Annotated in this window: 77 protein-coding genes and 4 pseudogenes (2 of these 81 running past the window's edge); 16 read left to right on the top strand and 65 right to left on the bottom strand. The window is 43.4% G+C overall.

Translation table 11 applies throughout. The annotated features are described in order from the left end of the window. Window positions 1–623 carry the 5' portion of an NAD(P)-dependent alcohol dehydrogenase gene (locus MHH63_RS27070; protein WP_339172243.1) on the bottom strand. It extends 427 nt beyond the left edge of the window, so only the first 623 of its 1,050 coding nucleotides appear in the window; it begins with the start codon at window positions 621–623; the stop codon falls past the left edge of the window. A 120-nt stretch (window positions 624–743) separates the two neighbouring features. Between MHH63_RS27070 and MHH63_RS27065 the strand changes: the two genes are divergently transcribed. Further along, entirely contained in the window at window positions 744–1,160 is a 417-nt protein-coding gene (locus MHH63_RS27065) for a MerR family transcriptional regulator (RefSeq protein ID WP_340395182.1), read from the top strand. Window positions 1,161–1,215: 55 nt separating this feature from the next. Here MHH63_RS27065 and MHH63_RS27060 read toward each other — a convergent pair whose 3' ends face one another. Then, the gene (locus MHH63_RS27060; protein ID WP_248547753.1) at window positions 1,216–1,875 is read right to left on the bottom strand and encodes a YczE/YyaS/YitT family protein; all 660 of its coding nucleotides are present in this window, start codon (window positions 1,873–1,875) and stop codon (window positions 1,216–1,218) included. A 279-nt stretch (window positions 1,876–2,154) separates the two neighbouring features. Further along, entirely contained in the window at window positions 2,155–2,631 is a 477-nt protein-coding gene (locus tag MHH63_RS27055; protein ID WP_341172274.1) for a hypothetical protein, read from the bottom strand. A 178-nt stretch (window positions 2,632–2,809) separates the two neighbouring features. On the opposite strand from MHH63_RS27055, the gene MHH63_RS27050 reads away from it, so the two are divergent. Beyond that, window positions 2,810–3,049 (top strand): hypothetical protein, encoded by a 240-nt coding sequence (locus MHH63_RS27050; protein ID WP_139330140.1) that lies wholly within the window; start codon window positions 2,810–2,812, stop codon window positions 3,047–3,049. 19 nt (window positions 3,050–3,068) lie between these two features. Here the strand turns inward: MHH63_RS27050 and MHH63_RS27045 are convergent, their stop codons facing one another. The 10 genes and pseudogenes from MHH63_RS27045 to MHH63_RS27000 all read right to left on the bottom strand — a co-directional run. Then, window positions 3,069–3,719 (bottom strand): ATP-binding cassette domain-containing protein, encoded by a 651-nt coding sequence (locus MHH63_RS27045; protein ID WP_076302147.1) that lies wholly within the window; start codon window positions 3,717–3,719, stop codon window positions 3,069–3,071. An 11-nt stretch (window positions 3,720–3,730) separates the two neighbouring features. Continuing rightward, window positions 3,731–4,708 carry a hypothetical protein gene (locus MHH63_RS27040; protein WP_076137953.1) on the bottom strand — a complete coding sequence of 326 codons (978 nt, stop codon included), beginning with the start codon at window positions 4,706–4,708 and terminating at the stop codon, window positions 3,731–3,733. Then, window positions 4,683–5,276 carry an RNA polymerase sigma factor gene (locus MHH63_RS27035; RefSeq protein WP_076125358.1) on the bottom strand — a complete coding sequence of 198 codons (594 nt, stop codon included), beginning with the start codon at window positions 5,274–5,276 and terminating at the stop codon, window positions 4,683–4,685. Before MHH63_RS27035 ends, MHH63_RS27040 begins: the two co-directional genes overlap by 26 nt. Window positions 5,277–5,302: 26 nt before the next feature. Continuing rightward, a complete protein-coding gene (locus tag MHH63_RS27030; protein WP_076302149.1) occupies window positions 5,303–5,995 on the bottom strand; it encodes a hypothetical protein in 693 nt (230 codons plus the stop codon). Beyond that, window positions 5,992–8,451 (bottom strand): hypothetical protein, encoded by a 2,460-nt coding sequence (locus tag MHH63_RS27025; RefSeq protein WP_341172273.1) that lies wholly within the window; start codon window positions 8,449–8,451, stop codon window positions 5,992–5,994. The genes MHH63_RS27030 and MHH63_RS27025 overlap by 4 nt, the downstream gene beginning before the upstream one ends. Next, on the bottom strand, window positions 8,448–9,326 hold the full coding sequence (locus tag MHH63_RS27020; RefSeq protein ID WP_249267678.1) for an ABC transporter ATP-binding protein: 879 nt from the start codon (window positions 9,324–9,326) through the stop codon (window positions 8,448–8,450). Before MHH63_RS27020 ends, MHH63_RS27025 begins: the two co-directional genes overlap by 4 nt. Window positions 9,327–9,550: 224 nt before the next feature. Further along, window positions 9,551–10,183 (bottom strand): carbohydrate-binding family 9-like protein, encoded by a 633-nt coding sequence (locus MHH63_RS27015; RefSeq protein ID WP_076125364.1) that lies wholly within the window; start codon window positions 10,181–10,183, stop codon window positions 9,551–9,553. Window positions 10,184–10,684: 501 nt separating this feature from the next. Then, on the bottom strand, window positions 10,685–11,632 hold the full coding sequence (locus MHH63_RS28655; protein WP_445321778.1) for a Gfo/Idh/MocA family protein: 948 nt from the start codon (window positions 11,630–11,632) through the stop codon (window positions 10,685–10,687). Further along, window positions 11,556–11,714: a hypothetical protein gene (locus MHH63_RS27005; RefSeq protein WP_254848792.1), complete on the bottom strand. Its 159-nt coding sequence runs from the start codon at window positions 11,712–11,714 to the stop codon at window positions 11,556–11,558. Before MHH63_RS27005 ends, MHH63_RS28655 begins: the two co-directional genes overlap by 77 nt. A 504-nt stretch (window positions 11,715–12,218) precedes the next feature. Further along, window positions 12,219–12,478, bottom strand: a pseudogene (locus tag MHH63_RS27000) (sigma factor); the annotation flags it as partial. Window positions 12,479–12,782: 304 nt separating this feature from the next. On the opposite strand from MHH63_RS27000, the gene MHH63_RS26995 reads away from it, so the two are divergent. Next, window positions 12,783–13,748 carry an NAD(P)H-dependent flavin oxidoreductase gene (locus tag MHH63_RS26995; protein WP_036675848.1) on the top strand — a complete coding sequence of 322 codons (966 nt, stop codon included), beginning with the start codon at window positions 12,783–12,785 and terminating at the stop codon, window positions 13,746–13,748. A gap of 399 nt (window positions 13,749–14,147) precedes the next feature. On the opposite strand, the gene sigK (MHH63_RS26990) is transcribed toward MHH63_RS26995, so the two are convergent. Next, complete coding sequence (gene sigK / locus MHH63_RS26990; protein ID WP_081392001.1) at window positions 14,148–14,690, bottom strand: RNA polymerase sporulation sigma factor SigK; 543 nt, start codon at window positions 14,688–14,690, stop codon at window positions 14,148–14,150. Window positions 14,691–15,543: 853 nt separating this feature from the next. Here sigK (MHH63_RS26990) and MHH63_RS26985 point away from each other — a divergent pair. Further along, on the top strand, window positions 15,544–18,696 hold the full coding sequence (locus MHH63_RS26985) for an amidase family protein (RefSeq protein ID WP_341172272.1): 3,153 nt from the start codon (window positions 15,544–15,546) through the stop codon (window positions 18,694–18,696). Window positions 18,697–18,915: 219 nt separating this feature from the next. On the opposite strand, the pseudogene sigK (MHH63_RS26980) reads toward MHH63_RS26985, so the two are convergent. From sigK (MHH63_RS26980) to MHH63_RS26955, 6 genes and pseudogenes are all read right to left on the bottom strand, one after another. Continuing rightward, window positions 18,916–19,428: pseudogene (gene sigK, locus MHH63_RS26980) on the bottom strand (RNA polymerase sporulation sigma factor SigK); the annotation flags it as partial. A 350-nt stretch (window positions 19,429–19,778) separates the two neighbouring features. Then, window positions 19,779–24,164 (bottom strand): type I polyketide synthase, encoded by a 4,386-nt coding sequence (locus MHH63_RS26975; RefSeq protein WP_076195212.1) that lies wholly within the window; start codon window positions 24,162–24,164, stop codon window positions 19,779–19,781. Between the two features lie 5 nt (window positions 24,165–24,169). Beyond that, window positions 24,170–27,511, bottom strand: a complete 3,342-nt coding sequence (locus MHH63_RS26970) for a non-ribosomal peptide synthetase (protein WP_341172271.1) — start codon at window positions 27,509–27,511, stop codon at window positions 24,170–24,172. Window positions 27,512–27,531: 20 nt separating this feature from the next. Beyond that, entirely contained in the window at window positions 27,532–33,588 is a 6,057-nt protein-coding gene (locus tag MHH63_RS26965) for a hybrid non-ribosomal peptide synthetase/type I polyketide synthase (protein WP_341172270.1), read from the bottom strand. Continuing rightward, window positions 33,588–42,587, bottom strand: coding sequence for a non-ribosomal peptide synthetase (locus tag MHH63_RS26960; protein ID WP_341172269.1), 9,000 nt, complete (start codon window positions 42,585–42,587; stop codon window positions 33,588–33,590). The genes MHH63_RS26965 and MHH63_RS26960 overlap by 1 nt, the downstream gene beginning before the upstream one ends. Window positions 42,588–42,643: 56 nt before the next feature. After that, window positions 42,644–43,990 (bottom strand): MFS transporter, encoded by a 1,347-nt coding sequence (locus MHH63_RS26955; RefSeq protein WP_076192925.1) that lies wholly within the window; start codon window positions 43,988–43,990, stop codon window positions 42,644–42,646. A 444-nt stretch (window positions 43,991–44,434) separates the two neighbouring features. Between MHH63_RS26955 and MHH63_RS26950 the strand changes: the two genes are divergently transcribed. Next, window positions 44,435–45,310 (top strand): helix-turn-helix domain-containing protein, encoded by an 876-nt coding sequence (locus tag MHH63_RS26950; RefSeq protein ID WP_076279535.1) that lies wholly within the window; start codon window positions 44,435–44,437, stop codon window positions 45,308–45,310. Window positions 45,311–45,462: 152 nt separating this feature from the next. Here MHH63_RS26950 and MHH63_RS26945 read toward each other — a convergent pair whose 3' ends face one another. The 9 genes and pseudogenes from MHH63_RS26945 to MHH63_RS26905 all read right to left on the bottom strand — a co-directional run bounded on the left by MHH63_RS26945 (window position 45,463) and on the right by MHH63_RS26905 (window position 56,153). After that, window positions 45,463–46,164: a thioesterase II family protein gene (locus MHH63_RS26945; protein ID WP_076192929.1), complete on the bottom strand. Its 702-nt coding sequence runs from the start codon at window positions 46,162–46,164 to the stop codon at window positions 45,463–45,465. Window positions 46,165–46,215: 51 nt separating this feature from the next. After that, window positions 46,216–46,971 carry a 4'-phosphopantetheinyl transferase family protein gene (locus MHH63_RS26940; protein ID WP_076192931.1) on the bottom strand — a complete coding sequence of 252 codons (756 nt, stop codon included), beginning with the start codon at window positions 46,969–46,971 and terminating at the stop codon, window positions 46,216–46,218. A 633-nt stretch (window positions 46,972–47,604) separates the two neighbouring features. Continuing rightward, a pseudogene (sigK, locus tag MHH63_RS26935) lies at window positions 47,605–48,117 on the bottom strand (RNA polymerase sporulation sigma factor SigK); the annotation flags it as partial. 282 nt (window positions 48,118–48,399) lie between these two features. Next, the gene (locus tag MHH63_RS26930; RefSeq protein ID WP_076192933.1) at window positions 48,400–48,690 is read right to left on the bottom strand and encodes a hypothetical protein; all 291 of its coding nucleotides are present in this window, start codon (window positions 48,688–48,690) and stop codon (window positions 48,400–48,402) included. Window positions 48,691–49,140: 450 nt separating this feature from the next. Beyond that, window positions 49,141–49,842: an RNA polymerase sporulation sigma factor SigK gene (gene sigK / locus MHH63_RS26925; protein WP_036675850.1), complete on the bottom strand. Its 702-nt coding sequence runs from the start codon at window positions 49,840–49,842 to the stop codon at window positions 49,141–49,143. Between the two features lie 207 nt (window positions 49,843–50,049). After that, on the bottom strand, window positions 50,050–51,909 hold the full coding sequence (locus tag MHH63_RS26920) for a DUF2264 domain-containing protein (protein WP_339247172.1): 1,860 nt from the start codon (window positions 51,907–51,909) through the stop codon (window positions 50,050–50,052). 10 nt (window positions 51,910–51,919) lie between these two features. Next, window positions 51,920–53,056, bottom strand: a complete 1,137-nt coding sequence (locus MHH63_RS26915) for a glycoside hydrolase family 88 protein (RefSeq protein WP_339172204.1) — start codon at window positions 53,054–53,056, stop codon at window positions 51,920–51,922. A 72-nt stretch (window positions 53,057–53,128) separates the two neighbouring features. After that, window positions 53,129–54,937, bottom strand: a complete 1,809-nt coding sequence (locus tag MHH63_RS26910) for a hypothetical protein (protein ID WP_312151332.1) — start codon at window positions 54,935–54,937, stop codon at window positions 53,129–53,131. Window positions 54,938–55,010: 73 nt separating this feature from the next. Next, window positions 55,011–56,153, bottom strand: a complete 1,143-nt coding sequence (locus MHH63_RS26905; RefSeq protein ID WP_248547795.1) for a DUF2264 domain-containing protein — start codon at window positions 56,151–56,153, stop codon at window positions 55,011–55,013. 180 nt (window positions 56,154–56,333) lie between these two features. Between MHH63_RS26905 and MHH63_RS26900 the strand changes: the two genes are divergently transcribed. Further along, window positions 56,334–57,170 (top strand): helix-turn-helix domain-containing protein, encoded by an 837-nt coding sequence (locus MHH63_RS26900; RefSeq protein ID WP_076185376.1) that lies wholly within the window; start codon window positions 56,334–56,336, stop codon window positions 57,168–57,170. Between the two features lie 167 nt (window positions 57,171–57,337). Here the strand turns inward: MHH63_RS26900 and MHH63_RS26895 are convergent, their stop codons facing one another. The 4 genes from MHH63_RS26895 to MHH63_RS26880 form a co-directional block, all read right to left on the bottom strand. Continuing rightward, window positions 57,338–64,036 carry an S-layer homology domain-containing protein gene (locus MHH63_RS26895; protein WP_341172268.1) on the bottom strand — a complete coding sequence of 2,233 codons (6,699 nt, stop codon included), beginning with the start codon at window positions 64,034–64,036 and terminating at the stop codon, window positions 57,338–57,340. A 149-nt stretch (window positions 64,037–64,185) separates the two neighbouring features. Beyond that, window positions 64,186–65,025, bottom strand: a complete 840-nt coding sequence (locus MHH63_RS26890) for a carbohydrate ABC transporter permease (protein ID WP_081383301.1) — start codon at window positions 65,023–65,025, stop codon at window positions 64,186–64,188. 15 nt (window positions 65,026–65,040) lie between these two features. Further along, entirely contained in the window at window positions 65,041–65,979 is a 939-nt protein-coding gene (locus tag MHH63_RS26885; RefSeq protein ID WP_036675858.1) for a carbohydrate ABC transporter permease, read from the bottom strand. 99 nt (window positions 65,980–66,078) lie between these two features. Continuing rightward, the gene (locus MHH63_RS26880; RefSeq protein WP_248547798.1) at window positions 66,079–67,422 is read right to left on the bottom strand and encodes an ABC transporter substrate-binding protein; all 1,344 of its coding nucleotides are present in this window, start codon (window positions 67,420–67,422) and stop codon (window positions 66,079–66,081) included. A 321-nt stretch (window positions 67,423–67,743) separates the two neighbouring features. On the opposite strand from MHH63_RS26880, the gene MHH63_RS26875 reads away from it, so the two are divergent. The 5 genes from MHH63_RS26875 (at window position 67,744) to nrdF (ending at window position 74,984) form a co-directional block, all read left to right on the top strand. Beyond that, the gene (locus tag MHH63_RS26875) at window positions 67,744–69,471 is read left to right on the top strand and encodes a sensor histidine kinase (RefSeq protein WP_341172267.1); all 1,728 of its coding nucleotides are present in this window, start codon (window positions 67,744–67,746) and stop codon (window positions 69,469–69,471) included. A 30-nt stretch (window positions 69,472–69,501) separates the two neighbouring features. Further along, window positions 69,502–71,151, top strand: a complete 1,650-nt coding sequence (locus tag MHH63_RS26870) for a helix-turn-helix domain-containing protein (RefSeq protein ID WP_076185377.1) — start codon at window positions 69,502–69,504, stop codon at window positions 71,149–71,151. 403 nt (window positions 71,152–71,554) lie between these two features. After that, window positions 71,555–71,914 carry a class Ib ribonucleoside-diphosphate reductase assembly flavoprotein NrdI gene (gene nrdI, locus MHH63_RS26865; RefSeq protein ID WP_036675861.1) on the top strand — a complete coding sequence of 120 codons (360 nt, stop codon included), beginning with the start codon at window positions 71,555–71,557 and terminating at the stop codon, window positions 71,912–71,914. Then, window positions 71,901–73,985 carry a class 1b ribonucleoside-diphosphate reductase subunit alpha gene (gene nrdE, locus MHH63_RS26860; RefSeq protein ID WP_076185378.1) on the top strand — a complete coding sequence of 695 codons (2,085 nt, stop codon included), beginning with the start codon at window positions 71,901–71,903 and terminating at the stop codon, window positions 73,983–73,985. The genes nrdI and nrdE overlap by 14 nt, the downstream gene beginning before the upstream one ends. Window positions 73,986–74,024: 39 nt before the next feature. Next, window positions 74,025–74,984 carry a class 1b ribonucleoside-diphosphate reductase subunit beta gene (gene nrdF / locus MHH63_RS26855; protein ID WP_076099522.1) on the top strand — a complete coding sequence of 320 codons (960 nt, stop codon included), beginning with the start codon at window positions 74,025–74,027 and terminating at the stop codon, window positions 74,982–74,984. 64 nt (window positions 74,985–75,048) lie between these two features. On the opposite strand, the gene MHH63_RS26850 is transcribed toward nrdF, so the two are convergent. The 16 genes from MHH63_RS26850 to MHH63_RS26775 form a co-directional block, all read right to left on the bottom strand. After that, complete coding sequence (locus tag MHH63_RS26850; protein WP_036675871.1) at window positions 75,049–75,408, bottom strand: hypothetical protein; 360 nt, start codon at window positions 75,406–75,408, stop codon at window positions 75,049–75,051. 498 nt (window positions 75,409–75,906) lie between these two features. Continuing rightward, a complete protein-coding gene (locus MHH63_RS26845) occupies window positions 75,907–76,680 on the bottom strand; it encodes an SDR family NAD(P)-dependent oxidoreductase (RefSeq protein WP_036675873.1) in 774 nt (257 codons plus the stop codon). Between the two features lie 289 nt (window positions 76,681–76,969). Continuing rightward, a complete protein-coding gene (locus tag MHH63_RS26840) occupies window positions 76,970–78,220 on the bottom strand; it encodes a HAMP domain-containing sensor histidine kinase (protein ID WP_341172266.1) in 1,251 nt (416 codons plus the stop codon). A 113-nt stretch (window positions 78,221–78,333) separates the two neighbouring features. Beyond that, entirely contained in the window at window positions 78,334–78,993 is a 660-nt protein-coding gene (locus MHH63_RS26835; protein WP_076305473.1) for a response regulator transcription factor, read from the bottom strand. A gap of 15 nt (window positions 78,994–79,008) precedes the next feature. Further along, on the bottom strand, window positions 79,009–79,770 hold the full coding sequence (locus MHH63_RS26830) for a lantibiotic immunity ABC transporter MutG family permease subunit (RefSeq protein WP_076125394.1): 762 nt from the start codon (window positions 79,768–79,770) through the stop codon (window positions 79,009–79,011). A 2-nt stretch (window positions 79,771–79,772) separates the two neighbouring features. After that, complete coding sequence (locus MHH63_RS26825; protein WP_076185382.1) at window positions 79,773–80,519, bottom strand: lantibiotic immunity ABC transporter MutE/EpiE family permease subunit; 747 nt, start codon at window positions 80,517–80,519, stop codon at window positions 79,773–79,775. Further along, window positions 80,516–81,226, bottom strand: coding sequence for a lantibiotic protection ABC transporter ATP-binding protein (locus MHH63_RS26820; RefSeq protein ID WP_076185383.1), 711 nt, complete (start codon window positions 81,224–81,226; stop codon window positions 80,516–80,518). Before MHH63_RS26820 ends, MHH63_RS26825 begins: the two co-directional genes overlap by 4 nt. Before the next feature lie 158 nt (window positions 81,227–81,384). Continuing rightward, the gene (locus MHH63_RS26815; RefSeq protein ID WP_340034121.1) at window positions 81,385–84,456 is read right to left on the bottom strand and encodes a glycoside hydrolase family 2 TIM barrel-domain containing protein; all 3,072 of its coding nucleotides are present in this window, start codon (window positions 84,454–84,456) and stop codon (window positions 81,385–81,387) included. Window positions 84,457–84,493: 37 nt separating this feature from the next. Next, a complete protein-coding gene (locus MHH63_RS26810; protein ID WP_076185385.1) occupies window positions 84,494–85,315 on the bottom strand; it encodes a carbohydrate ABC transporter permease in 822 nt (273 codons plus the stop codon). Next, window positions 85,315–86,127: a carbohydrate ABC transporter permease gene (locus MHH63_RS26805; RefSeq protein WP_232061505.1), complete on the bottom strand. Its 813-nt coding sequence runs from the start codon at window positions 86,125–86,127 to the stop codon at window positions 85,315–85,317. Before MHH63_RS26805 ends, MHH63_RS26810 begins: the two co-directional genes overlap by 1 nt. A gap of 228 nt (window positions 86,128–86,355) precedes the next feature. Next, window positions 86,356–87,657, bottom strand: a complete 1,302-nt coding sequence (locus MHH63_RS26800) for an ABC transporter substrate-binding protein (RefSeq protein WP_076125404.1) — start codon at window positions 87,655–87,657, stop codon at window positions 86,356–86,358. 184 nt (window positions 87,658–87,841) lie between these two features. Next, window positions 87,842–89,632, bottom strand: coding sequence for a sensor histidine kinase (locus tag MHH63_RS26795; RefSeq protein ID WP_076192957.1), 1,791 nt, complete (start codon window positions 89,630–89,632; stop codon window positions 87,842–87,844). Then, window positions 89,629–91,188, bottom strand: coding sequence for a response regulator transcription factor (locus MHH63_RS26790; protein WP_076308073.1), 1,560 nt, complete (start codon window positions 91,186–91,188; stop codon window positions 89,629–89,631). The genes MHH63_RS26795 and MHH63_RS26790 overlap by 4 nt, the downstream gene beginning before the upstream one ends. 239 nt (window positions 91,189–91,427) lie before the next feature. Then, window positions 91,428–91,658, bottom strand: a complete 231-nt coding sequence (locus tag MHH63_RS26785; RefSeq protein WP_076125408.1) for a hypothetical protein — start codon at window positions 91,656–91,658, stop codon at window positions 91,428–91,430. Window positions 91,659–91,664: 6 nt separating this feature from the next. Continuing rightward, a complete protein-coding gene (locus MHH63_RS26780) occupies window positions 91,665–92,888 on the bottom strand; it encodes a Ger(x)C family spore germination protein (protein ID WP_076125410.1) in 1,224 nt (407 codons plus the stop codon). Next, window positions 92,885–94,399 carry a spore germination protein gene (locus MHH63_RS26775; protein ID WP_076282262.1) on the bottom strand — a complete coding sequence of 505 codons (1,515 nt, stop codon included), beginning with the start codon at window positions 94,397–94,399 and terminating at the stop codon, window positions 92,885–92,887. The genes MHH63_RS26780 and MHH63_RS26775 overlap by 4 nt, the downstream gene beginning before the upstream one ends. A 145-nt stretch (window positions 94,400–94,544) precedes the next feature. Between MHH63_RS26775 and MHH63_RS26770 the strand changes: the two genes are divergently transcribed. Next, window positions 94,545–95,648, top strand: coding sequence for a GerAB/ArcD/ProY family transporter (locus tag MHH63_RS26770; RefSeq protein ID WP_036675894.1), 1,104 nt, complete (start codon window positions 94,545–94,547; stop codon window positions 95,646–95,648). Between the two features lie 292 nt (window positions 95,649–95,940). Here MHH63_RS26770 and MHH63_RS26765 read toward each other — a convergent pair whose 3' ends face one another. Then, window positions 95,941–96,354: a zinc ribbon domain-containing protein gene (locus MHH63_RS26765; protein WP_036679993.1), complete on the bottom strand. Its 414-nt coding sequence runs from the start codon at window positions 96,352–96,354 to the stop codon at window positions 95,941–95,943. Between the two features lie 286 nt (window positions 96,355–96,640). On the opposite strand from MHH63_RS26765, the gene MHH63_RS26760 reads away from it, so the two are divergent. Continuing rightward, window positions 96,641–96,859: a PspC domain-containing protein gene (locus tag MHH63_RS26760; protein ID WP_038569266.1), complete on the top strand. Its 219-nt coding sequence runs from the start codon at window positions 96,641–96,643 to the stop codon at window positions 96,857–96,859. Between the two features lie 59 nt (window positions 96,860–96,918). Then, complete coding sequence (locus tag MHH63_RS26755; protein ID WP_076136267.1) at window positions 96,919–97,611, top strand: PspA/IM30 family protein; 693 nt, start codon at window positions 96,919–96,921, stop codon at window positions 97,609–97,611. A 28-nt stretch (window positions 97,612–97,639) separates the two neighbouring features. Here the strand turns inward: MHH63_RS26755 and MHH63_RS26750 are convergent, their stop codons facing one another. From MHH63_RS26750 to MHH63_RS26735, 4 genes and pseudogenes are all read right to left on the bottom strand, one after another. Then, entirely contained in the window at window positions 97,640–98,350 is a 711-nt protein-coding gene (locus tag MHH63_RS26750; RefSeq protein ID WP_076185389.1) for a DNA alkylation repair protein, read from the bottom strand. Window positions 98,351–98,372: 22 nt separating this feature from the next. Further along, window positions 98,373–98,990 (bottom strand): DNA-3-methyladenine glycosylase family protein, encoded by a 618-nt coding sequence (locus MHH63_RS26745; protein ID WP_076192963.1) that lies wholly within the window; start codon window positions 98,988–98,990, stop codon window positions 98,373–98,375. Window positions 98,991–99,173: 183 nt separating this feature from the next. Further along, complete coding sequence (locus MHH63_RS26740) at window positions 99,174–99,845, bottom strand: vWA domain-containing protein (protein WP_256716638.1); 672 nt, start codon at window positions 99,843–99,845, stop codon at window positions 99,174–99,176. Between the two features lie 111 nt (window positions 99,846–99,956). Beyond that, window positions 99,957–100,472 (bottom strand): annotated as a pseudogene (locus MHH63_RS26735) (TerD family protein); the annotation flags it as partial. 111 nt (window positions 100,473–100,583) lie between these two features. Between MHH63_RS26735 and MHH63_RS26730 the strand changes: the two are divergent. After that, window positions 100,584–101,240 (top strand): 3'-5' exonuclease, encoded by a 657-nt coding sequence (locus MHH63_RS26730; RefSeq protein WP_076125424.1) that lies wholly within the window; start codon window positions 100,584–100,586, stop codon window positions 101,238–101,240. 68 nt (window positions 101,241–101,308) lie between these two features. Here the strand turns inward: MHH63_RS26730 and MHH63_RS26725 are convergent, their stop codons facing one another. Together MHH63_RS26725 and MHH63_RS26720 are read right to left on the bottom strand one after the other, a co-directional pair. Continuing rightward, a complete protein-coding gene (locus tag MHH63_RS26725) occupies window positions 101,309–102,265 on the bottom strand; it encodes a 3'-5' exoribonuclease YhaM family protein (protein WP_036680004.1) in 957 nt (318 codons plus the stop codon). 197 nt (window positions 102,266–102,462) lie between these two features. Next, window positions 102,463–104,760, bottom strand: a complete 2,298-nt coding sequence (locus MHH63_RS26720) for an FMN-binding protein (RefSeq protein WP_341172265.1) — start codon at window positions 104,758–104,760, stop codon at window positions 102,463–102,465. Window positions 104,761–105,210: 450 nt separating this feature from the next. Here MHH63_RS26720 and hemH point away from each other — a divergent pair, with 450 nt between their 5' ends. After that, the gene (gene hemH, locus MHH63_RS26715) at window positions 105,211–106,224 is read left to right on the top strand and encodes a ferrochelatase (protein WP_341143961.1); all 1,014 of its coding nucleotides are present in this window, start codon (window positions 105,211–105,213) and stop codon (window positions 106,222–106,224) included. Between the two features lie 92 nt (window positions 106,225–106,316). Here hemH and MHH63_RS26710 read toward each other — a convergent pair whose 3' ends face one another. The 9 genes from MHH63_RS26710 to MHH63_RS26670 all read right to left on the bottom strand — a co-directional run. After that, window positions 106,317–106,769, bottom strand: a complete 453-nt coding sequence (locus MHH63_RS26710; RefSeq protein ID WP_076125508.1) for an IDEAL domain-containing protein — start codon at window positions 106,767–106,769, stop codon at window positions 106,317–106,319. Between the two features lie 357 nt (window positions 106,770–107,126). Beyond that, the gene (locus MHH63_RS26705) at window positions 107,127–108,938 is read right to left on the bottom strand and encodes an adenine deaminase (protein ID WP_445321775.1); all 1,812 of its coding nucleotides are present in this window, start codon (window positions 108,936–108,938) and stop codon (window positions 107,127–107,129) included. A gap of 239 nt (window positions 108,939–109,177) precedes the next feature. Further along, window positions 109,178–110,410, bottom strand: coding sequence for a pyridoxal-phosphate-dependent aminotransferase family protein (locus MHH63_RS26700; RefSeq protein ID WP_341172264.1), 1,233 nt, complete (start codon window positions 110,408–110,410; stop codon window positions 109,178–109,180). 34 nt (window positions 110,411–110,444) lie between these two features. Beyond that, window positions 110,445–111,701 (bottom strand): M20 family metallo-hydrolase, encoded by a 1,257-nt coding sequence (locus MHH63_RS26695; protein ID WP_076305465.1) that lies wholly within the window; start codon window positions 111,699–111,701, stop codon window positions 110,445–110,447. Next, the gene (locus MHH63_RS26690) at window positions 111,698–113,092 is read right to left on the bottom strand and encodes an allantoinase (RefSeq protein WP_339281802.1); all 1,395 of its coding nucleotides are present in this window, start codon (window positions 113,090–113,092) and stop codon (window positions 111,698–111,700) included. Before MHH63_RS26690 ends, MHH63_RS26695 begins: the two co-directional genes overlap by 4 nt. Window positions 113,093–113,125: 33 nt before the next feature. Then, entirely contained in the window at window positions 113,126–113,500 is a 375-nt protein-coding gene (uraH, locus tag MHH63_RS26685; RefSeq protein WP_076125436.1) for a hydroxyisourate hydrolase, read from the bottom strand. Further along, complete coding sequence (gene pucL, locus MHH63_RS26680) at window positions 113,500–114,450, bottom strand: factor-independent urate hydroxylase (RefSeq protein ID WP_341172263.1); 951 nt, start codon at window positions 114,448–114,450, stop codon at window positions 113,500–113,502. Before pucL ends, uraH begins: the two co-directional genes overlap by 1 nt. A gap of 43 nt (window positions 114,451–114,493) precedes the next feature. Next, window positions 114,494–115,006, bottom strand: a complete 513-nt coding sequence (uraD, locus tag MHH63_RS26675; RefSeq protein ID WP_076185397.1) for a 2-oxo-4-hydroxy-4-carboxy-5-ureidoimidazoline decarboxylase — start codon at window positions 115,004–115,006, stop codon at window positions 114,494–114,496. Window positions 115,007–115,010: 4 nt separating this feature from the next. Then, on the bottom strand, window positions 115,011–115,343 hold the 3' portion of the coding sequence (locus MHH63_RS26670; protein ID WP_081383303.1) for a (2Fe-2S)-binding protein. Its footprint extends 204 nt past the window's final position; the window shows 333 of its 537 coding nt (coding positions 205–537); the start codon falls outside the window, past its right edge — the gene reads right to left on this strand; it ends in the stop codon at window positions 115,011–115,013.

Raw genomic sequence — 115,343 nt, 5'->3', positions numbered from 1 at the left:
AGTGACTGTGATAACACAGTAACCTCAGCTCCCATGGCATGAGCAATCTTCACAGCCATGTGCCCAAGCCCGCCAAGACCCACTACAGCTACTTTTTTGCCGGGAGCGGCTCCCCAATGGCGCAGCGGTGAATAGGTGGTGATTCCTGCGCATAAAAGCGGTGCAGCTGCGTCAAGCGGAATAGCGTCAGGAATCCGGACTACGAAGTCTTCTGTTACAACGATGTGCGTGGAATACCCGCCCTGTGTATAGTGACCGTGCCGGTCGATAGCCCCATAGGTGCCCGTATTTCCACTCAGGCAATACTGCTCCTCACCTTTCTGGCAATTACTGCACTCTCCACAGGAGTCAACCATACAACCAACCCCTACACGATCGCCGACTACGTACTTTGTAACTTCGGAACCGACCTGGCTGACAATACCGGCGATCTCATGCCCTGGAACAAGTGGATACTTAACCGGTCCCCACTCCCCGCGGGCTGTATGAATATCCGAGTGGCAAATGCCAGCGTATTTAATCTCAATAAGAACATCGTGCGGCTGCAGATTCCGGCGTTCAATTGTAGTTAGCTTGAACGGACCTTCCTGACTGAATGTAGCACGTGCATTTACTTTTATCATAGTGAAACCTCTCTTCTAGTTAATATAAAAAGCTGTAACGTCGACTTTACAAAACCTATGTTATTACTTAAAGTTAACTCTAAGTCAAGCATAAAATATAATTAAGACTGGAGATAGATGATGAAGACATACTCCATAAGTGAAGTTGCAGAATACTTTAATATGACACCACATACCCTGCGTTACTATGACAAGGAGGGACTTTTGCCTTTTATAGAAAGAACCCCCAGCGGGAAACGCGTTTTCAAAGAAACGGATATGGATGCTTTAAAAGTAATTGAATGTTTGAAGTCATCCGGGATGCCGATTAAGGAAATAAAACATTTCATTGAGTGGTGCTCTGAAGGGGACTCCACCTTGCAGCAGAGATATGACATGTTCTTGGAACGGAAAGCTTCTGTAGAAGCACAGATGGAAGAATTGAAAAAAACGATGGAAGTCATAGACCATAAATGCTTCTACTACAAGACCGCCTTGGATAGCGGCACGGAAGATGTTCATAAAAAAAATAACATTAAGAGTGCATTTACTCATTAAAAATGGACCTTCAAATTACAGTAAAGGCGGGGCAGATTGATCTGCCCCGCCTTTCTTAATTTGGACGCTTTTTTGCCAGCAGCTTCTCCGTAAAATTCACATCAAAAAAATGAATAATGGGTCCCAAACCAAGTGCGGACACTAGAGTACCTAAGCCTATAACGCCTCCTGCCAGGAAGCAAATCAAAGCACAAAGAGCATCCGTAAACATCCGGTGCCAAAAATAAGATATTTTCGGGACGTTATCCCTCATAATCAGGGACAGGCTGTCGTAAGGAGCGACTCCCACAGCCGATGTCTGATACAGGGATACCCCAAAACTGCATACCACCACGCCAATCGCTACGACGACCACCCGCTGCCATAACAGCTGAGGTTCGCCTAACAGAGATAGCCAAGTACTATGAAAGAACGTAGCGATATACCCCAAAAAGATTGCGTTTACAAAAGTCCCTGCTCCAATATACCTTCGTCCGGTGATGAATTCGATTACAAACAATACCAGGTTCAGCAAGATCAGAAAATTTGCATATGTTATACCCACGCACTCTGCAAGAGCCATCACCATGCCGCTAAAGGGATCATTCCCCATGCCGGACAGCTTAAAAATACTAATTCCCATGCCCAGAAATACATTGCCGATAACCATAATAATCAATCTTTTTTTATCCACGTTATAAAGATAACCCTTCATATTGCCCATCCTATTTTTCATATTAAAATGGCACCTTACAACAACCACGTCATTATAACATATATTCTATTGTTTGACGGTTATCTTTATTGATAGTATTCAATGATTTGGATAAGCAGATCGGTCAGGACTATATTGTTTTGATGGGAACTAAAAAAAACAAAAGCAACCCGTCCGCAGATAAGTCGCCTTTGTAAAACTTTAGTGTTAACGGATCTAACTTATGACTTTAAGCTCAGCGCTTAGCCTTTTAAAAATCATGATAAAGCTTCATAAGAGTATATTTCATTCCACCGGGTTCTATAAGTTAATTTCAGACTTCTCTACTTCATGCCATTGAAAAAGCATTAACACAGGAGGAATATAAATTGGCTGGCCCCAGCAATAAATCAAATCAGGTGTCAAATTCGCAAGCCATAGCTCCCCATTCTCATCTAGTTGCATTCTCCACTTTCCGCTGGCAACAACTTTTTCCTGCTCCATAAGGAAACGAGCCTCATCATATGAAACTTCAATTCCTTTATTGCGCTCTATGAAATCAAGGGCAGCTTGGTAATTACGTTCTTGCTCTTCTTCTTTTTCTGCAGTAAAAGCTGAATCGCATACCTCTGAGAAATCTAAGCCCTTAAGGTCATGGAGTTCCACTAGTTGTTTAAATGCGTCCGTTACAAAAAATTGAACGATAGCTGTTTTCTCTATTTTGAACAGTCTATAATCAACACTATCAATTACATTTGTGGTGTTAAGCAAAAACAACATCAAATCAGGATGAGCCAAGGGAAGTGTTTCGTCTTCTTCCGCAACAATTGGCTATCCGTAAATATCTCGAAAAATCATTGTACTTCCCCTTATTCTTGGTGTGCATGATTCTGGGTTCTCCTCCTTTTTTTTCTCTGTATGATTGTACTGACAATAAGGTACCAAAAAATCTCCATTCAAAGAGAAAATCACGCCATTGATTCCATCGGCTGGTTCGCCAATTATTGATATTATCCCAACACTACCCAAGCAATCTGTCACTTCTCATTATTTTATTTGTGTTCAAAACTCCCCGTTCTTTGCCAATGATAAGAGTAGAAGAGTCTCCATTGCCAGCCAGCTAGAGGCCGACTCTATCCACCCCTTCAGTAAATGGTTCAAACAAATGTCTGGCTATCCGCCAGGCAAGTTTCGCAGCCGCAGCAGGATGATTTAATATAGAAAACGGCGCTGCATCAGTGCAGCGCCGCTGTACCATTTTCAAGTTTGATCACAGCATCCAACCAACCTCCCTGTAGGCCCTCCAAAGCGCCTGAAAAGATTGCGACTGTGCCAGGTGTCATTTCGTACAACGTGTCTAGCAGCAGGAAACGAATCTCGATATCCATGCCATAGAGAGGCTCATCCAGCAGCAGAAACCATGGATCAGCAAGCATCGCCTGAGCAATCATAAGCCGTTGCTTGTTGCCGCCTGACAACCGCTGAATGGGCGTTTTCCACTCGGCAGTAAGCCCGAGCCGTTCACATAGCTCACGAGATCGTTCCTCAATGGTTGCCCGTGGCATCAGCTTCATCTCACCCACATAACGCATGTATGCCTCGACGTTCATATTGTCATAGTACGCTGTCTGCTGTGGCTTGTAGCCCAGATAAGACTTGAAAGCATTCCCTGACAACGTCACGCCATGAAGCTGATAGGTAATCAGGCCGCGTACAGGCTGGTATAGACCAGCTATCGCTTTGAGCAATGCTGTTTTCCCACTGCCATTGGCGCCCTCCAGACCATACCAGCCTGGCGGCAAAGCCAGATTCACATCCCCTAGCAGCAGGTGACCATTATCTGCAAGAAGTTCAACCGCGGTAAGTTTTAGCTCAGCTCCTCGCACCACTCTCCCTCCTATCCATATTGCTTGTAATAATGCCGATGGCGCAGCAAAATACTTGTTATAACACCAAGCGCTATTGCCAGACTAACAGCAACAAGCTTGCTTGCAAGCCAGTGTTCGGACCCGTATTCGCTGAACAATTGAAATACGCCAAGCCTCTCGCCAGCGGAAAACTGGATGACGCCCACTGCGAGGACAACCGCGGTACCAGGCCATGTCCCGAAACGAAGCATTGCAGCCAGCGCTGCAAAAGCGCTCAGGCAGATCGGCAGTAATAGATCTGTGATCAGTAAAGTAGTGTTAGATCCGAATTCACCGCTGGTACCCGTCATAACGAGTATTCCATAAAACAACAGCGCTAGAAGGAGGTCATATAGCAGTATGGTTCCTATTCTGGCTACCATAAGCTGTACGGGTGTAACAGGAAAGGTCGCCTCAAGCTCACTCATTGGCGTATGCATGGATCGGAGTGAATAGGCCACACTGGCTACAGGAAGCAACAGAATCGTAAATAAAAATACATCCGGCTTGGCAGAGCTACTGAACCATTCACTTGCTACCAGCCCCTCAACGACTGCTCCTATGCCAATCATAAGCGCTGATGTAAGCCAAAACAGCCAATGCATCGTCCTTACCTGAGCTGCCATGCGTTGCATAAGCCTTACTGGTAAAGATATAGCGACAGTTGCTTGCCGCCCAGGCCTGTCATGTCTTGCCACTCGCTTGGAAGAGGGTACAGCAACCGCCCACTCAGGCTGTGTGGCATATGTGGCGGCAAGCGCCAGCAGAGATTCCGTCTGCTGGCCGCTGGGACCATCGACGGTATAGCGATCCAGTTGGCTGAATACGGCTCCGATCTGGTCATGCTCCCATCGATCCGCTGCTGCTTCACCCTTTTCCTCTAGTTGCCGCTGCTCTTGCAATTCCCTGTGCAGTTGACTGTCGCGACTAGCCTTATCGGCGCTACCGGCTCCGGATATGTAACTCATCCTGATCCTCCCCTTTCTGCAATGTATGGGCCAGTCGCCTGAACGCCCGATACAGCTTGGACTTGACCGTTCCAAGCGGCAGTTCCAGCAACTCGGCTATTTCATCCAGCTTGAGCTCCTCATAAAAACGCAAAATAACAATTTGCCGCTCCTCCTCAGGCAAAGCGCCAAGGGCAGCAATGACTGCTTCACGCTCATATTGCTTGTCTAAAAAAGACGCTACCGTATCCTTACCGCCATCTGCCGCATCATACACTCCGGTATCCTTAGCCGCTACTTCATAACGATAAGCTCCGGACTTCCATACATCACGGCACAGGTTCGTCGCAATTCGATAAATCCATGGTCGAAACCGTTCAGGCAACCGACCAGCTTGCAAAGCCGTGAATACTCTGACAAAACACTCTTGCACCAAATCTTCTGCGAGCTGACGCTTGCTGGTCAGTCGGTATAAATACGCATAGATGGTCTGATGATACCGATAGACGAACAACTCCAGCACGGCTGTATTCCCTTGCTTGTATTGCTCGAGCAGTTGCTCATCCGTAACAACAGCCCTGCTGTTCACTTGACTCTCTCCTTTCTCGCTCAGCACTATTGCCTGCACACGAGCCAACCTCTGCCTTTCCCCAATAGAAGCATACAGCAGAAAAGCAGTATTCCAGCTGCTGCAAATAATGCGATAGCGTTATGCGATTTATCTGTGAACCGGCTCACCGGCCAGACGGCTTGAAATAAATAGTACCGATTGAGCGGCATACTGGACATAAAATACTCCAGCAGCCACACCGTTGCCCCCACTCCTAGCCCGACAGCCATATTGCGCCCTAGCAGACTGCCCAATGCCGCCAGACCGCCAAGGAACATATTCACACTGAGGCTATGTTTAATTATGTAAGCTAGTTGTGCCGTACTTAAAACGATCGCCCAGCGGTCAATTGCCCAAAGCAACGCTGCTTCATAGATAACTAGCAATAGCGCAGCGACCGCTCCTCGCTCGGCGAACACGAGTAATTGTGAATATGGATAGCTGAAATGATGGGCAAAAGTACCCTCACTGAAATCATCGGCGAACAAGGCAGCACTCAAGGCAATCGCAAGTAAAGGCAGCACAAATATAAAAGCCACTTTGACATGATAAAAACCAGGAGAGGGCATCATCATTGGCAGCATGAGGCAACCAGCTGCTATCAGCGCCGCAATAATAGCTATAGCTAGCAAGTAGCCGCCCCATAGGATGCGCCAAGCATATTTTGCACGGGACAAAAGAATGAGGGCAACCTTCATTGTCCTCCCTCCATTTTCCTTTGCAAATAGCCTCGCAGAAGCGCTTCCATTTGTTCATCACTGTCCTCGATTAGCTGCTCTGTGCCAATACTGTCATAGACAAGCTTGATGACATCGTAGACACTTTCAATACCGTACTGGCTGTATATGGTATTCATAAGGTCATAAACCTGATTCGGTGTACCGTTCAAAAAATAGCTGCTAACAGGTACGAACAGTCGATCTGGCAGTTTCCCTCCGACCAGCTTAAGCTCGTTATAAGCCTGAAAAAAGTTATTCAGTGTATATTGGGCGTTTAAATTTAACATTCTCGCATTTCTAATCTCTCTACGTTTGGCACTGTAATCAAGCCAGTACTGCCCCGTTCTCAGTTGGATATTCCCATTTTTCCCTCGATCAATTTCCGCCCCAAAATAACTTGACACAGACACCTTAGACAAAAAGTGGACATCGCGAGCTTCCGGACCTCCAACTGATGCATCTACCATGCCAAGGGTGCTCATACTCACCATATTCAAACTATAATACGGATAATCGGCAAGTGCCATAGTAACCGTCTGGGGAAAACTCGTTGCAGCTTCTCCATCCAACTTTTTCAAAGTACGCGCCGCTTGGGCGTAATGCCTGGCTGCGAACTGTGCTGCTTCTTCGACAGAACGGGCAGGCAATTGACCAGATGCCAACAGACGCAACGTCTTGCCGTCTGCCGTCGCTTCTGCAAGTTGCAGATCGCCCCCAAATAATGTAAGTCCGCTTGCTTCATCCAGCTCCAGGCGCGTGATGGTCGCTCCCTTCTCTCCAGCCATCTTACTAGTAATGACAGAGGCGTTGGAGAACAGTTTCAAGCCACTTGGCCCTGTGATAGCAACTTCAAAACCCGCCATAGGGCGCGGCAGTTGTGTGTCCAGAATATCTGTAGCGTGACGCCCCCATTCGTAGTGATCGGTAAGCAATTCCGATAGCCGGCTATTGCCGATAACAGGGTACCAGCCATAGAAAGCTGGCAGGAAAATCCTGTTATCGTCGACAACAGCGATCTGCTCCCATCTATCCCTGCTAGGAGCGACGGAATAATAATGCCGCCAATCATTTAGGGTACCTCTATATGTCATCTTGATCTCCAGATGCTCCCCTGGCATAACATCCGTTGCAGGCTTGATCCAAAGTACATCTGTAGCCTCTTCCCACTCATAGGCAGCAGCAGCACCGTTCACCTTCAGTTCCTGTACATCAAAGATATGTCGCAGCATGATTGGGAATCGCTCTAGTGTTGCCGCTTGTCCATTGCTTGCTTGCATCGTCGCCTGTATTTCTAACCCATGCCGCGGCAGTAATTCCAACTTCAGCTTGTAGCTGTTAATGTGTAGATCCTGGAACTTCATTCCGACAAGCAGATCTTTAATATGCGATACCGAGAGCGGATTGCTGGTATTCCCGTTTGTGTTAAGGGTGATCCGAGACATTTCCTCAATATCCGCCTCCGAATATTTACCCGCTGCAATTCCAGCAACGAGCAGTTGCTCCAATTCACGCTGTTGCGTGATATCATTGGCTGAAGTAAGACGTTCGCGATAGAAACGTTCATTGGCATCCGCAATATCTGCCCGTTCCTGCAGGTATCCGTACATCGCACTACCTGCCCATAACAATGCTGCACCTAGAATCAGCATCGTGGGATAGACCAGCCATGCCTTGACCCGTTCCCGCCTGCGTCTACATACTACAAGTAGAACAGTCATGACCATTCCTGCTGCTAAAGCTGCAACGATGCCGCGATGCAGCCAAAATGCCGGATCATATATAAATCCCCACATACGTGAGTAAGACTTACCAATATATTTAACTAGTGCATAATCGAACCAAATCTGCGTATGAGGGGGTAATGAAAAAGAAGGGCGATCGGTCTTAAAAAATTCCGGTAAAATAATTGCCAAGCTAAGCAACAGGACGAAGCTGATCAAGTAACTGTATCGCTTGCGGATAAGGATACCTACTAAGTAGGCAATTACAGTTGCAAATAACATCGGGATGGCAAAGGAAGCCAATACAGCAGAGGTATACCATTCACGCATTCCCCATGAGATGCCATCATTTACGACCAACCATACATAAGCCCCCATCGGCACGAGCGCAGCTGCTAACGGAAGGGTTACAGCACAGAGCAAGCGTGCAGCCTCCATTTCCCATGTTCGATACGGAAAGGTAGCCATCATGGTTGCTGTCTTCCATTCTTCATCCCGCCGTGCTATCGCTGTTGCCAGCAAAGGCAAAATAATGAGGGCTACAAGGCAATACACCTCAGAAATATCCATCACGTATACTGCACGATCCAATTTGGCATCGGCGGTCTGAAACATCAAATACAGGATGCCGACCACAGTTGCCAGCATTAGATACAAGCCTGGGCCACGCAGCAGTAGCTTGCACTCTGTTTTGTAATAGCGAATCAGGCTCATTGGCTATTCCCCGCTCTCATGACCGCGATATATCCGTCCTCAAGTCCTGCCTTTGCCTGGACTGCTCCAGGTAATGGGACAGAACTGGCAAGAACACGCGCCTCATAGCCGGCTCCTGAACGCTTTGCAGTCACGATGGCTGCAGTTTCTTTGAGCTCTGCAAGCTTCTCATCACCCACTTGGACCGTCCACACTTGTCCCTGCACACGCTGGAGCAATTGTTCTTGCGTACCGTGAAATACGATGCGCCCTCCGCTCATAATCGCCATACTCTTACAGTTATTATCAATATCGGCGACGACATGTGTAGACAGTAGCACAGTACGATCTTTACCCAGCTCAGTCAGCATATCACGAAATCGCATGCGTTCTTCGGGATCAAGCCCTGCCGTAGGCTCGTCCACAATAATGAACTGCGGATCACCTAGCAACGCCTGGGCAATACCGATGCGCTGCCGCATCCCGCCAGAATATTTGCCTATACGCACATGGCGCTTCTCCTCCAGATTGACTCGGCGCAACATTTCGGCTACTGCTTTCCTCCGGGCTTTTCCATTTGTAATGCCCTTCATGGACGCGACATAATCGAGATATTCTGCGCCTGTCAACTTGCGATATACGCCAAACTCTTGTGGCAGGTAGCCAAGCAAGCCACGAATTTCACGTTCATCCCGCCCAAGCTTGCAATGTCCAATTTGTACATCCCCTGATGTTTTCGGTATTACTGTTGCCAATATTTGCATCAATGTCGATTTTCCCGCCCCATTGGGACCGAGTAAGCCGAACATACCCGTACCCAATGTCAGGTTAATTCCGTTCAGTACTTGTTTACTGCCATATTTTTTGCACAATTGCTGGATAACTACATGCATCATTACCTGCCTCCATTCGTACTTGGCCAACTACCGTGCGCACGAGTAGATTGTCGAACAGTATAACGACACTCCCTTCTAAAAGTTTAAAAAACAGGTGATTTTTTAAAATAATAGTATCCTTGCGCTGCCAATATGACATTTGTTCGATGTGTCTACTACGACAAAAAAACCTCCAACCCCGTATATGCGGCTTCGGAAGTTATTCATTAACCTGCATTTCGCAGTTACTCTAAGTACAGAATCCCAAAATCACAGCTTCTATGAAATTCTGGTTTGTTCGAATGAACTTTGCTCCATGTTCCAAAGTGCGGATAAACCGTTTCATCGCCGCACTTGTAAAAGTTTCCTCTTATCCTTTTTCCCGGCACTGCCCGAAAATCCGAAAAATAAGATTGTACCCATGCCCATGAGATCGAAAAGCTTAATTCCCAATACGCTTCCCCTTTATCATTAATCTGATCCGTGGTGGATAGGACTTGGAAAAGTGCTGGATTGATAGTGATTGGGAAGCGATCATACCGATCCGCTCCTATCTGCAAGAGAATTGCGCCATTCGCATTAAATTCGAAATTCATATAGCGCTGGTCCGAATCCGGAGAAGGCTGAAAAAAGAACTCGATGCAGCTATCCTTATACACAGGATCATTCATGTTTCTATATGTTCGTATTGGATTCTGTTCGTAAACCTTAAACTGAAGCTTCAGATCCTCCTGACTGTAATTTAATCTTGCTGTAACGACCGGGTTATATCCTTTAAGCCATTGATACTGTTTAATGATCTGGAAATCTTCTGTAACTGAAACATCCGTCTGATTTATCAGGCGGGAAATCACTAAGGTTTCTAATTTTCTTTCCATGGTTCATTCCCTTCGGTTGGAAATCCCACTAGGCTAACACAGCAAAACAACCCTATTAATTAACTTGATCATTTAGACCCGCGACTTACCGGTTTTCCAATACGCAGTCTCGATCCCCGAAATTTCGCACGGCCGTCTGCCGTTACCTGTATTGGCGGATGATGGAACTGCACACTCTATATCCCCTCGGGCGCTTCCCCCACTTCCCGATCGATGGTCAGATCCCCCCGTATCCGTTCTCCTGCAATGCGGCGAAATAGGCGTCGAAATCTACCTTCACCTCGCCGAATGGAACCTCCCGGAATATGGCTCCGGAGCTTACTAGCCCTGCAATCCGTTGATGATCCAGCGGGTGGTACCCGACGGCACCGTATACATCCCTCAGTTCGACTGACTGATGTCGGCTGCCGTACTTTGCATGGGTGTGGACAATTTATTCCTCAGCAGGTGTACACCATGCACCGGTTCATCCCCTGTTACCATCACCATGTTGGTCAACCCTTATTTCGCGCAAGGTAACGTAATTCCTTCATGGATCGCCCGGTCGGCTAAGAGAGCGATCTCCATCGCCCGGCAGGCTTCCTCCATTGCCGGTATAGGGGGCAAGTTGTTCTCCAGCATGGACAGGAAATAGTCCAGCTGGGCACCCGTAGGCTTTACGGAGAAGTCCATATTGATCTGCCGGACCGCTCCTTTCTGGTAGTCTTCGACCTCGATCAGATTCCCCAGATGCTGATCCTCTCGCGGTCGTTCGTTCTTGTATATGATGCGAATCCGGCCTGCCGGTCCGATAAATTCCTTCCGGTTATCAGTCGGAAGCCCCTTGCCCCACCCTGTCTCAAAGTAGCCGATGGAGCCGTCCGACAGACGGAGGGTCATGAGTCCGTAATTGTAAGTATACGGCGGGACATCTTCGTAGAGACGCTGCCCGATCCCATTGACGCTTACTACGTCCGCCCCTGTAGCCCAACGCATCACATCGATATAATGGACGCCGCAATCCACGATCGGCGAGACGTCCCGGAGCAGGGATAAGTGGGAAGCCCAATTTTTGGAGGGCTTCAATTGGGATAGCCGGATGACCAAAGGGAAGCCGATGGCGCCCTCCCGGATCATCTTCATAACCGCCTGGTACGTAGTGTTATGGCGAAGGATGTGACCGATCAGCACCTTGGTTTTAGCTCCACGGGCCAGCTTCATGAATTCCTGTGTTTCCCGTGCATTGCCCGCCATCGGCTTCTCGCATAGGATATGTTTCCCTGCAGCGAGACAATCTTTTGCGATCCCCAGATGGGAGGACGGGTACGTGGCGATAATGACCAGATCCACATCATCACGCTCTATCAAGACCCGGTAATCCGTGCTCCAACACTCAGCTCCGTATTGGCTTACCACTAAGGAGGCCCTGTCCCGGTTCCAATCCGCCACGCCGATCAACCGAACCCGCACCTGTCGTGATATCGCGTCCAAGTGGAGAGAGCCCATATAACCGCAGCCTATCACGACCGCCCCGTACCTTTTCATGATGCATCCATCCTATCCTTCTCACTCGCGGAGGTTATTTTATGTTGATCCAAGCTCCTTGTTGGGAGAAACCGAAGTCTCCTTACAACGTCTAGTCTTCTTGGGCATTGATGATTTACCATTCTTCATGCATATACTTCTCTTACATTTGTACAATACCGGACTACTACAGAATAACCTGCATCTTGTTATGATACCTTGTCACCTTTATTATATAAGAATGATGGATATTTTTATTTAGCAAAGAAAGTTACTTTTTGCACGATTCCGTTATTCCTTCTAATTCTATGTAGGGGAGGGGCTCGGTTCATAGGTTCTTTCTTCTATCGCTTGCCGCAAGGTCTGCCATTTTTGTACGATGTATGCGAAACTTCAACCCTATAGATTGCCAATGCTGGGCGCACATAAAAAAGCAACTCCCTTTTTGCAAGTCGCTTTTAAAACACTCTATAGTGAATCTTAAGTTATTATCTAATATCCTCACCGCTTCGCCTTATAAAACTCATGATACAGCTTCAGAGCCAAGGATATCGATAAGTGTAATTTCATTACCTTCCTTGTCTGTCCCAATCGGATCGTGCAGAGATACGTCTTTACGTGTTTTCTTGAGCGAACGCAGGTGCAACAGGATTTCGTTTTCAATACAACGTGCTGCAAATGTGGCTAGTTTGGTTCCTTTGTTCGGACGATAGCTCTCGATGGCTTTAATCAAGCCAATGGTTCCATGGAGATTAAGTCCTCCATGTCTTCTCCGGCATTATCGAATTTTTGAGGTTGTGGACACGATACGATGTCAAAATCCACTTTCTTGATAGAAAAGCGTTGATAGAAGTATGAAGGTTTTACCGGATGGATGGCTCTTTTTTTGTTATTCATTGTCCTTTTTTTTAATAGTCACTTCGTTTTCTTAAATTTTCACTTGATATCAACAACTTAACAGTTGAAAGACATGATATTTAACATAGTTTGAGCATGTTTACAGTCACATCCGGGAAAGAATTAGCTGTGTTACGATATATCTTATTACTCTAGAGGAGTATTAATAATGTCAACAACTTGCAAAAGAGGTGTGTAATTGAAACTTCCAACAATCCAATTCGGACATATTAAATCGAGAGTTCCTGTTATTCAAGGTGGAATGGGTGTAGGCATATCCTTAAGTGGACTAGCCGCTGCTGTAGCCAATGCAGGCGGGATCGGCACCATCTCTGGTACAGGGATCACTCCTGATGAGCTGAGAATGCATATTCGCAAAACAAGAGAACTCTCTAAAGGAAATGGCTACATCGGTGTGAATGTACTATTCGCAGTGAAGGACTTTGCCGAAAAAATGAAGATTGCTTTGGAGGAAAAGGTTGACTTTATTATTTCCGGAGCCGGAATTTCTAGAGATATTTATGCTTGGGGTAAAGAATATGGTACTCCTGTCGTAACTATTGTTTCATCCGCCAAATTAGCCCGAATTTCCGAAAGACTTGGTGCCTCCGCAGTCGTTGTGGAAGGGTTCGAAGCTGGAGGCCATTTAGGTACAGACAGATCCATGTTTGATATCCTTCCTGAAGTCTTAGAGGCCGTTTCGATTCCTGTTATTGCTGCGGGTGGAATTCTAACAGGGGATGATATCGCAAAAGCCCTTCGGATCGGCGCATCTGGTGTTCAAATGGGTACCCGTTTTGTGGCTAGCCTTGAGTGTGATGCTCCCTTAGCCTTCAAGCAAAAGTATGTAGATGCTCAGCAAGGAGATACTGTCCTAATCAAGTCTACTGTGGGTCTAGAAGGTAGAGCGATTCGGAATGAATTTACGGACCGGATCAGTGATGATGCCAAATTAAAGATAGTCAAATGCTATAATTGTCTAAAGGTTTGTTCACATCGCTTCTGTACAATGGAATCCCTGCTCACTTCCCTTAGAGGAGATGTTAAGAACGGATTGGTTTTTGCTGGGTCCAGAGTTCATGAGATTAAAGAGATTTTGTCCGTACAGCAGATTATCGACAATTTAATGGATGAGTATCAAGGGGCATTGAACCCGACAACTTAAGGTTGTTATAAGATTCAAAAGCACGATTAACCACTTAAGCAAGCTTGGGATTTCCGAGCATAAGTGGTTTTTTTATTTCGCTTGATACTCAAATTTAGTTATATTTAATAAGCTTTTGTGTTGTATTAACCAAAGATTTCCGTACCTTTCTTTTTAATTGCAACAACAGCTAAATATCTTCACAGCCAAAATGCAATAAGCCCAATCGCAAAAGATGACTGGATATATGTACTCTTCAGAGCACCACTTAACAATTTTCCCTCTCCCTTTCTCATGTATTTTTATGAGTTGGTTTAATACAAAAATTCGCTGAACTATATCTTCTCTAAAAAATTCTAATATGGTCCTTGAAGCTTTCTATGTATGCCGGTTAACGGATACTACCTTGTGATTATGAGTTTACCGCTTAGCCTTATAAAACTCATGATAAAGCTTCATGAGCGCCCTCTTCTCTATCCTCGAAACATAACTCCGCGAGATCCCCAACTCCTTAGCAATCTCCCGCTGTGTCCTCTCTTCTCCACCTGTATCCAGCCCAAACCTACCCACCACAACTTCTTTCTCCCGGTCATCCAGAATATCTAGGTTGCGATATATCTTACTCTTCTCGATCTTCAGATCGACTTCTTTAATGACATCATCAGCTTCGGAGCCAAGGATATGGATAAGTGTAATTTCATTACCTTCTTTGTCCGTCCCAATTGGATCGTGCAGGGATACGTCTTTACGTGTTTTCTTGAGCGAACACAGGTGCATCAGGATTTCGTTTTCAATACAACGTGCTGCAAATGTGGCTAGCTTTGTTCCTTTGTTTGGACGATAGCTCTCAATAGCTTTAATCAGGCCGATGGTGCCAATGGAGATCAGATCCTCCATGTCTTCCCTAGTGTTATCGAATTTCTTGAGGTTATGGGCACGATGTGATGTCAAAAAATAAACCAATTACGATCGATTCTGATTCGAATTGGTTTCCTTTTGCACATTATATTTAATTTGTAGTTTCCGATTGATTTCTTGTGTACATCCTGGTAATCCATTTAAATAACACTTTACTTGATCAATTAACTCTAAGTGAGATGTCAGAGTATTACACTTGTTAAATTGAGTCTAATAATATCCTCGGTTTCAATATGATAGCTACCGTTTTTCACACGTAGAGCAATACATTCAATATTTAGCCGAACATCTGCTAGTTCCACATAAAACACAATAATTTCAAAGCCTTGTTCCTTTGCATCCTCATCTGCCTTATAACGTTACCACCCGCTAAAGTGGTTTCCACAATGAAATCCCACTTATTCCAGATACACTACCTGGCTATTCTTATGGCTTCTTTCCCAGCAGATACTTTACTCTTTTCAGGATGCCCATTAGTGATCTTGCGGCTATGCATCTGGAATCATCAGTGATTCTGTTTTATGCCATGCTCCGATATAGAATCTTCCACTTTCATGAAATGAAAAACATAATATTCTCCGTTAATTTTTAGCTGTTCCTTTTCTTTTTGATTTCGTCAAATTCACATAGAGATAAGTGAAATTCAAGGTTTTTGGTGATGCAGCCGGATGATGATACTCAATATCCTATAGATTCTCCAAAACCTATCATAAATTGTAATTTATTTAACGAAACAGTTTACATATACGTTACACAGAATAATTAAAAGAGCCGTTTTTCCCTTTTTTCAAACTCAAAATATATTAAATTCATAATATTCATTGACTGAAACAAATACTAGTGTTATATTTCCTAACATTAAATAATAAAATACATACAGGAAAAGGAGATTACGCACATGAATAAGTTCAAACGTCTACGTGAAACTAAAAGAGAGCATTCTGGTTCCACCCGATCTGAATATTCACCAGCAAAAAAAAATTGGAGTAAAAAGCAATTTATAGCTACTTCAATTGTGTTATCTGTTATTGCTACGAGTGTAATTCCGTTCCAAACAGCTGACGCTTTAACTAGAGTTACTTCAGAAAGTGGCACAGTATGGGAGATTCACGATGTTTTTGCTCCTAGCTTAGACACAGGAAGTTTACGTACAGTTGGTTCTACACAAGTACAAGGTTTCGGCAATATCTTTGTTAAAGTGTCCTCGCCTTCAGCTCCACTGATGAATGGTCAAATGATGCGTGGGTTTGACTTGAAATATGACGGCGTTAATAAGTTTACTTCGGCTCAATCTGTAAATCTAGGAAATGTAACTGTAACACGTGAGGTGTATGTGGATACTATTCATAATCGAACGAGATTCTTTGATACTTTCACTAATAAAAATGATGTGGCAATAAAAGTTGATGTATCATTCGGTGGCTCTTTAGGATATGGTACAACAACAAATGCTTCAGTAGTTAAGGCAACCTATTCAGGCGATCTAAAGGTAACTACAGATGATTCATGGATTGTTGTAGATAGTAGCGCCAAAAACAATAAGCCGCTAGGCGTTGCAGTGGGATCTCCAAAGCCGTTTGATAATGGATTAACCGGTCTAGGTAATCAGCAACAGGATCCATTCACAATACCCTTAGCTGAGTATGGAAATGAAGCGAATTTCTATGGGTTCATTAATTCACTAAATATTGGGCCGGGCGAATCGAAATCCCTAGTAAATTATGTACAAGTTGGAGAAGCTGGTGAAGAAGGGTTGAAAAATCTGGTTGCTATGCTAGATGGACTTAATAGTCTGCTGGATGTAACAGGATTAACAAACGCACAAATTCGGTCAATTAGCAACTGGGATATATCTGCTATAGAGGGACTTGATACTGGAGATCATCTGGTTATACCAAATGCTCCTGCGCCTAAAGAATTAGTAACTTCATCGCCGTATGATGTTAAGAATAAATCAATTGCAGAAATGCAACAGGATATGATTACTGGCAAAACTACCTCTGTACAAATTACTCAAGCCTATTTAGATAGAATCAAGGTATACGATGAGGGACAATTGGGATTCCATGCATTCCTGCATGTATCTGAAACTGCGCTTAACCAAGCAAGAGCTGCTGACGATGCCCGTGCCCAAGGTGTAAAAGGTGATTTATTGGGTATTCCAATTGCGATAAAAGATATTTATGATACAAAGGATATGCCTACTACCGGTGGCAGTAAAGCTCTTGAAGGCTGGCAGCCTGATTCTGATGCATTCCAAGTGAAAAAACTGCGGGAAGCTGGAGCTGTAATTATTGGTAAAGTAAATACTTCTGAGTTTGCTAACAGCGGAAGCTTTAGTGAAAGCGGCTGGCAGCAAACATGGAATGCACTCTATCCATCGAAAACATCTTTTGGCTCAAGCGGCGGGTCTGCAGTATCTGTTGCAGCTGATTTTGCAGCAGCAGCAATGGGATCGCAAACAGGGGTATCTCTATATGCACCAACTACAGGCGCTAGCTTAAAAAGCTTCCGGGGTACAGACGGTATGGCAAGTACTACAGGTGTACTGCCACTCACTTGGGGACAAGATTATGCAGGTCCCATTGCTAAAACAGTAACTGACCTAGCCATTATATTGAATGCTACAACGGGTACGGACCCACAGGATATTTTCACAGTCACTGCTGATGCAGATCATAAGCGTCCAGTGGATTGGAAGGAATCTCTGGATGTTAATGCATTGAAAGGAAAGAAAATTGGATACATTCCTGCATCCTTTGTATCTGCATATGCTGATGATGATACTGGACAGGCAGTGATGGATAAGTTCTCAGAGCTTCAAGCAGCGGGTGCGACTATGGTTGAAATGTCAGCTGTACCATCAGGCCCTAGTCGTCCTTCTGGTATTAATGGATCTACTGAAGGTTGGGCACGTTATATTGAGTTGCATAAGGACTTCCCTTATATTGATGGAGCAAGTGTACTAGCTTCAGATAAGGTGCTTATCTATAATCAAAGAGGATATAGTACTCCAACTCGGATGACTGAACAAGCTGTACAAGATTACATTAAGTATAGAACCGACTATAAGGAAGTTATTAAAAGCTGGATGGACGCGAATGGTGTTGATGCTGTTGTTTATGCAGGTTTTATTAGCGACGTATATAACAATGACGCAGCAGCTTCTCAATTAAGTTCAGACCGTAACACAGGCGTATTAACCTCTACTATGGGTCTACCTACGGTAGTTGTTCCTGTAGGAACGAATGACAGCGGATATTCTATCTCTATGCAACTGGTTGGTAGAGCATGGGACGATGCAAAAGTTTTAGGCATGAGCTACGCTCTTGAGCAACAAAGTCAAGCTAGACTACTTACAACATTTGCTCCAGCACTTCAATACGTTTCAAACTCTACTAATCCTGATCCAAACACAGATAATGGACCAACCCATCCAAATACTGGAGGAGGTACGGTGACACCTCCAGCAATAACAACGCCTATAGAAACACCGTCACCTGCAGAAACAATAATACCAGCAGATAAACCGAAAGTTGTTAGTTTTGTAGATACAATGAATCATTGGGCAAAAACAAGCATTGACGCACTAATTGCTAAGGGATTATTGACGGGGTATTCCGATGGAACATTCCGCCCAAATTCAGGTTTGACTCGTGCCGAAGCAATTAAAGTAATTGCAACTTATATGGGACTTGAAGGACAAGAAAGTAACTTTATAGATGTATCTCCAACTCATTGGGCGAATAAGTTTATTGGTGCAGCTGCTAGATCAGGCTTGATGAACGGATATAGCGACGGAAGCTTCCGTCCAAATGAGAAGATTAGCCGTAGTGAATTAGCGGTACTAATCACTCGAGCTTTTAAGCTAACTGGTACTGGAAACACATCATTCAAAGATGTTACAAGAAATGCATGGTATTATGATTCCGTCGATGCACTCGCATCCAATAATATTATTACAGGATACGCAGACAGTACATTTAAGCCTGAAAAAGATATTACTAGAGCAGAGTTTGCAGCAATTGTTTCCAGATTACTAGCTAATTAAAAGAAATTCAATTAAAAATGACAGAGTACTCGAGTAACCACGTTTACAGGAAAGGCCATCCCGAAAGGGATGGCCTTATAACTTGCCGTTACAGATAGTGCGATGAACCGTATCATAAGTAGGGCGAACCCTATCCACACAAAAAACGACTCATCCGTAGACAAGTCGCTTTTCAAGTTTTATTATTAATGGATTATTACTGTGTAATTGTCATCAGTCTCACCGCTTAGCCTTATAAAACTCATGATACAGCTTCATCAGTGCCCTTTTTTCTATCCTCGAAACATAACTCCGCGAAATGCCAAGCTCCTTAGCAATCTCCCGCTGCGTCCGCTCTTCCCCGCCTGTATCCAATCCAAACCGCCCAACCACAACTTCTTTTTCCCGGTCATCCAGAATATCAAGGTTACGATAAATCTTACTCTTTTCGATCTTCAGATCTACTTCTTTAATGACATCATCCGCTTCCGAACCAAGGATATCGATGAGAGTAATTTCATTACCTTCCTTGTCTGTCCCAATTGGATCGTGCAGAGATACATCTTTACGAGTCTTCTTCAAGGATCTTAGGTGCATCAGAATTTCGTTTTCAATACAACGTGCTGCAAATGTGGCTAGTTTGGTTCCTTTGTTTGGACGATAACTCTCAATAGCTTTAATCAGGCCGATGGTGCCGATGGAGATGAGGTCCTCCATGTCTTCACCTGTGTTGTCGAATTTCTTGAGGTTATGGACACGATATGATGTAAAAAAAAACCAACGTGATCGGTTACGATGCTAGTTGGTTTATTTGTCTCCTTTTTTTCAATTATTGCTCAATAATATGCGTCCATTCTGAAATTCATTGACATATTAACTTATTCCGCTTTTATCTGCTTCGCAAATAATCTCATCATCTGTTTTACTATTATCAATAATAACTAAATGATCTAAGAGACTTAAATGAGAAAGCAAATTCTCTATGCTTGTTACATCACGTACCTTCGAATAGGAGACAAAGTAATTATTGACGATTCAAGAAGTACTTGATTGTTAAAACTGACAAGTTAGTAAAAAAACTAAAAAATACTTTCATTACCTTCTCAATAAGTAGAAGATATTGCAACAAAATCATTCAGATGGGAGTTAGGAGCTGTAACAATTTGCTGCAGAATATCATTATACTGGACGAGCCATCTTTTAATTGTAGCGGAATCAAAAAGATATGAATCATATTCCACATTAAATACTATGCCCTCCTCACCTTCATCGACTGCGCTCATATAAAAATCAAATAATGATCTTCTAGCCCACAATCTGCGTTCCGTAACTAGGCCAGGCCAAGGAGGACTACTACCTTTTTCATACTGTGTAAAGGCAACTCCTCGGACATAGTTTCTCTCACTACGGTATAACTCAGGATATAATTCTTCCATAATTTTCACAAAAGGAAGTTCACTATGAGCAATTGCACCGTTTACTGTTTCCCTTGTTCTCAAAATTAGTTCTGATAACGCAGAATTCTGAGAAAAGTTCACTCGTAATAATACAAAGTTAACTAAACTACCAATTATACCCTCAATATCAGTGACATTTCGATTTGAAAAGGAAGTCTCTGTCACCAGGTCCTCCATACCCGTTATTGTATGCATTGCGATATTAAATCCTGTTAATAGAACAGTGTAAAGTGAGCAACTGTATGTATGACTGGTTTTTCTCAGTAATTCTGATACATTTGGATTAAGAGTAAACGATTCAACTGCACTTTTTGCACCCTCAGGTTTCCTTGGTCTGTCAGTGGGTAATTTTGTAATTCGGATATCTTTAAGCTTTTCTTTCCAATATGACAGGTAATTAGTATAACGATCACCCGACCAAATTTCTTGTTCCCACTTGGCATAATCAGCAAACTGAACTGGAAGTGGTGGTAAAGTATCTGCACTACCCTGCCCTCTAAGATGGAGCAATCCCCCCAGTTCCCTTAAAAATATATTTGCAGAGGGGCCATCCATAATGCTGTTATGAGCATTAATAAATAACGCATAACGATGATTTGAACGTAAGTAAAGCGTGAGACGCCAGAGCAGAGGCCGACTAAGATCAAATGGAGTACTCTCATCAATAAATGCCAATGCATGCATCTCTCGTTCCTGCTCATCTTCAGTTAAATGTGTTAAATTAATTATTGGCAGATGATAATCTATATCCACAGAATCTTGAATGACTTGTAATAGTTCTTCGCACTTTTCATCTTTATGTAACGATGTGCGCAGTACTTCATGTCGTTCAATTAGCTCATTTATACATCTTTCAAGTAATGAAATGTCCAAGTTGCCCTTATATTCCCATCCCACTGCTGTAGTACAGCACTCTCCTCCTTGAATCATCTCCCGCTCCCACATTCTGTTTTGAATCCACGAAGCTGGGATATGCTGACTTCGTTCAACACAGTGAATTTTAGGCAACCTCCGTTGTTTAAGAGTAGCATCTTGTACAGCTCCAGCTAACCCTTCAATTGTCGGAAATTCATATAATGTACTCTCAGGAAGTTCTATTTGAAAAAGCTCCCTCATACGTTTCATTAAACGAATGCCAAGTAGAGAATGACCTCCCAGTTCAAAAAAGTCTTGCGTTATCTCAACTCGGTCTTCGCCCAAGAGTTCACTCCAAAGCGCAGTAATGCCCAATAACACATCTGCAGGAGAAGTACTTATCGTATTTGATGTAGTCACTTTTTGTTCTGGCTTATATAGAAAGTCATCTTTTGATGTTGATTGGATGTCATTATTAGTAGTTGTTCCTACTTCATAATTAATGCACCCTTCTTCTAGCCAATAACGTTTTCTTTCAAATGGATAAGTCGGGAGTACAACCCTATGCCTATTTTGACCTTCATACAAACCTCGGACATCAATATCAATACCTTTTAGCCACAATTCCCCCAGTGCCTCAAGCAGAATTTTATAATCTTCTCTCTGGTTTAAGGGATGACGTATGGTATGGATTGCTTGCTTCTGTAATAATGGTTGTTGAGACACAAAGACAGATAAAGTACGCCCCGGTCCTACTTCAATCGGTACTCCGTTCATATCCTTTATAAGTGTTTCTACCCCCTTAGCAAAATATACTGTTTCGTATAACTGTCTAGCCCAATACGTTGGGTCAGTAGCCTCTTCATCCGTAATCCAAGTCCCTGTAAATCCAGATACATAAGGAATCTTAGGGGGGGATAGCTTTACTTCTCTAACAATGTTCTCAAATGTTTCCGCTGCAGGTTTCATCATAGCAGAATGAAAGGCATGAGAAGTATGTAGACGCCGATGTTCAATCCCATCCGTAGTCAATTGAACCTCCAATTGAGAGATAGCCTCCCCAGTGCCCGAAAAAACACAAAGTGAAGGTGCATTCACTGCAGCAACTGAGATTCTATCATTTGAATATTGCAATGCAAGAGTTTCGCTAACAGATGCAGATATCATTTCTCCGAAGGGCATTGATTGCATCAACCTGCCTCTTTGTGACACCAGATAGATAGCATCTTCTAATGTAAGAACCTCAGCCAGCACAGCAGCAGTAAATTCACCTAAGCTATGACCAATCATTGCTTGTGGATGGATACCAAATGATATAAGAAGTTGGGCCATTGCATATTCAGTAGTAAAAATTACTGCTTGGGCCATTTGCGTCTGCTGTAATTTTTCTTCAAGAATTTTGTTTGTACCTTCTGCAGGGTACATTAGTTGGCGAAGATCCTCTCCTAGTTGTATCTGAAACAGATTGGTGCACACATCTATCCACTTGCGATAATAATGCTGCGTTTCATAGAGCTGTTTACCCATATTTATATACTGGGCACCTTGTCCCGGGAATAAAAATAAGGGCACTGCAGAATTTTGACCTGAACTAATATCTTCCGGTGAGGTTGTCTTCTTCTGCGATAAATTATGAATAAGTTCCTTATTTGTCTCAGCCACCATCACTCTTCGGTAAGGAAACACCCTTCTTCCAACATGCAAGGTATATGCAATATCAGCTAAGGGCAAATCAGCTTGACCAGTAAGTGTATTTACTAGATTTTCGCTAATTCTGTCTAAGGCAGTCGGTGTTTTGGCAGATAAAAAGATTAACTGGTAAGGTCTAGAAGCTCCCGATTCTTCTCTAGAAGGCGCCTCTTCCAAAACAACGTGTACATTTGTTCCTCCAAGCCCAAACGAGCTAACTCCAGCTCTACGTGGAACTTGTTTCTCAGGCCAGGAGATTAAATTACTGTTTACATAAAAAGGGCTCTTTTCAAAATCAATCTCTGGATTTGACTTTTGAAAATGTAATGTTGGAGGAATCATTTTATTCTGCAAAACCATTGTTGCTTTTATAAGACCTGCAACCCCAGAAGCAATGTCAAGATGACCTATATTCGTTTTTACGGACCCTAATGCGCAAAAACCTTCTTTATCTGTAGACATTCGGTACGCTTTTGTAAGAGCTGTTACCTCAATCGGATCACCTAGTTTTGTACCAGTACCATGTGCTTCAACAAAGCCTATTGTTTCAGCTCCTACATTCGCTTGGGCAATCGCTTCTGCAATAACCTCAACTTGTCCCTCAATACTCGGAGCAGTGAAGCCCATTTTTTGTTCACCATCGTTATTCATTGCAGATCCCTTAATTACTGCATATATATGGTCACCATCCGCTTGGGCATCTTCTAGTCTTTTTAATAGAACCACGCCCACCCCATTTCCTGGTACTGTTCCCAGTGCCTTCTCATCGAATGCCCTACAGTGCCCATCTGGGGATGCAATCCCGCCTTGTTCATATAAGTATCCTGATTTTTCCATCGCAGGCAGCGAAACTCCTCCAGCAATTACCATGTCGTTTTGATAACACAAAAGGCTTTGACTAGCCATAGCTACAGCTACGAGTGATGTAGAGCAAGCTGTTTGTAGTGTTAGCGAAGCTCCCTTGCAACCCAATTTATAAGCTGCTCGGGTGGATAAATAATCCTTTTCATTATGTAACATAGTCTGAAAACTGCCCACAGATATTATTGCTGCTTCATTGGGATAGACATGCTTTAGAAAATACTGATTCATTCCTGCTCCTGCAAATACTCCGATACGATTCTCATATTGCTTTGAATCATAACCTGCTTTTTCTAAAACCGTCCATGCCTCTTCTAAAAAAATACGCTGTTGTGGATCCATAACCTGTGCTTCGCGGGCCGTATAACCAAAGAACGAGGCATCAAACTCATCCACCCCATTTATAAACCCACCTGCCGGTACATAATCAGTGTGATCACGGAGTTTGGGATTTTTTCTCATTATAGCATCTTCTTTTTCACTTAGAACCTGTATTCCCTCTATTCCATTACAGAGCATTTCCCAATATTCTTCAATATTTTCTGCCCCAGGAAAGCGCCCAGACATTCCAATAATTGCGATTCCTCCGGAGAAATCCTCTTCATTATCCTCAATATTAGAACCCATAATAGCTATCTCCTTCCTCTTAGCTTATTAATTGCTTCTCGTTGTTTCTGCGCCCTGCTTTTAACATTTGAAATTGTTGTATCATCCGTATTAGTGGATTCGTTCATAAATTGAGCTAAAGATTGAATTGTACTGAAACGGAATAAGTCCATCATTGATATGTTTTTATGTAATTTTTCTAATACTTTAGATCTAACTTTAATAACTAAAAGAGAATGTCCTCCAATTTCAAAGAAGTTATCCTCTATCCCAACTTCGCTTATCCGTAATATATCCTTCCATATTTGTCCAAGTTCAATTTCAAGAACTGAAGAAGGTAGTTTAATGGGATCCTTTTTTTCCTCCAAAATATTGTGTGCATTAGACAAAGACCTTTTATCAATTTTCCCATTGGGCAAGAGAGGCATCTGTGTAAGTTGGATGAAAAAACTCGGCACCATATATTCAGGTAGCACAGCACCTAAAAAACTTCTAATCTCTCTAGCTTCAAGTTGAAAGTAAGCCTCTGTTGTAAAGTATGCTACAAGCTGTTTGTCATCAGGAGAACTTCCCTTTAAGTCAAGAACAACTTCCCGTATTTTTGGGTGCAAACGAATTGCTGCTTCGATCTCTCCTAGTTCTATTCTGAAGCCACGCAACTTTACTTGATGATCTAGCCGTCCCAAATATTCAATTACCCCTTCTGTGGTAAATCTCGCTAGATCCCCAGATTTGTACAATAATTCCTCTTGTTTAAATGGATTTAAGATGAATTTTTCATTAGTTAATTCACTACGGTTATAATAACCTTTTCCTACCTGAACGCCACCAATATGCAGTTCCCCCGCAACCCCAATAGGCGTAGGGGAAAGGTAACGATCAAGAATGTAGACTTGCGTATTAGCAGCAGGTCGACCAATAGGGATGTCTGCTTTCTCCATTTCTTTATTACATTTCCAACTAGTTGCATGCACTGCAGTTTCTGTTGGACCATAAAGGTTGTACAGTTCTGTGCTAGGAAAGCATCCAAAAAAATTATTCTGCAAATCCGATGTAAGCGCCTCTCCAGCCACTAAAACGCGCTGCAAGCTTGTACAACGACTAGCCTCCGGGTCCTCCAGAAATATTGTTAACATGGACGGTACAAAGCCAATAATAGTAATCTGATTTTTCTGAATAGCTTCAATTAAATAAGATGGATCCTTATGCCCCTCGGGTACTGCTAGGTATAAGGAAGCACCAATACTAAGGGGCCAAAATATTTCAGGTATAGATACGTCAAAGCTAAACGGCGTTTTTTGTAGTAATCGGTCTTCTGCAGAGATTTTAAATTCTTCCTGCATCCACAACAACTGGTTATTAATTGCTTTATGTGTATTCATAGCTCCTTTGGGTTTACCCGTTGAACCCGAGGTATAAATCATATAAGCCAAAGAATCGATTGTTACTTCACTTTTCGGATTGAATTTAGGTTGTGTTTCAATAGCTGACCAGTCTTCATTCAGATTCAGACATTTGATAGCACCTGTAAATATTGAATGGAGTTGTTCTTTTTCTAAGAAATTCTGTGTTATTAGGAAAGCCACACCGGAGTCTTCCAACATATACGTTAAACGGTCAACAGGATAGGTTGGGTCAATAGGTACGTAAGCTGCACCAGCTTTTAGAACTCCAAGTAGTGCTACAACCATTTCAATAGATCTTTCCATACAGACCCCTACAAATTGCCCGCAATTAATCCCTTCCTTCTGGAGAAAATGTGCCAATTGATTAGCACGTTCGTTCAACTCTTGATAACTTAGCGAAGTCTCTTCAAAACAAATGGCCTGAGCATCCGGTGAACGCTGTGCTTGCTGCTCTATAAGCTCATGAAGAAGATTCTCCGGGTATGCTTTGCTTGTTTCATTCCAATGATTGAGAATTTTTTCCTTCTCATCGAGGGAAAGCATCTCAATTTCAGCAATACTTTGATTGGGATAAACCAGAATGTTTTGTAAAAGAGTAATAAAATGCTTTGCCAATCTCTGTATACTCTCCAACTTGAAGAGGTCAGTGCGATATACAAAAGAAAACTTGGGAGCTTCTAGTTCTGTAATTTCGAGAGTTAAATCAAAGTTTGCTGTACTTCTCTCATATGGATAAGTAGACCATGTTTTAAATTCCTCCCCCATAAGCTTGGCTTGAGATGATCCGGCTCCTACACTTAGCATAGCTTGAATAATAGGATTATGGGTTGTTGAACGCTCTGGTTGTAACATCTCTACCAATTTTTCAAAGGGAAGTTCCTGATGCTCATAAGCCGACAATGCCGAATCACGAATATTATGAAGCCATTCTTTGAAAGTCATTTTCTCATCAGGTATGCGCGTACGGATAACCAGCGTGTTAGCAAAAAAACCAGTAATTCCTTCCATTTCCTTCTTTGGTCGATTAAAGACTGGAAGTCCAACTAGCAAATCTTCTTGCCCAGAATATCGATAAAGCAGCAGCTTAAATAGAGCTAGAAATGCCATAACTGGGGTGACTTGTTCTTTTAGGCAAAAATCACGAAAACTTCGCAACGTACTCTCTGGTACGTTGAATTCGTAAACAGCACCCCTACTAGTCTGGACTGTTGGTCTAGGATAATCCAGAGGGAGCTCTATTAACGCAGGAGCTCCTTCCAAATACTCTTTCCAAAACTTCATATGCTCTTTCCATTGATCTTTTTCATATTGATTTGTCTGCCAACGTGCGTAATCATAATATTGAAGAGGCATTTCCTTTGTTAATGGAATTCCATTTAAACGCGCCTCGTAGCCGGCAATTAACTCTTTCATCAAAATCCCATTCGACCAGCCATCCGTTATAATATGATGAATAGAAAGAGAAAATATCCATTCCTCAATACCCAATTGGATCACCTCGGCACGAAATAGAGGACCATTTTTTAAATCGAATAGTTGATTTACACTTTCTTTTAAAATTGAATTAAGCTTCTTTTCCCTCTCAATAATCTGCAACATAGAGATATCTGTGGAGGGAAGTACGAATTCTAGAGACTCCAGAATAACTTGAATAGGTTCTCCTTCTAATTCGATAAAAACAGTTCGTAAAATAGAATGACGGTTTATCAATTCTCTAAAGCTATCTTCCAACTTATTGACATCCAGTTGTTCTTTTATATGGTATATAATAGGAAGATGGTATCCTGATGAGTCTGGCATCCATTGTTGTAAAAACCACAGTCTTTTCTGAGCAAAAGATAGAGGAATTACTCCTGTAGGAGCGGTCGCTATAATCCCCTTTGCATCATGACTTATAGAATTCTGTAGCCATTGTTTTAGTAAACTGTTATCAGCCTTACTCTTTTGTTTGTTATCTAGCATTATATAACTCTCCTTTTAAACTACTCCTGCATTTCGCTGATTTTAGCAACTACACGTTCCTCAATTTGGTGAGCAAAATCACGTAGTTGAGAAAACGTGAATAAAGTCCCTAAGGGAAGTTCAATTGGAAATATCTCTTTAATCCGGCTAATTACCCTCGATGCCATCAATGAATCTCCGCCAATTTCAAAGAAATCATCTTCTGTCTGAATTGTTGTACTTCCAACAACTTCCTTCCAAACTTTTATAACTATTTCCTGAATTTTAAGCTGTAAATCAACTTCTCCCTCTGGTTCCGGAGAACTATATTTGGCAGCTGCTACTTCTTCAAGGATATCTTTTTCAATTGGTTTATGCTCCTTCACAATATCGATCCAAAACCGTTGATGTTCAAAGGGATAAGAAGGCAAAGCAATTCGTCGACGTTCTCCCTCTAGGTTCAGTTGAGACCAAAGAACTGTTACGCCCGATAACCACAATTCTCCTAGAACACTTAGAATTCTGCTTATAATGGTCTCTCTCTCCCCAGCGTTACTAGAATGAATTCCAATAATTTGAGGATTATATCCTTGCAAATGCACTTTAGGTAATGTTGTTAGCAAAGATTGATTGCTACCTATTTCTAGGAATAGATGATTTGGAGAATTAAATAATCCCTCAATTTCCTTGAGGCTTAATACAGAATCTTGCGTTTCATTAGAAAATCTATCCCAATAATCAGGAGCAGAAGTATTTTTCCCTATCCATCTTCCTAAATCCACAGAAAAAATCGGGGTTTTCAATTCTGTCTTCATTAAATTCTGATAAGATTTATAATAGGGAGAATGTTCCTCAGTGTGCATATCACTTCTTTTAGCTACCATTTCTAAAGCATCTCGCAAGTCCAACACTCCTACTAGACAGGCAGCAACATATTCCCCTATACCTTGAGCAATCATAAATTCCGGATGAATGCCTAAGTCCAACCAAAACTTTCCTAGAGCATAGTTCTCTATAAAAATTGCGAGATCTAGTACTTTATTATGAATCTTTGAAGTACTTCTGTTTTCTATATCTGAAGCAAACCATAGCTTTTTGATATCGTACTCCAGCCAGGACTCTGTAAGCTTACAGCATTTATCCACTTCTTTAGTAAATAGGGGCTCCGACTTATAGAGTTCATTTACATAATGCTGATTTTGTGCATACTGTCCAGATAAAGTGAATATCACTGAAGGGGAAGTTGTCACCTCTTTGGGCTGTTCCCCACCATTAGAGTAGTTTCTTAATTGTTCTACTGCATTATTAATATCACTAGTCAACAGGACTCTACGGCATGGAAACTCAGATCTGCCAACCTGAAGTGTGTAAGCAGCATTTGCTAACTCTTCGTTTGTTTTCCCTTCTAACCATTGAGCTAAACGAAACGACATATTCTCCAGTGCTTTGAACGTTCTTGCAGATAATATAATTAAGTGCTGTGCCATAATAGATGTTGATCCTTTAGTAAATGGTGCCTGCTCTAAAATAACATGTGCATTCGTTCCCCCTACGCCTAAAGCACTTACCCCTGCTCGAAGCGGAACCGGACCATTCCAATTCTGCAAATTGCTGTTAACATAAAAGGGGCTATGGGTAAAATCAATTTTATGATTTGGTGTTTTAAAATGTAAAGTTGGTGGGAGTTGACGATTCTTAAGGGATAACACCGTTTTAATAAAACCAATGACCCCTGCCGCTGCATCCAAATGTCCTATATTGGATTTGACTGATCCCAAGGCGCAGTATTCATTTTTTTGTGCTCCATTATTTCGGAAAGCTTTTGATAGAGCACTAACTTCAATAGGATCTCCTAGCGGCGTTCCAGTTCCATGAGCTTCAATATAAGATATGCTCTCCGGTGACACTTGTGCCCTATGCAAAGCTTCACTAATTACATTAGCCTGACCCTCAACACTCGGGGCAGTAAATCCAATTTTCTTCGAACCATCGTTATTAATAGCTGAGCCTTTAATGACTGAATAAATCGTATCACCGTCTTTCAAAGCTTGAGACAACCGCTTTAGAACTACGACTCCACTCCCCATTCCCCCAATAGTTCCGAGCGCTTCATCATCGAAAGTTCGACATTGCCCAACTGGAGAGCTAATTTCGCCTTCCCTATAGAGATACCCATCCATTAGAGGAGAGCGAACTGTAACTCCACCAGCTAACGCAATCTCACAATCGTTCATAAACAAACCCTGACAAGCCATGTGAATTGCCACAAGTGAGGTGGAACAAGCTGTTTGAATGGTGACAGCAGGCCCTCTCAGGTTCAATTTATAGGCTGTACGGGTAGCTAAGGAGTCCTTATCATTGTTCATAAAAATGCTGTACATCCCCACCATATCTACGTACTGACGATTTGGCAAAAGATTATTGAGTAGATACGTGTTGAATGCAGTCCCTGCGTATATGCCAATTTTCCCTTCAAATCTAACAGGATCATACCCAGCATGTTCTAATGCCTCCCATGTATTCTCCAGAAAAATCCTATGCTGAGGATCCATTACTTCCGCTTCACGAGGTGAAACATGGAAAAATCCAGCATCAAATTGATCTGCCCCCTCTAAATATCCTCTAGCTGCAACATAGTTGGTACGGCTTACATTGGATACATCAGCACCGGCTTCAATCAGTTCCGCCTCACTAAACCAACGAATAGAATCAATTCCATCCTTTAGATTATTCCAAAATTGCTCTGCTTCTTGCGCTCCAGGAACACGGCAAGCTAAACCGATAACAGCAATATCTTCCTTTATCAACTTCTGATCATCATTTCCTGGCGAAGCATTTGAATCATTAATCCCCTTCTGTTCTTGTCCACTATGGATGCTTATAGAGGATTCGAGAGCATGCTCACTCGTTAAACGTTGAGCAATTTGCTGAACTGTGGTGTACTGAAAAAGTTCAATTAATTGAATATTTGTATTCATGCCTTTTTGTAATAATTCATGAACACGGGCCAACAATAGAGAATGTCCACCAATATCAAAAAAGTTGTCCGTACTACTTATTTTTTCTTTTCCTAATACTTGCATCCAAACGTCCGCTATGTATTTCTCTAGCTTGTTTTGAGGAGCCATAAACTCATGGGAGCTTGCGTAATCCAGAACCTCAGGTAAAGCTAAGCGATCTACTTTTCCATTTCGAGTAACTGGAAATTTTGTCATACAGATAATTCGTACTGGAACCATGTAATCAGGCAATTTTTTTTTGAGTGCTCTAATAAGCTCAGGTTCCTTTATCTCTAATTGTTGATCTACTGTTACATATGCGATAATTTTGGATTCTCCTGGTAAAGTTCCCCTTGTTACTACCACCGCTTCTTTTACTCCTGAATGCGCCGCTAGTAGCGTCTCGATCTCCCCTAACTCGATGCGCAATCCTCTAATTTTCACTTGATTATCTTTTCTAGATAGATACTCTATATTGCCATCAGCTAAAATCCTTGCAATATCCCCAGTACGATACAGTCTTTCCCACTGTCCTGAATGAACCTCAACTTCCACAAAATTATTTTCCATTAAATCAGAACGAAAAATATAGCCCTGAGATACACCTAAACCACCTATATAGAGCTCTCCTGGCACACCAATTGGCATTTTTTGTTGATTCGCATCAAGAATATATACATGAGTATTTGCAATTGGCCGACCAATAACCGGAGAACCATCATGAATTCCTTTTGGAACTACACCATAAGTAGCTACAACTGTTGTTTCAGTGGGGCCATAATGATTAACTAATTGAAAAGGTAAACTGATGTCCGGAAACCGATGAAGCTTGTCTCCTCCCGTAAGCATTGCCCTTAAATGTGTCGACTTAGGCCATGTAAAAGTAAGCAATACTTCCGCCAATGGTGTTGGTACAAAGCTGATATTAATATGGTTTTCTATCAACCATTGCTGAAGTCTCTGAGGAGACAAACGAGTTTCTTCATCAGCCAGATAAATTGTCCCACCTACCAAAAGCGTTGGCCATATTTCCCATACAGCAGCATCAAAACTGACTCCTGCCAGCTGTGAGGTTCGATCTTCTTGGGACAAACTGTATGTTTTAATATGCCAATCAATTAAATTCATTAAATTGGAGTGGGTAACCCCAACCCCCTTAGGAGTTCCCGTTGATCCTGAAGTATAAATAACATACCCAAGCTCATTAACGGGATTTTCAAGAGATACCATTTCAGAGGTCACATTTTCACTTTTCAATAACTCACCGAGGCATAGAACTTTTGAGCTAACAGGTAACCTCTCTTTTAACTCATCCTCCGTAATAACTACTGCCACCCTTGCATCTTTCAACATATATTCAAGTCTATCTGGTGGGTGGCCAGGATCTAAAGGAAGGTATGCAGCACCCGCCTTCCAGACCCCCAGCATAGCTACAAGTATTGAGATACTTCTGTTCATGCAAATTGCTATTACTCCGCCTGCACTCTCCTGCAATAGTCGTAATCGATGTGCCAATAAGTCCGCAGCTTTATTCAATTCTCTATAAGTTATAGATGAATATTGATCTACAGCTGCAATTTGAAATGGAATTTCTTGTGCTATCCGTTCAAAACAATGAAGAACACTGTGTGTTTTTGAAATTGGGACCTCTGTTTTGTTCCATAAAAGTAATTTTTCCCGTTCCTCATCAGGAAGGATGTTAAAACGAGAGAACGAAATGTTTGGACGTTTTGCCGCTTCACGCAGTAGTTCCACATAATGTGTGGCCATCCGCTTAATTGTTTCTTTATTAAACAAGTCCGTACTGTATTCAATAACTATGCTAGCCCCCTTGAGACTTTCCCGAACAACAAAGGTCATATCATATTTAGATGTTCCCTGATGTTCCATCATGAGTTTCCCTTTTACACCCGCCATAACCCAATCTTTGTCTGAACTATGTTCTGTAGTGAACATAACTTGAAACAAAGGAGATCGTCCATGGCTACGATCAGGCTTAACAGCTCGCACAACCTCTGAGAATGAAACTTCTTGATTAGAGAACGCATCAAGAGCCACATTCTTTACACGCTGAAGAACTTCTGTAAATGTGGGATCCCCCGACAAATCTGCTCGGAGTACAACAGAGTTAATTAGCAAACCAATTAAAGGCATGAGTTCAGAGCTATCTCTACAAGAAACCGGAGTACCTACTAAAATATCTTCTTGCTGGGTATAACGATGTAACAGGATATAAAAGGTGCTAAGAAGTGACATAAATAGAGTGGCCCCTTGTAACTGGCCAAACCTTCTTATGCTGTGCATTACATCATCGGGAATAGGGAATTCTAATGTAGCTCCTTTGCCTGAAACGATAAGTGGACGTTTATTATCTATCGGTAAATCAAGAATTGGAAGGTCCCCGGAGAGTCTGCTTTTCCAAAATTCTAATTGTTTATCAATTTCTGTTTTTTTTGAAAATGAGTGGCTGTCTCGGGCAAATGCTGTATACGTATAAGAAAGTTCCGGCAGAAGAGAATCCTCAGAATTCACAAACATCTCATAGTGTTGTCTCATCTCTTCCAAAAACTTGTCCATTGATACTCCGTCAAATACAATATGATGTACCAAAAATATTAGCACATACTCTTCCTCAGCGAATTTCACTAGATTGAATCGTGCTAATGGACCCTTGCTAAGATCAAACTTCCTTGAATACTCAGATTCAACAATTCTCGGAATTATTTCCTCACGAGTGTTTTCTTCCAAGCTACAGTTTAAAAAAGGAAGTTTCATCGGTGTAAAAGGCAGTATCTGCTGCTCTTCGACCCCAAACTGATTAGTTACAAACACAGTTCGGAGCGTTGCATGCCTCCGAATAATTTCATTAATACTTTTCTCCAATGCATCCAGATCTAGCGTTCCTAACAATTGAAGAACATAAGGCATGTGGTATTGAGTATGATCTGGGTATAGTTTTGAAATAAATAACAATCCTTGCTGCTGGCTAGAGAGAGGGGCGCACGAGTCATCCGAAAGCTCATGTTCTTTTTTTTGCAGTTTTTTTCTGAGTAGTTCACGTTTCTCTTCGCTAGACAAATGTATCAAATTAGTATTCATTATTCCCAACCTTCTTCTATTAAAGATAATAACAATGTATCCATTTCGTTTTCAGAGAGATGATCAACGTCGATAGTCAGGTTGTTCGAATTCAACTTAGATGAAATCTTGGTGTCAATTTGATAGGCCAATTGCTTGACTGTCGGCTTATCAAACAAAAGCCTAGTAGGGAATTCTATATCAAATGTTTCCCGTATAAGAATAGCCATACGTGCCAAGCTTAATGAGTTTGCTCCCAGCTCAAACAGATTATCCTCTATACCGATATCTTCGAAGCCCATTATTTCTTCGACGAGTCTTGCCACTGTTCGTTCGGATTCTGTTCTTGGCTCTACACGTACTGACTGTCGTTCTAGAAATTTCACATCCATTTGTTCCAATGCCTTGCGGTCAACCTTTCCGCTTGACATAAGTGGAATTTTATCAATCTGAACTATTACAGGCAGCATATACTCTGGTAGCCTGCGTTCTAAATATTGCATGAGCCTGGAAGGAACTATGTCTTCTTGACTATGTGCCGTGACAAAGGCAATTAGTCTATTGTTATGAGGGTGATGCTCTTTCACAATAACTACCGCATCCCGAACACTTGAATGAAGTCCTAGCGTCTTCTCAATTTCACCTAATTCTATTCTGAATCCTCTGATTTTCACTTGCTGATCCATTCGCCCCAGAAATTCGAGGTTTCCATCTGATAGACACCGAACCCAGTCTCCGGTTCGATATAACTTAGCTTTGCGATCCTTAGAAAAGGTATGGAATATGAACTTTTCATCAGTTAAATCTTGTCGGTGCAAATATCCTTCTGCCAACGAGGTACCCCCAACAAATAATTCTCCCGGAACTCCTATAGGGACCATTTCTCGGTTTGCATCCAGCACATAAACTTGCGTATTTGCCAACGGCTTACCTATTTTAACTATCTTATTTTTGTTGCGCTCAGAAGGCCAGTAAGTTGCATTAATAGAAATTTCAGTTGGACCATATCGATTATGAATCTCAGCAGGTAGTTTCTCTAGTAATCTTTCTAGCAGTTCATAAGGCAAAGTCTCGCCTCCACTGAACACAAATTTTAATGAAGTGCAATTAGAAAAATCAGCCTCATCTAACATAAGTTGAAGCATAGAAGGAATAAAATGAATCATGGTTACACGATGCAAAAGAATCATTCGAACCATATATTGGGTGTCTTTATGTCCCCCAGGTGTTGAGATAATAAGTTTAGCCCCTGTCATCAAAGGAAGAAAAACCTCCCATACAGACACATCAAAACTAATTGGCGTTTTGTGAAATATAGTATCTGTTTCACTGACACTATATTCTTCTTTCATCCAGTGCAACCTGTTACATATAGCTCGGTGACTTATCATTACTCCTTTAGGCTGACCAGTTGTTCCTGATGTGTACATTACATAAGCCAGACGATCAGATCCGGATTCTCTCATAGGATTTGCCTCTTGCCCCTCATGAGGTATCATTCTCTCCTCATCTAAATATAAGATAAGATTTATATTATATTTCATATCTCCTATAACTTTTCTATCTGTTAGAAGAATTTTTATCGCTGCATCTTTCAGAATATTCTCGACTCTTTCTGATGGATATGTAGGGTCAATTGGTACATAAGCTGCTCCTGATTTGACGATCGCTAACATTGCAATTACCATTTCTAACGAGCGTTCCATGTATAAGCCAATAAGAGTGTTTGATGATGCACCCATTTGTTGCAAACGGTGAGCCAATTTATTAGCTTCTACATTAAGTTCATGAAATGTCAAGTTGTTGTTATGGTTAATCACTGCAATTTGATCAGGCGTTTTGGCAACTTGTCGCTCTATCAAGTCTGCTAGGCAGAGATCAAGCGGATAATTTCGTTCTGTAGAGTTTAACAAAAGCAATTTTTTTTGTTCCCACTCTGTCAATAAGGGAAGAGTCGAAACACAAATGTCCGGTGACATAACTGCTCCTGATAAAAGCATTTGAAAATGTTCTGTCATTCTGGACACAGTCTTAAAATCATACAAATTCGTATTATAGACAAGTCTGCCTTCTAATCCCGTACTAGTCGATATTATTTCTAAGTTAAGATCAAATTTTGCAGTTTGATTGTCTATATCTTCTTGGACCCAATCTGTATTTCCGACCGTCCAAGATCTCACTTCTTCTGATTGAAGAACAAACATAACTTGAAACAAAGGATTATAGCTCATGTTACGTTCTATTCCTATTGCCTCAATAATGTGTTCAAAAGGAATATCCTGATTTGCATAAGCTTCTAGAGTTATTTCCCGTACTTGAAGAAGCAAGCTACGGAATGTTCCTTCTCTAGTAACATTTAACCTTAGAGGTAATGTATTAACAAAGAATCCAAGAACCTCTTCTAAGTCACTTCGGTTTCGATTAGCAATTGGGGCACCAATGACTATGTCTTCTTGACCTGAGTACCGATACATTACTGCGTACCAAGCTGTTAATAGCGCCATAAATAGAGTAGTATCTGTTTCCTTGCACAATCCTTGCAGTAAATTAACCAAAGGCTTCGGGATTGAGAACTTACATTGTGAGCCTGAAAAATTTTGAATAGCAGGCCTTTTATAATCTAAAGGAAGTTCTAGTTTGTCTGCTACATTTCTCAGTTTATTTTCCCAATACATTTTTTGCCCAGCAAACCGTTTTTCATGAAAGCAACGATTTTGCCACTCACTAAAATCAGAATATTGAATAACGGGTTCAGTAAACTTAATTCCTTGCTTTTGTATAAGCTGTTCATAAAATATTTTTAATTGCTTTGTGAAAATTTGCATGGACCAGCCATCTGTTATAATGTGGTGCTTCACTAATATAAACCAATTCAAGTTATCCTCTAGTTTAATGAGAGCCGCTCTAAGAAGAGGGGGATTCTCCAGATTAAAGGGTATACGCGCTTGCTCCTGTGCCCAAGACAGTGCGGAACCCTCTCTTTCGTTTTTAGAAACTTCAGTAAAATCAATTTTTTGAATCAGAAGGGGCATTGAAGGAAGTACTCGTTGAGCAGGTTCCTGACCAACTATAGGATAATATGTCCGTAAAGATTCATGTCGGTGAATCATCTCATTTAATGCTAGTTCTAATAGCTCATATTGCAAATCACCCTTAATCTTGTAAATAAAAGGGCAATTATAAGCAGGACTCTCCGGCTCCAACTGCTGTAAAAACCATAAACGTTGTTGTGCATAAGATAACGGCACATCCCCCTTCACTTGACGTGGTACAATTGGAGGCAAGATATTATCACCGGTTGCCTGATCAATCTCCACTGCAAGGTCCTTCAGTATGGACGTTTTAAATATTTGAGCCACACTCACCTCTACTGAGAATGACTCCCTAATATGCGATACTAACTGAGTAGCTAGAAGCGAATGTCCTCCTCTATGGAAAAAATGATCATTACGCCCGATACACTCTGAACGTAGAAGCAGTTCCCAAATTCCAGCTAACTTTCCTTCAGTGTCCGTGTTTGGGGCAATATATTCTTCAACCTCAGAAACATAATCCGGTTCCGGCAGAGCTCTTCGATCCACTTTTCCATTAGGTGTCAATGGGATGCTGTCCACTTTCACAATTACACCAGGAACCATGTATTCCGGCAGAGCGGCAGAAATATCCCTACGCAATTCCAACATCGTTATTTCTGTATTTCCCTCCAAGACTACATACCCTACAAGCTGCTTATCTCCAGGCGTAACTTCGAATGCTACCACTGTAGCTTGTTGTACTGTCGGGTGAGAAACCAGCGCAGCTTCTACCTCTCCTGGTTCAATACGATAGCCACGTATCTTTATTTGCTGGTCTATTCGTCCTAAAAATTCAAGTAATCCATCTTCTCTCCACCTAACTTTGTCCCCGGTACGGTACAGCTGCTCATCAGGTACAAATGGATTACTTACAAATTTCTCCTCCGTAAGCTCTTGTCTCCCCACATACTCTCTGGCTAATCCGTCGCCACCTGTATACAACTCTCCTGGCACCCCTATTGGAACCGGTTGGCCTGCTTCATCTAAAACATAAACCTGTGTATTGGAAATAGGCCGCCCGATCGATACATTTTCTCCCAGATGAGTGCCATGTTGCATTGGATAACATGTTGTAAACGTAGTATTTTCTGTCGGACCATAGGCATGTACCAATATGATTTGGGGATAAGCATCCAAAACCTGTTGCACATGAGCTACCGAAAGAATATCTCCCCCAGTGAGAAGCTGCCTCACCTTGCTTAAAGCCGGTAGCTGATAGTCCACCATTTGATGGAACAATCCTGTCGTCAACCATAAGCTGGTAATCCCCTCTTGTTCGACAAACCTTCCAATCTCCTCTAATGAAGGTCGATGCGCTGGAAAAACTGCCAGCTTTCCTCCATTTAACAAGGCTCCCCAAATCTCCAAAGTAGAAGCATCAAACGCTACCGGAGCCAACAGCATCATCACTTCATCCGGTCCAAATGTTGCATAATTCGTTTCTTTTACTAACCGCACCACCCCTCTTTGAGGCACGGCCACACCTTTGGGTTTACCTGTCGAACCAGATGTAAACACTACATAGGCTAAACTATCCGATGAACTCATAGGAGCTAAATTTTCTTTGTTTTCAGCTGCGAATTCTTCCGTTGATGAATTAAATATGATTAATTGCAAATGATCTTCGTGAAGCCAAAGTTCTTCGCGCAAGTGCTCTTGAGTTAATATAATAGATAACTCAGTATCTTCTATCATTAAATTAAGACGTTCCTTAGGATAACTTGGATCTAGTGGCACATAAGCTCCACCGGCCTTAAGAACAGCCAATAGTCCAACTATAAGTTCTGCTGACCGTTCCATGCTAATGCCTACAAGGTCCCCTTCACTAACTCCTTGCTTCCGCAGATAGGCAGCTGCTTGGTTCGCTCGTTCGTTTAGCTCCACATACGACAGTACATTTCCTTCGAAAACTACAGCCGTTGCTTCTGGATCTCTCTTAACTTGCTCCTCAAATAATTCTGCAATAGTACACTCTGCTGGATAGCTGGTTTTTGTTTCGTTCCATTGCACCAATATCTGGTCTAGTTCTTCGTTATTTATGTACTTTAATTCTGATACCGGCACGTCTGGTTTCCTCAGGCAATTTTCAATTAAACTTTCAAAGTGTCCCAGCATTCGTTCTATGCTTGATTGTTTGTATAAATCCGTACAATATTCCAGTGTCCCAGTGATACCTTGCTCTGTTGATATCATTTCCATAGTCAAGGAGAATTTGGAGGTTCCTGTTCCAGTCGCAATTGGACGGAGGTGTAACTCCTTACTCTCCATCTTTTCTGCATAATCAGTTTGAAGCACAAACATCACTTGGAAAAGTGGTGCATAAGCTGGATTGCGATCCATCTCTACAATCTCTACTACCTTGTCAAAAGGAATGTCTTGATACAAATATGCCTCTAAAGTAGTTTCCTTTACTTGGCCTAATAATTTTCTGAAACTTAGTTCTTTCATTCCGTTTATTCGTAAAGCCAATGTGTTAACAAAGAAACCAATTATATTATCAGTCTCTTTTTGTGTCCGATTCGCAATAGGAGAACCAACTACCAGATCATCTTGTCCTGAATACCGATATAGTAAGACCGACCAAATTGAGAGTAGGGCCATATATAGCGTGACCCCTTCTTGTTTGGAAAACCTCTTTAAATCTTCACTTAGTTGAGAAGAAAGAGAAAATGATTTATTTTCACCTCGTATGCTTCGAGTTAGAGGCGTAGGAAAGTCTGTAGGAAATTCCAAATACGATGGTATCCCTTCAAGCTTCAACTTCCAATAATCAGCTTGCTTTTTCATTTCATCCGGTTGCAGCCAATTCCGTTGCCATTCACTATAATCTGTATATTGAAGACGTTTACCTAATATTTCAGACATCTCATTATTACAAAGAGAATCATACAAACCGAGCCATTCTTCAAGAAAAACCCCCATAGACCATCCATCAATAATCATATGATGAATGTTTAAAAAAATATAAGATCGCTCTTCCTCCAGCCGGTAATGTGTTACACGAAGTAGGGGGGCAACAGAAAGATCAAAAGGAGTCTTAGCTTGTTCATTTATCCTTTGTAACACCTCTGTTTCATATAACTCGCTATTACCAGTGTGGGTTTGATCAATCCAGTTTATCTTTTCAATTATTACTTCTACTTCAGGCAAAATCCGCTGTAGAGGTTCATGTCCTCCCATCGGAAAGATGGTCCGTAAAGATTCATGCCTCCGGATCATTTCATTCAAAGCTTGTTCCAGTAAAGATTCCTTTATTTTACCTGTAACTTCATAGGTTAAAGGAACATTATAAAGTGGACTCTCCGGCTCCAACTGCTGTAAAAACCATAAACGTTGCTGTGCATAAGATAACGGCACATCCCCTTTCACTTGACGTGGTACAATTGGAGGCAAGATATTATCACCGGTTGCCTGATCAATCTCCACTGCAAGGTCCTTCAGTATGGGCGTTTTAAATATTTGAGCCACACTCACCTCTACTGAGAATGACTCCCTGATATGAGATACTAACTGAGTAGCTAGAAGCGAATGTCCTCCTCTATGGAAAAAATGATCATTACGCCCGATACACTCTGAACGTAGAAGCAGTTCCCAAATTCCAGCTAACTTTCCTTCAGTGTCCGTGTTTGGGGCAATATATTCTTCAACCTCAGAAACATAATCCGGTTCCGGCAGAGCTCTTCGATCCACTTTTCCATTAGGTGTCAATGGGATGCTGTCCACTTTCACAATTACACCAGGAACCATGTATTCCGGCAGAGCGGCAGAAATATCCCTACGCAATTCCAACATCGTTATTTCTGTATTTCCCTCCAAGACTACATACCCTACAAGCTGCTTATCTCCAGGCGTAACTTCGAATGCTACCACTGTAGCTTGTTGTACTGTCGGGTGAGAAACCAGCGCAGCTTCTACCTCTCCTGGTTCAATACGATAGCCACGTATCTTTATTTGCTGGTCTATTCGTCCTAAAAATTCAAGTAATCCATCTTCTCTCCACCTAACTTTGTCCCCGGTACGGTACAGCCGCTCATCAGGTACAAATGGATTACTTACAAATTTCTCCTCCGTAAGCTCTTGTCTCCCCACATACTCTCTGGCTAATCCGTCGCCACCTGTATACAACTCTCCTGGCACCCCTATTGGAACCGGTTGGCCTGCTTCATCTAAAACATAAACCTGTGTATTGGAAATAGGCCGCCCAATTGGTACATTTTCTCCTAACTCAGTACCATGTTGCATTGGATAGCATGTTGTAAACGTAGTATTTTCTGTCGGACCATAGCCATTAATCAAGGTGATTTGAGAATGTGTTTCCAAGACCTGTTGCACATGAGCTACCGAAAGAATATCTCCCCCAGTAAGAAGCTGCCTCACCTTGCTTAAAGCCGGTAGCTGATAGTCCACCATTTGATGAAACAATCCTGCCGTCAACCATAAGCTGGTAATCCCCTCTTGTTCGACAAACCTTCCAATCTCCTCTAATGAAGGTCGATGCGCTGGAAAAACTGCCAGCTTTCCTCCATTTAACAAGGCTCCCCAAATCTCCAAAGTAGAAGCATCAAACGCTACCGGAGCCAACAGCATCATCACTTCATCCGGTCCAAATGTTACATAATTCGTTTCTTTTACTAACCGCACCACCCCTCTTTGAGGCACGGCCACACCTTTGGGTTTACCTGTCGAACCAGATGTAAACACTACATAGGCTAAACTATCCGATGAACTCATAGGAGCTAAATTTTCTTTGTTTTCAGCTGCGAATTCTTCCGTTGATGAATTAAATATGATTAATTGCAAATGATCTTCGTGAAGCCAAAGTTCTTCGCGCAAGTGCTCTTGAGTTAATATAATAGATAACTCAGTATCTTCTATCATTAAATTAAGACGTTCCTTAGGATAACTTGGATCTAGTGGCACATAAGCTCCACCGGCCTTAAGAACAGCCAATAGTCCAACTATAAGTTCTGCTGACCGTTCCATGCTAATGCCTACAAGGTCCCCTTCACTAACTCCTTGCTTCCGCAGATAGGCAGCTGCTTGGTTCGCTCGTTCATTTAGCTCCGCATACGACAGTACATTTCCTTCGAAAACTACAGCCGTTGCTTCTGGATCTCTCTTAACTTGCTCCTCAAATAATTCTGCAATAGTACACTCTGCTGGATAGCTGGTTTTTGTTTCGTTCCATTGCACCAATATCTGGTCTAGTTCTTCGCGGTTTATGTATTTCAGTTCTGATACAGGCGTGACAGGATTGCGTACTAACTGTTCTAATAAATCTAAATAATTTTTGACCATACGCTGAAAAATAATTTCCTCGAATTGACTACACTTATAATTTATACATCCCTCAAATTGTTCTGTATTTGAGAAAAATATATTTAGTTCAATGGGCATTTCAATCTGATACAATATTTCTTCAATAGAAGCGATTCGCTTTTCAAGCGTATTGTTAGGTTTCCCCCAGAAGAAACCAGCCTGAAATTTTATTTTTTCAAATTGTTCCTGATTTTTGTATAATTGAGAAGAGATATTTGGCTTTTTATTAAAATGCTCATACAACATCTCTACCATTTGATTCCCGGTCATAACTTTCTCTACTTCTATTAATAACGGTAGAGAAACGTGATCATCATTCTTTTCTTCCATACCACATCCCACTATAAATTTTCTTTCTCCTGAATATCTATAAAGCAATATCATCCAAGCGCTTAAAAAAATGAACTTAGCTTCAATATTTAATTCTTGAGAATATTTTTCTATATTCTTTATTGTATTTTTGGGGATTTCAAAGTTTACTTTACCGTTGTCTTCTAGTAATTGATGATTAATAATGGGAGCTCTTCTGGTAGGCGCTATTAAACGAAGGTCTTGTACATCTCTTAATTTTTCTAACCCTTCTACTTCATCATGCTCTAAATCAAGAATCTCTTTAATTTTCACCATCGTTCTCCTTCTCACAGAAGTGGTTTTTTATATTTATATTACTTTGATTTTTGTAGTCATCCCTTCAAAACAGTTTTTGCTAAATTGACAGAGGAGTCTTCTGACTTATCAGCATTGCGGAGTGAAGGAAAGACGAACATGATTAATGGACTAATCACACCAAACAGTAAACCACTCACGATGAGTACGAATGACATACCTGCTCCTGGACCATTACCAACATATTCACCAAAGAGGTTAGATAAAATCCCCCCTTCTTTAAAACCTGGGATAGCAACTTTATCCGATATAAATGTCATTACAAATACTGCAACAGGAATAGTTACTTGTGCCACCAACTTCATAATACCGAATACACGTCCTTGAAATGCTGGTTCAACCTTTGATTGCCATATTCCTACAGTAAGAACCACAGCAATATTATTAAACACACCTTGTAAAAAACCGGAGATAATCCAAACTGGTAGAGAACGCCCCCATCCGCCTACAACAAACCCAAATAATCCAGAAATAGCCCATGCTAGTAGAGTAAGTGGCACACGATTTTTTGGTCCTTTCCAAATGGTCATAAATACTCCAGACACTACGTTACCGATTCCATAACCCATGAGTGCCCAACCAGCAATTTTTACACTGTTATCTGAAAAAGCAAGTAGCATTGGACGGTACAATCCTTCATATGCACCAAATGCAATATTATAGAATGTCAAAACGAGTACAAAACCAAGCAAACTCATTCTTGCAAACAAATAACGAAATCCATCTATAGTATCTGACAATATTGTTCTTTCATTTTGTTCTGTTGTTTTTTGAGACTCAGGAATCTTAATAAAAATAATCGTGCAGATAATAAACAAAAACGTAAAAATATCTATAAGGAAAATCTGCTCAATTCCGATAAATCCAAGTAACATACCTGCCAGAGCAGGCGAAAGTGTTGTAGACAAACTTGAAGCAGTTTGGTACATTCCATTTGCTCTAGATCTTTGTCCGGCAGGAACCATTAAGGTAATAATAGACATGTAAGCTGGGAATTGAACTGAGCCAACTACTCCTCTTACAATTCCATATAAAATTAATACGAAACTAGACATTACATCCAATGAATGGATTGTTAGTAGTAGCACAGTGGCTAATGAGGCTATAATATCTGTCAAAATAATCATTTTTTTTCGGTTGAATTTGTCTACGAATGCACCTGCAAATATACTTGCAACAATTACAGAGCCATATGAAGCAGTCGCAAGTATACCTGCACTGAGTGCGGATCCTGTTTTTTCATACACCCAAGCAATCAAGGCAAATTGTGTCATTTGAGTTCCAATACCAGACAACAAGCTACCTATCATTAAGATAGCGAAAGACCATAGTCCCTTTTTTGTGGTAAAACTATTTTCGTTCACACAGTCAGCTCCTTATATTCCTTATATCCCAAGGTTTTAATCGGAATATTTATTAATATATAACAATTGACAACCACATTATTTTACCGAATCAAAAATCTCCCTAGAGACAGATAAGTTTTTAAAATAAACCATCAAGCAGATTCTAGGGTTTTAGCGGTAGTTCATTAGTGCTAATAACACCTACTCCGGTAGTTATTGTGGGTATCATTACTCCAAACATAAAGACCATAGTCATTATAAGTAAAGCTGCTCTCCATTTTGTTCTCATTTTCTATCCTCCTGATCATATTTGTATATTTATTACTATATAGGAATTTTTAAACTAACGACCCGCCCATAATTTACTTTAATACATATAATATTCTAAATTACCCCTGATTTTCTTTTGTGGATAATATAAAATATACTAATAAGAATATTTTTGGATGGAGGCCTTTTTACGTGTCAACAAGCTATAAAATGGATTTAAAAACCATAGGGGAGAATATTCGAATCATTCGAAAATCAAAAAAAATCTCTCAAAAAAGGTTATGCCAAGGAATTTGTTCTCAAGCACAATTAAGCAGAATTGAAAACGGGGAGTTAGAACCACAAGCAACTATGTTATATTTTATTGCTGATAGACTTGGTGTAGATATTAATCATCTATTTAGTTTGGGACAGACAGATCGTTTCGATTATGTTACCGACCTTTATGATTTAATTGAGGGGTATACAAATAAACACGAGTACCAAAATCTATATGATCTTATCCGATCAGAGAAAAACAACCCTTTATTTCAAAATAGTAGATATCAAAGATATCTTTCTTGGCATGAGGGAATATGTATATATTATCTTGATCATAATTTTGAGCACGCCTTAAGTTGTATTAAGAACTCAATAAATTCAGAGTTCATGACCGAACAAGATATTCAGATGTTAAATAGCATTGGAGTATTGTATTGCGAAGAGTACCGACTGGAAGAAGCCCTTGCATATTTTGAAAGTGGTCTTCACTATTATTATAAACTTCCTGTTCAATCTAATTACAAAATCTTGGTAAGGATTTTATACAATTACGCAGTGACGCTAACACGTTTTCAACTGTTTGAAAAATCTATTAAAGAATGCCATACAGCTGTAAATATATGCCTTAAGCATTATTCAACATTCTCATTAGGCGAATTATACTATCATATTGGCTATAACTACTCCCTTATTAAGGAAATAACCAATGCAAGATCTTATTATGAAAAATCACTTTATCTTTTTGAAATAACAGATAATACGATATTTGTTCAACATGTATTAAATAAAATAGGTGAGTTGAGTTAAATTCGATTATCTATAATATTACATATAAAGCAATTTAACTTTGTATCGCACATAAAAAGTTACCCTGAAGTATGTCAAGTCAATTACAAGTTATAAGAAACACCTAACAGCGCTTCTTATAACTTAAACAGTTTAAATGCTCTATCCTCAATTTATTTTTCAATCGATATTAATTCAGAACACGTTAACGTTTTGTTAATAATATCAATTATAGAACTCTCAAATTGGTTAATAAAAAAGTGCCCGCCTTCAAAGAAACACATCTTAGGAGCAATATTAAAATACTCATTCCAAGCGTAAACATCCTCGACATTATATTCTTCATGCAGCCCATGTAAAATAGTAGCCGAAACTGATATTTTTATCTTCGAGAAAGAATGAGTTGCGATATTTGTAAAATCAGAGCGTACAACCGGTATTAGTATTTTCAGAAAATCTTGGTCGTTTAATATTTCTTCCGGAGTCCCCCCCATAATTCTTAAGGTGTTTATTAGTTCTTGATCTGACTTAAATTTGTAATTCATTATTCTTAGGTGCGGTGCCCTAGTACCGGATAAGAAAATATGTTTCAAGTTAAATGATTTAAGCTTTTCAAACAATTCATACGCTATGTAACCGCCCATACTATGTCCAAATACCGCAAAAGGAGTATGATCATGAATACTGCTTATAATTGATTCAAATATATCATCTACCATTTGATTGAAATCGATGTAGTGACCTTCAGAAATCCGTTTCCCTCGACCTGCTAATTCTAAGGGTATAAGCTGAATATCTTCGTTTAGTGAATTTTTCCACTTCACATATGATGCCGAAGAACCCCCTGCATAGGGAATACAAAATAATTTTATCATTAGAACTTCACTGGTCCTTTATATAATTTTATTAGACATTCATAAACATTTTTAACTTTGCGTTATCATCGAACAATTAATTTTTTTATTTATTTTCCTCTCATTTAATACTATTATTTTTTTTGGAAACCTTGTTCTTACAGAGCAACAAGCAATTTTATAACCAGTATCAAATTCATATTGCTTACAATAGTAGATAGTTGAATCATAATGAATATATGGATATTCATCATTGAATATAACAGTGAACGAATTAAAAGGTATGGATAATCCCTTACCTACTAACTTCACAAAACTTTCCTTACATGTCCACAAATCGTAAAACGAGATATTTTCATTTAGTAATTGATAATTCTCATCTTTTGTAAATAGTTGTTTGCAATCACTTTCAGTGACTCCCAAAATTTCCTCTACATCAATACCAATAGGATAATTATCTATTGCACATATTACCCATTTTCCTGAATGAGAAATGTTAAAATGAATATTTTCTCCTCCTACTAAAAATGGTTTACCAAAAAGATTTCTAGAAATTGCTTGTTCAATTAACGCCCCCCCCTTTAATTCAGATAATAATATTCGAATTATTACTTCTCCTAACAAAGATCTGGTAATGTCATCATTATTTTTATATTTTTTTATACTCAGCACCCTACTTTCTGGAATATAACCCCAAAGACTGTTAATAAAATATTTAGAAACACTCTCGATATTAATTGCGTAAATTATTATTTTGTTTCCTCCTTTAGTTAATTGATGTACGCAAGTCAAAAACTTAATTCCATAACGAATGTTAAACTTCAGCATGACTCATCGCACTTGTTTAGCATAAAATCTATAAATTCAGGTTACATCACTTCTTTCCATAAAAAAATCCATTAACTGTAAAACCACTACACAATTACTTCCCATAGCATGGATCTAGATAGACAGATTTTATGATGATAATATTAAGAATACAAGGAATAATATTTCATTAAAAGAATTAATTCCCTTTAGATTCATTTCATCATAATCAACATTTTTACATTTTATATAAATTTTCGCTATAAGACTTTTCCAAACCACAAAAATTCACTTAATAATGGGAATATTGAACTATGATTCCACTCAAATAAACAATACGGTAGTCGAATTATATTAAATACGAGGTAACTATATCTTCAGCTATAGAAAAATTGTCTTTTGAAATAATTAAATTGTGTCTGATATGGATCTTGATACTTTTCGTTACTTTCATATACGTATAGCAATTGAATATGGAACTCATAAACTTCTTTGTATTTCACAGTAAAACTCTCCTGAGCAACTAAAAGATAATTTTCAATAATGCTTTAATCAGCTATTCTCCCCTACTTGAATATACAAAAAAGCAACTCCCTGGTTGGCAAGTCGCTTTTAAAACACTCTATAGTAAATCTTTAGTTATTATCTAAGATCTCACCGCTTCGCCTTATAAAACTCATGATACAGCTTCATCAGCGCCCGCTTCTCAATCCGCGACACATAACTCCGTGAGATCCCCAGCTCCTTGGCAATCTCCCTCTACGTCCTCTCTTCTCTACCAGTATCCAGTCCAAACCGCCCAACCACAACTTCTTTCTCCCGATCATCCAAAATATCAAGGTTACGATAAATCTTACTCTTCTCAATCTTCAGATCCACTTCTTTAATAACATCATCGGCTTCCGAGCCGAGGATATCGATAAGCGTAATTTCATTACCTTCCTTGTCTGTCCCAATCGGATCGTGGAGAGATACGTCTTTACGGGTTTTCTTCAACGAGCGAAGACGCATTAAGATTTCGTTTTCAATACAACGAGCGGCAAAAGTGGCTAGCTTTGTGCCTTTGTTCGGGCGATAGCTCTCGATGGCTTTGATCAAGCCGATGATGCCGATAGAGATGAGATCCTCTATGTCTTCACCAGTATTGTCGATTTTTTTGAGGTTGTGATATGTACCAATGTAAAAAATAAACTAAGAGCAATTGGTAATGAAGCTCGTTGTTTCACTATTTACGATTGTACTTCATATATATATGTTTCTAATAACCTGTATCCATTCTTGTGATACGGGCAAATTGTAAAGGATATTGCACCAGTGAAATTGAGAAAATGAATGATCGAGAATTTAACTATGGATGACTAATTATCGGAAGTATAAGGAGTTACTAGTCTTTTTCTAATACAGTCAAAAGCAACTTTTCCATACATATTCCATCTTCCATCATTCAAATCAAGGCGTATCCTTCTGATTTGATTTCATTCGATTTTTCAAATGACCTATAAAGATCTGACCACTTTCAGAAGGATCAACTCTCTTATTAACAGCTTTATGAATTGAATCGACTTCTTTTGCAAAATAGTAGGCATTGGGCCCAAAACCCCAACTCCTTTTTAAGGGTCTATAGTACTTGATAAGAATTATCTTAGCTTCATCTTCCTCATATCCTAGAAGCTTAAGTTCACGAATAACTTCTTTAATATAGGGTCTATCCATCATATGTCTTTTTTTCGAATGTACCATACAAATTATACTCCTTTCCTTTTTCTACATTTACTCATTGATCTGTTGTGTCATTTAAAGTATTCTTCTGAACACCATTTAATTTTAAATGCTCTACTTTTCTCATGGATTTTTAAGAGCTGATTTAGAACAAAAATACGTTGAACAATATCTTCAGCTATGAAAAATTGTCTCTTGTAATAATTTATTTGTGTCTGAAATGGACCTTGACACTTCTCATTATTTTCATATACGTGTAGTAGCTGAACGTGGAGATCATAAATTTCTTTGTATCTCATTGTAGCACTCCTCTAATAGCTAGAAAGTTATCAAACTCTTGTACTTATGAACTATATATTTAATTAACTTTTCCAACGCAATAATGATAATAAAAAGCAACTTTCCCGAAGAAAAGTCGCTTTTAAAACATATGGCTTCTACCGATTTTAATTAATTCACACTATCTCGAATTTAGCGCTTCGCCTTATAAAACTCATGATACAGCTTCATGAGCGCCCTTTTCTCAATCCTCGACACATAACTCCGCGAAATCCCCAGCTCCTTCGCAATCTCCCGCTGGGTCCGCTCTTCTCCACCTGTATCCAATCCAAACCGCCCCACGACAACTTCTTTTTCCCGATCATCCAGAATATCTAGGTTGCGATATATCTTGCTCTTCTCGATCTTCAGATCTACTTCTTTAATGACATCATCAGCTTCGGAGCCAAGGATATCGATAAGTGTAATTTCATTACCTTCTTTGTCTGTCCCAATTGGATCATGCAGGGATACGTCTTTACGAGTTTTCTTCAAGGATCTTAGGTGCATCAGAATTTCGTTTTCAATACAACGTGCTGCAAATGTGGCTAGCTTTGTCCCTTTGTTCGGACGATAACTCTCAATAGCTTTAATCAGGCCGATGGTGCCGATGGAGATCAGATCCTCCATGTCTTCTCCGGTGTTATCGAATTTTTTCACTATATGGGCAACGAGCCGCAAATTATGCTCAATCAACAAATTGCGGGCCTTGGCATCTCCCTCAGCCATCATCCCTAAGTATCGGCTTTCCTCCTGCTCCGAGAGCGGTTGTGGAAATGCATTATTCCTTACGTATGATACCAGCAGCGTCAGTTCTTTGATCAGCAACGCAATCGTGCTTAAGAATCCAGGCAACTTGGCGACACCTCCCGCACTTGTACAATGAAACCGATCTGTTTGCCTTACGGGTTCATGGTCATCCTTATTGTATGTGGGCGTGCGCCTAGAAGTGCCTGTACGGGGGAAATTGTACAACCACAGAAATTTATTTTTCATACGAGAAATCAGTCATACTCTACTCAATTACTTGTCTTTTTAACACAATGTTGTTAGCGGTAATTCTCACTCTCTTTTGATAATAAATTCCGCTTCACTAGACGTAAAAACCTTTATGATGTCCTTATCAAAAGTAACCTTCAAAATAGACTCAGGTGATTGTTCAAGAATACCACCGCAAGAATCTCCCGACGGATCACCGTATACAGCCGAAGCCAGCCAGTGGATTCCAGGCTCAAGGAAAGTCGTCAGTGTAGGCAAAACAGTCCGGGGATGAAGCAGGTTTGTGTTGGCATTAGGCCAAATTAGCTCAGCCTTTTCATAGCCGATCAAACCCTTGACTCCGCTTGTTCCCCATGCTGTAGATACTGCGGCGGTTGTAAGGCCGATCTGCTGTTCCACCCCCGCTTCCTGACCAAGTGCGAAGCCGCCCTCTGCAGCGTCCAACGGTCGTCCGGTCTCGATCCGGTGTATCCGAATATGCCAGGGCAGCCCAGCAACGATCCAGGTCCGAACCTCCACATTAGTCCATGGCTTCCAGACGGAGTGCAGCACATTGTCCACAATTTTTGACTCCATATTCCGCCGTCTGACCCGATACAAGTTGTCCCCGCTCTCACTTAGAGCGAGCATGGAATCAAATGCCCCTTGAGACAATCCCCATTCGGAGCGGGGTACGCTGAACCCGAAGCCTGTTGAGTATACGAATTTCTCATACTTGGCAGACGTGTGGGTATGCTCATTCGTATATAGATGACCACTGTTGAAGGCAGCGACATGGCCGGAAGCAGGTTCGCGGACAATGACAAGATGCGCAGGTTTCTGGACTATAACTGCAGGAATATCCGGCAGCGGCAGTTCCTCTTCTTTCCAGAATGGATGCTCCGCGCTGAGAGCCAATGGCAGGAATGTCTTTAACGCCCAGTAGGGCGAACCGGGAGCGTTATAATTCTCCGCCATGACCAAGTTGGGGTAGGTATAACCAATCGTCAGAACGCCTCCGGCATCAAAGATCGGTTGGCTGAACCACCAGCGCAAATTGCGCAGTACTAATCCTTTGACCACACCTACAGGGAATACTTCAACGCCTGCATAGACGAGTGCGCTCCAGAAAGCAGACTGGGCAAAGCGGTAGGTTAAGCTCCTTCCATAAGGAAGGGCAGATCCGTCCGGAGCGAACCAGCCCAAGAATTCGGTGGCAAAAAGCCGGGCCCGTTCTTTGAACACCTGTGAACGTTCCGGGTCCTCCTGTTCCATCAGCTTCGCGTACAGTAACGCATAGTAATGGATGGCAAAAGGAACATAATAATCGCTATGCCCGTTAATTCCATCACTGTACCAGCCATCACCCAGATAAAAATCATCCATTCGCTTCAGATTGTTCTCTAGCTGCTCCGCGTCGTAGGGTCGGCCGATTCTGCGGAATCCGACATTAACTAGCACGTTGAAGAACAGCCAGTTGCAGTCATAGCAAGGATGGGAATTAATCTGATTCAGCCAGCTGTACAATTGCTCCTGTTCCTTCTGGGTAAGTGGTGACCAGATCTGTTCAGGAATGGCGGCTAAGGCGAAACCGAAGACCGCCATCTCTACCAGACGCTGGTCATAATCTTGAACTTCACCCCAGTATTCTTCATGGGCAGGATCCGTGCCGTGGCGTATGCCATCCAGCACAGTATCCCAAAGCCCGTTTTCTCCGCCTCCCATGAGCAGGGGCACTAAGCCCCACAATACCCGGGAGAAACCTTCCATTTCTGCAGTTGCTGCTGAATAGCTGGCTCCTGTTCCGCCGATTGCCAGCCGTGCGCCGCCTCTGCTGTAGAGCGGCCGAAGCGGATCTGTAAGCTGTTCAAGAGCAGAGACCAGATCCTCCCGGGTCTTTAGCGGATTTTTAGCAATAGTCGTAAAAGTCTTTTCAGTCTGCATTATATGCCCCCTATTCCCAGTAGAACGGTCCGGCATCTTTTAGCCGGGCTAGCGCTTCGACATAGAAGAAATCACCATAGATAAGCGGAACATCTATATTCCGATCTTCAGGATAGTTACTCGTACCATGAAGCAGCAATCCTTCTTCTTCTGCATTGTCCCAAGTTCCATAATTCCGATAAAGGGATTCAGTAATTCTTATAGCCCCGTTCCGATACACATGAGCCTCCGAGTCGTCCACCTGGCTAGCTAACAACAGCAAGCCACTCGCTGCACAGGAACCAGCAGAGCTATCACGAATCTCGCCAACTTCACCGGGAGCACGGAAATCCCAATGTGGAACGTGATCTTCGGGCAGACGGGTCAAGAAGAAATGCGCGACCTGCTTGGATGCATTGAGGTAACTCTGTTTGCCCGTATGATGATAGGCCAATGACAGTCCGTAGAGCGCCCAGGCTGCCCCGCGCGACCAAGCCGACTCGGGCGCATAACCTTGCCCGCCAAGCTTTTCAACCACTTCGCCCGATTCCGGGTTGAATTTGACGATGTGATAAACCGAACCATCCGGCCGGATGAAGTGCTCCAGCACCGTATCCATATGCGCCTCAGCGATATGCCGATAACGTGGATCCCCTGTTACTTCGGAGGCCCAAAAAAGCAGGCTGGTATTCATGCAGCAATCGATAATGGCTACCCCGCTGTTATCCTCGCCTTCACTCCATGGATTCCAGGCCCGGATGTAGCGTCCTTTCAGATTGAAGCGGGCCGCCAGATAGTTGGCTGCCTTCAACGCCCGGACTCGTGATGCTTCTCTGCCCGTGAGCTTGTAGTTCGCAACACTGGTCAACAGCCACATAAAACCTAGGTCATGGTCCAGCTTCACATAACCATCCAGCACCTCGTCAAGCCGTTCCTCACACTGCTCAGCAATCGCTTTCAAATCCTCATCACCACTCTCAGCATAGAGCTGCCAGAGCATTCCCGGCCAAAAGCCAGCCGTCCACCAGTTTGGTGCTTCAAGCACGTATTTGCCGCCTTGACTGGCATGGGGGAATTCTGCACCGATTCTCCGGCTGTTCGTTCTAGTCTTCTCCAAGGCTTTGCCCCAAGCCTCGTCTACCCAAGCTTGCTTTACTAATCTACTCATCTAAATCCCGCCTTTATTCGAATTAGCCTCTACCCTCTGATAGAGGATTTTTTATAAGCTCAGGCCCATCTTTTATAGAAATTGAAAAGTGAATGCCAGTTTGCCCACCGCGCCAAGCTGAAGCACATGGAAGTCCAGACTATACCAGAGCTTCTCCATGCCAAAATGATCCCGGTACATATGCACAGTAATCTCCAGCTCAACTTTCAGCGAATCGTATGTCACTTCAACGCCGCGAGCCGTAGTCCCCGGCAGCAGCAAGGTACCCGGATGAAGGAGCTTCGGCTCACGCCAGGTGACAAACCGCTCCGTCCAGCTCGCCGGAATTCCCGCATACCGGTAAGTGTCTGTCAGCTCCAGCCGTGGACATTCCTCTTTATGCCAGACGAACGAACGGATTAAGGACTGTAGTCCTGTTACCTGATACGCCTGTGTCAGATCCAATGTCAGCTCATCATTCTCCTCCGCCGATGCATGCAGCACTGTGGAGCTGAACGCCCGACCGGCCAGCTGATACTGGCCATCAATGATCGGCAGCGAATGGCCCTGCGATCCATTGCAGTCATACTGGTAACGGCCAGCCCCAAAATAATCAGCGGTATACTCTCCGCTTCCAAGATCGGATGCGTAGATCTCTCCCCGGCCGCTCAGAATGAAATGTCCCAGATCATTATGGTTATGCGGTTCAGCATTGTGCCCGCCCTTGGCTGCGAATCCGAATGAACCCGCCTCCGACACATAACGCGAGACAAGCCAAGCGGCATCAGGGAGATAATAGCTGGCGGCTTGCCAAGCTTCGTCCTCCTTGCCAGCCGTCGTCCAGATCAGATTGCGGAAAGCCGGTGCAAAGCGGCTGCAATGATCTTCAGTGTAAGGAGCGCGCAAAGCGGATGGGGGGCGTTCGACATCCGTACAGACTTCCGCCAGATAATGAGACAATCCCATATGTACTAGCACCTGAGGCACTGAATCAGAGAAATTGGCTACATGACTTCCGTCAATGAAACATTTTTGTTGGAAGCGCGCGATTTGCGCTACCTTCTCTTGGTTGAACCAGTCCAGTCTGCCTGCGCTTCTGGAACAGAGGAGATCGCTATAATAAGTGAAATAACCAAACCCATAATTCCAGTATCCAAGGCCTTCCAGACAGGCACCGTCCTCACCGAACCCTTCCAGGTAATACAACATGGCGCGCTCTGTCCTCAGCAGAATATCCGCAAGCATGGCTGGGTCCTCCACAGACAGCAAGGCAGCAGCCCCGATTGATCCCGCACAGACCGCTGCCCAATTATGCCGCGCTGTCTCCCAATCATAAGGACCATTTTCAAGAAATGGACGAAACAGTCTCCGCTCTACTTCATGGTGGATTCGGGATCTCAGAAGCTGCGAAAGTCGTTCCCCGAGCAAAAGTAAAACTTCACTTAAAGTAAATCCGGTCTCGGAAGAAAACAGATCAATATACCGGTTGATATCAGCTGCATTATGATCCGCTGGGAGGTGGGCCGGAAGACACCAGGTGTACTCATCGCATATAGCCCAGAGGATGTCCTCCAGCTTCTCCAGTACTTCCGGATGTTCCGGCTCCAGCAAAGCCAGAAATACATAAGTATTCAGCCTTCTTCTCCGTTCAAAATAGACCCGTTCATATTCCAGCCTCGAACCCGTACGCGAATAAATGGAAAATAACGTATACGACAGTTCAGGTATAGACTGCCCGTCCAGCCTTACCGCCTCCGCGCGGATCTCGCTGATATCTGCCTGTAGTACTCCCGATGATAACGCCCGTTTCCAAAAAGCAGCCGCATCCCCCTTTGGATAATACAAGCTCAGATCGACTGGCTTCATTTCATGCACTATTTCCAAAAGCATCTGTTTATTCATGCCTTTTTTCCTCCTTAAAGGTCAGTCAGATCCGCGAAGCATCTTATTCTTCACTAATATGGCTGAATACTTTTTATTCCAAGGCATGATCTCTCATAACATCCTCACCGGCTGCAATTTTTAGTGAAGTCCATTTCATCTCTTCCCCTGACCAGAATGGATCAGAAGGGAGCAGCCCCAGCGGGAGGAATACGGAGGCGCATAAATAAAGACTGCCTGTATTGATATAGCTCTCCGCAAGCTCCGGCTGATAACCGTATACCCCCGGACGTAGCCATCCGGACTCATCAAGCGTACCCGGATACTCCATAATTCGCGTAATCACAGCTGTCAAAGCGCAGCGTACCTGTGCAGGGGGTAATGCTTCCTCCAGAAAATGCTGCAGCGCCGCCTGCGACAGCAGTTGAAACGCCCCAAAACGGTAAACGATCGAACGCCCGATAAAGGGATAGGTTCCATCCGGTGCAATGATCCGTTCGAGAACAGTAGCGTATCGCTGTGCCCGTTCCAGAATCAGCGGTTTCAATGCGGAATATTGCTCCAACTCCTGTTCAAAAAGTGCCACCACATCCACCAGCATCGGCTGAATAACAAAGCTGTTGTAATAATCCCAGTGAAAGTCCTTGCCATCCCCGTAAACTCCGTCGCCCTTATACCAATCCATGAACATATGGACCGCATAACCAACGCGCATCCGGTCATATTCAGGATCGCCAAGTATATACAAAGCGGCTTCCACCATTGCGCTGAACAGCAGCCAGTTGCTGCCGCTTGGCGCTGTCCGGCGTGTCTGCTTCAGCGCTGTTATTACATTGCCTTTGACCCGCGCACTCAGCTTGCCGGCAAGCTGCTTTGGTGCACGCACCAGCGCATGTGCCAGGAATGCCGCATCAACCAGCGGTTGGCCTTCAGCCTTGAATTCCATATAGTCAGGTGAATTCGGATCAACAGCGGCATCAATGGCTTCCAGCATTAGCCCGGCATAACGCGCTCTAAGCTGTTCTTCCTCACCCTCAAGTCCCTCTAGCTCAAGCCAAGGGGCCATTCCACATGCCAATCTAGCAAAAGCCTCCAAATGGGCAAACTGGCTCCGGTCACTATGAAACTTTGTAGGCAGCTGTTCCTTTAATTTCCGCTCAGCCAAAGCATTCAGCACAGGCCCCCCGATCAGCAGCATTGTATCCAGCCAGTATTTACGCTGTTCCTTCCCATTCATGCACAATTCCACCCTTTCAATTGCATCTAATCAGCTACAACTACTTCTCTTGCCTAACGCCTGAATCTTGTTATATTGCGTAATCTTCTACTATAGTTTAGTGTTGTATTATTGCAATGTCTTTGCGAATAATGATGTTTTATTGCGTATATTGTGATCAATCTGAAAGGGGCAATTCCAATGAAGCATGCCCAGTATTATGAGCCGTTCGATGGAGATATTCTGGCAGGTATCGGAAATTCGCCGATCTCACCTACCAGGGATTTCCACATCCATGACCACTATGAAATTTTCCTGTTCTTGGGCGGCAAGGTGAACGGTTTTGTAGATCAGTTCAGCTATCCCCTGCAGCGGGGCAATGTCTTGTTGTTCAACAATCACGAGATTCATAAAATCATCAATTTATCTCCGGAGCCCTATGAACGGTTGACAATCCATTTCAAAGCTCCACTTGTCTATCCCTTCTGTACCGCATCTACAAATCTGCTCGCTTGTTTCCAGAACCGCCAGCCCGGAGAGCATAATCTCGCGCAAATGGATGAACCGCTGATTGAAGAGTATACAACCCTTGCTTCCCGCCTGATTGAGACATTAGAGAATCAGCAGTACGGGAGCGAAGTTCTGGCTCTGACCTACCTGGTTCAGATCCTCGTCCTCATCAATGAGCTGTACAGCCGCACCCGATCCACCGTACCCAGCATTATTTCCTCACATATTCAATCAGCCATGAGCTATATCGACAACCACTTGCATCTAAATCTGTCACTGGAGCAAATCGCTGGAGAACTGAACGTCGATAAATATTATCTTAGCCATCTGTTCAAACAGCAGACAGGCGGAACCATCTACCGTTACGTCTTGCTCAAAAAAATTGCGTTATCCAAGCAGCTCTTGTCCGCCGGGAACTCCGTATCCGATACCTGCTATCTGTCCGGCTTTAACGATTATGCCAATTTCATCCGTACCTTCAAGAACATCACGGGCATTCCACCCGGAAAATATAGTAAAAGAAGCTGAGCTTTAAAACTCAAATTCAAGGATTCTTCAAAAAAGATGCAATCGCTACTGCGGTGAATAGTTGGACTTCCGGCCGCTGTTTTCCTAAGCACTCCCCCGCCTCTCCAAATCTATAAAGAACCTGGCAGCCCGCTTAATGCAGCCTGCCAGGTTCTTTGAAATGCTACTTACAAATATCCCAGCAGATTGGAGATAACTTGCGCACCTTCGGCACGGGTCATCGTCTCTTGTGGCGCGAATTGCTTATTGCCGCGTCCCTTGATCAGTCCCGCCTGTTCGGCGATGTTTGCTGCGTTCTTCGCCCAGTCATGAATCCGGGAATAATCACTGAACGATCCTACAGCAGGCTCATTGGTCTCGCTTCCCTGCAAATATTCATAAGCGCGAACGATCATCACAGCCATTTCCTCGCGGGTAATGCTCTGATCCGGGGCGAACGAATCCGCACTGCGTCCGAGCACGATGCCAGCTCCACTAACAGCTGCAACGGCATCGGCATACCAGGCCTTGGAATCCACATCACCAAATGTTGCATGGCTTCCTGCCTTAAGCCCAAGCGCGCGTGCAATCATAGCAGCGAATTGTGCCCTAGTTACATCCCCTTGCGGATTAAACTCCGTACTGGAAATGCCTTCAATAATATGCTTCGCAGCCATGGTCTTAATTACATTGCTGGCCCAGCTGTCACTGCTGACATCTGTGAACAGCTTATCGTATTCCAGGACTGCATACTGGCTGAAATGCCGTATTTCAGCAGTCCATTTACCATTAGTCAACGTTCCGCCCATGAATTCAAGCGCACCATTTGCAGAAATATAGTAGCTGCCGAGCAAGCTTATATTGGCATCCGGATCTACGTTGAACGTAAGTGTCAACGGTTTATCAAAAGCAGTTACCGTTACAGCAGTGCCGTTGGCAGCAACAACCTCCAAGCTGAAGTTAATCACATCACTTGCCGCAGATAAATGTACGGAACCATTAACAGCCCGATTATTGATTAACTGTTCCACAGCATCTCTGGATACCTTCACTGCTGAGAGCTTAATTCGCGCCCCCTCCGTTTGACCTCCAGTAGCTTTTTCTTGAATGCTCTTCAGCACTTCTGGGGTCAAATTGATAACAACCTTACTCCAAGCCAGACTTAGAGTCTTCTCTCCGATGATTCCTGATAATCCTGCTGGAAGCAGTACGGATTCTGTAGCTTCAGTAAGCTGAACCGTTATTACTCCTCCAACCGGTGCCGTGAAATCCTTTGGGTCAAGAACCTTTTCGGTCTGCGGCAGCGGTGTTGGCGTTGGGGACGGGGTGACTGCTGGTGTCGGTGCTACCGTCCACACTGGTGCTTCCGTTGGCGCCGGCGTAGATGTTGGTGCTGTTGTTGGCTCCGGTTCCGGCGTCGATGTCGGTGTTGGTGTTGGTGTTGGTGTTGGTGTTGGTGTTGGCGTCACTACCGGAGGTTGCTCTGCTTCGCCCACTGTCACGGTTCTAGTCACTTCGATAGCCGCGTTGCCCGCCGCATCACTCACATTATAATGATAGGTGTAGATGCCTGCCGCCTTAGTGTCCAGTGCCAGCACATTCTCCTCATTCTTCGTAATCGTTGCTATAATAAGCTCCGTAATGTCGCCGTCACGGTCATCTACCGCTGTGGCTCCGGCATCCATATAGCTTGCGCCATTTTCCAGTTGAATGGACGGTTCACCAAGCAGTGTAATCACCGGCTTCATTACATCCGGATCAAGTGTAACGACTACTTTTCTTGTCACTTCTTCAGCCTCATTGCCCGCAGTATCGCTGACATTATAATGGAAGGTATAAATATCAGCTTTCGCTGTATCGAGAGCAGTCAAACCGTATACTTCACTGCTAACTGTTGTAGTTATACGGTCTGTAATATCACCATCCTTGTCATCATAAGCAGTCGCTCCTGCATCTGTATATTCAGAACCGATGTGCAAATTCACTATTGCATCACCTAACAGAGTAATCAAAGGCTGAACAGTATCCGGTTCCGGCAGCTTGATTGTTCCGCTCACCGAACTGTCCGCTGTGGCCTCTCCCTTACTCAGTGATACCGTAAAGCTGAAGCTGCCGTTAGTCTCATCGGTTGCTTCTTGGAAGGAAGACAAGGTAATCTCACCGATCGTAACTCCGGTATCATTGAAACCGGGCAGAGCGCCTATCGTCTGCAGCAGCCAAGTCTGGACAGCTTCTTCGCTGTTTGCCGCTTCCTTCTGCACGCTGTATACCGCACCTTCTATGATACTCTTAGCCTCATTTACAGCCTGCTCATTAACAACACTGGCTTTATCTCTAGCTACAGCCACATAGCTGATCAATGCAGCCTGATTGCCTGAATACGTATTGTTTATTGAGTATTTCACAGTACCGCTCACCGGAAGCGTGAAGTCATAGTTAATCATAGCGCCATTAGGACCTGCGACGAAGCCGGTTCGGACCGGTTTGGTCACTTCTTTCCCTTCAGCGTCGATATAGCTAAGCGTAATATCCATCGTGCGGTTGGTGTTGTTCCACCAGTCCCGATGGAATGACGTAATCGTATATTTGCCTGCATTCAAAGGGAGCAGGTATACAAGTGGATTATTTTTTGTATCCGAACCATAAACACCTGTCTGACTTTTATCAGAGAGAACTACAGCGCCACCAAGCCCCTTGAGGAGGTACTTAGTACTGGTATGCCCCCATACGCCATTGCCTGTCGAAGGCTGATCCGCCTTGTTATTAAGCAAGCTGTCACCTACAAAATCCTTGATTAACGTATACGGCGGCGTGATACCGTCCACCGATACACCAGCATCGAGGAAGTATAAGAGCCCCTCCGGTACCACTTCCACATAACAAGTTGTTTTCAGATTTCCATAAGTGCCGGTTACAGCTACCCGTTCATACGGATTGTTGAAGCTGGCCGCATTTACATTCCACTTTACTGATACCAGCAATTTGGATCCGTCTGCCCGAGTGGCTTCCACCTTGTCTGGAAGATTCGGCAGTTTTCCAGCATAAGTAGCCAAATCCTGAGGAGCGACAAGCTCCCGTATATCTCCCGTAGTCAACTGGTTCTGGGCGGAGATCAGGCGTGCTTCAAGCTGAGTAACTCCTTCCTGATCCAATTTGTATAAAATAGGATTATCCAGTGCTTCCTGTGCAGCGCTCTGTGCATCTACGAAGAGCTGCCAGTCTCTGTCCGAATATTCATCCTGTTTGTTCATTTCTTTCGCGGCTGTTACCGCCGCCTGAAGAGCAGCAGTATCTACAGTACCGGTTACTTCCCCGGAAACAACCGCCACCGCGTCGACAACCAAGGTGCCGCTTACCACCTTTATCTGCACATGGTGCTGGCCATATTTAAGCCCGCGGAGTGCGTACGTCTGGTACAGCTCCTTGGAAGCTAATGTATCAGCCGATAGAACAATAACTTTTCCGTCCACCGTTACCTCAAGCTTCGCCGATCCGTTATTCGCTCCTAGAATATCCAGTCCGGTGCCTTCAAACGTATATTCCATTGCAGCGTCTACAGCCTGGCTGGTAGAAAGAGAACGCTGGTAAATGTACATGCCCGCTCCATTTATATGGCTCCACGACCCGGTATATATCAGTTTAGGGTTCGGAGCAGCTGCCAGGTCATACATCTCAAGATTGTCTAGAAGCTCTGAATAATACGGCGTGTAGCCCTCAACCTTCTCCACCTTCAAATTATCGAAGCGGACGTGATAGTAGCCGCTGGCCAGATCTACCCGGCCGGACAATTCAGGAGTAGGGTCTGTATAGGAAGCCAGCTTCACCCCATCCAGATAGGCAGTCACTTTATCGCCTGCAACCTGAACGGCAATATTATGCCATGCGTCATATGCGGTATCGAATCCGTCGATCTTCACGCCGCCGGAACCGTTCGCGGCATTTCCGCTCGCAACTGCGCTATTGTTGACCAGCAGCTGCCAGCCGCCGTCGAACCAGAATTTCAGCACATACGGTGTACCGGTTATGGAGTGGGAACTGCCACCTCCCTGATAACGGGCGCCTATCGCAGCATAATTTGCTCCGCCCTGAGTATTGTTTGATTCGAACGAAACATCAACACTGGCCTTGTAGTTCATCCACCGGTTGTCGCCGATGGCCGTTACGGGATCTCCGCTGTTCCATGTGCCGCCAAGCCCCATGGTTCCCGTGTCCAGCTGCTGCCGCAGGACATAATTGTCTGAACCGTCCGGAAGATAGGCCTCAAATGCCCCGTTGCGGTCATGGGTATAACGCGGGATAACGCTTTGGGAACCGCCGCGGGATTCGATATAGCTCTGGGTACCCTCAGATTGACCGCCTGCACCAATCTTCACGACAGTCTGCTTGGAATAGTCAAAATCATCAGCGTACAGAATGTTGTCCACAGTACTGTGTCCCGCTCCTGTAGTATCGGTATCTAGTACGGTACGCTCGCCTTCTACAGGCAACGGTGTATTATATTCTTCTTTGTCCTTGTTCTTCAAAGTAGACACAGTCACGGTCGAATACGGTTTAACCTTAACGGTATACACCCCGCTGCCATCAGCAGTGGCATCACCGAGATACTGCATATAATTGCTGTTGAACGCTTCTCCTGCATCAGCGGCACGGGTTTCCCATACTTCCATGGATGGATTACCCGTATAAGCCATATTGACTGTCTGCAGCTTGTAGATTTTGGAATACTCGCTATCGTTCACGATAACCGTCGAGAAATCTTTTTTATCAGGTGCTGCAAGGGTTATATAGCTAGGGGAACCGTTGCGGCCGCTGACCGGATTGGTGCCTGTCGCACCTGTAGAGCTGGCTTGAGGAACCGCTCGCCAGATCCCAGCAGTATTATCCTCGTTCTCCCAGCCTACATTCGCAAACCAGCTGTAATGCTGCAAAGTGACAAGACCCGCATCATAATGAATCCATCCCGACCACGGATCGCGCATGCTGACCAATTCCTTGAAGGAATATTGTCCGCCTTCATAAAAGGAACCAATGGCGGGCTGGTAAATAAAGTGTGTCCGGCGGGAGTTAACGAATCCTTTAATAATCGTGTTACTCATCTCCAGCGGACTGCCGACACCACCAATTCCTGTTCCTGCCACTGTAGGATCTTTCATATTGTTGTTGGGACGGAAAGAGGAATTACTGAAGGTAGACTGCGCCTCGCTGTTCCAAACCTCAATATCATATTGTTCTGCAAGTTTTTTGAAATTGCCTGCGCTGTCGTCGTCCGTGTTGTAGTGGTATCCAGCGATCGGCACGGCTTCCCGCAGAGAAGGATCACTCACCATACTGGCACCGAAACTGCCAATCCCGACTTCATCGGATATCACAGACTTGATCCGGTTGTACAGTTCCCGCTCTTCGGTGCTGTTGAAGCCTTCGCTGTCAGTCTTGACTCTCTCAGCGTACTGTTTGGTCCACGCCAAATCTGGAGCGTGCTCGTTGACATAAGGATTAACGTAATCGGCCATATAACCGTATTCACGATAAGCGGCCAGAATGGTTTTTTTGTACCAGGTATAGATTTTGTCGTTGTTATTCGCCCAGGCCGGAGCACTCCATCTCAGGATGCTCACTTTAAGATCAGGGTTCACCGCCTTGGCATCTGCGGCAAGCTGGAAGCCGGGATGCCGGGTAACATTTGCCTCTTCATCGGCCGTACGCATAGTCGCCGGGTCAGGTCCCGTGGAGTTATTGCGGTCATTGCCCATCTCGATTTTCACATGCGTCATGAGCGGATGTTCTCCACCGAACAAGATCTGTAGCATTTCTGCATAAGCCTCTGGATGCTCTGACTTATAGTCCATCAAAAGCGCACTGGTGCTGTTAGCGCTTAGTACGCCAAATCCCTTGAATGTGAGGCCGTTGACATTGTCAGCTTGGATATCGTTGCCGTCAAGCAGAACCTTGACCATAGAAGCTGCGCTCTGTGTAGCCTCTTCGATCTGTTTCTTGATTCCGCCCTTGGCAACGGCGAACCAGCTCAAAATAGGTTTTTCGTCAGCAACATAGGCGTAAGTCAACGTCATTGGACTACTAACGTCAATGTCTCCAGGAATGGTGAATTCGCCGGAAATTAGTTTAGTCACATTAGTGTTGAACTGGTCAAACAAGATGGTCTTGGTTGCCCCGCTAGCATCCTTATACTCGATCTGAGGACGTATTACACGGGAGCGGCTGCCGTACCAATCATGGAAACCGCTGCTGAGCGTATAGGTTCCAGCTTCAAGCGCTTTTAATTTATACACGATATGATTGCTGGCAGGGTCGGCACGAAGTCCGACAGTCCATAGGGACGGATCGGTGGCTGGATCGGTAAGTCCCCCGTCTTTGGAATTCTTGACCTTGTTTACGGAATCATCAAATCCCCAGTCCGCCGTACCGCTGATATACTTCTGGTCGGGTGACTGGTTGAGCAAATCGCTGCCGCTCAGCGTGCGGACCGCTTCGTACAGCGGCGAGGAAGTAGGCCCGTTGCCTACGGAATCGCCCCCTCTGCCGCTATCCACAAAGTAAACCAACGGATTACTTGCGGGCGGAATAACTTCCACACTGGCTACGACCGGCCCCCCGTTTGCTGTACCGCTGACGGTCACGGCATCGTATGGCACGGCAAAGGTATCTGCTCCAATATTCCAGTTCACTGCTGTGCTCTGGCCTCCGATATCAATGCTGGCTGGCAGCGTTGTATCTGCAATTGTTGTAGCCCCCATATGGGCGGCAGCGTAGATAGAATTTACGGTAGCAGCAGAGGCTGCAGGCAGAGTGAATGCCGGAAACATCCCAACTACGAGCGCAGTAGTCATCGTTATTGAGAAAAGCCTTTTTCGAAAGTGCTTTCTGTTCATTCTCTTCTCCTCCTTTGATGGCCAATAATAAAAGAAAGCGTATTCATTTTATTGTTAAATGAATAATTACTAGAGTTATACAGACCCCTTTGACTTATAAAAAAACCTGGCAGCCTATGAAGCATGCAACTGCCAGGTCAAATACGGTTCTAGCCCTTAATGCCCGATGCTGCAACACCTTGTACAAAGTACTTTTGCAGAGCCAGGAAAACAATTACAACCGGAATAATGGACACCACACTCGCGGCCATAATCAGGCCATATTCGGCGGAATATTGCGAGATGAACATTCTTAGTCCGATTTGGATAGTCTTGAGTTTCGTATCTGTCAGATAAATCATTGGCCCTAGGAAGTCATTCCAGGTAGCGACAAAGGTGAAGATCGTCAATGTAGACAAGGCTGGCTTGGACAACGGCAGCATGATTCGCGCCCAAATTCCATATTCGCTCAAGCCGTCAATACGGGCAGCCTCGCATAATTCATCCGGAACACCTTGATAGAACTGGCGCATCAGAAATACTCCAAATGCCGAGAATGCCTGCAGCAGTATGATTGCCAAATGCGTGTTGTTAAGTCCCATGTAACGCATCAGGATAAATTGCGGCACCATGTAAGCCTGCCAAGGGATCGCAATCGTTGCAATATATCCAAGGAATAGAATGTTTTTTCCCCGGAAATGCAGTTTGGAGAACGCGTACGCAGCAAAGCTGGAAGTCAGTAGTTGTAGAATCGTTACGATAATCGATAGTTTCGCCGTATTGTAAATAAAACGGCCCAGCGGAATGCGTGTCCAGATATCCGCGAAATTCTCCCAGCGCGGATTCTGTGGAATCCACTGCATTGGGAAGGAAAAGACATCTTTGTTCATCTTGAGTGAAGAAGACAACATCCATATATACGGAACCAGCATCGCCAGTACTGTCGCAAACAACAAAATATACACAAGAACCATAATGCTGATTCGAAGTCCTTTACTTTTACCAACCATATCTTTTGAATCCTCCTATTGTCCGTATTTCTTCTCGCCGCGGAACTGGACGATGGTGATGCCAAGTACCAGCAGAAACAATACAATGGCCATGGCGCTGGCATATCCGTAATCAAGCGAGCGGAACGCCGTATTGTAGATTTGATACACCATAACCCTTGTAGAATCATTCAACTGGTTATCGGCGCCGGCAAATAGGTTGATAAAGATATCGTAGACTTTGAACGAATTGATGACTAGAATCATCAGAACAAAGAAAGAGGTAGGCGCCAGTTGAGGGACCGTCACATTGCGGAATCTTCTCCACGCGCCCGCACCATCAAGTTCAGCAGCCTCATACAATTCAGGGTTGATGCCCTGAAGACCTGCCAAGTAAATAACCATGTAATAACCCATGTTTTTCCACACTGTAAACAGTATTACTGTGAACATCGCCCAGTGTTTATCCGCTGCCCAGCGGGGAAGATCCTCCAGCGGGATACCGGTAAGGGTATGCAGGATATTGTTGATCGGACCCATCGTAGGACTGAAGATAAAGTTCCATACGGCAGCAACGGCTACCAGGGATGCTACATAAGGGAAAAAGAATACGGTTCTCATGAAATTGCGGGCCATTATCTTCTGATTAAGCAGAATCGCCAGCGCCAGCGCGACAATCATGGTGAACGGTACTACGCCAATAGTGTAAACAATGGTATTCCATAATGCTTTGTGAAATGTTGTATCTCTGATCAACCGGGTGAAATTGTCCAGCCCGATAAACTTCATTGGATTGGCCCCGTCCCATTTCACAAAAGCAAGGATAAAGGCAAAAAACATAGGTACCAGTGTAAACAGGGCAAATCCGATAAAGTTCGGCGCAATGAAGCTGTAAGCTACCAGGTTTTCCCGGACACCTTTTGACAAATGACGTTTAGGGATCTTTTTTGTACCCAATATGGTTTCGTTCTGCATTCTTTCTCCTCCAAACCTTCTAAAACTTTCCCCACAAATCTATACTTTTTAATATAAAAGGCGGGCTTTCACCCGCCCTTAGAACCGGCTCTCTTAAGGTTAATTATTCAAGAGCTGCTGTACGCGAGCATTCATATCATCCAAACCTTCGTCAATCGAAGCATTTTTAGTCATAATATTGTCATGCGCTTCATTCAAAATAACTTCGATGTCTGCGCTCTTTTCATGCATAGGCATTTCCAGATAAGTCTTAACAGTAGTCAGTGCCGCTTTGCTGTTCTCATCCGTAGGGAAGCCCTCGATGGAAGTAATGGAATTGATAACTTCATCATTCTTAATCGCTGGAATGGTTCCGGTGGAAGCAATGACTTTAGCGCCTTCTTCACCAGTCACGAATTTCATGAAATCAAGTGCTGCTTCTTTATGTTTGGATTTCTGATTTACAGCTAGGGAAGTAATTGTACCCAGGGTTGTACCGGCTTCCACACCATCCGGATGAGGGTATTTCGCAATGCCCCAGTTAGCCGATTGGGACTCGCCACTCTTCACTTTCTCAATTTGTGTAGCGATAAACCAGCTGCCCATGTTCATAGTAGCAACGGAATTATTGTAGAATACGCCAGAATAGTGCGTACTTGAAGTCTTCAGTGTGGCGTAATCCATTACGATGCCGTCTTCCTGTTCTTTCAGGATCCGCTCATAGGTTGGTTTCAAGAAATCGTAGTTTCCGTCAACAACAGTGTTCTTGCCGTCCAGAATACCGAACAGTTGAACCGCACTACGCCAAGTATGGTAGTGAGCTCCGTACACTTTTTCAGAACCGCTGCCGGAAGTCATTTTTCTGGCCAACTCATCATATTGCTCGAATGTCATATCATTGCTTGGATATTCCACGCCTGCTTTGTCGAACAAATCTTTATTGTAGTAGAGAATCCAGAAATCGCTGCGGAAAGGAAGCGCATACACCTCATCGTTCACTTCGATTTGTTCTACAGTACCTCCATATACCGAAGGATCAATAGCGTTGCCACTCATAAAGCTTTTAAGCGGCTCCAGGTGATTCTGTTTCACAAGGTTCGAGTAGCCCGGAATATCTTTAATTGTAAGTACGTCCAGATCTGCGCCACCGGATAGTTGTGTGCTTAACATGGTCATATAGTCCGTCGACCCCAGATCGACATATTCGACCGTTACATTCGGATGCTCAGCTTTATAGGCATCGATTAGCGGCTTGTAGTAAGCGGTAGCTTCCCAATCCCACAAGGCCCATTTCAAAGTCACAGGCTCCTGGCTCGGTTCAGCGGAAGCGTTTGCAGAATTCCCCGTTGCTGGAGCTGTCGTTGCAGCAGCACCTTCGTTGTTGTTATTACCAGAACATCCAGCCAACAGACTCATGGAGAATACTGTGGCGAGGGTTATGCCATAGAATCTTTTCAGTTTCATTTAAATATCCCCTTTTCTTCTGATTGTGTAACTACGATCGGCTCTTCTGAGCTTAGTTCAAAGTTTATAGCTTTTTTCGCAAGAATGGCATGCATTATCAAACAAAGTTCATTCACTTTTCTGTGTTCTTCTTCCCTGCTCCGGTTCAAACCTGTAATTTTCTATCTAAAACATGTAATATTCAGCTTATGTACCTCCCCCTGTATCGGAACGCAGGAATATGCTATGGTATATGAAAACGCTTTATATGTTTTCACATTTTGTAGAGGAGTGTTAAATACGGTAAGAAAATCCACCATTAAAAGTCGCATTATTCTGCTCATGGCCGTATTCGCACTGCTGATAGCGTCGCTGTTGTCTTTTTTTAGCTATGAATTAATTACTTATTATCAGCGTAAAACAACCATCCAGGCGACCGAATTCAATCTGCAGCTGGTATCCCATATTATTGAACAGGATTTAATTGATCTGTCATCGCTGGCGATGACCTGCAGCACTAACTCTTCTACTAATACCCTGATTACAGACTACTTCAGCTCACCTAAGGCTAGCTCTAAGGAAGCAGTTAATGTATTCAACTCGATGCAGCAGGACTTCCTGAACAACCGCTCCAACAGCTATGCCCGCCGTCTGATTGTTACGGACAGCAACGGAAAGTTTCTGCAGGTGGATAAAACCGGCACCTCTGTTCCGCTTACCATACACAATATCGGTCAAATTACCGGCCTTAGCAACGATGCCGAGGAGAAATGGGACCGGGTGATCAAGGACCCACTGTCTAATACGAACGGGATTCCATTTGTTTTTCCTATTTACGGCAAAGGGGCTTCCCGGGTTGGAACGGTGTACCTGTTAGCAAATACCACTGTTATTACCGACAAGCTGAAAGGGTACTCCCTGCCGAAGAATTCCCGGCTGCTGCTGACGCTCGGCAATCATCATTATCAGCTCATCGGCGATCAGGTCATCGCCATTGCAGAGCCGTATGAACCTGTGGCCTATACCAATGATAAACCTGTCGGTCCGCAAACCGAGCTGTCCATGGTCAAGCTCGAGGACGAGAAAGAGAGCCATATCGTGGTATCTTATCCCGTACGCAGCGGAGTCATTCTGTCACAGACTTTATCCAATGACCTGTTCGCTCCCAAGACAAATATATGGATTCTGGTTATGCTCGGCGTCTGTCTCCTGGTTATTGTCTTAAGCGCTATCATTACGCTGTATCTGACCCGTACCATCAGTCTTCCGGTGGAAAAACTGAAGAAGCGGATTGATAAGATCGCCCAGGGCAATTTCCTGCTGGACCGCAATATCGAATGGAACAGCGAGCTTGGCGATGTCGGCCGGGGCATTAACCGCCTGTCCCAAGATATCGTAGCGCTTATGGACAGCCGGCTCGCTGACGAGAAACAGAAGCAGGAGCTGGAATACCGGATGCTGCAGAGTCAGATCAATCCCCATTTCCTGTACAACACACTGAATTCGATCAAATGGATGGCTACAATTCAGAATGCTACCGGCATCGCGGAAATGACCACTTCACTATCCAGACTGCTGCGCAGCATCGCCAAAGACAACCGTAGACTAATGCCGTTGAAAGATGAGCTGAGCCTGCTGGATGATTATTTTCTAATTCAGAAATACCGCTATGGCAGTACGGTCTCTATGGTAAAGGAGATTGACAACGAGGAACTGCTAACCGGCCTAATTCCACGATTCACGCTCCAGCCCCTGGTCGAGAACGCCATCTTCCATGGCATCGAGCCCAAAGGCAGAGGAGAAATTCTCATTAAGGTGACCAAAAGTGGATTCGCCGATATTCTAGTTACGATTGAAGACAACGGTATAGGGATGAAGGAAGAAGAAATCTCCACGATTCTGTCGAATCCAGGTGATGGAAGCAAAGAGATGCCCGAGAATATTGGACTCCGCAGCGTAAATGAACGTTTGCGCCTGGCATTTGGGGATAATTACGGTCTTTCGATCGAGAGTGAGTCGGGCCAATATACCCGGATGAAGATTCTTCTGCCGTTCCTGCAAAAGGAATAGAGTAGCATATCAAGCAAGGATGTGATGGAATTGATCAAGTTGTTAATTGCTGATGACGAGGCGCTGGTCTGCATCGGCTTGCAGTCCATGCTGAAGTGGGAGCAATATAATATAGAAATTGTCGGCATTGCACACAACGGGGCTCAAGAGGAAGAAATGATTGACACCCTACGTCCTGACATCGTAATCAGCGATATAAAAATGCCAATTAAAAGCGGCTTAGAAGTTGCCAATGCGGTACGCAAAAAACACGGCCGGCTTCCGCTGTTCATCATCTTAACAAGCTACGAGGAATTCGAATACGCGCGTGGAGCGATTGAAGTGCAAGCCACAGATTATCTAGTGAAGCTAGAACTGACACCAGAGGCACTTGATGCCTCCATTCGGAAAGCAATTTCCCAGTTGGAGGCTTTTCAAACCCTAGACAGCTATCCCATGCTTGCTCATAGAGGCAATCTACAAGCTCAACGCGATAAATTTTTCATCCGCCTGTTCAATAACTTATTCGCAAATAAAAACCAGTACCTTTTGCAGAGAGATGATTTAAACCTTGAGCTCAAGGAACCTGCTTATCTAGTCTGCACTTGCCGTATTTTGGGACCAGACAGTGTCCCGCCACGCGGCGATAAAATGGTTGCTCTGTGCTCAAGTACCGTCCAAATGGCTAAAGATACGCTTACTTCCATAAGACCTTGTTATGTGAGCAGTCTGGACTTGCGCAATTTTGCTGTAACCCTGCCCGTCAACGGGACGGATTCACGGCAATGGATGCCTGAGATTGAAATGCTATTGACCCATATGGCCTCCATACTCCATAACTACTTCAATGTAAGGATCATCGGCGCGATCGGCTTTGCGGTCGAGGATCCTTATTTGCTGCGGGAAAGCTACCTCGCTGCGCGAAAAGCGCTTCCTGCTGCGGTTAAAGCACAGTCGTTTGTGTTTTTTGCCGAAGGAGAGTCGCTGGAGCAGGATCATCTGTTGTTTGATTTCTCCGAATTGCGTACAGAGATCCGCCGTGCTTTTGAAGAAATGGATACCCAAGCTTTATACGCCATTATCTCCAAAATGATCGAAATCTTCGACGGCCGGGCCGACCTGCTGGTTCCCGCCACTGATGCCGCCTGCAACATTCTGTACATGGCCACTTCACTGCTCGCAGACGGTGAGAACATTGTGGAACAAATTTTCGAAAATGAACCGGAGGGCTACCGGGCTATCTACCAGATGCATACGATTGAAGAGATCGCTGGCTGGCTGATCCAGTTCCGGGACGGTTGCTCAGACATCCTCTCTACCCGCAGACAAAGCTACAAGGAGCAGCTCGTCAAAAATGTCCAAGAGTATATTAAACGAAATCTCGGAACTAAGCTCTCGCTCAATCAAGTGGCTGATGTCTTCAATTTCAGTCCCAACTATCTGAGCCACCTTTTCTCCAAGGTTGCCAAGGTCAACTATGTGGAATATATCACGGAGATCAAAATCACGACAGCCAAAGAAATGATGGCACGTGGGGAAGGTCGCATCTACGAAATCTCACAGAAGCTGGGATATGAGAGTGCCTTCTATTTCAGTAAAGTTTTCAAAAAGGTAACCGGAATTTCCCCCAGGGAATACATGCAGCAACTTAAAGCAGATTCACCATCTGACCGAAGCCTCGGAGTGAACAACCGTTCTTGAGATAAAGAGATTATTAAGAATAATCCCACTTCGCAAAAATAAAGCCAATAAATCTGCAAGGAGCAGGCTCTGTTCCTTACAGATTTATTGGCTTGCCATCACCCTCAGCAGCATCCCTAAGTATCACCCTTATTCCTGCAATTTTTTTATTTTTATTTTTAAACTAGCAAAATGCTAATACTCCGGTCTTTCTGCCCTAAAAGTCTACCAAAAAACCGCTTACGAGACACTTTCCCAGCTATTAAGACTGCTGTTCCCATATTGACTTTTCAACATATAGTAATTAAAATAAACAACGCACACTAAATATAGTATAGATACGATTTTTCAGAATTTATAGCTTATCCATTCAGTTTTCATACTATTTTCAATAGTTTTTAATATTTACAGGGGGACAGACACCATGCTAGTCGCGTATGATTCAAAAACAGGAAATGTCAGACGCTTCATCAGCAAACTTAAGTTGCCGGCTGTGCAGATTGAGGAGCATATGACGATTGATGAGCCCTATGTGCTTATTACATATACCACCGGCTTTGGACAGATTCCAGAAAAGGTGTCTACTTTCTTGAAGAACAATAATGCCAATCTGAAGGGCATCGCCGCCAGCGGCAATAAGAACTGGGGCGAGCTGTTCGCGCACAGCGCGGACTTGATTGCAGATCGGTATAACGTGCCCGTTATCGGTAAATTTGAGTTATCGGGTACATTTGGCGATGTAGAACGGATTAAACAGGAGGTGAGCCGGGTTGCGGCATATTGAATTAAACAACATGTTGATGAAGAGAGACGAAAGTGGCTTCTTTCAGTTAGACAAAGATCTTGAGGCAGTAGCCGAATTTATGCGGGATGTAGAGCGCCGGAGTCTGGTTTTTGCGAATACAAAAGCCAAGGTTGATTATATGATTGAACAGGATTTCTACGAGAATTTTTACGAACAGTACAGCACGGCGGAAATTGAAGAAGTCTACCAGATTACCCATGCCTACAACTTCAGTTTTCCATCTTATATGGCAGCTTCGAAATTCTACACGGATTACGCTGTAAAAACCAATGACCGCAAACAATATCTGGAGCATTACCCGGACCGTGTGGCGGCAGTCGCCCTTCACCTGGGACGTGGCAATGCCGATACTGCGGGGGTACTTGCCCGTTCGATGATGGAACAGCGCCTGCAACCTGCGACACCAACCTTCTTAAATGCCGGTAAGAGCCGGCGTGGTGAGCTCGTCTCCTGCTTCCTAATCGAAATGGACGACTCGCTCAATTCGATCAACTATGTGCTGAATACCTGCATGCAGTTGTCGAAGATCGGTGGCGGTGTGGCCGTTAACCTATCCAAGCTACGCTCCCGTGGTGAAACTATCAAGGGTGTTGAGGATGCTGCGAAGGGAATTATACCTGTACTTAAGCTGATGGAAGACGGCTTCTCCTATGCAGATCAGATGGGTCAACGTAAAGGATCAGGAGCAGCCTATTACAATATTTTTGGCTGGGACGTTCTGGAATTCCTCGACAGCAAGAAAATCAACGCTGACGAAAAAACAAGACTCAAAACCCTGTCCATCGGCCTGATTATTCCAAACCGCTTCTATAAGCTGGCGAAGGACAATGAGGCGCTGCATGTATTTGCTCCTTACAGTGTGTACAAAGCCTACGGCACGCATCTCGACGATATGGATCTGGATGACATGTATGATAAGCTGCTGGCCGATCCACGTGTCAAAAAGAAGAAAGCTATGAGCGCACGGGATATGCTGACCAAAATTGCCATGATCCAGCTGGAATCTGGCTATCCATATATCATGAACAAGAGCAATGCCAATGCGGCCCATGCCCTGAAAAACGTCGGACAGATCAAAATGTCCAACCTTTGTACTGAAATCTTTCAGCTGCAGGAGACCTCAGAGATTGCCGACTACGGACAGGAGAGTACAATCCGCCGCGATGTAAGCTGCAATCTGGCTTCCTTGAACATTGTTAACGTGATGGAACATGGCAAAATCCGTGAATCCGTACATGAGGGCATGATCGCCCTGACCGCTGTTAGCGATATGACCAGTATTTCCAATGCCCCAGGCGTAGCCAAAGCAAACAAGGAAATGCACTCTGTCGGTCTTGGCGTCATGAATCTGCACGGCTATCTGGCTAAGAACAACATTGCTTATGAAAGCGAGCAGGCCCGCGATTTTGCCCGGACCTTCTTTATGACTATGAATTTCCACTCGCTAGAGAAAAGCATGGAAATCGCTGCCGCCACGGGCCGATCTTTCCATGGATTTGAGGCTTCTGATTATGCTACGGGAGCTTATTTCGAGCGTTACCTGACTACCGATTACCGCCCGGTTACCCCAAGGGTACAAGAATTATTCGGAGATATTTATATCCCATCCCCAGCAGACTGGGAACAATTGCGGGATGCGGTAAAAACAAATGGCCTATACCATGCTTACCGTTTGGCGATTGCGCCAACGGCCAGCATTTCCTATATCCAAAACGCCACTTCAAGCGTTATGCCGATTGTTGAGCAGATTGAGACTCGGACTTATGCTAATTCAACTACTTATTATCCGATGCCGTACCTGCGGCCGGACAATGTGTTTTTCTATAAATCGGCTTACCAGATGGACCAGTTCAAGGTAATCGATCTGATCGCGGAAATTCAGCCCCATATCGACCAAGGTATCTCGACCGTTCTGCATGTTAACAGTGATGTTTCCACCAGAGAACTGGCCCGCTCCTACCTGTATGCGGCGCATAAAGGCTTGAAGTCGCTGTATTACACCCGGACCAAAAAGCTGTCCGTCGAGGAATGCCTCACCTGCTCGATCTAAAAGGAAGGCTATAGCCGCAGAAAAGGAGATTGCAATATTATGACCGCTATCCAAGCCGTTAACTGGAACCGTCCCGATGACGATTTCTCATTGATGTTCTGGAATCAGAACATTATGCAATTCTGGACGGACGATGAAATTCCATTATCCGATGATAAAATGTCCTGGCTCACGCTCAGTGAGCAAGAAAAGGACTCCTATATGAAGGTGCTGGGCGGCCTGACACTGCTGGATACGATTCAAGGCGGAGTCGGAATGCCACAGATTATGGAACATGTCGAAGGCCTTCAACGCAAAGCCGTACTGGGCTTCATGGGTATGATGGAACAAATTCACGCCAAATCGTACAGCAGTATTTTCACCACCTTATCCTCTACAGAGGAGATCGACAGTGTATTCCGCTGGGTAGAAGAGAATCCCTTCCTCCAGTTCAAAGCGGAGACTATCTCACAATATTACAAAAACATAGACTCACCAAAAGACCTGTACCTCGCCATGGCAGCCTCCGTGCTGCTCGAGAGCTACTTGTTCTACAGTGGTTTCTTCTATCCCCTATATCTGGCTGGGCAGGGCAAAATGACTTGCAGCGGTGAGATCATCGACCTTATTCTACGGGATGAGAGCATCCATGGGGTATATGTCGGTGTGCTGGCACAGGAGATCTTTGACGGGCTCCCAGAAGACGAGCAACGCGAACTTCACCATACGCTGGTAGAATTGCTTCGACTGCTGCATGAGAATGAAGAGCGTTATACCGAGCAGATCTATGCCCCTATCGGATTGGTGGACGAGGTTAAGACTTTCCTAAGATACAATGCCAATAAAGCGATGATGAATCTGGGCCATGATCCGCTATTTGACGAGGAAGAGATCAACCCGATTGTACAGAACGGGATCAGCACCCACACCAAGCAGCATGACTTCTTCTCGAAGAAAGGCAACGGATATGTCCGGGCGCTTAATGTGGAGCCACTGAAGGATGAAGATTTTCAATTTTAAATATAGATAAAACAAAAAGTGCGGAGAAAGCTCTCCGCACTTTTTGCTAACTCTATTTATTAGATTATTGCAATTTTTTCAGTACTGTTCTAGCTTCTTCATAGGTATCGTAAGCATCAGCAAAATCTCTGCCAAAAATACGTTTCAATTGCATTTTCCAAATTGGGTTTTTAGTTACATAAGCCCATCCTGCTTGGCCAGCTGCTTTCGCCATCTCACCTGTTGGAGCCAACATTGCTGCAACTTCAGGGGAAAGTACACTTGCAGATTCAGTTACATCAGTTGTACCCGTAAATTTAGGACTAACAAGCTTCATGATATTCTCAAAATCTTTCAAGTATCCTGGAACATCCTCAGCAGAAAAATCGATAGATACTACATCGATGTGGTTTTCACTTTTGTTGTACTTAATTGTGTATGACATAATTGTATTCCTCCATGTTTTAATAGTTATTTTTTAATAATAGAAAGTAATGTATGTAACTCCAACAGACAAAAAATTTCTGCCCAGGCTTTTCAGTAACTTCTACTTTTGGCAACTGGGTTTGGAACAAACTGCCTTGTTTAAATGATGCCATATCGTTACAATCAATAGTTAATGACATCTATTTCCTGTATCGTTTTATTGCAACATCCTTTCTAATATATTTTAACTCATACCTATTACCTATATTATTATCGACAAATTTCTTTTTTTATTTATATTAAAATACAAATTTCTACAAATTCCAACATATTCATGGTTATATTTGCCTTAATTTCATACACAATTGTGTAATTCCGTTATCGTTTAGAAACAACTAAAAAAGGCTCTGCGTGCGCCTTCCAACTCCAGTCCATTCATCCTACAGGATATTTGAACAGGAATACGCCGCAAAGCCTTCAATACTAGATGCTTATATAAGTAAATTAATCCGTCTAATTACTTAGTTGCGGAGTAGCCCCCGTCAATCACATGTGCTGTACCTGTAATAAATGAAGCCTCATCACTTAGAAGGAAACATGCAAAAGCAGCTACTTCCTCAGGCGTACCATATCTGCCCAAAGCCGTTCCAGAAGCGATAAGAGATTGAAGCATCTCTACATCATCAGACAACAGCTTTTCGTATCTGTTCATGGTTGGTGTAGGAATAGGACCAGGGCAAATAGCATTTACTCTGATATTACGGTGACCCACTTCTTTAGCAACCGATTTAGTCATGCCCACAATGGCGTGTTTACTTGCTGAATAAGCTGCATCATTTGCCATCCCAATAAAAATACCATGCAAGGAGGAACAGTTTAGAACGGAAGCACCGGATTTCATATGTGGTAATGCATAATGCAACATGTAGAATTGGCCATTAAGATTTGTCTGAATCACCTTTTGAAACAATATCGGATCATATTCTGTAACATCCGCATTATCTCCTGTAATTGCTGAGTTATTATAAAGGCAATCAATCTTTCCATAAGCTGCTAAGGTTTGATCTACGATATTTTTGCAGTCTGCTTCAACTGAAACGTCTGACCGCACAAACAGCGCTTCTCCACCTAAAGCTTTGATTTCTTCGACTGTGTTAGCGCCAGCATCTGATCGATTGGCAACTACTACAGTACCACCCTCTCTTGCTACTCTCAATGCTGTAGCTTTTCCGATTCCGGTACCAGCACCCGTAATAATAACTACTTTGTTTTCAAATCTGTTGCTACTCATTATGCGCACCACTTTCTTATGTCTTTTTCAGGAAGAGGATTTGAACCTCATAGACCCTAATGTCACCTGATACAATGTGGATTGGAACATTTTTGCAGAAAAATCGACAAAATTATCCTCTATATGACAACTTTATTGTATTTAATTGTATATAGCAATCAATATTTTAATCTACTTTTCCAACAATTGAGAATTTGGTTTTGATCGTCATAAAAAATACACCCCTTAGAATTTCATCAGATAAACCAGAAGTTTTATCCAATGTTATTCTAAGAGGTGTAATAAACCTCTAACTCACTCCACGAACTGGGACGTCGATTCGAACTTGACCTCCACCCGTCAGGGTAGAATTGCTAATATGCAGACTGCCCTGATGCTGCCTGACAATGGTGTCGGCAATATAAAGTCCCAATCCATAGTGATTTTTGGAGGTACGGCTAATGTCCCCTCGATAAAACTGCTTAAGTGCTGATTGGAGTCCTTCACTCGTAAATCCTGATCCACTGTCTGCTACCGTTATACTCCACCGATCTTGTTTTGCCTCAACCTGCAAATAAATCACACTCTCATACGGGGAATACTCTACCGCATTAGCGAGTACATTCATCACAGCCCGATGAAGTAGCTCATCGTCAATCAACACCTCAGGGGGCAGATTATTGTCCTGGTGGAATTCTATCTGAAGACGCTTAGGGACAACCAACGCATCTAACTGCGTACGAATTTGCTGGATAAAGGCTTCCGTTGCAACCCATTTAGAGCGGGGAGAAATTTGTTTTCTTGTATTAGAAATCTCAATGAGTGTTGCCATGTATTGTTCGATTTGATCTGCATTTTTGGAAATATACCCTATATATTCTTGCTGATTCTCTGCTAAATCTGAGTCTATCAGCAAATCTGCATTTCCTTGAATAATCGTAAGAGGAGTCTTAATGTCGTGGGCAAGCGCAGAAATCTGCTCTTTTTTCATTTGTTCCAGATTCCATTGCTGTTCTAGTGACTTTTTCAATTCCTCTCTCAGCTGTTCCAGGGATGATAGCACCTCATCAATTTCACTGACCCCAGAATACACGACAGTAAAATCCAAATTTTTAGCTTCAATGTGATGTGCAGCTTCCTGCAAGGAAGCCATTTTTTGACTCAGTCTTCGAGCGAAAAATCCAGAAATCAGAATAACTTCCAGTAACATCAGAACTACAAAAAACAGCAATAGCGTTAATTGCGGATTAGGCAGCGTGTTATGCAGAAAATTCGAGGTGAACTGCGGTACGATCGCATATTGCAGTACGATAACCTCATGCTCCCGCTCAATCACATCCGTGCAGTTTGTACCCATGAGATTGCAACTACTTTGATTCTTCTGCAATATATCTAGAGCACGTTCTTTAGGAATATTTCCTGAAATATAGTTCTTTTGCTGATCCAATACCGCATATTCCGCTCCCCAAGGGATCATTTCTTCCGTAATTTGTGGCGCACGCTGCAAAACATCCCAAGACTTTGCAATGGATTGCTCGGTATGGTTTGCTGGAACAATCATTCCATACTGCATTAAGAGAGTAAATACCCCTAAACACAGAAATGCCAATAATAGAGTACACGCACCTAATGATAATAAATATTGAATGAAGACTGTACGGAGCCGTATTCGTTTCACACCCATTTGTAACCTATCCCCCAAACGGTTTCAATCGGTGAAACCTCCCTCGCACTCAGCTTACTGCGGATATTTTTCACATGTTCTGTAATAGTTGAGCTATCGCTTTCTCTGTCATAGCCATAAACCGATTCATAAATTTGTTCTTTGGAAAAAACCTGACCTTTATTTCTAGCAAGAAATTCACATATCTGATATTCACTTTTAGTAAGATTTATTTTCTCTTTATCAACAAAAATCTCCTTTGCCGAGAGATTGAATTTCACTCCAGATGCGCTTAACATGTGATTTTTCTCTCGATTTTCACGCCGCAAATGAGCGTTCACCCGAGCCTTCAACTCGCCTGCACGAAAAGGCTTCACGATATAGTCATCTGCACCTACGCTAAGTCCAAACATAATATCCGTTTCCATTGATTTAGCTGTAAGAAACAGAATCGGACAGTCTACGATATCCCTGATTTGAGTACAGAGCTCAAAACCATCGATATCTGGCATCATCACGTCCAACAGAATTAAATCAAATGTCGAGTACTCGTTCAAAGGCATATGTCGTGCACTTGTTTTTACCGTAACCCTATGGTGATCTTTGCTAAGAATATTATTTACTAGCGCCAAAATATCAGGTTCATCATCTATTATTAAAATATTAGCCAGTGACCTCACTCCTATTTATTCATATGATTTCCTACCCTGAAAGTAATGAAACCATATCAAGCCTAACACTGCCATTACCATTGTACTAATAAGTATAGCAGGTACGGAATGAATAAGTTGCAGCTTCAATACTTCCGTTTCAATGAGCCCGTTGGGTTGAGCATAAAATAAGGGAAGTTGAATCATCCGCATCGACCAGGCCCACGGTATGTATAACCACACTTTATCGCCTACAATTGTTCCACCTACGATAGCTGCAATTAGCGTACCTGCACTACCCACCGTTAGAGAAAGTCCCATGCCTCCAGCATAACTTAAGATGAGATGAAAGATCATTAAGATTAGAGCAGTGCCTACTACCCAACAAGCTCCTTGCCAGAATATTAGATATTGTATCCGCTCTATATGCAAAATTTTTTTCATGCCCAGTATTAGAATTGATGTTGAACCGAATACGATCCATATCATCGCCAAGATTATGAACCCTAGTTTTCTTATATAACACTTCGGACGTGAAAGAGCACTTAATAGATTATAGAATCCCCCTGCCCCCTCCTCTAAACCACTCATTAAAGCAGAGAATAATCCTATCCCAACAGGCAACCCAAAGGCTAGTAATGAAAAATAACCATCATAGATGTGAAGCTGATCCGCACGCTGTGAAAAATACCAAAGTATCATCATCGGATATAGAACAGGAACAAGGAATATCAACCAACGAATTGCAGTGTGCTTAGTCATCAACCATTCAGCTTGTAATAGTCGGAGTATCACCATCTCTATCGCACCTCTCTTCTACTAAACCAGCAGCTAGTTAAGGTGAGGGTCACCAAAAAGAATACCAGCGACACCACAATTCCAGGTAAAATAACCGAAGAGTCTCTTAGAGCATCCTGTGCTGAAAGAGCCACACCATTGGGACGCACACCAACAATGGGACACATTAACCTTAAAGCCCAACTCCACGGAACATAAATCCATGAAGGTTGATCCGCCGCTAGTACACTCACAATCATCCCAAACAGACCTGCAAGAATAGATACTACCGCCCCAAATTGTTCGGCTAAGAATAGATAGATTGGAATCATCCCCAAAGAGGTCAACCAAACAACAATAGCGGCTGTTGTAATTTCAGATAAGGGTGCTGCACCCAAAGGAAACAAAAGACCAGATAGGTACATTACTGCAATAAGGAGCAGCGAAGACAGCAGCAAATAATATGACACTACAATTATTTTACTGAGCCAAAGTTTAGCGATACTAATTCCATGACTGCTTAAGCTACGGTACCCTCCAGCCTTACGATCCTTGTTATTCGATAGTGTAGACAACAAAGCAGATCCTATGGTCATGAATAACAGCGGCCACCAATTAAATACCATTTCCATAAAATAGTGGTCTTCCGTTTGCAGGTTCTGTTGTGTGAAAAATGAAAATAGAAGAAAAAACAGTGGCACCGCAACAATCAATTTTCGCGAAAATGTTCGTTTGAATTTAAGATTTTCGGATAACAGATAGTGGATCATCTTGTTACCTCCTGTCTGTTCCGAGTCACGACTTCCATGAACAATTTCTCCAAATCATCACCAGGATATATTGCATTCTGATACCCTAGAACACCATTACTAATGATTCCAATATGATCGGCAATTTGCTCCACCTCATGTAGAATATGACTCGATAAAATGACTGTAATCCCTTGTGCAGGAAATGAGCGTATAAGCTCACGTAATTCCTGAATCCCAATGGGATCAAGCCCATTTGTCGGTTCATCCAGAATCAAGAGTCTAGGTTGATTTAACAAGGCGATCGCAATCCCGAGACGTTGCTTCATGCCCATAGAGAATTGTCCCGCTCTTTTTTTGCCTGTTGTTGTTAAATCAACAATTTCAAGAACTTCCCGAATCCGAGAATCCGGTAAGTTTAATATTGTCGTATGTACCTTCAAATTTTGGGCAGCAGTCAAATTCCCGTAAAGTGGCGGGGACTCAATCAGCGCTCCAATGTGTAGTAAATCCTTACGTGTCCATGGATGACCGTCAAATAAAATTTGTCCTGACGTCGCTCGAAGAATCCCTGTTATCATTTTTAGGGTCGTCGATTTACCTGCGCCGTTTGGGCCTAGCATTCCATAAATCGAATTAGTTTTTACGGTTATGCTGATATCATTAACCGCACACTGCCCCCTAAAATTCTTGCATAAATTATTAGTTTGTAAAATATATTCTCCCATCCTATATCATCCTCTCATTTGCTATACGTTGATCATATATAGCAAATCTAAGGACTTTATAAGGTTTTACTGAGCTCAAATTATACGGGATTATAACGAGCATAAAAAAAAGCTCGGTTCAAATTTAACGTTGAACCGAGCCTGTTGAATTTTTATCATCATGCTCTGCGAATTGTAAATTCAAAATCCATATCTAAGGATGGATTGATTTGATATTCATCAAGAACTGGAGCTCCCCAGCTGTCATCCCCGCCTACGCCCATTTGACGTCCAGCAATGGTAACAACGGTATAGTGAACGTTCGGCAGCTCATAATGATGTGTCGCATTCTCCAGCTCCATTGCCGAGTAAGGCGAGATATTGGCTTCAACAGGGGCTGTAGCTGGTGCCGATATTATAATGCCTTGACCATAATCGTTCTTAATGGATACTTCGCGCACACCTGTGCGGTTGCCCGATTCCTGCGGCACCAAATAGGACGACACATTATCCACCGCATGATTCTGGAAGCGACACAATCTTGCTCCACACGCACGGTCGATATAATTTTCTTCCGGCCCATTTGCATACCAATTCAGCTGGTGATAATCCGCTGGCACCTTAAAGCTTAAAGCGAAGAGTGGAAGCTTTGGTAAACCCGCTGCTCCATGGTAGCTTGATTTCACCTGTATGCTTCCATCGGAGAACACTGTGTAAGTTACACGTACACGTACCTCCTCTAATACACTAAGCTTATACACGTAAGTCACGGTCGCACGATCTTTCTCCTCCACGAGCTCGAAGCTTAACGTTCTACGGGTCAAGCTTGCTGCATACCAAGGGGAAGAGTCGAAATGCATTCCTGCCCCCTTATCATTGTCTGTCATTGCTCTCCAGAAGAGTGGTGCCGGCGGTGAAGAGATCATTTCCTGTCCTGAATATTTAACAGAAATTAATGTACCCGCCTGCTTTGAGAACATTACGGAGAAGTCACGACCATGTACACCAATATTCACATCTCCTTCAACCACGCGAAAATCATTCACGACAGATGTTATTTTAGCATCTGTTAAAGACTCCTCGGCTGACGTATTGGCCACTTGAAAAACATGCTGGCCAAAAGCGATTTCATAACCGCTATTCGCCCATAATGAATCTTCCTTCAGGACAAGTGAAACATCCAAGCTATACTCGCCAGACTGATTCTTGATATCGGGTAGATCAACTTCTACATATTTTTCCTCGCCTGGATTAACCTGAGCGAATACAGTTCCACGCTGGATGACCCTACCCTCATAGTTCAGAGCGTATTGTAATTCATAAGCATCCAAGCCCACAAATAAGTTTTCATTTCTGATTGTAAAACCCTGACTGTCCGGGAGCAGCTTGACGTTCTGATACAGAAATTTCACTTCCTGCATTTTTGGCGACCATCTCCGATCCGCATACACAATTCCGTTACCGGAGAAGTTGTAATCGGTTGAACGGTCATCAAAGTCTCCTCCATAAGCCATGAAGGGCTTACCGTATCGATCATTTTTTATAATCACCTGATCCATATAATCCCAGATAAATCCACCCTGATACATTGGATACTTCTGCTCTAGCTCTGTGTATTTATGCAGTCCCCCGACGGAATTACCCATCGCATGCATGTATTCACAGCTAATATATGGCTTTAACGGATCTTCTGTTAAATATCTTTCAATATCTGCCGCTTTCGCATACATGCGGCTTTCCATATCGCTCGAATCATCATATTCACGGTTATGGAACACCCCTTCATAATGAACCAAACGAGTAGGATCCTTCTCTCGAAAATAATTGGCTACGTTCAAAATTACTTCTCCTGCAAAAGATTCGTTCCCACAGGACCAAATTAGAATGGAGGGATGGTTTTTGTCTCTCTCTACCATGGAAATCGCACGATCCATCACGATATCCTGCCATTCAGGCTTATTGCCGGGGATGTTCCAAGACGGCTCAACTGCCCCCATTTTCTGCCATGATCCATGCGACTCTAAATTCATCTCGTCAATGACATAGACTCCGTATTCATCACACAACTCATACCAGAGCGTCATATTCGGATAGTGCGAGGTCCGCACAGCGTTGATGTTCGCCTGCTTTAAGGTTTTTATGTCCCATAGCATATCTTCTTTTGTAATGCTGCGTCCAAAGCGCGGATTAAACTCATGTCGGTTGACGCCTTTAAATACAATACGTTTGCCGTTTAAGTGCATAATCTTATCTATCATTTCGAATTTCCGAAAACCAATTTTTTGCGGCACAACTTCTACAAGATCCCCGGATGCGTTGTAAACAGAGACGTAAAGGGTATACAGATTAGGAGCTTCTGCGCTCCACAGCTGCACCTTTGTTGCCGCAAGCGTAAGCGAAAGGGAATCTCCTGAAACTTCACTTTCCCCACTAGCTACAAGATTACCTGCTCTATCCTTTAGCTCAAGGAGCACTTTTGAGGCAGAATTACCTATCAATTGCATGACAGCCGTCAGCGTTCCTTGCTCAAACTTTTCATCCAAATCGGTTTGAACGTGGAGATCCCGCACATGAACATCCGGCACGGTGTATAGATACACCTCACGAAAGATTCCCGAAAAGCGCCAGAAGTCCTGATCCTCCAACCAACTCCCCGTGCTGCGCTGATAGACTTCGACCGCCAGCTTATTTTCACCTTCCGTCAAGTACGATGTTAAATCAAATTCACTCGGTGTAAAGCTATCTTCGCTATAGCCAACAAATTCCCCGTTTAGCCATATATAAAAAGCCGATTCAACTCCTTGAAAAGATATATACACCGGACGTTGCTCCCAGCCCGCAGGAACTTCAAAATATTTGACATAGCTGCCTACAGGATTGTGGTCCTCAGAGATCATTGGAGGTCTAAGATGCTCATGACCGTCCCATGGATACATCGTATTCACGTACTGTGGCTGTCCATAACCCTGAAGTTGGATATGACCGGGAACTTTAATATCCTTCCAGCCTCTGCAAGACACGTTCTCCTTATAAAAATGAACCTGTCGTTCCATGGCATTTTGGGCATAGCTAAATTTCCAGCTGCCGTTCAGGCTGTGGCGCCAGGGCATTTCTCCAAGCGCTTCGGCTTCATTTTTCGTTTGGTAATATCGATGGTCAGAATGCGCGTGCACTCTGCCTATTGCATAAATGGAAGGGTCTGATAACCATTCCAGACTTGGAGTGAGGTTTCGTTCAACCTGCTGCTTCATCTATATTTCCTCCTCTATTCATAACATGATCGCTAACTTATTTAACCGAACCTGTCATCCCAGCTACAAATTGCTTTTGCATCATGAAAAACACTAGTGCTGTCGGCAAGGTTGTAATGACAATCGCAGACATGATCAGACCATAGTCAGGGGCATAACCTGAGCCTAGATTCGAGATAAGAAGAGGCACAGTCATATTTTCTGGTGATTGCAATACGATCAAAGGCCACAGATAATTGTTCCAGCTGTTTAAAAATGTGATAATCGCTGCGGCGGCGTAAGTTGATTTCATCGTTGGCATATAAATGCGGAAGAACAAACCAAATTCCGAAAGACCATCGATGCGCCCAGCCTCCATCATATCCTTAGGAAACATTTTTGTACTTTGACGAAAGAAGAAAATTAGAAATGCTGTTGTAAATGTCGGAAGAATGACCGCCGATGCTGTATCGATGCCCAGAAAAGGCACTACACTAGATACTTTTGCGAACATTTGAAATAGAGGTACCATGATCGCCGCAAATGGAATCATCATTGAAGCAAGTAAAATATTGAATACGATATCTTTACTCCGGCTGCGGTACATTTCAAAACCATATCCAGCCGCCGATGCGACTAGCAGTGAAAGCACAGTAGTCACCACAGAGATTTTTGCAGAGTTCCAGAGAGCCTGCCACATATCCACTGAACTAAATAGATTGTTTATATTTTTCACTAAATGTGCACCCGGCAACAATGTTCCTTTGGTTACATCAACCGACTGGTTCGTGGCGCTTATAACCATCCAGATAAATGGAAAGATAGAGATCAGCGCAGCGATGATTAGAAAAACGTAAGTAAACATGCGTTTGGTTTTCATTATCTCTTATCCCCTCCTACTTTGTTCTGAATAAGCGTCAGAATGAGCACCATTACAACAATCGAATAGGAGACGGTTGCAGCGTATCCAAAGTTAGGTGTGTATTCAAAGGAAAGGTTATAAATATATTGGGAAATCGACATGGTTGCATTGCCGGGTCCACCTTTCGTGATGTTAACCACCTCGTCAAACAACTGAAGGGTACCAATGGTCGATGTGATCGTCGTGAACAAGATAATCGGCTTCAATAGGGGAATTGTAATTTTGAAAAATTGTGTAAATGCACTCGCACCATCTATATGAGCAGCCTCATATATTGATTTGTCGACATTTTGCAGTGAGGACAAATAGAAAATCATATTATAGCCAGTAAAGCGCCAAGTGATAGCGATAATGATAGTGACTTTGGCCCAGAAGGGGTCAGTAATCCATTGAATCGGTTCGCTGATTAGATGCAGATTCACCAGAAATTTATTGACGATACCTTCGGCTCCAAACATGTACTTGAAAACAACGGAGTAGGCTACAAGTGAAGTTACCGTTGGCAGAAATATGGCCGTTCTGAAAAACCCTTTAAATTTCAGTCTTTCGTCATTTAGCAGCACAGCGATAAAGAGCGCCAGCACCAGCATAACTGGGACCTGAATAATCAAGTAAATAAAAGTGTTTTTGACGGCTGTAAGGAAAGTGGTGTCGCTAAACAGCCGAATATAGTTATCAAGGCCGGTAAAATGAAGATTGTTGCCTCTACCTGTCTTGAAGGATAGAATTAAGGCTTGAATCATTGGATAGAAATAGAAAATACTGATCATAATTACCGGCACAATAACGAATAACCAACCTGTCAGATGGATCTGCCGTTGACCCTTAGAGCTTTTATGTCTTTGAGAGCTTAGCCCTGGCTTTACATTTTCCACTCCACTTCACACCCTTCTGTCTGATTTATTAGAGATGAAAGCCCCTGCTACCCATCCTTCTGTAGAAATCCAATTTACAGGAGAAGTAGAAGCAAGGGCTTAGATTGTACAGCCTAAGTGTGATTAGCGAACTTGGGTATCTGCTTGCTTCTGGGCATCTTTCAGAACAGTATCTACATCTTTTCCACCAAGATAAGATTGCACTGCTACAACCATAATGTCCTCTATTGCGTAAGTGTTCATGCCGTAGTTGACGTTAGGAATTTGCTCGGTCCATGCCGCAAAATCTGATACAACCTTTTGACCTTTGAAAAATTCATCCGCTGCTGAATAAGCTTCTCCGCTTGCCGCAGCTTTTAAAGTGCCGATAACACCAACTTTTGTATTCAACGTCTGATACAAATCAGCATCAGAAGCAAATGTTTTTGCAAGGAACTCCGCAGCGGCTTCTTTACCATCTACATTCATTACATACCAGGAGCTGCCCCCAAGGTTAGATGCATGGACGGAGCCTGCTGTTGCTGCCAGCTTAGGAAGTGGAGCTACTGCCCACTTACCGGATTGGGAAGCTTCGGCTTTAATTGAAGGGGTAATCCAGTTACCCGTCGGCACGGTTGCCACTTCACCGCTATTAAATGCGCCTACAAATTGGCTCCAGTCTGAGTTAACTTTCACGATGCCGGAATCCATCATTTCTTTGTACAATACAAGTGCCTCTTTCAAAGCAGCGTTGTCTGCAATGGTCGGAGTCTGACCGTCTTCACCCGTATACCATGCACCCGCCGATTGAATCATGACCCGGATAAGTCCAAGATCATTGGGATCCAGTGTGATCATGCTTTTGCCGGTTTTTTCTTTTACAGCTTTACCGATCTCGATATATTGCTTCCAGTCGATATCCTGTAGTGCATCCAGGCTGTAGCCTGCTTGCTCAAGATAGTCTGTCCGTACATACATTCCAGTCACACCAGAATCAAACGGAACACCGTATTGCTTGCCGTCAACACTGGTCGGGCCAATCTTATAATCCGCAAAATCAGCGGCTTTTACAACATCAGTCAATTCATAAAAGGAATCCGGATACGCTTGTAAAAAGCTTTGCGCACGGTAATCCTCGATCAATACAATGTTAGGAAGACCCTTCGTAGATCCAGAGTTCAGCCCTGTGTTCAGCTTTTGCACGATATCAGCCTGCGCATTCTCTACGACGTTTACCGTTATGTCTGGATTGACTTTCGCATAAGCTTCTTTGGCAACATTCATGGCTGCAATGTTAAACGCTGGGTCCCAAGCCCAAACTGTGATTTCTTGTGGCTTACTGCTACCTTCGCTTCCGGAGTTGCCCGTTTCGTTTTTCGTTCCACCTGAGGAACATGCCGAAAGTAGAACCACACTAGCCAGCATCACGGATAATAATTTTTTCACTTCGTAACCCCCTTGTTAATCTGTAAAATAATAAAGATGGAAGCGTTTTCTCTGCTACAATTCCATATTATCATTTTGTATTCGCTTTCTTTGGCAGTATCTTTGTTAGCTTTGGTGTTATTATTGGATTCTATTTTCCCTCTGAGATCGACGCTGGTACTAATTTTAGATTTTTGTAAATTTTTTAGCCTTTTAACAATGGAAGCGTAATTATGATCTTCGTACCTTCATTTCGTTTGCTTGTAATGTTAATACCGTAACTCTCTCCGTACAGCAATTTGATTCTGTCATCAACATTCCGTATACCGATCCCGGAGAACAATTGGCGTTTGTGCTTCGAGGCTGGCAACTGTTCTTCTTTCAGAAAATTAGGATCAAGGTCCATCCCGTCACCATTATCTACAACTTCACATACAAGCTGATCTTCCTGAACGGCGATCATGATTAGAATTCTTCCCTCATCTTTAAGATTGAATGCATGAAAGAACGCATTTTCGATAAAAGGCTGCAGAATTAGCTTTGGCATATGATAATCCAAGCTTTCAGGCTCCACAAAATAATTCACGCGGATCTTCTCGCCGTACCTTACATGATTGATATATACATAATGCTTCAGCGATTCTAATTCCTGACTAACAGGTATAGTGGATTGAACATCACTGACAGTATTTTGCAGGAGTGAGATTAGCGAATTTATCGTGCCAGCTGCTTTTTCCTTGTTGCCCTGTTGCACCAGAAATTTGATAGAAGCCAGTGTATTGTATAAAAAATGGGGATTGATCTGCATTTGAAGGGCGGCCAGCTCCGCATTACGCTGCTGCTTCTGGGTCTCCATCAACCGATCAACATAATCATGTAGTGAATCAAGCATAAAATTAAAGGCATTGCCTAGCTCCTTAACTTCATAACTACTAGTGGCGACATCCACGTGGTTATCGAATCCTCCCTTAGGAATACTCGACATCTGTTCAACGAGTACACGCAGGGACTTCGTCATTTTCCTTGTAATTAAAAATACAATAATAAGCGAAATGGCTACGATAGCCATGATCGTCAACGACACTGCTTTGGCATTAACCATCTGCCCGGTCACAGCTTTCTTATCGATCAGATTCACCAAATAAACATCAAATTCAGGCAAGTATTCTGAGAATACTACCCGTTCATTCCCCATCACATAGACAGATTCTCCATTGTCTCCTGTGCTCTGTTCATCAACTACTTCTTGAAGCAGCTGTTGATCGTTCAGCCCAATCAGCTCTGTCCTGTTGCTGGATACGATTTGCCCTTTTGCATTCAGCAACACAACATCATTACCTTCACTCGTAAAATTGGCATAGAAGGCCTTGAAATCGCTATCACGAATTGCAATGTACATAGTGCCATAGATACTGCCGGTCGAATGATCAAATAGAGCTTTAGAAGCCACTAACATGATCTCTTTCTTATGCGTTTGACCATCCTCTTTTTGATAAAGCTGGTACAGAATTTGCTGCGGATGAGCCACTGTCGCTTTCGTAATCGGGTGGTTCTTCAATTCTTCAGCAGTAGCAGACCAATACCAAGGGTCAGTTGAGTAACTTCTGCCATTCGCACCTACAATCATAATCCCCACATCAAAAGCACTGAGGTTGGAGCGGACTGCCCGCATGCTTTCTGTCATCTGGTAGGTTTTGATAGCGAGTGTCAATGAATCCGTCTCTCCCCCAGACAAATAGCTGCGGATGGCACCTTTCTGAGCTGTCATTGTAGCACCCGTAGCTACAACGTTGTTGTAGGACTCCAAGTTTGTCTTCATCTGATTTAGTAGTTTGCCATTCGTTATGCTGAAGGTCTTTAAGAATAAATTTTCTGACATACGGATGGTAATAGACAAAGTCAGCAGGGATACAGCAACAATGCTTATGAGGGTCACAAGAAAAAGCTTAAGAAATAGGCCCTGCTTTCTAATCTTGTTAATGATAGTTCCAATCATGGTCGCTCTACGTCCCGTCTTCGGTACTGGCTCGGAGAAATACCAGCCTGTTTCTTAAACACTTTAGTAAAATAACTCTGATCCGAATACCCCACACTAGCGCTGATATCAGAAATTGTTTTTTCCGTCGTCACGAGTAACTCCATGGCTTTCTCCAACCGGACCTTGTTCAAATATTCATTAAATCCTTCACCATTCTGAGCAGTGAAATGGCTCGATAAATAAGAAGCGTTGAAATGAAACTGCCGCGCAACCCCAGTCAACGTGATGGGATCAGCGTAATGAGTCTGAATGTATTCAAGCAATCGGGTCATATTGGGATTGATCGTTAGGTTCGTCTCACCAATCGCACGTTCAGCTTCGCGAATAAAGGCTTCAGCAACAGCGATTGCGTCCCCGGCATACATCGCTTCATCTATTTTTCGAAAGAAGTCGTATTTGGATGCCTCCAAGCCTCCAGTCTCGTACTTCATTTTTCCAAGTGTGGTCGTTACGTTAAATATGAAATTCCCCAATAACGATTTGAATTCGAAAATATCGGTCCGATAATCCATCGAACGGAGATGAACATATTCCAGAAATCCAGTAAATGCCTTCTGGTATTGCTTACGTTTCAGTTGTTCCATTAATTCGCCCATATCATATTCCTGATAGGCTCTTGGAAGGCTGGGCAAATGATCGTTTTCAATTAAGCTTCGATCCGGCAAGTAGAAACTGTATCGTGTAAGCTTTAAATAATTGTCTCGATAAATCTCTCCCAGCTTATTAAAATCCGTAAAGCTTTGGCTGATAACGAAATGTGTTTCTCTCGCCCAATGATCCATTTCCGAGACCAGATATCGAAGCTCTATAACAAGCTCGTCCCACTGTTCCGGGTTTGCATTAAGCAAATAAATAACTGAATCATTGACAAACTTCAACCGAATAAACACTGTATCACCCAAAGGGAGCGTACTAAGCCCTTTTTCTATTTTCTGTGTGAAAGTTAACCTATCCCCAGAATCTTTAATATGTCTCATATCCGCTCCGAAGAAAGCGAATAGTGGGTGTGGAAACTTCGCATGAAGCAAAGCAGGTTCAAGCCCAGACTCATATCCGGTCATAAGCTTCTCGATAACTAGCAAAATTTGCTTTTCACCAGGATCCGTTCCTTGATCGGACATCTCCATCCCTACCAATTTAGCAGTGGTTTTATTTAGGATGGATAACAAATACTCAGCTTCCAGCTTTGGCTTTAGAATGTAGTCCGCTACCCCACTTTGAAATGTGGATCGGACATAATCGTATTCACTGAAACTACTTAAGACGATTACTTCAATATGAGGGTATTTCTCCTTAACAATCTTAACCAGTTTCTCTCCGCCCATTATTGGCATAACAATATCTGTAATGATGATATGGGGACTGACCTCATCCATCATATTTAGTGCTTCAAGACCGTTAGCAGCCTCACCAACAATTCGATACCCTTCATTCTCCCAATCCAAAAGATGTTTGATTCCTTGTCTTACTAGCATCTCGTCATCAACAATCATAATTTTGAATATTGGTTTCATTTCTTCCCCCTTGTAACCGTTTTCTTTCCATTTGTTAGTATACAATACATCCAACAAGGAGCAAGCTTCTAGACAAGTAAAGCCGTAAGCTTACTTAAAAATTGTTCATTCCAAATCATATGCCCCACTGACAAATATGGTCAACCTCTCATTTTTCATCCCATGAAATATTCTTAAATTTAAGGAAAAAACTTCTAGATGATGCAACAAAAAAAGCTGCGATATTTGCAGCTTCTTTGTTAATGAAACAATAATCCAAATAAATTATTTATTGGCTTATAGATAAAAATAATAAGAAACAGCGGACTGGGGATGTTCAATTTTAACAACGAGCAGAAGGTCGCACCAAGACCCAAAATCCAAAAAATAAAATATACGCTAAGATCACGCACTCGGCGCTTTCGCATTAATTTAGGCAAATCAAGTGCCATACAACCTACAGCAATCACCGAGAATAACAGTACTAGCATCTGACTTCACTCCTTGATTTTTTCAAGAAAAGAATTATCTGTGAGACCCACGCGGTTAATAACTGCTGAGGCTTTGTAATGGATGGGCAATGATTTAAGGTAATCGTCCCCCTTTTGTTGCTGCAGCTTTGCCCAAGCTTTAGGGCTGGCATGGTAGATCGATTGTCCGAATCCCATAATATCAACATTGAAACGATCATTTACATGCTCCACAGTTTTTTGCATCCGCTCTATAATCCGCTCCTCTGTTTCCTTTTCCAAACGTTTTATAGTGCTTTCCGATTCCAAATTTTCTACACTTTGCACTTCTTCAATATTGCAAAGCGTCTTAACACTAAGGTAAATATGCGGCTCCCCATTAATGATTTTCACTTTGCGTTTAGTTGTAGCCTGGATCGCTTCGATTACAATGGGCTTTCCGTCTTCCCCTGCGATCGGGCCAGAATGTGCGGTTACCTTATCGTTGATATAATTGTAACCAATCGTTTCTCCCTCGGTTAGCCAACCGATCAACTTGTCTTTTTTGAACACAGCTACAGTATGGTATTCCAATCTTGCCTTAGGCATTGTTCGCTCTACATTGCTTTTGTCCTCTCCATCTTTGGGATCGCCTATAATTTTCACTCCGGTTAGCACAGGATTCTCGCCTTCAGACAATAAATTCTCAATAAAATCATCCAGCGTGACAGCGACTGTTTTTGCTGAATCTTTATAAGAATTATCCAAGGAACTAAATAATTTGTTCGCTGGTAATTTATCCATAGGTGTAAGGACATTCAAGACATTGCTGGCGGTTGTATCTCTGGCAACCATAACGTAGAAATCCATCCGGGGTTCCCGACTTCTTTTAAATACATCGAGTATCTCACCCACTCCGGTGCGGGCAAGCTCCTCCCCAATCACCAACACCCGGATATGACCGAGATAACTTGACCTAGAGCTATCCAGATTCAGCTTACGCAGCGCATCATAAAACGTAGGTACAGTAAATTTATATACAACCACTGGGACTCCACTGCCTCCCCCTCCTCCATTCGTTTGGGAGGAAATCGCAGATGGAATAACGACCTGCATCGAAACGGTATAACCTTTTTCTGCCTTGTCAATCCCTATCCCCAAGACAAAAGCTATCTCATTCAGCTCATTTCTTTCCCAACAGCCGCTTAGCACTAACGTAAATTGGAGGGCTATCATTAATCGAAGAACGCCTCTAACTAATTTTTTATTCATTTTGTTGGTTCCTTATCACTGGATGTGCTTTGACGAAACAGGTTCTGCGTCTTATTCTCAGCAGGCCTTGTCTTTAAAAACGGCCACGGAAAGCGAAAAATAGAGTCTTTTAAATCTTTGGAATTATACGGTCCGAGCGGACTCATATAAGGCATTCCGAAAGAACGCAGACTCGACAAATGCAATACGATGATGAAAATACCGAAGAGAATTCCATATAATCCGATAAATCCGGCCAAAGCTATAAGCACAAAACGGATCATCCGCGCAGCAATAGACATTCCTGTCTCCGGAATAACAAAACTAGAAATGGCTGTTAGCGATACAATAATGACCATTGCGGATGAAATAAAACCCGCTGCTACCGCGGCTTGTCCTATCACCAGCGTTCCGACAATGGAAATCGCCTGACCAATATTTTTGGGTATCCGCACCCCGGCCTCCCGCAAAATTTCATAAGTCATTTCCATGATCAGTGCCTCAATAAAAGCAGGAAAAGGAACACTCTCCCGCTGGGCAGCTAAACTGATTACAAGATTGGTCGGTATCATCTCTTGGTGATAAGTAGTAATCGCAACATACAATGAAGGGGCAAGCAAAGTAATAAAAAATGAAATAAAACGAACTAATCTCAGCAATGTTCCAATATCAGCTCTTTGGTAATAATCCTCAGCTGACTGGAAAAATGCCACAAAAAATGTGGGCACCAACAGTACAAAAGGAGTTCCATCAACAAGAATGGCCACTTTTCCTTCCAAAATACCCGCTGCAATCGTATCTGGACGATCACTGTTGTATACGGTAGGAAAAGGTGTAACTGCCGTCTCTTGAATAAACTCTTCAATATATCCACTCTCGAGAATACTGTCCGTATCTATTTTATTCAGACGGCGCTTTACCTCTTGTACCAGTTCCTTATTCGCGATGTTACTTAGATACATAATGGATACGCTGGTTTGAGTCACCCTTCCGATCTGAACGGTTTCCAGCCATAAATGGCTATCTTTGATTTTTCGCCGAACCAGTGCCGTATTCGTCCGTAAATTCTCAGTGAATCCTTCCATTGGACCCCGAACAACCGACTGTGAGCTAGGCTCCCCTACATTACGATCTTCCCAGCCTGGTAAGCCGATCCGCAGAGCGCTGGATAACCCGTCAAGCAGCAGCATTATATTACCGGACAATAAATGATGAATAAATTGGCTGTAATCGTCAATGACGGCTATATCGCCGGCTATTAATATCTGTTTCTTAATCATCTCAAACTTCTGTTCAGGAGAAAGCCCCCTCAGCTGTTCATAAGGAATGTGTTCCTGCAAGGAATACAAAATTGAATTATGCAGCACCTGAGTATCCACAAGACCATCTATGTAAACCAAAGAAATATGAGTGTTTTCTTCTATCTGCAACTCTTTTATGACTACATCAGAGCTTTCACCCATCAATTGGTACAAATTAGCAATATTAACTTCCAACCGGCTTGATAATGTACCAATCTCCGTATCTTTCATGATGCAACCTCCACTTCTCCATAGATAGATGAGTATAGTTTGATGTTAATTATGATAATTATTCCTTCGGATTAAAAAATCGGAATGGCATAATTCTGGTAACTACAACCATACTAAAACTAGTCCAATAAATTTGAGGGGGTATATGAGTTTGGAGAAAGATCGAATTAGTACCAATCAAATGATTATACTCGGGCTATTCACATTTATTGGGGATATGGCGCTTGTGTATCCGGCGTTAATGATATCAGGAGCGAAACAAGATGCGTGGATTGCTGCTTTGATTAGCATTCCCTTGGGTCTAGTGACCATAAAACTGTTACTCTGCTTAGCAGACCTTGAACCCAACAAGAATATTATCGAGCTTAGCCTACAAATTTTAGGAAAATGGGTCGGAACTGCTGTGGCCTTATTCTATTTAGGGTTCTTCCTGATTGCTGCCTCCACCTACATAAGAGAAATTGAAGATTTCATGTGTACACAGATTTACGAGAAAACACCCGGTGGGGTTATTCGTTTCATGGCCATTTTCCTGCTGGTATATGGGGTACGACTTGGCCTAGAAACCTTGGGCCGGGCAGCTCAGCTATTTTTCCCTTTATTTGCAGTTTTTTTAATCGGTCTGCTGCTCCTGCTGACCCCCGATGTCAAAATGGAACGTTTATACCCCATCTTGAACACACCAGTACCGGACATGCTTCATACTTTGATGTATGGTGTTTTTTATCCTTTTGGCGAATTGTGCGTGTTTCTAATGATATATCCTTATGCTCAGAAAAATAGCAAAACAAGCCGGGATATTTTCATAGCCTTGATCATCGGAGCTCTGGGCCTTAACCTCATCTTATTGTTTTCCCTTACCGTTCTAGGTGTTTACGCTTCTGAACATCAATTTTATGCCGCTTATATTCTTGCTCAAAAAATTAATATTGCTAATTCTCTGCAACGTATTGAAGCGCTTATGGCTACAGCATGGATTATCAGCACATACTTCAAAACTGCAGTTTATTACTATGCTTTAACCTTAGGTACAGCCCAATTATTCAAACTCAAAAGCCACCGTCCTCTGATCATACCCACTGGATTTTTGTTATTCGGGATGTCACAGCTGATTGCCAAAGACATCATTTTCTATGTGAAGGAGATCCCCGCCTACTGGGTAGATTGGGATTTCACCTGTGCATTTGTTCTGCCGCTTATGTTGCTAGTTGTGTATAAATTTAAGAAACGCCACGCTTCTAAGGTTTAAACGACACTAGATTGTGAATAAGTGAAATTAAGATTGTAGATACGAATCCCGCTTAATGATCTAATTACGCTCCACTAAAATAATTGGGGAATTTCTCCCTGAAATTCACAAAGTGAATATTCCGCCGCCCAACCTAATGGCATAGAATACTTTGTGTGCGTAGCCCATAGTCTATTGGCTAAAGCAAGAATCCGCTTATAGCCTTTTTACTAAAAAAGAAGCTGCCTCATAAGTAGTATTCACTACTTTTAAGACAGCCTCTTTGTTCATAAGTTTCTTGTATGAAGTAACTCTATTCCTTCTTATCCAAAGAAATCGACGATGGAGTTACATCACTGACAGGTTCTTTTGCCACTTCAAAAGTGGATCCGCAGGCCGGACAAAAGCGTGCCTCGATCGCCACATTCCCACCACATGCTTTGCAATGCTTTACATCGGACAACTCAGCAATTTGCTGAAGGTTCGTCTCAATCTCCGCCTTCAATTCGAGAATACGATTAATATTAGTCTCGATTTGCTCACTTGGCAGTGGTCCTGCACCTTGAGTTACGGCTTCAAATAACAGTTTGCCCATGACCTGATACTGCTGGTCAATATCATTTTGCTTACCGTTATTTTGCAGCTTCAACCGGTTAATCTCCACCACTGTTTTTGCTTTATTCCCAGCCTCGCTTACCCCTGCTTTTACTTTGTTAAAAAAACTCATATTCAGCCCCCAATTCCGTAGTAGTCATATATAAGCATATTTCGACACCGCCAGAAGTATTCCTTTCTTTATTGTACCTAACTTCGTCCATGGTTTGTAGCCTATAACCGATTTACTAACCCTTTCCCCGCCTTCCTGCGGGAACGAACCTCGACTCAGGTCTGGTATACAAAACCGCCTCCAGGCCGTTTTTTCGCATGCAAAAAGACATTAGAATGAGTACATAAGCAAACGGGTTGCAGGATTCAATAACAATCACACCCATACGAGAGGAAGAAAACAATAAATGAAAAAATTATATCGTTCCCAAAGTGATCAGAAGATAAGTGGTTTGTGCGGAGGTCTTGCTCGTTGGTCTGGTATTGATGCTACAGTAATCCGTCTTGTTGCTGTTGCCGCAGCATTGTTCAGCTTCGGAACAGTACTTATCTTCTACGTCATCGCTAGTATCATCGTTCCTAAAGAACCTTTTAACAGCTTTTCAGATGGACATGATTTCTATTAATTAATCGTCGTTCAATACAAGCCAGCCCTAATATAGCCATAAAAAAGGAGAGATAGAACATGAGTCTATTAAAAAGAATTTCCACAATTACTAAAGCAGCCCTACACGAAGGCCTAAATAAATTAGAAAACCCGGTATTGCTGACAGGTCAGTATTTACGTGATCTTGAAAATGATATTGCTAAGGCGGAACGTAATGAGCGTGATCTGCAAGTAACAGCCAGTGTGTTGGAACGCCGCAAGCAAGAATATACTCAGTTAGTAGAGCAAAGTGAAGCCGAAGCCGTTCAAGCAGTTGAGCAAGGAAATGAAGAAAGAGCTCGCCTGGCACTCATAGCCAAGTTACGGTACGTGGAACAGCTGGAAGAGTCCATAAATAGTCAAGTACAAACTAAGCAATCCCTGGCAGAGCTTGAGATCAATATCGCTAGAGCTAAAGAAGAGCGTGAACATCTCAAAGCGAAAAGAACTGAGCTTATCGCTCGCGCTCAACAAGCCACAGAAACACTCCACTCAGCTCCACGTAGTTCTACGAAAGGTCTAAATGTAGGATCAGCTTCGCAAGGCTTCGAACGTATGGAAGAGAAGATTTTCGAGTGGGAAGCATTGGCGGAAAACTCCAAAAATAAATTCAATACAGGTACAGGAATAAGTCCTTCCATCGATCCTAACCTGCGTAGCGCTGTTGACATCGAAATCGAGCGAATCCGCAACCGTAAAACTAACACTGAAGTAAACACTGAGAAAAAATAAATAGGACAATAAACCCCTTATTACTCAGCTATTGTGCTGAATAAGGGGTTTGTTTTTTACTTCTTTTCATCCCGCGAATCCATTTTTTCGTTTCCGGATCCACGCGATAAGACTCCGTGATTTTCTGCAAAGCCTTGTTGTAAGTGAAATCATCTAAGCTGTTGTTTCTCAAATAACTCATCGTAGGCTCTGGCAATTTCACATAACAAATCGAAAGCGCCCAAGAAACCGCCATTTTTACATAATAGCCTTCATGACTGACCTTATCGAGCAATGGTAAAATCCGGCTGATATACGTTTCTTCAATAAAGAAATTAAGCAGCATTACCACAGCAAATCGGATCTCATATTCTTTATCTGATGATAAGTACGGCATTATAAACTCCCATACCCGTTCTTTATTCTTTACGGTAAACTTCAGGCCTGTGCAAAAGCTATCGCATACCGACCAGTTATCGATTCTGGGAATAAAGTCAGCGATATAACGTAGGATTTCTTCAAGATCTGTCTTCACGTAGCCAAGCACCATACCTTGCAGCATCACTTCTTCAAAATAATCTGTCTCGGCATGCTCCAAATAGGCTCTCCAATCACCCTTTGCAATGATTTTGGCAAGCTTGCGCAGTTCCGGTAGCCTGACGCCTATAACATTATCTATCGTCGGAATTAAGGCCGCAGAAAACTTTTGGTAGTCCACATCTGCCAAATTCAATAGCTGTTCTCTTATTGTTTTTTCCATAGTAGTACTCCTTACCCGTCCATTATTCAAATGAAATTTCCCATAAATATATAGAAGCCACAGAACCCAAAGGAGAATAGTTTAGCCGGTATTGTTCAAATTGATCTTTGGTAAGCTTATCAAGTCCATACAGCTTCATCATCCCCCGACGAATCGCAATATCTCCCCAGCTGACTACATCCCGTCGTTCCATAGAATGGATTAACATCATTTCTGCCGTCCACTTGCCAATGCCCTTTAACGTCATAAGTTTTTGTATAACCTCTTGATCTGATAACCCAGGCAATTCCTCCAGCTTAAAATCACCCTGAGCGACCAAATTGGAAATCTCATGGATACATAGTGCTTTTTTCATCGTCATCCCACAGCTTTGAATCTCATCCGCCGTATGTAAGGCTAACTGCTGCGGAGTGATGTCTCCGAACTGAGCCAACATTCTGTTCCAAATGGTCCGAACCGCTTTTACTGAAATAAGCTGTCCTAGTATAGCATAGATAAGCGCAGTAAAAAGATCCGGTATAATTACACGTTCCACCCTGCCCATCCGTGCCATAGCTGCGCCAAGTACTGGATCCACACTTCGGAGATAATCTATGTCTTCTTGCCCATAATCAAAAAACTTAGTAATTACGCTGCTCAAAGTGTTTCCTCCCGTATCTGATAGGGATGACCCTAATCCTAATATACAATACCTATTTGGCAGTGTACGGATTGTTGAATAGAATAGCAAGATAGCGAAACTAAAAAAGCCATAATACCTCCTAAGATAGGTGGTTATGGCCTATAGTAACGCACAGGCTTATTCATTTTCAGTAATGTATTTTTATGTTCGCAGGATTCTTTTTTCTTTCGCTGCGCTTAGCCACAAGGGGAATTCATTCAGCAGCTGATCATATAGATCTTCATCAGTCACCTTTTCAATGTGGTCCAGATGAATAAAATTGGCGTTATCTACCAAACGGCCCTTCATCGTATCAAGTTGCTTCAATACTTCAAAATCCGAGTTACCGATTCCGACAAACTGCCAGAAAATCGGTTGGACCGAAGCAGCCATAATCACATTTTTAGTGGATTTCACTACACCACCATCGTTAATAAATATGATAAATACTGGTGTAGAATCGGGTTCTTCCTCCGTATATTTTTTAATGATATCCTCCATTACTGGCGGTTCATTATTGCGGCCAAACTTATGAATGGTACGATTATTTAAAATATGTGTAAACACATATCTTCCTAATTCCTGCTCTGTCACTGGTGGCAGCCGGCTAAACTCCGTATCGTACACCCAAACATCTAACGATTGGTTATCATCAAATTTGCAGGCAACGGCTAATATACGCTCAACTACTTCTTGAACGGTTCCATTATTATAGAGATTTCTCATAGATCCTGTAATATCCAGAACAACGCCTACCCTTGCGATGACTCCTGTCAGATTCTTTTTTTCTAAGGTAATCTGAACAATTTTTTTACGTAAATCAATAGAGGACAGTACATTCTTCTCTTCATAACGGATCGTCTCTAAAGGCAGGGATAACTCAGCTGTGGCCGCTACCTCAGGGTTCCCTTCGTCTTCTTCAATAACGAGCCCATAGTTTGTACATAACGCAGCCAATCCTCCCTCAAAGCCACTACCAATCGCACTGAATTTCCACTCTGGGCCATAGCGATATAGCTCTCCAACCACAATAGCTGTCTCCGGCGACAGGTCAGAGCCATACTCGAAAACGAATAATTCCTCACCGCTAGCAGCATCCACTAAGCGTAGATAAGGAGAGGTTACTTGCTTCATAGAGTGTCCTAATTTTTCTCCTTCATAGATCGTTAAAGTTAAAGCTATTCTAGTAATATCCTTAGGAAGTTGAGAAAATGTAATGGCGATAGCTTCTTTATCCCCTTGTTGTAAGACAGAATGAGTTACAGCTTCGTCTATAGACAACGGATTACCATAAAAGATAAAGTTCTCATCGCGTTCGCAACGGTTCTGTTCTGACAGTAAAAAAGCAGCAGAGTCTATGCCAATTCTAGTATCAGCAGTCATCCACCCAAATTTCAGCAAAAGCTTGTTCACGTTTCTCCCTTTCGTAATATCCACCTTTTGCCCCTTTATAAGCCGCACTCTATCATCTCCTTATTTTTACTGAACAGCTCATTGTGATTCACTAGATTGTATTTATCATTTTACTACTTTAATATGAAACGTATATATGATAGATAAGGAGCTTTACGAATGGACTTTATAGCAATTGACTTTGAGACCGCGAACTCCAGTCGATCCAGTGCATGTGCCTTGGGACTTGTGGAAGTTAAAGCTGGAAATATAACCGCAGAACATTCTTGGCTAATTGACCCGCAGCAGCGGTTTGATGGCATGAACATTTCGATACACGGCATCACGCCATCAATGGTAATCGGGCAACCTACTTTTCAAGAGCTGTGGCCCACCGTTGAACCGTTACTACACGGACAAATCGTCGTGGCGCATAATGCTGCTTTTGATATGAGTGTCCTGCGTTATTGTCTCGATGGAATGTCCCTGAGCTACCCAAGCTTTCAATACTTATGTACCTATTTATTAGGCAAAAAAATGCTGCCCGACCTGCCCTCCCATAAACTTAATGTAGTCTCCGAGTTTTTCGGCATTACGCTAAAACACCATGATGCCTTGGATGACGCACGCGCAGCCGCTGCAATTCTAGTAAAACTTATGGAGCAGGAGGAGCACTATGATCCTCTATTGCTCTCTGCCAGTCAAGGATATACTAGCGGAACGATGTTTGCCGGCGGGTATACCCCATTTTCCACTCGCGCGAAAAAGCCTGCTAAGAAACAAGGCACTAAACATAAACCCTCCATTTATAGCAGCCGCGCCACTTTGTCCAAATAACCAAAGAACATCAAAAACCCCCAACCAGCTGCTTTCTGCTGATTGGGGGTTTTTTTACAGGGTATCTCTTAAATCTTCAAACGATACACAGCCTTATTCTCTAGACCTCTGATGAACGGTGTCCATTCCTCGGTCTCCGGTGTGGTATCCAAAGCATCCTCCACCATTTGCAGCTTCGCATCCATCGCATCGATATGATGCAGAGCGACTGCCTCAGCTGTCTGTGGCTGAACAGGACTACCCCATTCGCCCAAATTATGATGTGACAATACGAGATGCTGTAACGCCATAACCTTTTCCGAATTCAAATCAATATCTAAACGGATAGCCGCTTCCGTGATCCAGTTAGACGCCATCGAGATATGGCCAATCAACTTGCCCTGAACGCTGTATTCCGAGACAATCCCAAGCTGGGAGACCATCTCCTCCGGCTTCGCGATATCATGCAGAATGATTCCTGCCTTCATTAGATCTGGATTCAAGAACGGACGCTGCTTGCACAGAAAATCACCAATCTCCAGCATACGCACCATATGATAAGCAAGTCCGGCAAAATAAGCATGATGATGTGTTTTGGCTGCCGGATAATGCATCAATTTCTCTTCCACTTTACCCACACAAAAAGAGACAATCGAAGCAATTTCCGGATCTGAAATACTCGCCATAACCCCTTTAATCGTATGAATAAGGTCTACTGGACGAATTGGGGCAGAACGGATGAAATCCGTAAGTGCAACACCATCCTCATCGTTAACCAACCTGATTTTAGTAATTTTTATTTGTAATTTCTCACGATAAGTATGAGCAATCCCGCGTACCTTCACAAGCGCCATAGGAAAAAAAGTTTCTTTATCGGTTGTGCTGGCATCCCAATATTTCGCAGATAATTGTCCAGTGGAATCCCCCAGAACGATGTCGAAATAATCTTTTGGAGGAGTGCCGTTCGTTTGTTTAATTGCCAGCTCTCTTAAAAGATAAAAGCCAACAAATTCATCTTGTGGAGCGAGCTGTTTAATTTGTGTCATGTTGGAGCCTCCTATTAATAACAGGCTTTTGGCCTGCTCTCTATATTAAACTTTAGACACTCACCTCCAAAATCCCTTTAAATCACTATACGATCTATTTTCATATTTATGTACAAGCCAAGAATATTTGAAAAAGGAGGCTACTCCCCGGCCATATTCTGGCACTGGAATATCCTCCTTTTATTATAAAACGATAATTATTTACCAGCCGATTCAAGCGCTGATTTAATAGCTTCTACCGCTTTAGCGGATATTTCTTTCTCTGCATCATTTTTTCCGAAGGCTGCTGGACGGTAACCATATTTGTGCAGGCTGTATCCGGTCGATGTCGACTCGATTTCACCTTTCACTGCCAGCTCCGCGTCCGTTAACTGATTGATTGTTCTTACACTTCCGTTTTTATCCAAATAATAAACAAGCATTTTGACAGGAACACCGTACTCTACATTCACCATAACATTTACAAGCTTATCGGCACTTACACCAATGAAGATTCCATCGAAATAAGCCGCTTTATTAGCTTCTACAACCTCAGCTTTTCCGTATGCTCTATCCACCGCAGTCTTCAAAGCCACGCTGCTGCTGGTTGCACCAGACACAGCATCTACTTCCTGCACACCTTCTCTAGTCCCTGCTGCGAGGAAGCTAGCCGTCAACTGAGGAATTGCTTTTACCACCTCAGGGTAAGCAGCGTTCCCTCTATCTACAAGGTTCATTCCTACACGGTACAAGGCTACATTTACGATTTTGCCGTTACGCAGGGTAACGTCTGCTCTGTTCGTTCCTTTATCATAAGCATCACCAAATGCAGTAAAGGTTCCGTCTTTATAGGTTCCTTGGACTTTGGATGCATTGTTCAAAGCATCTGTCAGTGCTGCTTTAGCTGCTGCCGACAATGCTTCTTGGCCTGTAATATCGGCCATTTGTACACCTTTTTCTAACAGCCCGGATGTGAGTGTAGCTACCCATCCTTTTTGTTCTGCACTCATTTTATCGTCAGCAATCAGCTTGCCGTCAGCTCCAAACAGACTTACTTTAATGCCTGTTACCGCATCTGCATCAACATCAACTAGCAGCAGTACTTTAGATTGGTTATCTACTCCGGCAAATTTGCCGTCAAAATATTGACCTTCAGCAGGAACCTTCAGCGCTTTCTCAAATGCTCTTTCTACAGCTTGGTTCCAGCTGTGACTGCTTTCCGTAGCTCCGGAAATTCCGTCAACCTTTTCATCATAGTTAGCGATATATGAACCATTCGCTAACAGCTTAGCTGTCATAGGAGCATTTGCTTTTACTACTTCCGCATAAGCTGTTGCCCCTCTGTCAATCAGGTTGTTGCCAAGTCTAAACAGCTTCACATCAACCAACTTACCGTTGCGAATCACGATGTCGGCTCTTTCAACGCCAACACTTCTTGCCGTACCATAAGAGGAATAGAATCCGTCTACATAAGCAGATGTATTATTGATTATTGCATTCTGCTCAGCATCCCAGAAAGCGTTAATCGCTGCTTTAAAGTCGGCTTCAAGACCTGCAACAGGTTGTGCCTCTGTTCCTTTGGCCAGCAAGGCTGGAGCTATAGCTGCAACCGCTGCCGCTTGCTCAGCTGTGTAAGCTTTCTCCTCAATGAAATCACCAGCGCTGTTCATAGGATACACTTTAACATCTGTAAGCTTGTTGGATTCATAGGTCGCGAATACAGAATATTTACCTGTAGGATCTACGCCCATATGAACTCCATCAAAGTAAACGGCATTTGTATCTTTCACTGTCAGAGCTCTTTCAAACGCTCTATCTACAGACAATTTCCAGCCATTACTGGAGCGGGTAGCTCCCGAAACAGCATCAACTGCCGCTGCTCCATCTCTTGTTTTGCCAAGCAATCTATCCTTCATCAATCCATAAGCTTGCCATAAAGCACTATAATTGTTACGAGCATCTCTATCAATCAGCTTAGGACTGGTTCTCAAAAGCTCAATGCTAGTAATTTTACCATCTTTAATTTCGATCTTGGCACCTTCCGTGCCTTTGGAGTATGCATCGCCATAAGCTACGTAAACTCCATCTTGGTATACGTTTTCATTAACTGTAACAGGCTTTGCTGTAGCCACAGGCTTAACAGTTTCCGCCGGTACTACTGTCGCTGCTGGTGCAGCGGTTGCTTTTGGGGTTGCTACTGGTGCTGCTGTAGCTTTTGGGGTTGCTGCTGGTTTGGCTGTTGCCTTTGGTGTTGCTGTTGGTTTTGCCGTTGGCTTTGGCGTTGCTGTTGGTTTTGCCGTTGGCTTTGGTGTTGCTACTGGTTTTGCCGTTGCTTTTGGTGTTGCTGCTGGTTTTGCCGTGGGTTTTGCTGTTGGTTTTGCTGCCGGTGCATCCGCTTCTTCGGAGGCTGCCGATACTGCATCCACCTTCAAGTTTACAGCAGGCACATTAAGTGTGTAAGCAAACGGCGCTAACAATATAGCCGCGCTAACCGTTAAAGAAATTAGTTTTTTCAATGAAAATTCTCCTTTACCAAACCCCAGTGATATGTAGCTTTTTGTTAACCAAACCTTTTTCGTACGATGCCCCTTCTCTTCTTATGAAGCATAACTTCTCTCTTCATAAGAACTCATCCCCCCTCTCATGCCTTTACACGCTCGATTTTCAATAAAAAATAGTTTTGATCTATTTCATTTCTTCCTTTTAACACAAAGCCGTATAAAAGGTGAAATAATTCACATAAGTTACTATAAAAACACTTACACCCGTTTTCCATCAATTTCTGGTTTGATACTACCAGACCTTTCTGCGGTTCTTCTGTATCGAAAATCACACACCCTATAAGAAACATCACTATTTGCGATTAAATTTAATTTATACGCGCAAAGTGATCTCAATAACTGTGCATTCAAGGCTAGCTATGCTATTTTAGAACGATCTCTTATATGGGAAAGGAGTTCTGTGCTTTGAGCAAACAGCCACCTATTGGAGTTATACTCGCCCAAATCGGCACCCCTACTGCACCAACTGCAAAAGCTGTACGGCCTTATCTGAAACGTTTTTTATCAGATCGCCGAATCATAGATTATTCTCCTCTGCTGTGGCAGCCTTTGCTGCGAGGCGTCATTCTGCGTTCACGTCCACGCCGGTCCGCTGAGCTGTACAGTCAAATATGGACAACCGAAGGATCACCATTGCTCTTTCACTCTTTAGCTCAGCAATCTGGATTACAAGAACTGCTGGGTCCACGGTATCAGGTAGAGCTTGGATTGGCTTATAGCGAACCCAGCATGGAGCAAGCGATGGCGAAATTCGACACCGCCGGAGTTACCCGAATTATCATTGTGCCGCTGTTTCCGCAATATTCGTCCACGACTACCGCATCCGTATTCGATCAGGCCAGCTTTGCAGCCTTAGGTCGCCAAAGCTCCACTGGACCTGTAACTAAACGTCTGATTCCGGCTCTAAGATTTATTGATGCCTACTATAATGAGCCCGGTTATATTTCAGCCTTGAAGTCACACCTACTGCGTCAAATGGAGATTCTGAGCAAAGAACCTGATTATTTTGTACTGACCTTCCATGGGATTCCCAAACGGTATGCGGATACCGGTGATCCTTACCCGCAGCAATGTATGGAAACTGCGCGTCTTCTTGCTTCTGCTATGAACTGGGAGCCCGAACGCTGGCAGCTTAGTTTTCAATCACGTTTCGGACGAGAAGAATGGGTAGGACCCTCTACTGCGGATGTTCTGGGAGAGCTTGCCGGACGAGGAATACGTAGACCTCTGATTTTTTCACCGGGTCTTGTGACCGATTGTCTGGAAACGCTGCATGAGCTAGCCATAGAAGGACGAGAACAATTCGAGGCTGGTGGAGGACAAGCAGAGGAATTTATGGCAATCCCCTGTTTGAATGACCATGAGGATTGGCTTGATTTTTTGGCTGAACATGTAGAAAAAAACGCCCAAGGATGGTAAATCAAAAAAACCGTCTTGTCCACAGATCATTTCTGTTGCAGACAAGACGGTTAGCTATATCAATTGTTAAGCATGAAGAATCGAAAGGATACTTATGCTGTAAGCTGCTTATATTTCGTAGTCAGTTCATGGAACCACTGCTTGTCCTGCAAGGTCAACGCAAAATCAATCAGCTCGGCAATCTCACTCGGCTGTAAATCTGCTGAGTCATTAAAGGATACTTCAGCCGTAGCTGTAGCTGCGCCATTCCCATCCTCTGCGTAATCATAAGAAAAACATAACTTAATGTCACTTTCCAGAAATTCATTACGAAGGAAATATAATACCTCACACATTAACACAGGTCTAACATGATCATCAAAGACACATTCCATAACCTTTGCCCAATATTGCTGGTTGTTGAGGTGTAACTTATCATTAGTTAAGAGATATTTCTCACCCTGAAAATCGGTGACAAATCTCAGTTCAAGCGGCTTCATCTTAAAAATAGTAGCAATTTGCTTCATGCTAATATTCAAAATATCTTGCGTTTCTAGTCTGATCATCTCTCCATGCACCTCGTCCCTCTTAGTTGGGTTATTCGAAACCTGCCATTATCTATAATTCTTTATATGCCATTAATGTAAAATTAACTCCATTAATTCACTTTAATTTTATCTAATTTAACATTATTATCGTCACCTGACTATGCTTTATTTATATTTTTTTAGGATTTCGCTCAGAAAAATGTTTCATTCTCTAAAAATCTGTTTAATATTATTGTTCATTACAATAAGATGTATAAAGATTACGCAACATGTGAAGCTTTTGCTTTCTTATATTTAAACAAAAAAACTGTTCTGAAGGGTCATTACGACCTCAGAACAGTTTTTTGCATTAGGATTATACTTCAGTTAATTTACTTAAACAAACAATGGCACTAACTGTATTCCCTCGGGTGAAATCCGCACGAGTCCTTTATCTGTGATACGTAACGTTGGGATAACCGCCAAAGCAAGCAGCGATAACGTCATAAACGCGTAATTCAAAGTACAGCCGGCATCATACAACGATTTGCTGATCGCAGCTGATTTCTCAGCAGCAATTTCAAATGGCTCTGTAGACATTAGGCCTGCAATGGCCAACGGGAATAACGTTTCTCCACTAGAAGTAATTACGGCAACCCCACCCTGAGCGTCCGCCACCGCGTTCGCAGCTTTGGCCATTAACTCATTATCATTGCCGATGACGAGTACATTATGACTATCATGAGCAACAGTCATTGCGATAGCAGCCGGTTCTTTAAAACCGATGCCTTCCACAACAGCCACTGATTTATTTCCTGTTCCTTTATGCCGTTCGAGCACAGCGATTTTACACAGACCCTCTACAGCATTTACATCCAGCTGCCCTGCCACTACAGGTACCGAAACCATACGTTCAATGGTCTCCACATGATTTTCTCTTACTTTAATAACTCTTGTAGTAAGTTCCCCTGTTTCAATTGGAGCCGCGATAATAAAATCTTCGGCGGTAGGACGCTGCGGCAAATGAACCGAAGCCAAAACTTCCTCTGGATATGTGAATTTAGCAAGCTCTGCCGTCATCACACCGTTTTCGGCAACTACTACACCCGCGGCAATCGTAAGTACCACGTGAACATCGGCCAAATTCCCGTCCAGCAGAATAATATCCGCAAAAGAACCTGGAGTAATAGATCCGATATCCTGAGACAACCCAAAACGCTCTGCTGTATTAATAGTTGCCATTTGGAAGGCTGTTACTGGCTTCACGCCTTGAGCAATCGCATGGCGAACAACGAAATCCATATGACCTTCGTCCCGTAACGATTCCGAGCTGCGGTCGTCAGTAACCAGCATCATGCGACGCGGGTCAAGTCCACGCTCTGTATGAGCGGTGATGGTCTTGGCAACATCATGCCAAGCCGAGCCCCGGCGCATTTTGGCATACATCCCCAGTCGAACGCGCTCAATCACATCGTCTGCTGTAACACACTCATGATCACCAGTTACCCCTGCCGCAGCATACACTGGCAGTCTCCAGTCGCTGGAAGGCCATGTGAAATGACCGTCAACAAATCTGCCTGCCCGCAGCGTAGCTTGAATCTCTCCAAGCATTTTCTCATCGCCGTAAACAACGCCAGGGAAATTCATCACTTCGCCCAGAGCAATCACATCTTTGCCCCAAGTAAAAGCTTCAGCAACTTCTTCAGGACCAATTGAGGCACCCGTTGTCTCGAATTCCGCACCTGCTGCAGGTACACAAGAAGCCACCTGCATGTAAGCAGCTAAAGGCGTACCCCGCATCTCATCCAGCATCAATTGAATACCCTTCAGCCCGAATACATTAGCAATCTCATGCGCATCAAAGAAACCACCTGTTGTGCCAAGCGGCAGAACAGCGCGGGAAAATTCAGTAACGGTTAGCTGGGTGCTCTCAATATGGCAGTGGCCATCGAGCAATCCCGGAGCTATATACTTGCCGTTCGCATCAATAACTTGCGTTCCTTCGCCAATCATATGTGTCACATCTTTACCAACATAAGCAATTCGTCCACCTTGAACACCAACAGACATTCCTTCTAGAATTTCACCAGAGCATACGTTGACCAGCTTTCCACCTGTAATTACCAGTGTTGCCGGTTTATCGCCTCTTGCCGTAGCCACAAGCTCAGGTACACAATCTGCTAAAGGCTTTCTTGTAAAAGTTGTCATCTTCATCTCTCCCCCGTTAGTATCCAAGTGTTGTCTTGATGTAGTGAATAGATCCGTATCATAGAGGATTGCCTAACTATTAAGCCTAGGATAATATAGTTGCGCAGGTCTGTATTTGTAAGAAAAAACGGCTCAATCATCCCTGTAGATGATAGCCGTTTACTTATTCCCAAAGATTGTCCGAACCATCCGGACATGCCCCTGTTTTTACTCTCCCGCCATCCGCTCTATTCCAACGATTATCTTACTTTTGCCTCATATACGTCAAGTGCTGCCTGAACCCCAAACCCGCAAGGCCCCTTAAATCCATGACGCTGTAATGCGGCTTCCAGCGCTCCAAGCAGCCGCAACACGTTATTCTCACGACAGCTAAAACCCATCGTACCGATGCGCCAGATCCTTCCCTTTAACGGTCCAAAAGAACTGGAAATTTCAATTCCGAACCGCCCCAGCAGCAGCGAACGGACAGCTTCCCCATCTATCCCCTCAGGGATCAGCACACAGGTAACAACAGTAAGCTTGCAGGAAGGATCCCCGTATAGTTCTAAACCCATAGCTGTTAATCCAGCTACAAGTGCTTTTTCATGGAGGATATGTCTGGCGAATCGGGCATCCAGCCCTTCTTCAAGGGTAAGCCGCAAGCCCTCCCGCAGTGCATAAAGCATTGAGGTCATCTCTGTATGATGATTGAGACGTTGTGGACTCCAGTAATCCTGAAGCATGCTGAGATCGAAATAATTGCTGCGGACAAAAGATAAGTCACCTGGCTGGACATCACTTGTTCTAATCCCGCGTTCTACTCGTTTTCGGGTCATGAGCTTAGCTTCAGCACGATCATTATACGTTATCGGTGCCATTCCGGAAGGGACGGACAGGCATTTCTGTGTACCGCCAACGACGGCATCCAACATCCAAGCATCTGTCTCGACAGGAATGCCCCCAATGGTTGCAACTGCATCAACTATGAATAAAGCATCCATCCGGCGGCAAGCTCTACCGATTTCCGCGAGTGGCTGCACACGTCCTGTAGAGGTCTCCCCATGAACCATTGCCACCACATGTGGCTTAAAAGTCTCCATAGCTGCTATCACTTCATCCGGCTCAAACACACTCCCCCATGGCTTTTCCAACACGAACACCTCAGCGCCACATCTTTCAGCAATCTCATGCAATAGATGTCCGAAGCGGCCAAAGATCGGAATCAGCACACGCTCACCCGGCAGGATCAAACTAACCATCACAGCTTCAATTCCAGAACGGGAGGTACCATCGATAGGGTAAGCCCATGAATTACGAGTAGCAAACAGCTCCCGCAGCATTTCCATCGTTTCATTCATAATAGAGGTGAACTCTGGATCAAACTGACCCAGCACCGGAAAAGACATCGCCCGCAGTACACGCGGATCTATCTCGACCGGACCCGGAGTCATAATACAGCGTTGGGACGGCGACAAATCTTCATAACGCTTCATGATGATCCTCCCTTAAAAGTTCGGCGAACTCTTTTTAATAAGCTAACTCATATAACATCGCAGTCAGAACCTCAAGCCCAGCAACGAGCTGCTCAGGGGAAGTATACTCTTCCGGAGAATGGCTGATCCCAGCTCGGCTTGGCGCAAATATCATCGCAGTAGGGCAACGCGGCGCAAACAGCTGGGCGTCATGTCCCGCTCCACTTACCATCATGCGGTACGTCTTCCCCTGTTGGCGGCAGATATTTTCCAGCATTGCAGATAGCTTCATATCCATAGGCGCAGGGACTGTATTGAGCACGGATGTAACCTCAAGAGTCACCCCACGTTTAACAGCAATTTCATTACATTCCGCAAGAAGCTTCTCACAGAAACGTTCCAGTTCGTCCTCTTCACTATGGCGGATATCTAGTGTAAAAAGAACCTCACCCGGGATCACATTTGGCGTATTCGGATACACCTCAAGCTTACCCGAGGTTGCTACAAGAGGTTCACCAGTAGTTTTAGCAGCACTTTCAAGCACGTACAGCATTTCAACCGCACTAGCCAGTGCATCCTGCCGCATAAACATCGGTGTCGTGCCTGCATGATTAGCAATACCACTGACCTTGACCACATATCGTCTCTGGCCAACAATCCCCTGAACTACGCCTATCTGAGTGTCCGTCTTCTCCAGAATAATCCCCTGCTCGATGTGCAGTTCTACAAAAGCACCAATATCATTTCTGACTCCAGTCCGCTTAGAAGCTTCCTCCTCCGTTATGTCCTGTAAGAAGCTGGATTCCGTCATTGCTGCCTGTAATGTCACTCCCTCTGCATCCATACAGGTCTCGGCCTCGCTTCCGTCATACCTTTCCGTGACATGGCCCGAACCCCAATAAGCAAGCGGAAATCGGCTCCCCTCTTCTTCACAAAAAGATACGACCTCAAGCGTCCGCTGCGGCTGGCCAAAGTTCCTCTGCAAATCTTGAAGCGCAATCATAGCCGCAGCGATTCCATAGGCACCATCATATTTTCCGCCATTGACTACAGTATCGATATGCGATCCGGTTAAAATAACCTTTTGCTGCGGATTGCATCCACTCAATCGTCCATATACATTGCCAACCTTGTCTATGGAAACTTCTAAGCCGAACCCAGCCATTTTTTCCCGCAAAAAAATCTGCGCCCGGCTCCATTCCTCCGTATATAGCAGTCTAGTAACTCCTGGCCCAGGTGTGCTGAATGCCGCCAGCTCCTCCAGCAGCTCCAGCAGTTTCTGAGTCGATGCTTGAACTCTGCAATCATTCATAGGCTGTACTGCTCCTTCCTAATTCGCAGCCACTGTCCACCTCCCTCACTGATCACTCCTTCTTCAGAGGTATAGATCACATTCCCGCGACAGATCGTAGCAACTACCTTGCAGGATAAAGTTCTTCCGATGTAGGGGCTGTGCTTGTGGCGATACAATAAATCCTCCGCAGTCAGCGTATAGGTTGTGCTTGGATTCATCAGAACTAGATCGGCATCTAGACCTAGAGCTATAGCGCCTTTGCGATGCTCTATTCCAAAACGTTTTGCGGGTTGCCCTGCAAGCAGACTGGAAATTAATGTAACATCCAAACCCCGCACATTCACGCCTTCATGGAACATAAGCTCCAGACTGCTCTGCGCACCCGAGATCCCACCCCAAGCTGCAAAAAAAGACAAGTCCGGCTTCACCTTCAATTCCGTTGGACAGGGGGAATGATCCGAAGCAATCAGATCGATTTTGCCTTGGGCCAGCATCTCCCATAACTTCTCCTGCTCCACCGCACTTCGCAGCGGAGGCGCACACTTCGCCACAGGGCCTAAAGCCTTCATATCATTTTCAGTGAGGACCAGATAATGGGGACAGGTTTCGGCCGAAACGTCCAGACCTCGAAGCTTAGCTTCATAGATTTTCTCAATGGCAGCAGCCGTGCTAATATGAACAAAATGCAACCGGCAGCCCGTACGTTCACTGTACAGCAGCGCCCTGGACACTGCCTCCAGCTCTGCTTCAGCAGGGCGGCAAGCCGCAAAATCACAGGCACTGCTTCTGCCATTTCGCACTGCATCTGCGGTCAACACCGCCGTGATAGCCTCACTTTCTGCATGCAGCGCCAGAATCCCGCCCAGAGAAGCGATTCGCTGCATCCCTTGATAGAGTGTATCCTCATCCACTTCACGGAATCTGCCTTCGCCCTCCCCTCCAGGATTGGAGAGAAAGGCTTTAAACCCAGTGACGCCAGCGGCTGCCAAAACTTCTAAATCATCCAGATTGCCGGGAACGAGCCCACCCCACAGCACATAATCAACGGCAGAGTTTCCAGCCGCAGCATCTACCTTTTGACGAAGCGCAGCCTCGTTCACAGTAGGTGGATTGCCGTTAAGCGGCATATCTGCATAGGTTGTGCAGCCGCCAGCTGCCAATGCCGCAGAACCGCTGCGAAAGCCTTCCCAATGTCCAAACGTTGGTTCATTAAAGTGGACATGCATATCAATCATACCGGGGAGCACATAGATCCCCTCTGCGTCGATGACTTTGGTTAGCGGCGCAAGCGAAAGTTCCTCTCCAAGTGCGACAATCTTACCCTCTGATACTGCAATATCCAGCTTGAGTACCTGATCGGGCAGCACTACATTCCCGTTCTTAATCACAAGTTCATAGGATTCCTTCATGAGCTGCCACCTCCTCCGGTCGTCAACTTTCTCTTAACTTCCCCGATACGTACTATATCCACCAGGTGCTACTAGCAAAGGTACATGGTAGTGTTGCATGGAGCTCTCTATATGAAAGCGAATAGGTATCTGTTCTAGAAAAAAAGGCATCTCACGTTGAGTGTCTGCTGACGCTTTGGCATCCGCTCTACGGTAGTAATCGCCAACCATAAACAGCAGCTCGTAACATCCAGACTCCATTTCGTTTCCCTCCAGCAGCGGAGCATCCAGCCTCCCGTCACTGTTCGTGACTTCTTCACACAGAAGCTTGCTCATCCCATCCGTAAGCTTCCAGAGCTGAAGCGTCAGACCTGTAGCAGGAATCCCCCGCGACAGATCCAGCACATGGGTGGTAAGACGCCCGCTCATTACGCTATCTCTCCGGCCAGATCTGCACGGCTGACAGAAAAGCCCTGAAAGCCATAGGGTGGACGAGGTTCGGTGAAGACTCCACCTTTAGTTTCTTCAGGCTCAACAATGGTTTCCCAAGTCCGGTTATTGGACTCAAATGAAACGGTAGCCAGCTGAGGAAAACGGGACAATACGCGCAGCCCAATTTGATAAATCAACGATTGGATTGATGGACTGTTCAGCTCATGAAAAGCGTTATGGGCGATATCGCGAACCTGCTCCGCAGCCACATATTGGCCGAGATCTCCATCCAGAGCATGCTCAACACCACTGTAGGTCCAGTTAATATTCAGAAAAATATAAAGCGGACGGTCAAAGCTCTCCGGCAATGTTGTGTACTCATCACGGACGAATCCATAAAACGAGCTTCCACTCACTTTTATCAGCTGTAAATCCTTCAATCGGCATTCATGAGCGATAACCTCAGTCCCATTCTCTCCACGTTTTATAGTTAACGAAGCCGAATAAGATTCATTATTGGAGTGACGCAGTACTAAATGACTCTGTTTAAGCCCCTCAACCCCGAGCACCATCACCTGTTCAAAAGGTAACCGGTCTGCGGAAACTGAAACTGCGGTGACATGATCGTATTTATCGAGAAAACGGCTGCTTAGAAGCTGCAGTAGCCCCTCCGTTGTGCTTCCAGTGTAGTCCGCGGTATTGCGCAGGATAAAATTTTTCATAGAATCGGTAGCAACAACCATGGAATTATCCCCCTCTGAAAAAGAAGGAAGAAACGCTTCGCCCGTGACCACGAATGTAATATTATGTGCGAATATAATGTTGTCGCAGCCCGTGAAGGAAGATTCGGGAACGGGGGTAACGGCCAGCGGTTTAGCATAGGTACGATAAGTTAGCACATCACTTTTTCCATAAAACATTGTACGTCCGTTAATTGGTTCCAGCATGGCTGACACCCTCCCCGTTTATGATCAATGAATGAATGAATAATTAAATAATTAAATCACTTAGGCGAAATCTCGTAATTGTACCGACTTCAGAAAAGGCTTGAACCCATTCCTCCTGAGGGGAACGCTCTACTCGCACTCCAATGGCGCTGATAATGTCATCTTTGTTTTTGCCACGAACAGCTAGAATAAAAGGGAAATGAAATTTGTCCGTATACTTTCGATTCAGATCATTTAATAGATTAAACTCTTCCGTTGTTAACCGATCCAGTCCAGCTCCCTGCTGCTCTGAGGCAGACAAAGCCGTAACTTGAAGCCTAGTCGCCAAATCCGGGTGAGCTTTTAATAGTCCCTCCATTCGGCTCCGGTCAGCACTCAGTACGGTCTGCATCATTGTGCTGTGCAAATGCTCTAAAGAATGGAACGGAATCTGCTTATAAGCCTCCTCTGCTACCCACGGTGAATGTTCAAAAATGCCGCCTAGATGCTTCACAAAATCCGTTATACTCATGGCATTTATCTCTTCCATCGTAAACCTGCCTTCAGAAACGACCATCCACTCAACCTCCAATAGCTTTGTTAACAGCTCGTAAAATGCCACCGTACCCCGTACAGCGACAAATGTTACCCGATAAAGCTTCTTCCACTTCAGCCTGAGTAGGATGCGGGTTCTCTTCCAGCAGAGCAACCACCGAGATAACCATCCCTGGTGTACAATAACCGCATTGGAACCCCCCCTCTTCTAAAAAAGCCCGCTGAACGGGATGCAGGCCTACTTCACTAAGACCCTCAATCGTTGTAATTTCCGCACCTGAGCATTGATAGGCCATGACCAGACATGAATTCACTGGACGTCCATCCACCAGCACCATACATGCCCCGCAGCGGCCAAT

It is taken from the genome of Paenibacillus sp. FSL H3-0310 (assembly GCF_038002785.1).
GTDB classification, from domain to species: domain Bacteria; phylum Bacillota; class Bacilli; order Paenibacillales; family Paenibacillaceae; genus Paenibacillus_AQ; species Paenibacillus_AQ odorifer.
Note: the sequence above shows the minus strand (reverse complement) of the source record. Positions and strands in the feature narration are given on the sequence as shown.

Bases quoted from the DNA above. Each gene is read 5' to 3' on its own strand.
- MHH63_RS26885 (WP_036675858.1), bottom strand. From the start codon at position 65,979: ATGCAGAACGAAACCATATTGGGTACAAAAAAGATCCCTAAACGTCAT.
- pucL (WP_341172263.1), bottom strand. From the start codon at position 114,450: ATGCTGGAACCAATTAACGGACGTACAATGTTTTATGGAAAAAGTGAT.
- MHH63_RS26815 (WP_340034121.1), bottom strand. From the start codon at position 84,456: ATGAAGCAGCAGGTTGAACGAAACCTCACTCCAAGTCTGGAATGGTTA.
- uraH (WP_076125436.1), bottom strand. From the start codon at position 113,500: ATGAGCGGGCGTCTTACCACCCATGTGCTGGATCTGTCGCGGGGGATT.
- MHH63_RS26895 (WP_341172268.1), bottom strand. From the start codon at position 64,036: ATGAACAGAAAGCACTTTCGAAAAAGGCTTTTCTCAATAACGATGACT.
- MHH63_RS26845 (WP_036675873.1), bottom strand. From the start codon at position 76,680: ATGAGTAGCAACAGATTTGAAAACAAAGTAGTTATTATTACGGGTGCT.
- MHH63_RS26940 (WP_076192931.1), bottom strand. From the start codon at position 46,971: ATGCTGAAGTTTAACATTCGTTATGGAATTAAGTTTTTGACTTGCGTA.
- MHH63_RS27060 (WP_248547753.1), bottom strand. From the start codon at position 1,875: ATGAAAAATAGGATGGGCAATATGAAGGGTTATCTTTATAACGTGGAT.
- MHH63_RS26750 (WP_076185389.1), bottom strand. From the start codon at position 98,350: ATGGAAAAAACAATAAGAGAACAGCTATTGAATTTGGCAGATGTGGAC.
- MHH63_RS26705 (WP_445321775.1), bottom strand. From the start codon at position 108,938: ATGACAACTTTTACAAGAAAGCCTTTAGCAGATTGTGTACCTGAGCTT.
- MHH63_RS26695 (WP_076305465.1), bottom strand. From the start codon at position 111,701: ATGAATGATTGCAGAGTTCAAGCATCGACTCAGAAACTGCTGGAGCTG.
- MHH63_RS26780 (WP_076125410.1), bottom strand. From the start codon at position 92,888: ATGAATAAAAAATTAGTTAGAGGCGTTCTTCGATTAATGATAGCCCTC.
- MHH63_RS26755 (WP_076136267.1), top strand. From the start codon at position 96,919: ATGAGTCTATTAAAAAGAATTTCCACAATTACTAAAGCAGCCCTACAC.
- MHH63_RS26840 (WP_341172266.1), bottom strand. From the start codon at position 78,220: ATGATTGTTCCAGCAAACCATACCGAGCAATCCATTGCAAAGTCTTGG.
- MHH63_RS26700 (WP_341172264.1), bottom strand. From the start codon at position 110,410: ATGAAGCGTTATGAAGATTTGTCGCCGTCCCAACGCTGTATTATGACT.
- MHH63_RS26985 (WP_341172272.1), top strand. From the start codon at position 15,544: ATGAATAAGTTCAAACGTCTACGTGAAACTAAAAGAGAGCATTCTGGT.
- uraD (WP_076185397.1), bottom strand. From the start codon at position 115,006: ATGGTCGTTTCTGAAGGCAGGTTTACGATGGAAGAGATAAATGCCATG.
- MHH63_RS26900 (WP_076185376.1), top strand. From the start codon at position 56,334: ATGAAGCATGCCCAGTATTATGAGCCGTTCGATGGAGATATTCTGGCA.
- MHH63_RS27065 (WP_340395182.1), top strand. From the start codon at position 744: ATGAAGACATACTCCATAAGTGAAGTTGCAGAATACTTTAATATGACA.
- MHH63_RS26730 (WP_076125424.1), top strand. From the start codon at position 100,584: ATGGACTTTATAGCAATTGACTTTGAGACCGCGAACTCCAGTCGATCC.
- MHH63_RS27030 (WP_076302149.1), bottom strand. From the start codon at position 5,995: ATGAAGGTTGCCCTCATTCTTTTGTCCCGTGCAAAATATGCTTGGCGC.
- MHH63_RS26785 (WP_076125408.1), bottom strand. From the start codon at position 91,658: ATGCTAGTACTGTTATTCTCGGTGATTGCTGTAGGTTGTATGGCACTT.
- MHH63_RS26775 (WP_076282262.1), bottom strand. From the start codon at position 94,399: ATGAAAGATACGGAGATTGGTACATTATCAAGCCGGTTGGAAGTTAAT.
- MHH63_RS26850 (WP_036675871.1), bottom strand. From the start codon at position 75,408: ATGTCATACACAATTAAGTACAACAAAAGTGAAAACCACATCGATGTA.
- MHH63_RS27020 (WP_249267678.1), bottom strand. From the start codon at position 9,326: ATGATGCATGTAGTTATCCAGCAATTGTGCAAAAAATATGGCAGTAAA.
- MHH63_RS26930 (WP_076192933.1), bottom strand. From the start codon at position 48,690: ATGGTACATTCGAAAAAAAGACATATGATGGATAGACCCTATATTAAA.
- MHH63_RS26790 (WP_076308073.1), bottom strand. From the start codon at position 91,188: ATGAAACCAATATTCAAAATTATGATTGTTGATGACGAGATGCTAGTA.
- MHH63_RS26810 (WP_076185385.1), bottom strand. From the start codon at position 85,315: ATGAAAACCAAACGCATGTTTACTTACGTTTTTCTAATCATCGCTGCG.
- MHH63_RS27025 (WP_341172273.1), bottom strand. From the start codon at position 8,451: ATGAGCCTGATTCGCTATTACAAAACAGAGTGCAAGCTACTGCTGCGT.
- MHH63_RS26795 (WP_076192957.1), bottom strand. From the start codon at position 89,632: ATGATTGGAACTATCATTAACAAGATTAGAAAGCAGGGCCTATTTCTT.
- MHH63_RS26945 (WP_076192929.1), bottom strand. From the start codon at position 46,164: ATGATAAAATTATTTTGTATTCCCTATGCAGGGGGTTCTTCGGCATCA.
- MHH63_RS26760 (WP_038569266.1), top strand. From the start codon at position 96,641: ATGAAAAAATTATATCGTTCCCAAAGTGATCAGAAGATAAGTGGTTTG.
- MHH63_RS26830 (WP_076125394.1), bottom strand. From the start codon at position 79,770: ATGGTGATACTCCGACTATTACAAGCTGAATGGTTGATGACTAAGCAC.
- MHH63_RS26880 (WP_248547798.1), bottom strand. From the start codon at position 67,422: ATGAAACTGAAAAGATTCTATGGCATAACCCTCGCCACAGTATTCTCC.
- MHH63_RS26690 (WP_339281802.1), bottom strand. From the start codon at position 113,092: ATGAAGGAATCCTATGAACTTGTGATTAAGAACGGGAATGTAGTGCTG.
- MHH63_RS26770 (WP_036675894.1), top strand. From the start codon at position 94,545: ATGAGTTTGGAGAAAGATCGAATTAGTACCAATCAAATGATTATACTC.
- MHH63_RS26725 (WP_036680004.1), bottom strand. From the start codon at position 102,265: ATGACACAAATTAAACAGCTCGCTCCACAAGATGAATTTGTTGGCTTT.
- MHH63_RS26970 (WP_341172271.1), bottom strand. From the start codon at position 27,511: ATGCTAGATAACAAACAAAAGAGTAAGGCTGATAACAGTTTACTAAAA.
- MHH63_RS26765 (WP_036679993.1), bottom strand. From the start codon at position 96,354: ATGAGTTTTTTTAACAAAGTAAAAGCAGGGGTAAGCGAGGCTGGGAAT.
- MHH63_RS26910 (WP_312151332.1), bottom strand. From the start codon at position 54,937: ATGAATAAACAGATGCTTTTGGAAATAGTGCATGAAATGAAGCCAGTC.
- MHH63_RS26890 (WP_081383301.1), bottom strand. From the start codon at position 65,025: ATGGTTGGTAAAAGTAAAGGACTTCGAATCAGCATTATGGTTCTTGTG.
- MHH63_RS26965 (WP_341172270.1), bottom strand. From the start codon at position 33,588: ATGAATACTAATTTGATACATTTGTCTAGCGAAGAGAAACGTGAACTA.
- MHH63_RS27005 (WP_254848792.1), bottom strand. From the start codon at position 11,714: ATGCATCATGAAAAGGTACGGGGCGGTCGTGATAGGCTGCGGTTATAT.
- MHH63_RS26805 (WP_232061505.1), bottom strand. From the start codon at position 86,127: ATGATCAGTATTTTCTATTTCTATCCAATGATTCAAGCCTTAATTCTA.
- MHH63_RS26960 (WP_341172269.1), bottom strand. From the start codon at position 42,587: ATGGTGAAAATTAAAGAGATTCTTGATTTAGAGCATGATGAAGTAGAA.
- MHH63_RS26915 (WP_339172204.1), bottom strand. From the start codon at position 53,056: ATGAGTAGATTAGTAAAGCAAGCTTGGGTAGACGAGGCTTGGGGCAAA.
- MHH63_RS26825 (WP_076185382.1), bottom strand. From the start codon at position 80,519: ATGATCCACTATCTGTTATCCGAAAATCTTAAATTCAAACGAACATTT.
- MHH63_RS26710 (WP_076125508.1), bottom strand. From the start codon at position 106,769: ATGATCAGACTAGAAACGCAAGATATTTTGAATATTAGCATGAAGCAA.
- MHH63_RS26820 (WP_076185383.1), bottom strand. From the start codon at position 81,226: ATGGGAGAATATATTTTACAAACTAATAATTTATGCAAGAATTTTAGG.
- MHH63_RS26875 (WP_341172267.1), top strand. From the start codon at position 67,744: ATGGCCGTATTCGCACTGCTGATAGCGTCGCTGTTGTCTTTTTTTAGC.
- nrdF (WP_076099522.1), top strand. From the start codon at position 74,025: ATGACCGCTATCCAAGCCGTTAACTGGAACCGTCCCGATGACGATTTC.
- MHH63_RS26920 (WP_339247172.1), bottom strand. From the start codon at position 51,909: ATGCAGACTGAAAAGACTTTTACGACTATTGCTAAAAATCCGCTAAAG.
- MHH63_RS26975 (WP_076195212.1), bottom strand. From the start codon at position 24,164: ATGGGTTCTAATATTGAGGATAATGAAGAGGATTTCTCCGGAGGAATC.
- nrdI (WP_036675861.1), top strand. From the start codon at position 71,555: ATGCTAGTCGCGTATGATTCAAAAACAGGAAATGTCAGACGCTTCATC.
- MHH63_RS27040 (WP_076137953.1), bottom strand. From the start codon at position 4,708: ATGAGTTACATATCCGGAGCCGGTAGCGCCGATAAGGCTAGTCGCGAC.
- MHH63_RS27015 (WP_076125364.1), bottom strand. From the start codon at position 10,183: ATGGAAAGAAAATTAGAAACCTTAGTGATTTCCCGCCTGATAAATCAG.
- MHH63_RS26905 (WP_248547795.1), bottom strand. From the start codon at position 56,153: ATGAATGGGAAGGAACAGCGTAAATACTGGCTGGATACAATGCTGCTG.